101 protein-coding genes and 3 riboswitches (1 of these 104 only partly in view) are annotated in these 114,732 nt (G+C 65.2%); of the genes, 33 read left to right on the top strand and 68 right to left on the bottom strand.

What is annotated here, in order from left to right:
* Positions 1-1,085, top strand: partial view of a 4Fe-4S binding protein gene (locus EHH60_RS05385; RefSeq protein WP_124158446.1) — the 3' portion only. It extends 886 nt beyond the left edge of the window; the window shows 1,085 of its 1,971 coding nt (coding positions 887-1,971); the start codon falls outside the window, past its left edge; its stop codon occupies positions 1,083-1,085.
* A 41-nt stretch (positions 1,086-1,126) separates the two neighbouring features.
* Here EHH60_RS05385 and EHH60_RS05380 read toward each other — a convergent pair whose 3' ends face one another.
* The 13 genes from EHH60_RS05380 to EHH60_RS05320 all read right to left on the bottom strand — a co-directional run bounded on the left by EHH60_RS05380 (position 1,127) and on the right by EHH60_RS05320 (position 14,704).
* Positions 1,127-2,416, bottom strand: coding sequence for a c-type cytochrome (locus EHH60_RS05380; RefSeq protein WP_199751314.1), 1,290 nt, complete (start codon positions 2,414-2,416; stop codon positions 1,127-1,129).
* Between the two features lie 536 nt (positions 2,417-2,952).
* Complete coding sequence (locus EHH60_RS37065; protein ID WP_158626714.1) at positions 2,953-3,162, bottom strand: hypothetical protein; 210 nt, start codon at positions 3,160-3,162, stop codon at positions 2,953-2,955.
* Between the two features lie 231 nt (positions 3,163-3,393).
* A complete protein-coding gene (locus tag EHH60_RS05370) occupies positions 3,394-4,389 on the bottom strand; it encodes a Bug family tripartite tricarboxylate transporter substrate binding protein (protein ID WP_124159042.1) in 996 nt (331 codons plus the stop codon).
* Positions 4,390-4,561: 172 nt separating this feature from the next.
* Positions 4,562-5,323: an SDR family NAD(P)-dependent oxidoreductase gene (locus EHH60_RS05365; protein ID WP_124158444.1), complete on the bottom strand. Its 762-nt coding sequence runs from the start codon at positions 5,321-5,323 to the stop codon at positions 4,562-4,564.
* 36 nt (positions 5,324-5,359) lie between these two features.
* Positions 5,360-7,099 (bottom strand): nitrilase-related carbon-nitrogen hydrolase, encoded by a 1,740-nt coding sequence (locus tag EHH60_RS05360; protein ID WP_124158443.1) that lies wholly within the window; start codon positions 7,097-7,099, stop codon positions 5,360-5,362.
* 13 nt (positions 7,100-7,112) lie between these two features.
* Entirely contained in the window at positions 7,113-8,102 is a 990-nt protein-coding gene (locus tag EHH60_RS05355; RefSeq protein WP_124158442.1) for an acetamidase/formamidase family protein, read from the bottom strand.
* 31 nt (positions 8,103-8,133) lie between these two features.
* Positions 8,134-8,862 (bottom strand): ABC transporter ATP-binding protein, encoded by a 729-nt coding sequence (locus EHH60_RS05350; RefSeq protein WP_124158441.1) that lies wholly within the window; start codon positions 8,860-8,862, stop codon positions 8,134-8,136.
* On the bottom strand, positions 8,855-9,571 hold the full coding sequence (locus EHH60_RS05345) for an ABC transporter ATP-binding protein (RefSeq protein ID WP_124158440.1): 717 nt from the start codon (positions 9,569-9,571) through the stop codon (positions 8,855-8,857). The genes EHH60_RS05350 and EHH60_RS05345 overlap by 8 nt, the downstream gene beginning before the upstream one ends.
* Entirely contained in the window at positions 9,571-10,617 is a 1,047-nt protein-coding gene (locus tag EHH60_RS05340) for a branched-chain amino acid ABC transporter permease (protein WP_502697396.1), read from the bottom strand. Before EHH60_RS05340 ends, EHH60_RS05345 begins: the two co-directional genes overlap by 1 nt.
* Before the next feature lie 33 nt (positions 10,618-10,650).
* Entirely contained in the window at positions 10,651-11,523 is an 873-nt protein-coding gene (locus tag EHH60_RS05335; protein WP_025035503.1) for an ABC transporter permease subunit, read from the bottom strand.
* A 94-nt stretch (positions 11,524-11,617) separates the two neighbouring features.
* A complete protein-coding gene (locus EHH60_RS05330; RefSeq protein WP_124158438.1) occupies positions 11,618-12,871 on the bottom strand; it encodes an urea ABC transporter substrate-binding protein in 1,254 nt (417 codons plus the stop codon).
* Positions 12,872-12,881: 10 nt separating this feature from the next.
* Positions 12,882-13,547 (bottom strand): ANTAR domain-containing response regulator, encoded by a 666-nt coding sequence (locus tag EHH60_RS05325; protein WP_124158437.1) that lies wholly within the window; start codon positions 13,545-13,547, stop codon positions 12,882-12,884.
* On the bottom strand, positions 13,544-14,704 hold the full coding sequence (locus EHH60_RS05320) for a transporter substrate-binding domain-containing protein (protein ID WP_124158436.1): 1,161 nt from the start codon (positions 14,702-14,704) through the stop codon (positions 13,544-13,546). Before EHH60_RS05320 ends, EHH60_RS05325 begins: the two co-directional genes overlap by 4 nt.
* Before the next feature lie 655 nt (positions 14,705-15,359).
* On the opposite strand from EHH60_RS05320, the gene EHH60_RS05315 reads away from it, so the two are divergent.
* Complete coding sequence (locus tag EHH60_RS05315; RefSeq protein WP_124158435.1) at positions 15,360-16,496, top strand: GNAT family N-acetyltransferase; 1,137 nt, start codon at positions 15,360-15,362, stop codon at positions 16,494-16,496.
* Between the two features lie 28 nt (positions 16,497-16,524).
* Here EHH60_RS05315 and EHH60_RS05310 read toward each other — a convergent pair whose 3' ends face one another.
* Positions 16,525-17,748, bottom strand: a complete 1,224-nt coding sequence (locus EHH60_RS05310) for an FAD-dependent oxidoreductase (RefSeq protein ID WP_199751354.1) — start codon at positions 17,746-17,748, stop codon at positions 16,525-16,527.
* A 465-nt stretch (positions 17,749-18,213) separates the two neighbouring features.
* Between EHH60_RS05310 and EHH60_RS05305 the strand changes: the two genes are divergently transcribed.
* From EHH60_RS05305 to EHH60_RS05295, 3 genes are all read left to right on the top strand, one after another.
* Entirely contained in the window at positions 18,214-19,560 is a 1,347-nt protein-coding gene (locus tag EHH60_RS05305; protein ID WP_124158434.1) for a lipopolysaccharide biosynthesis protein, read from the top strand.
* Positions 19,561-19,797: 237 nt separating this feature from the next.
* Entirely contained in the window at positions 19,798-20,973 is a 1,176-nt protein-coding gene (locus EHH60_RS05300; protein ID WP_124158433.1) for a glycosyltransferase family 4 protein, read from the top strand.
* A gap of 29 nt (positions 20,974-21,002) precedes the next feature.
* On the top strand, positions 21,003-22,538 hold the full coding sequence (locus EHH60_RS05295) for a glucosamine inositolphosphorylceramide transferase family protein (protein ID WP_124158432.1): 1,536 nt from the start codon (positions 21,003-21,005) through the stop codon (positions 22,536-22,538).
* Positions 22,539-22,650: 112 nt separating this feature from the next.
* Here the strand turns inward: EHH60_RS05295 and EHH60_RS05290 are convergent, their stop codons facing one another.
* From EHH60_RS05290 to EHH60_RS05270, 5 genes are all read right to left on the bottom strand, one after another.
* Entirely contained in the window at positions 22,651-23,598 is a 948-nt protein-coding gene (locus EHH60_RS05290) for an ABC transporter substrate-binding protein (RefSeq protein WP_124158431.1), read from the bottom strand.
* Positions 23,599-23,687: 89 nt separating this feature from the next.
* Positions 23,688-24,728: an ABC transporter permease subunit gene (locus tag EHH60_RS05285; protein WP_124158430.1), complete on the bottom strand. Its 1,041-nt coding sequence runs from the start codon at positions 24,726-24,728 to the stop codon at positions 23,688-23,690.
* Positions 24,721-26,244: a sugar ABC transporter ATP-binding protein gene (locus tag EHH60_RS05280; RefSeq protein WP_124158429.1), complete on the bottom strand. Its 1,524-nt coding sequence runs from the start codon at positions 26,242-26,244 to the stop codon at positions 24,721-24,723. Before EHH60_RS05280 ends, EHH60_RS05285 begins: the two co-directional genes overlap by 8 nt.
* A gap of 131 nt (positions 26,245-26,375) precedes the next feature.
* Positions 26,376-27,821, bottom strand: coding sequence for a xylulokinase (gene xylB / locus EHH60_RS05275; RefSeq protein WP_124158428.1), 1,446 nt, complete (start codon positions 27,819-27,821; stop codon positions 26,376-26,378).
* A 13-nt stretch (positions 27,822-27,834) separates the two neighbouring features.
* Positions 27,835-28,758, bottom strand: coding sequence for a LysR family transcriptional regulator (locus tag EHH60_RS05270; protein ID WP_124158427.1), 924 nt, complete (start codon positions 28,756-28,758; stop codon positions 27,835-27,837).
* A 106-nt stretch (positions 28,759-28,864) separates the two neighbouring features.
* On the opposite strand from EHH60_RS05270, the gene EHH60_RS05265 reads away from it, so the two are divergent.
* The 11 genes from EHH60_RS05265 to EHH60_RS05215 all read left to right on the top strand — a co-directional run bounded on the left by EHH60_RS05265 (position 28,865) and on the right by EHH60_RS05215 (position 39,731).
* Entirely contained in the window at positions 28,865-29,188 is a 324-nt protein-coding gene (locus EHH60_RS05265) for a Dabb family protein (RefSeq protein WP_124158426.1), read from the top strand.
* Positions 29,185-30,264, top strand: coding sequence for a maleylacetate reductase (locus EHH60_RS05260; protein WP_124158425.1), 1,080 nt, complete (start codon positions 29,185-29,187; stop codon positions 30,262-30,264). The genes EHH60_RS05265 and EHH60_RS05260 overlap by 4 nt, the downstream gene beginning before the upstream one ends.
* 4 nt (positions 30,265-30,268) lie before the next feature.
* A complete protein-coding gene (locus EHH60_RS05255) occupies positions 30,269-31,642 on the top strand; it encodes an amidohydrolase family protein (protein ID WP_124158424.1) in 1,374 nt (457 codons plus the stop codon).
* Between the two features lie 21 nt (positions 31,643-31,663).
* Positions 31,664-32,566 carry an NAD(P)-dependent oxidoreductase gene (locus tag EHH60_RS05250; RefSeq protein ID WP_124158423.1) on the top strand — a complete coding sequence of 301 codons (903 nt, stop codon included), beginning with the start codon at positions 31,664-31,666 and terminating at the stop codon, positions 32,564-32,566.
* A gap of 14 nt (positions 32,567-32,580) precedes the next feature.
* A complete protein-coding gene (locus tag EHH60_RS05245; protein ID WP_124158422.1) occupies positions 32,581-33,465 on the top strand; it encodes an intradiol ring-cleavage dioxygenase in 885 nt (294 codons plus the stop codon).
* Between the two features lie 55 nt (positions 33,466-33,520).
* Positions 33,521-34,915, top strand: a complete 1,395-nt coding sequence (locus EHH60_RS05240) for an FAD-linked oxidase C-terminal domain-containing protein (protein ID WP_124158421.1) — start codon at positions 33,521-33,523, stop codon at positions 34,913-34,915.
* Positions 34,912-36,435 carry a sugar ABC transporter ATP-binding protein gene (locus EHH60_RS05235; RefSeq protein ID WP_124158420.1) on the top strand — a complete coding sequence of 508 codons (1,524 nt, stop codon included), beginning with the start codon at positions 34,912-34,914 and terminating at the stop codon, positions 36,433-36,435. Before EHH60_RS05240 ends, EHH60_RS05235 begins: the two co-directional genes overlap by 4 nt.
* Positions 36,428-37,378, top strand: a complete 951-nt coding sequence (locus EHH60_RS05230) for an ABC transporter permease (RefSeq protein WP_124158419.1) — start codon at positions 36,428-36,430, stop codon at positions 37,376-37,378. The genes EHH60_RS05235 and EHH60_RS05230 overlap by 8 nt, the downstream gene beginning before the upstream one ends.
* Positions 37,375-38,352, top strand: coding sequence for an ABC transporter permease (locus EHH60_RS05225; RefSeq protein WP_124158418.1), 978 nt, complete (start codon positions 37,375-37,377; stop codon positions 38,350-38,352). Before EHH60_RS05230 ends, EHH60_RS05225 begins: the two co-directional genes overlap by 4 nt.
* 42 nt (positions 38,353-38,394) lie before the next feature.
* Positions 38,395-39,369 carry a sugar ABC transporter substrate-binding protein gene (locus EHH60_RS05220; protein ID WP_124158417.1) on the top strand — a complete coding sequence of 325 codons (975 nt, stop codon included), beginning with the start codon at positions 38,395-38,397 and terminating at the stop codon, positions 39,367-39,369.
* A 74-nt stretch (positions 39,370-39,443) separates the two neighbouring features.
* A complete protein-coding gene (locus EHH60_RS05215; RefSeq protein ID WP_124158416.1) occupies positions 39,444-39,731 on the top strand; it encodes a YciI family protein in 288 nt (95 codons plus the stop codon).
* A gap of 244 nt (positions 39,732-39,975) precedes the next feature.
* Here the strand turns inward: EHH60_RS05215 and EHH60_RS05210 are convergent, their stop codons facing one another.
* The 13 genes from EHH60_RS05210 to hydA form a co-directional block, all read right to left on the bottom strand.
* On the bottom strand, positions 39,976-40,968 hold the full coding sequence (locus tag EHH60_RS05210; RefSeq protein WP_124158415.1) for an ABC transporter ATP-binding protein: 993 nt from the start codon (positions 40,966-40,968) through the stop codon (positions 39,976-39,978).
* Positions 40,965-41,954, bottom strand: a complete 990-nt coding sequence (locus EHH60_RS05205) for an ABC transporter ATP-binding protein (RefSeq protein WP_199751313.1) — start codon at positions 41,952-41,954, stop codon at positions 40,965-40,967. Before EHH60_RS05205 ends, EHH60_RS05210 begins: the two co-directional genes overlap by 4 nt.
* A gap of 31 nt (positions 41,955-41,985) precedes the next feature.
* Positions 41,986-42,909, bottom strand: a complete 924-nt coding sequence (locus tag EHH60_RS05200; protein WP_124158413.1) for an ABC transporter permease — start codon at positions 42,907-42,909, stop codon at positions 41,986-41,988.
* Positions 42,906-43,847 carry an ABC transporter permease gene (locus EHH60_RS05195; protein WP_124158412.1) on the bottom strand — a complete coding sequence of 314 codons (942 nt, stop codon included), beginning with the start codon at positions 43,845-43,847 and terminating at the stop codon, positions 42,906-42,908. The genes EHH60_RS05200 and EHH60_RS05195 overlap by 4 nt, the downstream gene beginning before the upstream one ends.
* Positions 43,848-43,864: 17 nt before the next feature.
* Entirely contained in the window at positions 43,865-45,466 is a 1,602-nt protein-coding gene (locus tag EHH60_RS05190) for an ABC transporter substrate-binding protein (protein ID WP_124158411.1), read from the bottom strand.
* 143 nt (positions 45,467-45,609) lie between these two features.
* Positions 45,610-47,280 (bottom strand): nickel ABC transporter ATP-binding protein NikE, encoded by a 1,671-nt coding sequence (gene nikE / locus EHH60_RS05185; RefSeq protein ID WP_124158410.1) that lies wholly within the window; start codon positions 47,278-47,280, stop codon positions 45,610-45,612.
* Positions 47,277-48,125 (bottom strand): ABC transporter permease, encoded by an 849-nt coding sequence (locus EHH60_RS05180; RefSeq protein WP_124158409.1) that lies wholly within the window; start codon positions 48,123-48,125, stop codon positions 47,277-47,279. The genes nikE and EHH60_RS05180 overlap by 4 nt, the downstream gene beginning before the upstream one ends.
* A complete protein-coding gene (locus EHH60_RS05175) occupies positions 48,122-49,156 on the bottom strand; it encodes an ABC transporter permease (RefSeq protein WP_124158408.1) in 1,035 nt (344 codons plus the stop codon). Before EHH60_RS05175 ends, EHH60_RS05180 begins: the two co-directional genes overlap by 4 nt.
* Positions 49,157-49,184: 28 nt before the next feature.
* Positions 49,185-50,804, bottom strand: a complete 1,620-nt coding sequence (locus EHH60_RS05170; RefSeq protein WP_124158407.1) for an ABC transporter substrate-binding protein — start codon at positions 50,802-50,804, stop codon at positions 49,185-49,187.
* A 118-nt stretch (positions 50,805-50,922) separates the two neighbouring features.
* Positions 50,923-52,359 (bottom strand): NAD(P)-binding domain-containing protein, encoded by a 1,437-nt coding sequence (locus EHH60_RS05165; protein ID WP_124158406.1) that lies wholly within the window; start codon positions 52,357-52,359, stop codon positions 50,923-50,925.
* Positions 52,356-53,105: an SDR family oxidoreductase gene (locus EHH60_RS05160; protein WP_124158405.1), complete on the bottom strand. Its 750-nt coding sequence runs from the start codon at positions 53,103-53,105 to the stop codon at positions 52,356-52,358. Before EHH60_RS05160 ends, EHH60_RS05165 begins: the two co-directional genes overlap by 4 nt.
* 1 nt (position 53,106) lies before the next feature.
* Positions 53,107-54,081, bottom strand: a complete 975-nt coding sequence (locus EHH60_RS05155; protein ID WP_124158404.1) for an NAD-dependent epimerase/dehydratase family protein — start codon at positions 54,079-54,081, stop codon at positions 53,107-53,109.
* A gap of 16 nt (positions 54,082-54,097) precedes the next feature.
* On the bottom strand, positions 54,098-55,567 hold the full coding sequence (hydA, locus tag EHH60_RS05150) for a dihydropyrimidinase (RefSeq protein ID WP_124158403.1): 1,470 nt from the start codon (positions 55,565-55,567) through the stop codon (positions 54,098-54,100).
* A 56-nt stretch (positions 55,568-55,623) separates the two neighbouring features.
* On the opposite strand from hydA, the gene EHH60_RS05145 reads away from it, so the two are divergent.
* Positions 55,624-56,286: an aspartate/glutamate racemase family protein gene (locus tag EHH60_RS05145; RefSeq protein WP_124158402.1), complete on the top strand. Its 663-nt coding sequence runs from the start codon at positions 55,624-55,626 to the stop codon at positions 56,284-56,286.
* Here the strand turns inward: EHH60_RS05145 and EHH60_RS05140 are convergent.
* The 8 genes from EHH60_RS05140 to EHH60_RS05105 form a co-directional block, all read right to left on the bottom strand.
* Positions 56,283-56,942: a flavin reductase family protein gene (locus tag EHH60_RS05140; RefSeq protein ID WP_199751312.1), complete on the bottom strand. Its 660-nt coding sequence runs from the start codon at positions 56,940-56,942 to the stop codon at positions 56,283-56,285. The genes EHH60_RS05145 and EHH60_RS05140 overlap by 4 nt on opposite strands.
* 5 nt (positions 56,943-56,947) lie before the next feature.
* Positions 56,948-57,880, bottom strand: a complete 933-nt coding sequence (locus EHH60_RS05135) for an N-carbamoyl-D-amino-acid hydrolase (protein WP_124158400.1) — start codon at positions 57,878-57,880, stop codon at positions 56,948-56,950.
* Positions 57,881-57,992: 112 nt separating this feature from the next.
* Positions 57,993-59,669: a long-chain-fatty-acid--CoA ligase gene (locus EHH60_RS05130; RefSeq protein ID WP_124158399.1), complete on the bottom strand. Its 1,677-nt coding sequence runs from the start codon at positions 59,667-59,669 to the stop codon at positions 57,993-57,995.
* Positions 59,666-60,961, bottom strand: a complete 1,296-nt coding sequence (locus EHH60_RS05125) for a class-III pyridoxal-phosphate-dependent aminotransferase (protein ID WP_199751311.1) — start codon at positions 60,959-60,961, stop codon at positions 59,666-59,668. The genes EHH60_RS05130 and EHH60_RS05125 overlap by 4 nt, the downstream gene beginning before the upstream one ends.
* Positions 60,962-60,972: 11 nt before the next feature.
* Positions 60,973-62,553 (bottom strand): hydantoinase B/oxoprolinase family protein, encoded by a 1,581-nt coding sequence (locus EHH60_RS05120; protein ID WP_199751310.1) that lies wholly within the window; start codon positions 62,551-62,553, stop codon positions 60,973-60,975.
* Positions 62,550-64,559: a hydantoinase/oxoprolinase family protein gene (locus EHH60_RS05115; RefSeq protein ID WP_124158396.1), complete on the bottom strand. Its 2,010-nt coding sequence runs from the start codon at positions 64,557-64,559 to the stop codon at positions 62,550-62,552. The genes EHH60_RS05120 and EHH60_RS05115 overlap by 4 nt, the downstream gene beginning before the upstream one ends.
* Positions 64,560-65,005: 446 nt before the next feature.
* Complete coding sequence (pdxR, locus tag EHH60_RS05110) at positions 65,006-66,523, bottom strand: MocR-like pyridoxine biosynthesis transcription factor PdxR (RefSeq protein ID WP_245454397.1); 1,518 nt, start codon at positions 66,521-66,523, stop codon at positions 65,006-65,008.
* A gap of 78 nt (positions 66,524-66,601) precedes the next feature.
* Complete coding sequence (locus EHH60_RS05105; RefSeq protein ID WP_124158395.1) at positions 66,602-68,035, bottom strand: NAD-dependent succinate-semialdehyde dehydrogenase; 1,434 nt, start codon at positions 68,033-68,035, stop codon at positions 66,602-66,604.
* Positions 68,036-68,195: 160 nt separating this feature from the next.
* Here EHH60_RS05105 and EHH60_RS05100 point away from each other — a divergent pair, with 160 nt between their 5' ends.
* From EHH60_RS05100 to EHH60_RS05090, 3 genes are all read left to right on the top strand, one after another.
* A complete protein-coding gene (locus tag EHH60_RS05100) occupies positions 68,196-69,122 on the top strand; it encodes an AraC family transcriptional regulator (protein WP_245454396.1) in 927 nt (308 codons plus the stop codon).
* A 106-nt stretch (positions 69,123-69,228) separates the two neighbouring features.
* Positions 69,229-69,921 (top strand): O-methyltransferase, encoded by a 693-nt coding sequence (locus EHH60_RS05095; protein WP_124158394.1) that lies wholly within the window; start codon positions 69,229-69,231, stop codon positions 69,919-69,921.
* Between the two features lie 39 nt (positions 69,922-69,960).
* Positions 69,961-70,710 carry a siderophore-interacting protein gene (locus EHH60_RS05090; RefSeq protein ID WP_245454395.1) on the top strand — a complete coding sequence of 250 codons (750 nt, stop codon included), beginning with the start codon at positions 69,961-69,963 and terminating at the stop codon, positions 70,708-70,710.
* On the opposite strand, the gene EHH60_RS05085 is transcribed toward EHH60_RS05090, so the two are convergent.
* Positions 70,707-72,122 carry a PepSY domain-containing protein gene (locus EHH60_RS05085; RefSeq protein WP_124158393.1) on the bottom strand — a complete coding sequence of 472 codons (1,416 nt, stop codon included), beginning with the start codon at positions 72,120-72,122 and terminating at the stop codon, positions 70,707-70,709. The genes EHH60_RS05090 and EHH60_RS05085 overlap by 4 nt on opposite strands.
* 13 nt (positions 72,123-72,135) lie before the next feature.
* On the bottom strand, positions 72,136-74,493 hold the full coding sequence (locus EHH60_RS37410) for a TonB-dependent receptor (protein ID WP_199751308.1): 2,358 nt from the start codon (positions 74,491-74,493) through the stop codon (positions 72,136-72,138).
* 117 nt (positions 74,494-74,610) lie between these two features.
* A riboswitch (cobalamin riboswitch) is annotated at positions 74,611-74,813 on the bottom strand.
* Between the two features lie 71 nt (positions 74,814-74,884).
* Between EHH60_RS37410 and EHH60_RS05070 the strand changes: the two genes are divergently transcribed.
* Positions 74,885-75,457: a histidine phosphatase family protein gene (locus EHH60_RS05070; RefSeq protein ID WP_124158391.1), complete on the top strand. Its 573-nt coding sequence runs from the start codon at positions 74,885-74,887 to the stop codon at positions 75,455-75,457.
* A 6-nt stretch (positions 75,458-75,463) separates the two neighbouring features.
* Here EHH60_RS05070 and cobT read toward each other — a convergent pair whose 3' ends face one another.
* The 8 genes from cobT to cbiE form a co-directional block, all read right to left on the bottom strand.
* Positions 75,464-76,516 carry a nicotinate-nucleotide--dimethylbenzimidazole phosphoribosyltransferase gene (gene cobT / locus EHH60_RS05065; RefSeq protein ID WP_124158390.1) on the bottom strand — a complete coding sequence of 351 codons (1,053 nt, stop codon included), beginning with the start codon at positions 76,514-76,516 and terminating at the stop codon, positions 75,464-75,466.
* Between the two features lie 10 nt (positions 76,517-76,526).
* Positions 76,527-77,273, bottom strand: coding sequence for a precorrin-6A synthase (deacetylating) (gene cobF / locus EHH60_RS05060; protein ID WP_124158389.1), 747 nt, complete (start codon positions 77,271-77,273; stop codon positions 76,527-76,529).
* A gap of 46 nt (positions 77,274-77,319) precedes the next feature.
* Complete coding sequence (locus EHH60_RS05055; protein WP_124158388.1) at positions 77,320-77,997, bottom strand: energy-coupling factor ABC transporter permease; 678 nt, start codon at positions 77,995-77,997, stop codon at positions 77,320-77,322.
* Between the two features lie 37 nt (positions 77,998-78,034).
* Positions 78,035-78,254, bottom strand: a riboswitch (cobalamin riboswitch).
* A gap of 45 nt (positions 78,255-78,299) precedes the next feature.
* Positions 78,300-79,031 (bottom strand): uroporphyrinogen-III C-methyltransferase, encoded by a 732-nt coding sequence (cobA, locus tag EHH60_RS05050; RefSeq protein ID WP_124158387.1) that lies wholly within the window; start codon positions 79,029-79,031, stop codon positions 78,300-78,302.
* Complete coding sequence (locus EHH60_RS05045; RefSeq protein ID WP_124158386.1) at positions 79,028-80,338, bottom strand: cobyrinic acid a,c-diamide synthase CobB; 1,311 nt, start codon at positions 80,336-80,338, stop codon at positions 79,028-79,030. The genes cobA and EHH60_RS05045 overlap by 4 nt, the downstream gene beginning before the upstream one ends.
* On the bottom strand, positions 80,338-81,120 hold the full coding sequence (gene cobM, locus EHH60_RS05040) for a precorrin-4 C(11)-methyltransferase (protein WP_124158385.1): 783 nt from the start codon (positions 81,118-81,120) through the stop codon (positions 80,338-80,340). The genes EHH60_RS05045 and cobM overlap by 1 nt, the downstream gene beginning before the upstream one ends.
* Positions 81,117-81,485, bottom strand: coding sequence for a cobalamin biosynthesis protein (locus tag EHH60_RS05035; RefSeq protein WP_199751307.1), 369 nt, complete (start codon positions 81,483-81,485; stop codon positions 81,117-81,119). The genes cobM and EHH60_RS05035 overlap by 4 nt, the downstream gene beginning before the upstream one ends.
* A complete protein-coding gene (gene cbiE, locus EHH60_RS05030) occupies positions 81,482-82,663 on the bottom strand; it encodes a precorrin-6y C5,15-methyltransferase (decarboxylating) subunit CbiE (RefSeq protein WP_124158383.1) in 1,182 nt (393 codons plus the stop codon). The genes EHH60_RS05035 and cbiE overlap by 4 nt, the downstream gene beginning before the upstream one ends.
* On the opposite strand from cbiE, the gene EHH60_RS05025 reads away from it, so the two are divergent.
* The gene (locus tag EHH60_RS05025) at positions 82,662-83,408 is read left to right on the top strand and encodes a cobalt-precorrin-6A reductase (RefSeq protein WP_124158382.1); all 747 of its coding nucleotides are present in this window, start codon (positions 82,662-82,664) and stop codon (positions 83,406-83,408) included. The genes cbiE and EHH60_RS05025 overlap by 2 nt on opposite strands.
* Here EHH60_RS05025 and cobJ read toward each other — a convergent pair.
* The 7 genes from cobJ to EHH60_RS04990 are packed head-to-tail and all read right to left on the bottom strand — an operon-like array spanning position 83,384 to position 91,291.
* On the bottom strand, positions 83,384-84,118 hold the full coding sequence (gene cobJ / locus EHH60_RS05020; RefSeq protein ID WP_124158381.1) for a precorrin-3B C(17)-methyltransferase: 735 nt from the start codon (positions 84,116-84,118) through the stop codon (positions 83,384-83,386). The two genes, EHH60_RS05025 and cobJ, sit on opposite strands and share 25 nt — an antisense overlap.
* On the bottom strand, positions 84,115-84,846 hold the full coding sequence (locus EHH60_RS05015) for a precorrin-2 C(20)-methyltransferase (RefSeq protein WP_124158380.1): 732 nt from the start codon (positions 84,844-84,846) through the stop codon (positions 84,115-84,117). The genes cobJ and EHH60_RS05015 overlap by 4 nt, the downstream gene beginning before the upstream one ends.
* Before the next feature lie 2 nt (positions 84,847-84,848).
* Entirely contained in the window at positions 84,849-85,478 is a 630-nt protein-coding gene (locus EHH60_RS05010; protein WP_124158379.1) for a precorrin-8X methylmutase, read from the bottom strand.
* Positions 85,478-86,641, bottom strand: coding sequence for a precorrin-3B synthase (gene cobG / locus EHH60_RS05005; protein WP_124158378.1), 1,164 nt, complete (start codon positions 86,639-86,641; stop codon positions 85,478-85,480). Before cobG ends, EHH60_RS05010 begins: the two co-directional genes overlap by 1 nt.
* Positions 86,638-89,886 (bottom strand): cobaltochelatase subunit CobN, encoded by a 3,249-nt coding sequence (gene cobN, locus EHH60_RS05000; RefSeq protein WP_124158377.1) that lies wholly within the window; start codon positions 89,884-89,886, stop codon positions 86,638-86,640. Before cobN ends, cobG begins: the two co-directional genes overlap by 4 nt.
* Positions 89,886-90,920 (bottom strand): cobalamin biosynthesis protein CobW, encoded by a 1,035-nt coding sequence (cobW, locus tag EHH60_RS04995; protein ID WP_124158376.1) that lies wholly within the window; start codon positions 90,918-90,920, stop codon positions 89,886-89,888. The genes cobN and cobW overlap by 1 nt, the downstream gene beginning before the upstream one ends.
* Entirely contained in the window at positions 90,917-91,291 is a 375-nt protein-coding gene (locus EHH60_RS04990; protein ID WP_124158375.1) for a DUF1636 family protein, read from the bottom strand. The genes cobW and EHH60_RS04990 overlap by 4 nt, the downstream gene beginning before the upstream one ends.
* Positions 91,292-91,385: 94 nt before the next feature.
* A riboswitch (cobalamin riboswitch) is annotated at positions 91,386-91,605 on the bottom strand.
* Between the two features lie 39 nt (positions 91,606-91,644).
* On the opposite strand from EHH60_RS04990, the gene cobO reads away from it, so the two are divergent.
* A complete protein-coding gene (cobO, locus tag EHH60_RS04985) occupies positions 91,645-92,280 on the top strand; it encodes a cob(I)yrinic acid a,c-diamide adenosyltransferase (RefSeq protein ID WP_124158374.1) in 636 nt (211 codons plus the stop codon).
* Positions 92,281-92,285: 5 nt separating this feature from the next.
* Entirely contained in the window at positions 92,286-93,734 is a 1,449-nt protein-coding gene (locus EHH60_RS04980) for a cobyric acid synthase (RefSeq protein WP_124158373.1), read from the top strand.
* Here EHH60_RS04980 and cobD read toward each other — a convergent pair.
* Positions 93,723-94,688 carry a threonine-phosphate decarboxylase CobD gene (cobD, locus tag EHH60_RS04975; protein ID WP_199751306.1) on the bottom strand — a complete coding sequence of 322 codons (966 nt, stop codon included), beginning with the start codon at positions 94,686-94,688 and terminating at the stop codon, positions 93,723-93,725. The two genes, EHH60_RS04980 and cobD, sit on opposite strands and share 12 nt — an antisense overlap.
* Before the next feature lie 11 nt (positions 94,689-94,699).
* On the bottom strand, positions 94,700-95,641 hold the full coding sequence (gene cbiB / locus EHH60_RS04970) for an adenosylcobinamide-phosphate synthase CbiB (RefSeq protein WP_245454393.1): 942 nt from the start codon (positions 95,639-95,641) through the stop codon (positions 94,700-94,702).
* A 121-nt stretch (positions 95,642-95,762) separates the two neighbouring features.
* Here cbiB and cobU point away from each other — a divergent pair, with 121 nt between their 5' ends.
* From cobU to EHH60_RS04945, 5 genes are all read left to right on the top strand, one after another.
* Positions 95,763-96,266: a bifunctional adenosylcobinamide kinase/adenosylcobinamide-phosphate guanylyltransferase gene (gene cobU / locus EHH60_RS04965; protein ID WP_124158371.1), complete on the top strand. Its 504-nt coding sequence runs from the start codon at positions 95,763-95,765 to the stop codon at positions 96,264-96,266.
* A complete protein-coding gene (cobS, locus tag EHH60_RS04960) occupies positions 96,263-97,045 on the top strand; it encodes an adenosylcobinamide-GDP ribazoletransferase (RefSeq protein ID WP_124158370.1) in 783 nt (260 codons plus the stop codon). The genes cobU and cobS overlap by 4 nt, the downstream gene beginning before the upstream one ends.
* 4 nt (positions 97,046-97,049) lie before the next feature.
* Complete coding sequence (bluB, locus tag EHH60_RS04955) at positions 97,050-97,682, top strand: 5,6-dimethylbenzimidazole synthase (RefSeq protein ID WP_124158369.1); 633 nt, start codon at positions 97,050-97,052, stop codon at positions 97,680-97,682.
* A gap of 419 nt (positions 97,683-98,101) precedes the next feature.
* Positions 98,102-98,269: a Flp family type IVb pilin gene (locus EHH60_RS04950; protein ID WP_124158368.1), complete on the top strand. Its 168-nt coding sequence runs from the start codon at positions 98,102-98,104 to the stop codon at positions 98,267-98,269.
* A gap of 346 nt (positions 98,270-98,615) precedes the next feature.
* Entirely contained in the window at positions 98,616-99,605 is a 990-nt protein-coding gene (locus EHH60_RS04945; protein ID WP_124158367.1) for a phosphatase PAP2 family protein, read from the top strand.
* 106 nt (positions 99,606-99,711) lie between these two features.
* On the opposite strand, the gene EHH60_RS04940 is transcribed toward EHH60_RS04945, so the two are convergent.
* On the bottom strand, positions 99,712-100,623 hold the full coding sequence (locus EHH60_RS04940; protein WP_199751305.1) for a LysR family transcriptional regulator: 912 nt from the start codon (positions 100,621-100,623) through the stop codon (positions 99,712-99,714).
* 128 nt (positions 100,624-100,751) lie between these two features.
* On the opposite strand from EHH60_RS04940, the gene EHH60_RS04935 reads away from it, so the two are divergent.
* Together EHH60_RS04935 and EHH60_RS04930 are read left to right on the top strand one after the other, a co-directional pair.
* Positions 100,752-101,690, top strand: a complete 939-nt coding sequence (locus EHH60_RS04935) for a ring-cleaving dioxygenase (protein ID WP_124158366.1) — start codon at positions 100,752-100,754, stop codon at positions 101,688-101,690.
* Entirely contained in the window at positions 101,687-102,328 is a 642-nt protein-coding gene (locus tag EHH60_RS04930) for an alpha/beta hydrolase (protein WP_124158365.1), read from the top strand. The genes EHH60_RS04935 and EHH60_RS04930 overlap by 4 nt, the downstream gene beginning before the upstream one ends.
* 141 nt (positions 102,329-102,469) lie before the next feature.
* Here the strand turns inward: EHH60_RS04930 and EHH60_RS04925 are convergent, their stop codons facing one another.
* Positions 102,470-103,444, bottom strand: a complete 975-nt coding sequence (locus tag EHH60_RS04925; protein WP_124158364.1) for a magnesium transporter CorA family protein — start codon at positions 103,442-103,444, stop codon at positions 102,470-102,472.
* Between the two features lie 396 nt (positions 103,445-103,840).
* Here EHH60_RS04925 and EHH60_RS04920 point away from each other — a divergent pair, with 396 nt between their 5' ends.
* Positions 103,841-104,752, top strand: coding sequence for an arginase family protein (locus EHH60_RS04920; protein WP_124158363.1), 912 nt, complete (start codon positions 103,841-103,843; stop codon positions 104,750-104,752).
* 394 nt (positions 104,753-105,146) lie between these two features.
* Complete coding sequence (locus EHH60_RS04915; protein ID WP_124158362.1) at positions 105,147-106,397, top strand: vanadium-dependent haloperoxidase; 1,251 nt, start codon at positions 105,147-105,149, stop codon at positions 106,395-106,397.
* A 312-nt stretch (positions 106,398-106,709) separates the two neighbouring features.
* Here EHH60_RS04915 and EHH60_RS04910 read toward each other — a convergent pair whose 3' ends face one another.
* From EHH60_RS04910 to EHH60_RS04880, 7 genes are all read right to left on the bottom strand, one after another.
* Positions 106,710-107,642, bottom strand: a complete 933-nt coding sequence (locus tag EHH60_RS04910; protein ID WP_124158361.1) for a carbohydrate kinase family protein — start codon at positions 107,640-107,642, stop codon at positions 106,710-106,712.
* A gap of 4 nt (positions 107,643-107,646) precedes the next feature.
* On the bottom strand, positions 107,647-109,293 hold the full coding sequence (locus EHH60_RS04905) for an FGGY-family carbohydrate kinase (protein ID WP_124158360.1): 1,647 nt from the start codon (positions 109,291-109,293) through the stop codon (positions 107,647-107,649).
* A 39-nt stretch (positions 109,294-109,332) separates the two neighbouring features.
* A complete protein-coding gene (locus EHH60_RS04900; RefSeq protein WP_124158359.1) occupies positions 109,333-110,106 on the bottom strand; it encodes an SDR family NAD(P)-dependent oxidoreductase in 774 nt (257 codons plus the stop codon).
* Positions 110,107-110,136: 30 nt separating this feature from the next.
* Positions 110,137-111,144 carry an ABC transporter ATP-binding protein gene (locus EHH60_RS04895; RefSeq protein WP_124158358.1) on the bottom strand — a complete coding sequence of 336 codons (1,008 nt, stop codon included), beginning with the start codon at positions 111,142-111,144 and terminating at the stop codon, positions 110,137-110,139.
* Between the two features lie 15 nt (positions 111,145-111,159).
* Positions 111,160-111,990 carry a carbohydrate ABC transporter permease gene (locus EHH60_RS04890; RefSeq protein ID WP_124158357.1) on the bottom strand — a complete coding sequence of 277 codons (831 nt, stop codon included), beginning with the start codon at positions 111,988-111,990 and terminating at the stop codon, positions 111,160-111,162.
* Between the two features lie 3 nt (positions 111,991-111,993).
* Complete coding sequence (locus EHH60_RS04885) at positions 111,994-112,866, bottom strand: carbohydrate ABC transporter permease (protein ID WP_124158356.1); 873 nt, start codon at positions 112,864-112,866, stop codon at positions 111,994-111,996.
* A gap of 94 nt (positions 112,867-112,960) precedes the next feature.
* Entirely contained in the window at positions 112,961-114,274 is a 1,314-nt protein-coding gene (locus EHH60_RS04880; protein WP_124158355.1) for an ABC transporter substrate-binding protein, read from the bottom strand.
* Between the last annotated feature and the right edge of the window lie 458 nt (positions 114,275-114,732).

The following is a 114,732-nucleotide window of genomic DNA, read 5'->3' as shown; positions in this document are numbered from 1 at the left end:
GCTGCGGCCAATGCACGGCGGCCTGCCCGACCGGCGCGGTATCCTACGCGCTGCCGCCCGCCGATACGCAGCTTCAGAGACTTCGCGCCATGCTGCTCGCCTATCGCGAGGCCGGTGGTGCGAATGCGGTGCTGCTTTTTCATGACAGCCCGCACGGCACGCCTCTGATCGATGCCTTGGCGCGGCATGGCGACGGCTTGCCGGCGAACGTGCTTCCCTTTGCCGTCAACGAGCTCACACAGCTGGGGCTGGAAGCGATTGTCGGCGCCTTTGCCTATGGCGTATCCGCCGTGCGCTTCCTGCTCCGTGCCAGGCCGCGCCACGACGTGACCGGACTGACGCAGACGATCGCGATGGCCGACGTGATCCTCGGCGGCCTCGGATTTGCGGGCCGTCGCCTCGCCACTATCGAAACGGATGATCCCGATGCGCTCGGCGAGCATTTGACTGACATAGGAACGCTCGCAGTCGTCGAGACCCCCGCGACCTTCAGGACCGTCGGCAAGCGGCGCGACCTCTTGCGGTTCGCCCTCAGCGAGCTGCATCGGCTGGCGCCGCAGCCGGTCGACGTGATCGCGCTGCCGCAAGGTGCGCCGGTCGGCGCAATCACCGTCGACACCAACGGCTGTACGCTGTGCCTCTCCTGCGTCTCGGCCTGCCCGACAGGCGCGCTGCGCGACGATCCCGAGCGGCCCGTGCTGAAGTTCATCGAGGATGCCTGCGTGCAATGCGGCCTGTGCCAGAGCACCTGTCCGGAAAAGGTCATCAGCCTCAAGCCGCAGATCGATTTCCGTGCGGCGCGCGCTCCCGCGACGATCATCAAGGAAGAGGAGCCCGCGCTCTGCGTCCGCTGCGGCACGGCCTTCGGCGTCAAGAGCACGATCGACCGCATCGCGGCCAAGCTCGAGGGCCGGCACTGGATGTATCCGGCCGGCGACCGGCGGATCGAGGCACTCAGGATGTGTGCGGACTGCCGCGTCGTCGTCATGAGCGAGCAGCAATTCGATCCGTTCAAGGGCGTTCCGGAACGAACGCCGCCGCGGACGACGGATGACTATCTGCGCCAGCGCGAGCGCAAGGACTAGACTAGACGAAGTGGACGTCTCCGCAAGGCCGGAAGCGGCTGTTATCGCGATGTCACGCGGCCCAGAAACTCGGTGAGTGCGCGCCGATCCTCGGCCGAGCCGATGCGCTGCTCCGGCATCTTGGTGCCGGGGGTGTAGGCATTTGGCCCGATTTCGAACAGTCTTGCGACAGTTTCCGGTGTCCAGACGATGTCCATCGTCTTCAGCGCATCAGAGAAGCGATATCCCGGCAACGAAGCGATCCTGCGGCCGTATAGTCCCGCAAGCGTCGGACCCGCACGCTGCACCTCCTTGTCCGACAGCGTGTGACAGGCAACACACGCCCGAAATACATCGGCGCCATGATCGCCGGCATAGGCCGCAAGCGGGTCGGCCGGTGTGCCGGTCAGGCTTGAACCGATGGGATCGCCGGTACGCGCATTCCAGCGCCTGATCCTGCCGTCCGCACCACCCGTCATCAACGTCTCGCGATCGGCAAGGAAGACGACCGACCACACCGGCAGCCCGGGCCCGACCAGCGTGCGCAGCAGGGTGCGCGACTTGCGATCGATGATCGCCACTGTGCCGCCGATGCCGGCCGCAGCGATCAACGCGCCGTCCGCCGACATCGTCAAGGCCACCACCGGTGTCGGGCTGGCCGCGACCTCGCCGCTGACCTTGCCGTCCTTGGTCAGCATGCGCAGCCTGCCATCGACCGCGCCTGTGACGATTTCACCATCCGGCGCCACCGCCACGGCGTTCAGCGGCGCCGGCAATGTCACGATTTCAGGCTGGCCATCCGGCAGACGCCAGATGCGCAGCGCAAGATCGTAGCCGACGCTGACAAGCCCGCCGTCCGGCGCGAAAGCGACGCCGTTGACATTCTGCGTATGCCCTTCGAGCACGCGCGACGTGCCGTCCGACAGCGACCAGAGTCGCACCGTCCGGTCCCATGACGCCGATGCGAGCAGGGCCCCGTCGGGCGACACAGCAAGCGCCACGATCGGAGCGGCATGTCCCTCCAGCACCCGGTCCGGCTCCGGCCGCCCCGCCGTCCACACTGCAATTCGCGCGTCGGCGCCGGCCGTGATCAGCCGGCGGTCCTTCAGAAAGGCAACGGCATTGACGCCACCGGCATGATACCGCAACACCTGCTCTGCAGTCTCCGTCTTGAGCGACCAGCGGATGGCCGCCGTGTCGAAGCTGCCGGAGAGAAGGTCCTCCCCATCCGGGGAAACGGCAAGAGCCCGAATCGGGCCACCGTGTCCGACCATGTCGGCGTGCACGGATGATCCGGCAAAGATAGCCCACAGCGCTACGGCCACCTTCGCGCACAAAGGTGATCTCCTCATCTCCGGCAGGCCCTGCTTGACATTCACCCTCTCAAGATTGCCAGAACAGGCGGCCAAGATGAATATACGGGAGCGGTCTACTTGGGCGGCGCCGTCGTGGTCTTGGACGAACCCTCAGGAGCGGCCTGCATTCCAGGCGGACTCTGGCCTTGGGGACTTTCAGCCGGCGCACCACCCGAACCTGTATTGATTGGGCCTGTCCAGCCTTGGGGCTGTGCCTGGCCCTTGTCCTCGGGTGGGGTTTGCCTCGCCGATGGGTTGGTTTGCGCAGGCTGGGCCATGGCGCTTTCAACAAGGCAAAGTGCTGCGAAGCACAAAATCGCTCTCGGTAATTTCACGCAAGGTCCTCCGATGCGCTCACTAAGTTTCCAAGAAACCTGCAAGGCCCGCGTCCGTTCCGAAGCGTGCAGCGCAACAGCCCACCTCGCACGTCCTCCGCTTGAATGCCGATGGGCCGGACACTAAACTCTGCCTGGTCACGTCAGGGAAAACCGCATGCAGGGCGGACGAGCCCGATTCAGAGGATGATTGCGCGGCTACGCGTTCTTGGTGCCCTCGATGGCTTGCAGGATCCCGCCGCGCGAGAGGACTCCCCTTTCCTCCTCCTCGTTGCCGTCGTGCTCACGCTGCTGCTCGCAATCCTGGAAGTCGATTTGAACAGCGCCGAGCTTCAGTCCCTTGGCTTGATGGGCAATGCGTTTTCCGCAGATCCCGTGTTCAAGAGCCCATAGGAGATGCCTTGCCACGGATGCCTTGCCACGAGTGCCTTTGGAGCGATCGACCAGCTTGCTCGCGACACGCCGTGTCGTATAGATGGCTTGATGTTTCCAATCGAGGGAGGCTGAGGATGAAGGCTTTTGTGCTTAGCTGCGTCGCGGCCCTGGTCATCGCGATTGCGGGGATGGAGGTCCTGAATCGAATGCAGGAGCCCGTCGCCCAAGCGTTTGCTACGTCCGCGGTACGACTCTGAGAAGCGCTCAGTCGCGCTTGAGCCCGATCGACTTGACGATGGGAGCCAGGCGGGCGAGCTCGTCCTCGACGAGGCGCTGAAATTTGTCGGGGCCTGAATCGATGTCCGGCTCCAGACCTTGCGAACGATAGCTTTCCTGCAATTGAGGATCAGCCATCGCCGTGCGGGTCGCCGCAGCGATCCGCCCCACGATCACATCCGGGGTTGCTTTCGGAGCAAACAGGCCAAACCAGCCGGCATATCTGAGGCCGGGCATGCCGGATTCGATGACAGTCGGAACTTCCGGCGCACCGCTCAGCCGCCGGTCGCTCGTCACGGCGATCAGCCGCAGCTTGCCCGCAAAGTGCAATTGCAGGTTCTGGCTCGAGACCACCGCAATGACCGAGTTGATCTGGCCACTGACGAGGTCGTTGGTAGCGGCCGCCATGCCCCGGTAAGGGACGTGGATCAAATCCGCTGCAAGACCAGATTGCTGCCTGAACATCTCTCCGACGAGATGATTCCCGGTGCCGACCCCCGGAGTGCCATAGGAAAGCCCGCCCGGATTCGCCTTCGCAAAAGCTGCCAGCTCCCGCAGGTCCTTCACCGGCAAGGACGGATGAACAGCGAATGCAAGCGTACTTGTTATCAACCGATAGATGGCGCGGAAATCGCGGATCGTCTCGTAGGCAGGCTGCGCCGAGGACAACGGAATCGTCACTTGCGTGCTGCCATTGCCGAGCAGAAGCGAGTAGCCGTCGGGAGCGCTCTGCGCCACCGCGGCGGAACCGATCGCACCACCGGCGCCGCCGATATTCTCGACATAGACCGGGCCGAGCAGCGGCGCGACCTTGTCGGCCCAGGGACGGCCGATCAGATCACCCGCGGCGCCAGCCGCATAAGGAATGACCAGCTTGACGGGGCGGGAGGGATAATCGTCGGCGGTCGCACCGCCGGGCCAGGCAACCAGCGCCGTGAGACGCGCCGCCGTATCGAGCAGTTCTCGCCGTGAGAGAAGGGACATCTTCTGCGTATTCGGGACCGAGCTGATTATCTGGCACGAATGAGGGCGCCAGAAAATCCGCGCGGGAGATCGCTGCCCTGCACAATGCGGGCAGCAGTGGCTGCACCGCCCCTGCGCGACCACGCGGTCAATCATGACGCGGGTGACAGATTTGCGTTTCAGCGTTCGCGCCTCAGAATTGCACACCGCGCGTCAGGGCACCGTCGACGACGAGGTTCGTTCCAGTGATGAAGCTGGCGGCGCCACTTGCGAGAAATACGACTGCGTTCGCCATCTCCTGCGGCGTACCCATCCGGCCCGTCGGATTGAGCGCAAGCGCCGCCTTGTAGAGCTCGGGATTGCTGTCCTTGATGGTGTTCCAGACGCCGCCTTCGAAATAGGTGTTGCCCGGCGAGACCGTGTTGGCGCGGATGCCCTTGTGTGCGAGCTGATTGGCGAGACCCTGCGTGTAGTGGATGATGGCGGCTTTGAACGTGCCGTAGGGGCCGGCCGCGAAATCGACCTCGCGCCCGGAGACGCTGGAGATGGCGACGATCGCACCGGCACGGCTCTTCTCCAGATAAGGCATGGCCGCGTTCACCAGCCGGACCGTGCCCATCATGTCAGTCGAGAATTCCTTGGCCCAGCTTTCATCGTCCTGCCCGATGGCGAGCGCGCTCACATTGGCCACGACGACGTCGATTCCGTCCAGCTTGGTCGCCATGTCGGCCACCCAGGTCTTGAGTGCCGCACCATCTGACACGTCGACCGCAGCGCCAAAGGCCGCGACGCCCTTGCTCTTGAGCGCTGCAACGGTGCTGTCGACGTCCGCCTGATTGCGCGCACAGATGCCGAGATTTGCGCCCTCGGCGGCAAAGGTCTCCGCAATCGCACGGCCTATCCCCTTGGTGCTGCCGGTGACGAGAACCTTGGCGCCCGCAAGTCCTAGATCCATGATCGGCTCCTTTTCTTCCCCTGTAGATTTGCACGTTCAGTGGTTATTTGCCATCGCCCTGACCAACCCTCGATAGCTGTGTGGCATTCGCATCGAAACGAGGTCCTTTCGTCGCACGACGTTGGTCGGGTACGCGCTGTCCAGATTGGTGGTGTCGACGACAGCTGTAGCAAGGCTCGTGCCGTCCGCCGCGATCGCTTCGCGGCGGGGGAATTCGAACGTATCGGGGCCGAACACGCCGCTCAGGCCCGGATAGCCGTGTTCGGGATCGAATACGTTGGCAAACGCCAGGAACACGTTGTTCTCACCGGCGCGGACGCGGAAGTGATGCCAATGATGCGGATCGGCGCCGGTCGGGATCGGGGCCGGCTGCAGAACGGATGTCCCCGGATGTGGCGAACTGAAGGGGCCCTTGACCGCCGCGCAGCATGCGATGATGTCGCAGCCACGAAGTGCGAGGACCCTCCCCGCTTCCGGAAACGCCGCATCGTGGCCGATCAGGAGGCCTACTCGCCCGATCGGCGTGTCGACGACGGCCCAGTCGTCGCCCGCCGTGGCCCAGCTCCGCTCCTCTTCCGTCAGATGCGTCTTGCGGTAGATCGTGATCTTTCCATCCGGCGCGATCAGGCAGGCGCTGTTATGGACAGCATCGCCCGCGCGCTCGGCCATCCCGCAAACGATGTAGATCTGGAGCTGCGCAGCGAGCGCGCCCAGGCTCTCTGTGGCGGGACCATGTATCGGCTGCGCCGATCTCGCCGGATCTGCGAGGCCGGTGACCGCAAGCTCCGGAAATACGACGAGCGCCGCGCCGTCCGCCTTGGCCTGCCGCGCAAGATTCGCGATCGGCTCGAGATTTCGCGCAACATCGGCACTGGGTGCGAATTGGGCCGCGGCAATGCGCGAGCGGACGCCTTCAGGCCAGGGCTCGTGGCCGTAAAGGCCGAAAAAATCGCGCGGATTCCAGCTGAAGGTGTCGGTGAGCAGTTCCGGATACAGCTCAGGCCGGCGCTGAAGGAAGACTGGCTCGCCCAGCACGCGGCGTGCACGCGCAACATCGAGATCGATCTCGGCCAGCGCGAACCCGTCGCCCTTGTCGAGGACCGTGATCACCTGGCCATCCGGCGCGATCACACAGCTCCCGCCGCTGAACTGGACAGTGCGCTCGAGACCCCAGCGGTTGCTCTCGATCACGTAGCAGCCATTCTCGAAGGCACGGCTGATCCAGTAAGGCGCCGGCGTTCGCTCCGCGAGCCAGTTGGAGATATGGCAGATGACGTCCGCGCCTCCCAGCGCCATCAGCCGCGCGGTCTCCACAAAATGGATGTCCATGCATATGAGGAGCGCGATCCGTCCGATCGGCGTGTCGAAGACCTGGTTGTGCAGATCGCCCGCCGCCGCCCATTTCGGTTCGGAGATATAAGGATGCGTCTTGCGATGGCGGCCGACGATGCCATCGGGCCCGACGAGCACGGCCGAGTTGAAATAGATGTCGTCCTCGTCGACTTCAGGCATGCCGACCACGATGTAGCAGTCATGCTTACGTGCCAGCGCCGCAAACCGGTCGGTGGTCGGCCCCGGAATCCGCTCGACATAGGGCCGAACCTCGGCGCGGTCGAACCAGCAATAGCCCGTGGTTCCCATTTCCGGCGTGACGATGAGCTTCGCGCCGGCCGCCGCCGCCTGCTCACAGAGTTCGAGCAGGCGCGCGATGTTGCGCTCCTTCTCGAACATGACCGGCTCGAACTGGACGGGGGCGACTTTGTGCACGGTGGACATGAGCTGGCTGGCCTCAACCGAGATACGACTTCTTGATGGAGGCGCCGAGCGTATATTTCGGATCGACCATGTTGCCGAGACGCACCCGACCGGCCTGGGTCAGCAGCATGTAGGCATCGATCTCGTCGAAACCGTAGTCCGCCGCCATCCAGCGGCAGAGTTCGCGATAGGCGATGCGGGCTGCATCCTCCATCGGACGCGCCGAGCCAATCGTCATGATGAAGTCCTTGGTCTCGAGCCGCGGCCAGGCGATGGTCCAGCCCTTGATCAGGTCGACCTGCACTGTGGTGACGGTCGGATGCTCGATGGCGACGCCGCAGAGCTCGCCGTCGCCCTGCGCCGCATGGCAGTCGCCGAGATAGAGCAGCCCGCCCTTGGTGTTGACGGGCAGGTAGATGATGGCGCCGACGCCGACGTCGGGCAGATCCATGTTGCCGCCATAGTAATCCGGGACCAGCGACGAGATCGCCTCGATCTCCGGAGAGGTGCCGATGGTGCCGATGAAGGGCTCATAGGGCAACGTGATCTTGTCGTTCCATTTGGTGCCGGTCTTGGCGTCGATCTCCAGCTTCTTGACGCGCTCGGGCAGCGCCGGATTGAGCAGCGCCGTGTTGCCCGTACTGACCAGGCCGCCGAATTCCGGCATGATCACCGTGGTGCCACGCGGCTGCGGTCCGCGCGGCACGATGCTCTCGATATAGACCGCGAGCGTATCACCCTTCTCGGCACCGTTGACGTGGATCGGCCCGTTCTGCGGATTGAGAAATGGGAAGTTGAGAATCTTGGACGGGCTGTCGGTCTCGTTCTTGATGGCGCCCTCGAACGCGTCATGGGTTTCCGCGGAGACAACGGCGCCGGGATCCACCGTCAGCACCGGCTTCACATAGGGGCCGTAGACATAGTGGTACTTGCCCTGCTCGCTTTCCGTGATCGTGTAGCCGGTGCCGCGCTCGCCTTTGGCGACGCCCCTGCGGGCCATGATGGAGTCTTTCTGCCAGGACATTTGATTTTCTCCTTCTGTCATTGGGCAGTCTTCAAACCGCGAGATGACGGCGCATCTCGGCCGCATCGTCGAGCGCCGTGCGATCGAGATTGGCCACGATGCGCCCCTTGTCCATGACGTAGCAGCGCTGCGCCATGGCGCGGATCGTGTCGAGATTCTGCTCGACCAGGATGATGGTCACCCCGGTCCTGTGGTTGAGCTCGACCATGTTGCGCGCGATGTCCTGGACGATGTTGGGCTGGATGCCCTCCGAGGGCTCGTCGAGCAGGATGAGGTTCGGGTCGGCGATCAGGACCCGTCCGATCGCGAGTTGCTGCTGCTGGCCGCCGGACATGGTGCCGGCGCGCTGGTTCCAGCGCTCGGCCAGGATCGGAAAGGCTTCGACGATCTTGCGCCGGCCCGCTTCTGGAATGCCGCCGCCCTTGATCGCTGCGCCGACGGCCACGTTCTCGCCGACGGTCAGGCGCGGAAACACGTCGCGGCCCTGCGGTACATAGCCCATGCCGAGGCGCGCCCGCCTGTGCGCGGGCAAGGATTCCACGGCCTCACCGCGGTAGACGATCGAGCCGTCCGTGACCGGCACGAGCCCGATCAGGCTCTTCATCAGCGTGGACTTGCCGACGCCGTTGCGACCGATGACGGCGACGATCTCCCCTTCCCGCACCTCGATCTCGAGGCCCTGGAGCACCGGCTTGCCGCCATAGCCGGCGCGCAAGCCTAGGGTCGACAGGATCACTTCCTTGCGCGGCTGATCAAGCATGGGCCTGCCCCAGATAGATCGCTGCCACGCGTTCGTCGGCCACGATCTCGTCGATCGAGCCCTGCGCGAACACCTGCCCGAGATGCAGCACGGTGACGCGATGCGCGACCTGCCGGACGAAGGCCATGTCGTGCTCGATCGCCAGCACCGTCATGCCGTCGGCATTGAGCCGCTGCACCATCTCGCCGGTCATGTAGGTTTCCTCGGGCGACATGCCGGCGGTGGGCTCGTCCAGCAGAAGAAGGCGCGGCTTCAGGCTGACCGCCATGCCGATCTCGAGCCATTGCTTCTGGCCATGGCTGAGATTGCCGGCGACCTGCGCCTGCTCCGATTCCAGCCCGAGGAAGGTCAGCAGCCGGTCGATCTCCGCTTCGAGCTCTTCCCCGCGATGCCGGCTCTGCAGGGCGATCTCGAGATTCTGGCGGACCGACAGGCCCTTGAAGACGCCGGGCACCTGGAACTTGACCGAGAGGCCGCGGTGAATCCGCGCAAAGGATTTCAGCGCCGTGATGTTCTCGCCGGCGAAGAGAATGTCGCCGCTGCCGGGATGATGCTCGCCAAGGATCAGGCGGAACAGCGTGCTCTTGCCGGCGCCGTTCGGGCCGATGAGGCAATGGATCTCGCCGGCTTGCAGCGTGAGATCCACGGAATTGGTGACGTGCAGACCACCGAAATGCTTGTTCAGCTTGCGCAGTTCGAGCAGCGACATCAGCCGGCCCTCTGCGTGAGGCGGGCGGCGATGCGGCCGAGCCAGTTCATCACCCCGAGCACGAGACCGTTCGGGGCGATCAGGACCGTGAGCACCAGCAGCACACCCATGAAGACCAGCGCGTACTGGCTGCCATAGATGGTCAGCGCCTGGAACGCAGCGAGCACCACCAGCGTGCCGATCACGGTCGACGTCAGGTCGCTGCGGCCGCCGACTGCGACCCAGATCAGCGGCAGCGCCGCGGCCGTCATGCCCATGCTCGAGGGCGTGATGTACTGCCCCCACACGGTGTAGAGCACACCCGAGAGTCCTGCGAGCGCGGCACCGATGACGAAGGTGATGAGCTGGTACTTGCGGATGTCGTAACCCAGCATCTCCGCCCTCTCCGGGTTCTCACGGATCGCGACGATGACGTTGCCGAAAGACGAGTTCATCAGGATCCGCAAGGCCAGATAGACCAAGACCAGAAGGCCGAGCACGAGGTAATAGAGCCCGATATCGGCGAACAGCACGATCGGCTCGCCCGGCCAGGGGATGGTCAGCGGCGGCATCGCGCTCATGCCGTTGAAGCCGTTGAGCCGCGCACTGCCGATGCGCCATTCCGGCCCCGCGGTCTGTGCCATGAAGCGTTCCAGCATCAGGGTCACTGCGAGCGTGACGATGCCGAGGAACACGCCGGCGATGCGGCCGAAGAACATAAAGTAGCCGAGCAGGACCGCGAACAGCGCCGCGATCCCGACCGCCATCACCAGCGCCAGCAACGTAAAGCCGTAGGCGGAGCCGAAATTGATGGTGAAGATGCCGTAGCCATAGCCCGCGATGCCGAAGAAGGCGGTCTGGCCGAAGGAGAGCGAGCCGCCATAGCCCCAGATCAGGCACAGGCTGAGCGCGATGAAGACCCAGACGAAGAAGTAGACGGTGTTACCGACCGTGTAGCCGTCGCTGAACAGCGGATAGGCGAGCGCGGCAGCGAGCACGAGTGCGAACAGGCCCCAGAAGGCCGGACCGCGACCGACGGTCTGCGGGCCTTCGAGGCGGCGAAACATTGCGAGGAGACCGGTCACGACGCCATCACTCCGTCAGGTGCGCTCGCGCAGCACGAAGCCGGAAATGCCTTTCGGCAACACCCGGACGACGATGATGACGGCGACCAGCAGACCGATCTGCCCGAACAGCTGGCCCTGCCAGGACGTCATCACCGACTTCACCACCGCAAGCACGCCGCCGGCCGGTGCCGTGCCGAGGAAGACGTCGGCGCCGCCGATCACCACGGTGACGAAGGCCTCCATGATGAAGGTCGCGCCCATGGTCGGCACCAGCGTCATGGTCGGCGCATAGAGGCCGCCGGCAAGACCGGCGAGCCCTGCCCCGCAGGCGAAAGTGAGGCTGTAGATCAGGCGCGTGTCGACGCCGAGCGCGGCCGCCATGTGCGGCACCTGGATGGTGGCGCGCGCCAGCACGCCGAAGCGGGTCCAGTTGAACAGCGCATAGAGCGCGGCGAGCACGCCGAGTGCGGCACAAAACAGCACGATGCGATAGATCGAATAGGAGTAGTCGCCGACCTGGAAACTGCCGAACGGCGTGCCGACGCCCGCCATGGTCGAACCGACCATGATCAGCGTGCCCTGCGTGGCAATCAGGCTCAGCCCCCAGGTGGCGACGATGGTGTCGAGCGGCCGGTCGTACAGATGACGGATGACCGCGAGCTCCACCACGACCCCGACCAGCGCAGACACGAGCGTGCCGGCCAATATTCCCAGCGGCAGCGGCAGGCCCGCATGCACGGTCGCGGCGGTGACGTAGGCGCCGCACATGATGAACTCGCCATGGGCAAGATTGATCACGCCCATCATGCCGAAGATCACGGCAAGCCCGCAGGCCGAGAGCACCAGGAATGCGAAGGCGTCGCCGAATTGATAGAGCGCCGAGAATACGTGGGTCGCGATGTCCATGAATCAACCAGGATGTGGGAGGATGCGGCGTCGCCGCCGCAGATGTCCGTGACCGCCCCGGCGCGCCGCAAGCGCCGGGGCGATCAGCCGCCGGTCAGGGTTTCGGCGGCGGGTTCGACGGCGTGTACTGGGCCATCGGATCCTTCTTGGTGAGGTCACAGCCGGCTTCACCCAGCCAGTACGGCTTGATGTCCTCCCAGACCTTCGGGAAGGAGATCGAGTGATCGGCGCCGACCTTGGCGAGATAGATCGTGTGCGACATGTGCTGGCTCTTCGGGTCGATGCAGACCTTGCCCTCCGGCGCGTCCATGCAGACGTCGCCCAGCGCGATCACCTTGCGGATCTCCTCGCGCTTGGTCGACTTCGCGCGCTCCACCATCTGCTTGTAGAGATAGACGGCGAGATAGGAGTTCTCCGCCTCCTGGTTCACATAAGGCTCGCTCGGGAACTTGGCCTTGAACTTGGCGTAGAACTTCTTGCCCTTGGGCGAGTCGATCTCCTCGATGTAGTTGGTGGTGACGAACATGTCCTTCAGGCTCGGCGGCTTGAAGCGCTTGTGCTCGTAGCCCTGCCCGACATTGACCGAGGACGCCATCGGCAAGTTGACGTTTGCGGAGGCCGCCTGCTCGTAATAGGAGGCCTGCGCGGTGCCGACCAGCAGCGTGACAACGAAGTCCGGCTTGGCCTTCTGGATGTTCTGGATGCTCTGGGAGAATTGCGAGACGCCGAGCGGGATGAACTCCTCGCCGGCCATCTTGCCGCCGTTCTCCTTGACGATCTTGCGCACCCACTCCGCCGAGATCTGGCCGAAATTGTAGTCGGCCGCGAGCGTGTAGACGTTCTTGCCGTACTTCTCCATCATGTACGGAATGAGCGTCGAGAACTGCTGCTCGGGCACGGCACCGGTCACGATCATGTGGCCGTCGCAGACACCGCCTTCATACTGGTTGTTGTAGAAGGCAAAACCGTTGAACTGATCGACGATCGGGCGGTACGCCTCGCGCGAGGCCGAAGAGAATCCCGCGAACACGACATCGACCTTGTCGCGCTGGAGCACGCGTCGCATGAACTCCTGGTAGCGGGTGTTGTCGGACTGCGTGTCGTAAGCGACGAGCTCCAGCGGCCTGCCCATGATGCCGCCGGCCTTGTTGATCTCCTCGGCGGCGATCTGGATGGCGTGAACCTTGCCGATCGTGGCCGCTGCGAAGTCGCCGGACTGATCCTCGAGCACGCCGAGTTTGATCGGGTTTTCTGCCGCGAGCGCCGGGTGTGATCCAAGGGGGGATCCGAGGACAAGCGTCCCCGTGAGGGCTGCGGCGCGCAGCCCCCGCAATACAGACTTGCTCATTTTGCTTCTCCTAGATGGCCTGCTTGTTGCCGCCTTGCAGCGTAATGCCGGTCGTGCGACTGGACGTGTCAGGCGGCTTCGCCCGCCTGCTCAGAAACTCCTCGCAATAGAGTTCCATGTTCTGCCGCGCGCGCATGCTCTCGCGGCGGAGCTGTGAATAGGCATCCTCCTCGTCGACGCCCTCCTGCCGCATCAGCAAGACGACGGCCCGGATCACCGCGCGGCGGCCGCGGCGGCGCTCCTCGAGACCCTGCAGGCGCTCATACATCTCGGCGCGCAGCAGGAACTGGTTGATGCCCATAAACAGGGACGTGTAGACCGCGCCGCCATGCACCGGCTTGCGCAGGAATGAGGTCGCGCCAAGATTGACCAGCGCCTTGAGCCGGCTCGGCGCTTCGACGCCAACGAGGCCGATCACCGGCGCCGGCGGCAATCTTGAGGCAGGATTGACCTCGATGGCGACGGCGCCTTCGAGATCGCCGTCGATGAACAGGATGTCACGGTCGGCCTGCAGACTCGCAACATCGATCTGGGCGCGACCGTCGATGATCTCCGGGTACTCCGTGGAAACGCCGAGCTTGGCCAGTGTCGTTTCGAGCGCGCTCTCCCACCCTCCTCGCCTGGTGACGACGATGGCACGGCCGCCCTTGAAGTTCTGCAGCAGTCGGGAGCTCATGATTGCACCACCTTCAAATGCGGAGAGCGCATTGCGCTGGCAAAGCGCGGCGACGACTGAACGAGATAAGGATCTGGGGCGATCGGCTCGCGGGCCTCCAGCAGCACTTCGAACTGCCCGCCGGCGGTCGACCGACCGATCCGAGGCGTGAGCCAGGCGTGGAAGGTCTGGCGGTCGATGCGGACCTCGCCCTGCGGCGCGTGCAGCCGCTGGTCTGCTACGGCGGCGCGTACCGTGCGGGCGTCATCGGTGCCGGCCTGGGACAAGGCCGCTCCGAGCAGCTTGACGGCGATATAGGAGGCTTCCGCGTCCGCCGACGAGACCGGTCCATCCGGAAAGGACGTGGTGTAGGCGCGGATGAAGGCGCCGTTTTCGGCCGAGTTCAGCGAAGAGAAATAGACACTGGAGGACAGATGTCCATCGATCGCATCCGGGCCGATCTCCGGCAATTCGGGCTCCGACAACGTGCAGCTGGCGACCGGGATTTCCGCAGCCTGATCGATGCCGCGCGCGCGGCAGGCGGCCCGGAACGCTCGGAAGAACGCGTAGGCGCTGGTGCCGATCAGATTGTTGAAGACGAAGTCGGGACGCTGGTCGATGATCGCCGCGATCACCTGATCGACCTCGGTGTCGCCGACGGAGAGATACCGTTCGGCGAGCACTGTGCCACCGCGCGCAGTCAGTGCCTCCCGGAAGATGCGGTTGTTTTCCCAGGCCCAGATATAATTAGAGCCGACGCAGAAGGCGCGCGAACCGAGGCGGGATGCCAGGTAGTCGACGAGTGGCAGCACGTGCTGGTTCGGCGCCGCGCCGGTGTAGATGACGTTGTCGGAACTCTCGAATCCCTCGTAGTGAGACGGATACCACAGCAGTCCGTCGAGCTTCTCGAAGCACGGGATCACCTCCTTGCGGCTCGACGAGGTGTAGCAGCCGACCACATGCCGGACGCCGGAACCCAGCAGCTCGAGGCTGAGCGAGCGATAGCTCGCGAGGTCGCCGGACGGATTCACGACCACCGGCTCGAGCGCAATATCGCCACCGCTCGCGTTGATCTCGCGAAAGGCGAGCAGCGCCCCGTTCAGCATCGACCGCGCGACGACGCTGTAGGACCCCGTCGTCGAGAGCATTACCCCGATCCGATATGTCGCCTGCGCCATCACTCGTTCCAAAATGAAAAAGGCGCCCATCGGCTGTTAAGCCGAGGGCGCCCTCGCCGCCAACCGAGCACGCGAAACCCGCGCGATGTTGGAAATGGTTGAAGCTCGCTGCGTTGACGGGCTGAACTGCCCAACGCTTGCTTAGCACGGTCGTTGAGATCAGTTACCAAGTCAAGCGCGTTATTGCAGCGAAAGCTGCTACGATTCGTATCGTGGTGCAGCAAAACTGTGCATCCGATCCGAGCCCACGCGTCGATGCGCCGTAGACATGACGGCACGCCCGAAGTCCCGCTTTGGGGCCTGTCGTGCGCTATCGAAGGTTGCGCGGTCGAACCTGCCGATGGATCCATACCAAGCCAAGTCGTCGGCACCCCCGCTACGAGCGACAGGCATCTCTGCCGGCGCTCGAATTCGCCGGGTATGAATTCCAGCCGGCTGAGCGATATCTGGTATCAAGCCGGCCGCGCACGATCCCACCCTCAGCGCTGGGGTCCACGCACCTCCGACATTTTAAGAATTTGGTAACGATACGAACGTCGCCAAACGCAATAATGCAAATCGCACGCTGCCGATGTCTGCCCCGTAACGACCTTGCTATAAGCCCGGCCACGCGCGATCGACGCTCGCAAAATCGACCTGGTTTCATTGATTGCTCATGAACAAGCTTAGCAATACATTCGACATCGTTATCGAGCAGTCGTTCGACTTTCTGTCTCCGGAATATGCAGAGCTGTTCGATCGCTCGGCCGCCACTGCGTTCCAGCATCCGGTCTGGCTGCATAGCCTCTACACCAGGCTCGCGCCGGAAACGGGCGCAATTCCTTTGGTCGTCGTGGTCCGCCACCGCGCGACGGGGGCCCTCGCGATGGTGCTGCCCCTGCTCCGGATCCAGCGCGGTCCGTTACGAACCGTCGAGTTCGCCGACCTCCGCGTTTCCGACTATTTGGCGCCGGTTTGCAGCCCGGACGCGTTCTCGCAATTGCTCGACGACGCGGCTGCGTGCGCGCAGATTCGGCGCCTTGTGCGTCCTTTCGATCTGCTTCGAATGGTCAAGCTGCCCGACACACGGCTTCCGATCGAAGACCTCCTGGCTGCGTCCCGCCGCGTAGCGATGGACACCAATGCCTACGCGACGGTTCTCGTCGCGCCGTTCGAGCAATGGCGGGCCAGCACGCTCGATCGCTCCTATCAGAAGGAGCTCGCAAAGAAACGTCGTCAGCTCGAGAAAAAGGGCGCGCTGAGCTTCTCGTGCTGCGGCGACAGCGCGTCCGTGCTCGAGGCGCTGGACGTCATGAGGAAGTTCCGGGGTCCGCGCTTTCACGCACAGGGCGACGGAGACCTGCTGCAGCGCCCCGAATATTACGGCTTCTATTCCGACGTCGCGCTTCGCGGCCTGGGCTCCTTTGTCCGCCTCTACGCCATGAAGATGGACGGCGAGGTGATTGCCGCCGTGCTCGGACTATGCCATCGGGGCAGCTTCCTCGTCATCATGAGCGCCTTCGACATCGCCGGCTACAAGAGCCAATCCCTTGGCGCGCTGATGTTCGAGCAGGTGGCGCGGGACTGTATCGAGCGCGGAGATCAGATGCTCGATTTCACCATTGGCGACGAGCCATACAAGAAACTGTTCGGCGGGCAGCCTTCGCCGATGTGGGCGGTCACGCAGGCCGGCAGCGCCGCAGGCGCCATCGCCCTCTTCGCGCTGACGCAGGCTCCCTGGCTCAAGCTGGCGGCCAAGCGGCTATCGGATTTGAGGCTCCAGCCCGCGCGCAACCCAACTCCCACGCGCTGACCGACGGCACGCGAAGGAGGAGCAGAACTCAGGCGCGCAACGCGCCACGGACACGCCCGAGCCAACCGGGGTGCATTTGATCGACGCGGTGTGTCAGACTGCGCCGCAGGAAGTGCAACCGTCGTCGTACGTCCCAGCCGATGTCGCTGCGGGACGTCAGAGCCTCGCGGAAGCGCGCCATCTTCAGCGACAGCTGGTCAGCCGCGATCTTGTCGCGATCGGAATAGAACTGCGAGATCTTCTCTCGGCCCATGCCTGCGGTCACAAGCCACCGCGGCGCGTATTCGGTGCAAAGACGCTCGACGTCCACCAGCAGGCGGGCGACACCCGTGCCGGCGGCGGGACAATTGGTCTGGAACGCATCGCCGATGAGCACGACGCCGGGCTGGAGATGCCCCTCGACGACAGTCAGATCCATCACCCAGTTCTGGACCCGGTCGGTCACGCGGAAATCGCCGAGGTAGTCCCGCAATCCCGGCAGCAGGCGCAAAACCGTCGTTTCCGGCTGGCGACGCAACTCGCGCATGATCGGGTCGGTCGGATCGCGAAACATGAAGAGATTGGCCCGCATGCCGGCACGGACGGGAAACAGGCTGAGATAGTCGATGCCATCCGCCGTACGTTCGCCATAGCAGGTCAGCGCCTCGAAACCGAACTGGGTGCCGTCCCGGCGAGCGATCGTGAAGCCGAACGAAACCGAATGGCGCTCGGCCAGCACACGCCGCCTGATGCCGAGCCTGTAACCCAGTACTCCCGCCATGCCCGTGGCCAGAACAACGAGGCGCGCAGTGACGCGCCGTCCGGAGGCCAGCTCGAGATGCTGGACGTCGTCGCTGCTGCTGATGGCCGTGACCTCGTCGACGATCAGGTTGGATGGATCGGGTATCTGGCTGCGCGCCATGGCGACGAGATCGGCATAGCGAAATCCGTAAGCCTGGCCCATGCTGACATCGACCACCTTGCCCTCCCGTATATTGAGCACCTGATCGTATCGGCAAGCGACATCCTCGAGCGCATTGAGAAAGCCCAGCTTGCGAAACAGCTCCAGCTGATGGCCGCCGATTTTCTCGACCCGGAACTCGTCCGGATAGACCGCCCGCTTGTCGACGAGAGCAACGCGATGCCCTGCCCGCGCCAGCACGGCCCCCGCCAGCGATCCCCCAAGGCCACCGCCGACAACGGCGACGTCCGAGACGATCGTTGCCGTTACGCCCCCATCGATCGGCTCGGTCACGGCTCTATTCGTCGTCAAGGCTCCGGCTCCCAAGGTTAACGGCAATCCCAGTGCAATTCTCTCGCCTGCTGTCGCATCGCGGGGCGAAACGCGATCGTTTCCGGAGATCGAGGTTAATGACCGGAGGCGGCGGGCGCGCTGCCGCCGCTGCGGCACGCGTCTTGCTCGAGTTGCACTGTAGATTCCGGGTTCCGACATCCCGGCGACCGATCTCGCGCGCTATTCCGCATTCGAACGGCCGATCTCGCCTTCTTCGGTCGTCGATGCGGCGCCAGGCCGTCAGTCGGTCGAGCTGAACTTTGCACCAACCGGGACAATGAGGACGACGATGTTCCAGAGTGAAGCAGCCGACGTAGCAGTGATATCGTCGCGCCCCGCGAGATCCTGCATCTCGTCCATTAACACTCGCGCCGTTGCAGCATGCTAGGTTGTCGCCGGTATCGGAACACGTCTCTTCAGGGGAGCGTAACCCCTTAAACCTCCATGATCGAAGCCATCCTCCAGTTCATGCGGCGCGATGTCACGCGCGGCGTTGCCGGGACCATCCTCCTCAAGGTTGGCAGCGGCGTACTCGCGTTTGCATTGTTCTCGCTGGCGGCACGGACGATGTCGCCCGACGGCTTCGGCATCTTTGCGACCTGGCTCTCCGTCGCCCAGATCGCAGCCGTCCTGGGACTGGTCGGCCAGGAATCCCTGCTGGTGCGATTCCTCAACGAGTATCAGGTCAGTGACAGGCCGGACCTCACCAAAGGCGTCCTCCTATCGAGCTTCAAGATTGCCTCGGTCGCAATGCTGATCGTGATCGCCGGGATCGCCATCGTGGCGAGCATGAGAGGCGACTGGTGGCTGCTGATCCTCGCTGTGTCGGCCTACACAGCCGTCAACGCCGCAGTGATGCTTGGGAGCCAGATCGCTCGCTCTCTGGTCAGCATTCTCATGGGCGAAGGAAATCGCGAGTTCTTCTGGCGTGTCATCGTCGTCCTGTTCCTGCTCGTCATGTTGCTCGGCTATCGGCAGCTCGATCCCGCCGAGTTGTTCGCGGTGATGACAATAGCGATGTCGGTGGGCCTGGCGGCGCAGATCATTTCGATCGCACGAGTCTTGCCGGATTTGCGCGATACCCCGGCCCGCACCGAGACGTCCCGCTGGCGATCGAGCGCCCTTCACTTCTGGCTCGCCTCCATCCTTGAAGCCGCCAACCAGTATTTCGACGTCATTCTGGTCTACTGGATGCTGGATCCGGCCACCGCCGGAATCTACTTTGCCGCCTCGCGCCTCGCCAACATCTTCGCCATGCTGTCCGCAGCGCTGTACACTTTCGGCGCGCGCCGGCTTCCGTCGTTGTATTTCAGCAAGAACTACCGGGAGTTCGAGCGGACGTTGCGGCTGATGGCGGAAGTGACCGCGCTTTGCGTTGCCGCGGGTCTCGCCACGATCTGGATCGGCGGCCCCTATCTCCTCAATCTGTTCGGGCCTCATTTCACCGCGCAGCACTCGGTGTTGATCGTGCTCGCAATCGGAACTGCCATCCAGGCGGCCGGCGGCCCGTCTGCTGCGATCCTGCAGCTGACCGGCCATGAACGAATCTATGTGCCGGTCGTCGCCGCCAACGTCGCGCTGCGGCTCGTGGGATTTATCGTGCTCATTCCCTGGCTCGGAGTGCTTGGCGCGGCGATTTCGGCGACGGTGTCACTCGCGCTCGCGACCATCGCCCTGAACATCCTCTGCCGCCGGCGATCCGGCGTGGATCCTTCGGTCCTCGTGCTCTTGCGCTTCTCTGCTTCGAGGCGCGGCAACTATGCAGTTCGCGGCGCGGACTCGAGCGATTAGATGTCATCAGGCCGCGGCTCGGGAAATCCGCAGTCACGCGCCGGCAGCGTGCAAGACCGATTGGTTAACGCACTCGCCGCGCGCCGTCGGGGAAACAGCGGAAATACCGCGCAAACGATGTGGTTGCAAAGGCCTCGCATTAACTCCGTTTGTTGCTAGCCGATGTCCGGGCGATACCCGCATGATAGGTACGGAGTTAAGAAGGTGAAGATTTCGTTGCTTTAACGGTCGGGATCCGTGCTCCACTATCAGCCGAACAAGAAATTGGGCGAGACGAGCGCGACGGCTTTGGCGCGGCCGGACCACGGCGGGCCGAAACCGCACGTGCTTCTTGCGCAAACTCAGGCCGAGAACGCCGGTGCGCAGGAAATCTCGCGGCTTCTTGGCGCCGGGCTCACCGCTCGCGGCTACCGGGTCACCAATCTATTCTTCTTCCGCAAATCGGACTCTTTCGATGAACCGCCGGATACGCTCTACTGCGCGCCGAGCCGGCCAGGCAATCCGGTGGCGCTGCTGCGGATGCTGCGGACGCTCGGCCGCCATATCAGGGCCACGAAGCCCGACGCCGTCCTGACTTTCCAGCATTTCGGCAACGTCATCGGCGGTGGCGTCACGCGCCTCGTCAGCCGTGCACCGGTTGTCGCAAATCAGGTTTCATCCGCGCTGTCGATGAGCTGGCCGGTTCGCACCGCCGACATCGTCATGGGCAGCCTCGGCTTCTTTGACTGCATCACACTCAATTCGAAGGACATGCAGCGCGAATATTCGCGCTACCCCGCGGCCTACCGGTCGCGCATGGTGCATGTGCCGCACGGCTTCGACGACAAGGCCCTCATCCTGTCGAAGGAGGCTGCACGACACAGGTTCAACCTGCCGCCCGACTGCGTCCTGCTCGGCTGCGCGGCAAGGCTGCATCCGCACAAGCGGCTCGACATGGCGATACGTCTCTTGCCCGATCAACCATCCTGGCACCTTGCGCTTGCCGGCCAGGGAGCCGACGGGGCCCGGCTGAGGCTGCTGGCGAGCGACTTGAACGTCTCGGGCCAACTGCATTGGCTCGGGGAGATTCCTCCCAGCCGGATGGCGGACTTCCTGGCCAGTCTGGACGTATTCGTCTTTCCGACACAGGCGGAAACCTTCGGTCTGGCCGCCGTCGAGGCCGCAAACGCCGGTGTTCCCTCCGTCGTGACTGATCTTCCCGTCCTGCGCGAAGTGTTGTCCTACGAAGGGAGACCGACCGCACTCTTCGTCGACACCTCCGATCATGCGAAGCTCTCCGCAGCCGTCTCCGCGCTGTTGACGGACAAGCACCTGAGCGACGAACTGCGACAAAACGCCAAAGGTCTGAAACTGCGCTATTCGGTAGATGCCATGGTGGAGGAATACGTTCGTATTCTCGACCGGGTCATTTGACATGATCCGTTGAAATCGATTGGTTCGACATGATCATCGAGTTCCGCTGTGAACGCGAGTACGCGCGGCAATGGATGGCCCGCGAGACGCTGTCGATCGACGGCCGGGACGTTCCGGTTCAGATTGTATGGGCGCCAACGTCGGAGCCGCGGCCCGCAGGTCTCGACGCCCTGTTCGAGCTCGAACGCGTGGTGCTGCGCAAGGGCAAACATGGCGGCGCAGACAGGCTGAAGATCATTTCGGAAGGGGCGCAGGCTTTTGGCGGCACCGCCGACATGATCGTCGATTTTTCGGGCGCCGCGCGGGATCCGGACTGCTCTGCCCGGCTGTATCTGCGTCCGCTGTTCAACGGAGTCGCGGGCGAAAATGCCGCCCTCGCCGCCATTCTCGCCGGCGACCTGCCCGTGATCGACATCGTCAACGAGGTCGACGGTTCGGTCCTCGACCGCGGCCATCCATCCGGAGAAATTGCCGCGGGCCTCAGCGGCGCGCTCGAAACCGTCATGGCGCGAACCCTGACCATGGTGGCGGCGGTCCTGTCGGGAAGGCCGCGAATTGTGCCGCAACTGGCGCCTCCCCCCGGCGATGGCTTGCGCCGCGGACCCGTCGGCTATGTCGCTCACGGCCTTGCCGCATCGATCGCCAAGGAGATCTATCGCCTCTGCTGCTATGCCCCCCATTGGCATATCGGATGGCGCTTCAACGACGGCCCGGGCGTCTGGCAGACCGGAGATCTATCCGGCCCAAGCTGGAATGTTCTGGGGGATCCTGGAAACCACTTCTACGCCGATCCCTTTCCGATCACGTGGCAGGGGCGCACATTCGTCTTCTTTGAGGATCTCGATCACCGCGTCGGAAAAGGCATCATTTCGACGATCGAGTTCAATGACGCGGGGCCGGTCGGCGAGGTGATGCCGGTGCTGGAGGAGGCCTGGCACCTCTCCTATCCGTTTCTGATCGAAGACGGTGGCGCGCTGTGGATGATCCCGGAGAGCTCGACCCGCGGGGACGTCGCCCTCTACAAATGCGTTCGGTTTCCGGACAAATGGGAGCGATATGCGACGCTCCTTTCCGGCCTCGAGCTGGCTGACGTCACGATCACGCGGCACAACGGCCTGCATTATCTGTTTGGCGCCTGGCGCGACGGCACGGGTGGCTATTCGGATTCCCTGGCGATCTACTACGCCGACCGCCTCTTGGGGCCCTGGTCGGCCCACGCCAGCAATCCGGTCCTGATCGACCGCGCAAGCACGCGGCCGGCCGGGAATTTCGTCACCCTCGATGACAAATTGTGGCGACCGGTCCAGGATTGTGCCGACGGATACGGCGCGGCGCTCGCCCTGGCTGAGGTGGTCGACCTGTCGCCGACGGAGTTCAAGCAGATCGTCCGCCACTCTCTAAAGCCCGGACCGCTATGGTCCGGCAGGAAGTTGCACACCTTGAACCGCTGCGGCAGGCTCGAGGTGATCGACGGATCGCGCGTCCAACCCAAGACGCGTGCTTTCGCGAGCAGCTTCCCATCGGCCATTCTGTCACCCCTGACCACTCCGCATACTCTCCGCTGAAGCCAGCGGCGCGCTCATATGGCAGATAGCGCACGTGCGTTGGCGACGGACCGGCATCAATCTAGATACCGTCCGTCATCTCGTGTCTTGGACGCTCGCGAGCAACGACGTCTTACTGCGAGCGATCCGAAGTCCAGCCCTTGTACTCGGCAACGTTGTCCCTGGTCACGAGCTTGGAAGGCAGGAGCTCGACGGTCGAGGCCGGTTTCTGGCCGTTGAGAATGCCGACACCGACCTGCACGGCCCGCCGCGCCATGAAGAACGGATCCTGAGAAGCCGAGGCTTGGATCTGCGGCGACTGCGGATCCTTCAGCGCCGCCTCGATGTCGGGTGCGCCGTCGACCGCCGTGATGACGATGCCCGTGCGGTTCTGCTGGCGCGCCGCAAGGTCGGTGCCGATCGCCTGCGGGTCGTTGATGGCGAAGATGGCGTCGATCTTGGGAAAGCGGGTCAGATAACCCTGTGCGACGGTGAGACCGCCCTCGCGCGAGCCCTTGCCGTCCTGATCGCTGGACAACACCTTGATTCCAGGATTCTTCGAAAACACGTTCTTGCACCCGACGACACGGTCGATGACCGCGGAGACCTGCGGCCCGTTCTCGATGATGACGTCGCCCTTGCCCCCCAATTTGTCGACGATGTACTGGCAGGAGATCTCGCCCGCCTGCACGTTGTTCGTCGTTACTGTGGCATCGGCGCCTTCGGCCGCGGTGTCGACAGCGACGACGACGATGCCCGCGCCTTGTGCCTTCTTGATCGCCGGCCCGATCGCCTTGGGATCGCCGGGGTTCAGCAGGATCAGGTCGACGCCTGCGGCGATGAAATTGTCGATCTGGGTGACCTGCTTGCCGAGATCGTATTCGAAGCCGACCGTCGTGATCTTCACGTTGGGATTGGTTTTCTTCGCCTCGAACTCGGCGCCCTTCGACAGCGCGACGAAGAACGGGTTGCCCATCGATCCCAGCGAGACGCCGATCGACTTGAGGTCCTTGGCGAAGGATGGCGCGGTGGTGAGCGCAAGCACCGTCGCGGCGCCGGCGAGCATGATCGTCTTCAACATGGACTTCCTCCCTGGTCTGTCTTCGTCCCCGGCGCGGCAGACCAGTTGCCGCAGCGGAATTCGCATCGAGCGGGCGCGCGCCGGCGCTCTCAGGTCCTGGCCGACCCCTGCAGCCGGTAACGATCCAGCGCCACGGCACCGATGATCACCAGGCCCTTGATCACATATTGCCAGATGTCGGAGACGCCGATGAGGATGAGGCCGTTGGACAGGACAGCGATGATCAGCGCGCCGACCAGCGTGCCCCAGATCGAGCCGATTCCGCCGACGAACGAGGTGCCGCCGAGGATCACGGCAGTGATCGCATCGAGCTCGTAGGACTGACCGAGCTGCAAGCCGTTGGCCGCATAAAGCCGTGCCGCCTGCATGGCGCCGCCGAGCCCGGCGAAAAGGCCCGAGACACCATAGACAAATATCAGCACGGCCCAGACCTTGATGCCGGCAAGCCGCGCCGCGCTTTCATTGCCGCCCACTGCATAGATGTGCACGCCGAGCACGGTCCGGCGCAGCACCAGCCACGAGACGAGGATGACGAGCAAGGCGATCACCGAGAGCCAGGGGATCGACGCCACGCCGGGGATGAGCGTCAGCGAGCCGTTGCCGATGAAGGCGTAGGGAATGGATGGATTGAACACGGTGGTGTCGGCTCCGAGCAATCGCGCCAGGCCGCGCACCGCCGTGAGAGAGCCGAGCGTGACGATGAAAGGCGGCAGGCGAAGGAGCGCGATCAACGCGCCGTTGACGACGCCAAAGCAAAGGCCCGTGAGCAGCGCGGCCGGCAGCCACAGCATTCCGAGTTCCGGCAGCCTGGAGAGCGTCAATCCGGCCATTGCGGAAGCCGCCAGGATCGAGCCGACCGAGAGATCGATGCCGCCGGTGAGGATGACGAAGGTCATGCCCGCGGCGAGCACGGTGTTCACGGCGGCCTGCTGCAGCACGATACCGAGATTTTGTCCGGTGAAGAAGCGGCCCTCGGACAACAGGTGAAAGCCGATGCAGAGGATCAACAGCACGGGCAGCATGCCGAGCGCGCTGATCAGCCCCCTCACCTGCTGACGCCTTGTCTCTGCGGCGGCGCCGTTGGTCGTCGTCGGAGCGGGCCGGGCCTCGGAAGCGGCATTGTCAGGCATCGAGATGCTCCATCCCCGTGGCAAGCCCCATGATGTCTTCCTGCGCCAGCGGCGAATGCGAGCCGCGGCTGACCTCGCCGGCGATGTGCCCGGACCGCATGACGACGACGCGGTCGCAGATGCCGATGATCTCGGGCAGATCGGACGAGATCACGAGGATCGCGGTGCCGGCCTTGGCGAGGTTGTCGATGATCGAATAGATCTCGGACTTGGCGCCGACGTCGACGCCCCGCGTCGGCTCGTCGAGGATCAAGACCTTCGGCGCAATGGCCAGAAGCCGCGAAAGCAGCACCTTCTGCTGGTTGCCGCCGGACAGCCCACCGGCGGAGACGCCGACATTGGCGGCGCGGATGCTGAGCCCCGCAAAGGCCCTGTCGGCGCGCTCGCGCGCCTTGTCACGATCCAGGAACCAGCCGAGCTTCGCATCACGCCCGAGCACGGCGAGATTGATGTTGTCCAGACACGACATGTCGAGAAACAGGCCGAGCGCCTTCCTGTCTTCCGTCAGATAGGCGATGCCGGCCTCGAGCGCCTCGCCCGGCGTGCGGATCTCGACCGGACGTCCCTCCAGCTCGAGCCGTCCGGAGGTTTTCGGTGACGCACCGATGATGAGATGCGCAAGCTCGGTGCGACCGGCGCCGATCAGGCCGGCGAGGCCGACCACCTCACCCGCATGCACGGTGAGCGAGCAGCCCTTGACGCGCCCGCCATCGGCCATGTCGATCGCTGCGAGCACGGGATGTCCCCGCCCCGCCTCCGGATCGTGATCCTTCTTGTAGAACGAGGAAACGTCGCGTCCAACCATCAGCCGAACGATGCTGTCGGCGCGGATCTCGGGCTTGTCGAGCGAGCCGACCAGCCGACCGTCGCGCAGCACGGTGACGCGGTCGCCGAGCGCGTAGACCTCGTCCATGCGATGCGAGATGTAGATGATGGCGAGCCCCTCGGCACGAAGCTGGCGGATCAGCGCGAACAGCCGCTCGCTCTCGGCAGCCGACAACGAGGTGGTCGGCTCATCCATGATCAGGATTTTCGACCTCGCGTGCAGCGCGCGCGCGATCTCGACGAGTTGCCTCTGGCCCATCGAGAGATGCGCCACCAGCGTCGATGGCAGGAAATCTGCGCCCAGCCGCTTCACGATGGGGCCTACGCCCTCGCGCATGGCGCCACGCGCCAGCAAGCCTGCACGCGACATCTCCCGGCCCAGATAGATGTTCTCGGCCACAGTGAGATTGGGAGCCAGCGATAGCTCCTGATAGATGATGGAGATGCCCGCCGCACGGCCTCCGAGCGGACCTTCGATCCGGACCGGCCTTCCTTCGATGCGGATCTCGCCGCCGGGATCAGGGCGGTAGGCGCCGGACAGGATCTTCATCAGCGTCGACTTGCCGGCGCCGTTCTCACCCATCAGGGCGTGAATTTCGCCGGCATAGACGGTGAGATCGACGGAATGCAGCGCCTTGATGCCGAAGAAGGTCTTCGAGACCCCACGCATCTCGAGGATCGGATCGTTCATCGTGCCTCCCGGCGCACAATGCGTTTCCCACCCGCGTCTCGTTAGCGCGGTTTGATCATTAAACAAAAGCGAGTGACGCAGGGCAATACCGAAGGCGAGTATACCGAAGTATGCAAACCAGATGAGGCCAGCTAGTGGCGCGGCCGATACAGTTCGCGCCAGGCGGGAAGCCGTTCGGCGTAGGCAGCGACCAGTGCAGCGTTGGGCTCGAACGTTTCGATGCGCTGCGGACGCGTGCACACGGCGCCGATTGCCTCACCCGTGACAGTAAGCCGCCCCAATCTCGCCGCACCGAACGCCGCGCCGGTCTCACCGCCGGCAAAGCGATGAACCGGAACATTCAGCACGTTCGCCAGCACCGAGAGCCAGAACCGGGACCGTGAACCACCGCCAATGACATCGGCTTCCGCAATCGCGATGCCGGCATCCGCGAGCGCGTCGCGACAATCAGCGAGCGCGAAGGCAACGCCTTCGAGCACCGCCTGCACGATCGCCCCGCGGTCGGTGTCGTGGCTCAGGCCATCCAGCATGCCACGCACCGCGGGATCGTCGTGCGGCGTCCGCTCGCCTGCGAGATAAGGCAGGAAGCTCACCGGCGACGGCGCCCGCGGGCGCGCTCCAAGCGGCGCCAGCAGCTCGGCCTCGGTGACGCCGAACAAGCGCGCGGCCCAGGCGACGCAGGAGGCGGCCGAGAGGATCGCGCCGGCCTGAATCCACATGCCGGGAATGGCATGGCAGAACGTGTGCACGACGCGATCGGGATTGGCGGCAATCCTGTCACTGGGCGCCAGAAGGGCACCCGAGGTTCCCAGCGATACGAACGCGGTTCCCGGTCGTATCGCGCCGATGCCGATGGCACCAGCCGGATTGTCGCCGGCGCCGCCCGCGATCACGGGCTGTCCAGTCATACCCCAGCGCCGCGCGAGCTCACCGCGCAGCCTCGCCGCGGGCACACATCCTTCAACCAGGCGCGGCATGTGCTCGCGCGACAGTCCGGTCGCGGCCAGGCTTGCGTCCGACCAATCCCGGCGCGCGACGTCGAGCCATAGCGATCCCGACGCATCCGAGACGTCTTCGACGGTCTCGCCGCTCAGCACCAGGCGCAGATAGGCCTTTGGAAGCAGAACGAGTCTGGTCGCCGCAAAGATATCCGGCTCGTGCGTCGCGACCCAGAGCAGCTTCGGCGCGGTGAATCCCGGCATCGCCTTGTTGCCCGTCGTCGCACGCAAGGCGGGCCAGCGTTGCTCCAGGATACGACACTCGGCGGCGGAGCGTCCGTCGTTCCAGAGGATGCAGGGCCGCAGCGGCCTCGAACTCGCGTCGAGCAGTATCGCGCCATGCATTTGGCCGGACAGCCCGATCCCATTGACCGCCGCCAGCGCGCTGGCATGCGAGGCCTTCAGAGCATCCAGCGTGGCGAAGGCCGCATCGATCCATTCCGCGGGGTCCTGCTCGTAATAGCCCGGTTGTGGCGAGGCGGTCGCGAGCGGCCGGCTCTCGCTTGCAATCACCCGCTGGGCATCGTCGACGAGAACGGTCTTGACTGCCGAGGTGCCGAGATCGATGCCGAGATACATGGATGCTTCCCGCTCACTTGGCCGCGTCGATCCAGATCCCCGGCTCCGAATGCTCGCGGATGTGGCTGACCAGGAAGTCCGAGAAGACCCTGATCTTGGCCGGCAGCCTGACGCGGTTTTGATAGGCGATGTTCATGGTGAGCAACGGCAGCTGCCAGTCCCTCAGGACCGGCACCAGCCGGCCGGCCGCGATATCGCTCTGCACGATGTAGAGCGGCTGGATCAGGATGCCGAGCCCCGCGCGCGCCGCACCACAGATGATCTGGCCGTCATTGCTGTCGAGCGTCGGCGCGATCCGAATGGTCTGCGTCGTGCTGCCCTGGCTGAGCCGCAGCGAATAGGGATCGTTGGCGAGATTGTAGATCAGCATGTTGTGGCGGGCGAGATCGGCCGGATGCTCCGGCCGGCCATGCTTCTCCAGATAGGCCGGCGACGCCGCCAGCACGCGGTGCATCTGACCGATGCGGCGGACGACGATGTTTGAATCCGGCTCGTGCTCGCGCGTGCGGATCGCGACGTCGATGCCGGCCTCGATGAAGTCCAGATAGCGGTTTGCGCTGATGATCTGCACGCTGAGATCAGGATAGAGCGCGCGGAAGGCAGGCAGCATCGGCGCGAGATAGATCATCGCGAAGGACAGCGAAGACGTCACGCGCAGCATGCCCTTCGGCGACAGCGCACGGTCGGAAACCGCGTCCTCGGCCTCGGCCAGCTCGTTCAGGAGCGTGCTGCACCGCTGCAGCAGTTCCTGTCCCGCTTCGGTCAGCCATTGCCGGCGCGTATTGCGCTCGATCAGCCGCACCGCAAGCCGCTCCTCGAGCGCACTGAGATGACGGCTCGCGGCCGCGTTCGACATCCGCAGGATTTCGGCAGCTTTGGAAAGGCTGCCGAGCTCAGCGGTTTTGGAGAAGACCTCGAGTTGAAGCAGCCGGTCCATTTTTGCGAAATAAGGAAAAGAGACTTACAAATTTTGACCTTTATTTCCGATTTCTGCAAGGCAAAATGGCGGCAACAAAGCAGATTGCAGGCGAGGAAATCAGGAAATGTCAGGCCCGATCAGGCACATCGTGATGTGGCGACTGCGCGGGGAGACGCCCGCGGAGCGCTCGGCCGCCCGGCTCAAGGTCAAGACCCTGTTCGAGGGCCTCAAGGGCCGGATCGACGGCCTCACCCATATCGAAGTCGGCATGGACGTCAGCGCTGTCGACTACGCCTGCGACGTGGTTCTGCTTTCCGAATTCACGGATCAGGCGGCGCTTGCCGCCTATGCCAACCATCCGGAACATCTGCGCGTGCGCGAGGCGTTGGGCGACTTGCGGATCGGACGCTTCCAAGTCGATTATCCCATCAAAGAGACCGGCGCATGATCGGTTCGTTCACCTTTGAAAACCTGCCCTGCCGCGTCGTGTTCGGCAGCGGAACGCTGGCTTCCGCCAAGGTTGAGGTCGAGCGGTTCGGCGGCAAACGCGCGCTGGTGCTGACGACGCCGCAGCAGGAGGCGCAAGGCAAGAGCTTGGGCGCCGCGCTCGGCCCGCTCTATGCCGGCCTGTTTTCCGGCGCGACCATGCACACGCCGGTCGAGGTCACGGAACGGGCGCTCGCCGCGCTGAAGGCGTGCGAGGCGGATTGCGTCGTCTCGCTCGGCGGCGGATCGACCACGGGCCTCGGCAAGGCGCTGGCCTTGCGCACCGGCGTCAACCAGCTCTGCATCCCGACCACCTATGCCGGCTCCGAGATGACGCCGATCGTCGGCCAGACCGTGAACGGCCTGAAGACCACGGTGCGCGATGCGGCGATCCTGCCGGAGACTGTGATCTACGATGTCGATCTGACGCTGACGCTGCCGGCGAGCTTGGCTGCGACATCGGGCATCAACGCCATCGCCCATGCGGTGGAAGCGCTCTACGCGCGCGACGCCAATCCCGTGACCTCGCTGATGGCGGAAGAAGGCATCCGCGCGCTGGCCCGCGCCCTGCCCGCGATTGCCACCAGAAGCGACGACCGCGAGGCCCGCACCGAGGCGCTCTATGGCGCATGGCTGTGCGGCGTGTGCCTCGGCACCGTCGGCATGGCGTTGCATCACAAGCTCTGCCACACGCTCGGCGGCACCTTCGATCTGCCGCACGCCGAAACCCACACCATCGTGCTGCCGCATGCGCTGGCCTACAACGCACCGGCGGTGCCCGACGCGATGACGCGCATTTCGCGCGCGATCGGCGCTGCCGATGCATCGCAGGGGCTTTTCGAACTCGCGAAGCGGCTGGGTGCGAGGGTCGCGCTGCGCGATATCGGCATGCCCGAAAGCGGCATCGACGAGGCGGCCGACCTCGCCGTCACCAATGCCTACTGGAATCCGCGACCGCTCGAGCGAAACGCCATCCGTGACCTGATTACACGCGCCTGGGCCGGCGAGCCGCCGGGCGCCATCAAAGCTGCGGCTTGAAGCGATGCGGCGCACACTGATCAAATCAGCCACCGTCATCAGCATGGATGACGCGGTCGGCGATCTTTCGAGCGGCGATGTGCTGGTCGAAGGCAGCCGGATCGTCGACGTGCGCCCATCGATCGAGCTCGGCAGCGGTGCCGCCGAGACCGAAACTGTCGACGGCGCCGGGCGCATCCTCATCCCCGGCCTGATCAACGCGCACATGCACACCTGGCAGACGGGCCTGCGCGGCTATGCCGCGAACTGGACGCTGCTCGAATATTTCCGCCGCATGCATGCCGGGCTCGCGACCGTGTTCCGGCCGGAAGACATCCATATCGCGACGCTGGTCGGCGCGCTGAACCAGATCAATCACGGCGTCACCACGCTGGTGGACTGGTGCCATAACAATCCGACGCCCGACCACACCGACGCCGCGGTGCGCGGCCTGATCGAGAGCGGCATTCGCGCCGCGTTCTTCCACGGCTCGCCGAAGCCCGAGCCGAAGCCGGGTGAGCCGCATTTCTCGGAAGTGCCGCATCCGCGCCGCGAGGTCGAGCGGCTGCTCGCAGGTCCCCTCGCCGACCGCGACGGCCTCGTCACGCTCGGGCTCGCCATTCTCGGCCCGCATTACTCGACGCTCGACGTCGCCATGCACGATTTCCGCCTGGCGCGAGAGCTCGATCTGATCGCATCGATGCATCAGGGCGGCGGTCCGGCCAAGACGCCCGGCGCTTGGGAGAAGCTGATCGAGGCCGGCCTCGTCGGCGTGGGCGTCAACGTCGTCCATGGCAACGATCTGCCTGACGATCTCCTTGACCGGATGGTCGATCTCGGCGTGTCCTTCTCGGTGACGCCTGAGAACGAGATGATCCAGGGCCATGGCTTTCCGATCACCGGACGTCTCCTCAAGCGCGGCGTGCGACCGACTGTCGGCGTCGATCTCGAATCCGTGCTGGCGGGCGATCTGTTCTCCGCCGCCCGCGTCGCGCTCTCGATGCAGCGGGCGCTCGACAATGCGGAGTCGCGCAAGACCAGCGGCGCCATTCCGGCGACGACCACGATTCCCGTACGCGAGGCGTTGCGCTGGATCACGACGGAAGGTGCCCGCATGCTCGGCCGCGAGAGGCAGATCGGCTCGCTGACGCCGGGCAAGCTCGCCGACCTCGTCATCATCAACGCCTCCGATCTCAATCTTGTCCCGGCGCATGACCCCGTCGCCACCGTCGTGATGCAGGCGAGCCTCGCCAACATCGAGGCCGTGATGATCGGCGGCGCCTGGAAGAAACGGAACAGCCGGTTGCTGGCCGAGGGGCTGGAGACGAAGAAGGAGCTGCTGGCGCAATCCGGCCGGCGGCTGGTGCGAGACATCGAACGACAGGGACGCGCTGCCTGACGGCGCCAATGGACAAGAACGATGACTGACGTTTCCAGGAATGTTGCTTTCATCGGGATCGGCAAGATGGGTCTGCCGATGTCGGCGCTCGTTATCAAGGCCGGGTATGCCGTGACCGCTTTCGATCAGAGTGCCGCACGGCTCGACGAGGCACGCGCACTCGGCGTTTCGGTTGCCGCTTCGCCGGTCGTCGCCGTGAGCGGCAAGCCGGCGGTCATCACGTCCCTGCCCGACGACGCTGCCCTGCGCGGTGCGCTGCTCGGCCCGACCGGCATCATCGCCGCGATGACGCCAGGTGCTGTCCTCATCGAGACCAGCACCGTAAGCGTCGAGGCCTCGACCGAAGTTGCGGCCGCAGCGCAGGCGCGCGGCATTTCCTATCTCCGTTCGCCGGTCTCCGGCAATGCCAGCATCGTGCACACGGGCGCGCTGACCTGCTTCGTCTCGGGACCGAAGGACGCCTTCGAAAGCGCCATGCCGCTGTTCGGAGCCTTCACCCGTGCTCAGACCTATCTCGGCCCCGCCGAGGAAGCGCGGTACGCAAAACTCTCGGTAAATCTGATGATCGCGGTGTCGGCGGCGATGATGGCGGAGAGCCTGGCGCTGGCGCGCAAGGGCGGCATCGCCTGGCAGGACATCCTGAAGGTGCTCGACGACAGCGCGATTGCCTCGCCGATGGTGAAGTACAAAACCGCGCCGCTGCGGACCCGCGATTTCGAGTCCACCTTCTCCTGCAAGCAGATGGCCAAGGATCTAGACCTCATCCTCGGCGCCGGCCATGCCGTCGGCGTGCCGCTTCAGCTCGCGGCGCAAGTGCGCGAGACCTATGGCGCACTGGTCGCGCAGGGCGACGGCGACACCGACTTTATTGCGACCGTCAGGCATCTCGAGCGGCTGTCCGGCCTCAGCGAACCAAAACTCTGATCGCGGAGATACACATGCGTAACTTCAACGAGAGCACGATCACGGACGCGGTGCTGGAGCGAATCGCGGGCGCGACCGATCCACGCATCAAGCAGGTGAGCGAAGCACTGGTGCGGCACTTGCACGCCTTCGTCCGCGAGGTGCGGCCGACCCAGAAGGAGTGGGAGTACGGCATCGACTTCCTGACCCGCACCGGGCACATGTGCAACGACAAGCGCCAGGAGTTCATTCTGCTGTCGGACACGCTTGGCGTCTCCATGCTGGTCGATGCCATCAACCATCCGGTGCCGGAGGGCGCCACCGAGACCACGGTGCTCGGCCCGTTCTTCGTTCAGGCGGCCCCGGAAAAAGACAGCGGCGCGGATATCTCCGGTCCCATGGAAGGCGATCCCATGCTGGTCACCGGCTCGGTCTCGACCGTGGACGGAAAGCCGCTCGCGGGCGCCATGGTCGACGTCTGGCATTCGGACGATGACGGCTATTACGACGTGCAGCAGCTCGACAAGATCGGCGATCTCGCCATGCGCGCCCGCTTCCATACAGATGCCAACGGCCGCTTCCATTTCTGGTCGATCAAGCCTGCCGCCTACCCCATTCCGCATGACGACCCGGTCGGCGAGATGCTGGAGGTGCAGGCCCGCCATCCCTGGCGCCCGGCCCATGTGCACTTCATGATCTCAGCGCCCGGTTTCGAGCAGCTCGTGACACACGTGTTCGTTGCCGGCGACCAGTATCTCGACAGCGACGTGGTGTTCGGCGTCAAGGACAGCCTGATCCGGGAGTTCGTCCGTCATCCCGCCGGCCGTGCGCCGGATGGTCGCATGGTGGAGCACGAGTATTTTCATCTCAACTACGATTTCGGCCTAAAGCAGGTCGCGAACAACGCGAGAGCCGCTTAGGCTGGGCTGCGGACCAACAAGAGTCCGACAGCAGGGAGCAGACGGGAGCTTAAGGATGGGACCGCGGGTCAGCACGGGCATATTGGCCGAGCGCCTCACCGGCATGATTGGCGCGCGCGCGAGCGTTGCGCGCGGCGTGCTCAATCAGCATGGGCAGAGCGAGTCGCATTATCAGAGCCTGCCGCCCGATATCGTCGTCTTCCCCGAGACCACGCAGGAGGTCGCGGACATCGTCAAGCTCTGCGCCAGCGCGGGCATGCCGATCGTGCCGTTCGGCGCCGGCACATCGCTCGAAGGCAATGCAGCCGCGGTCGCGGGCGGCGTCTGCTTCGACTTCGCGCGGATGAACAAAGTACTGGCCGTGCATGACAGCGACATGGATGCCGTGGTGCAACCCGGTATCACCCGCAAGCAGCTCAATGCGGAGCTGCGCAACACCGGCCTGTTCTTCCCAATCGACCCCGGCGCCGACGCTTCGATCGGCGGCATGACCTCGACGCGCGCCTCCGGCACCATGGCGGTGCGCTACGGCACCATGAAGGACAATGTCATGGCGCTCGAGGTGGTGCTGGCCGACGGCCGCGTGATCCGCACTGCGCGACGCGCGCGCAAATCGGCGGCCGGCTATGATTTGACCCGCATGTTCGTCGGCGCCGAAGGCACACTCGGGATCATCACCGAGATCACGCTGAAGGTACACCCCGTGCCGCAGGCGATCTCGGCCGCGGTGTGCAGCTTCGACACGCTGCACGATGCGGTGGACACCGCGATCTCCGTGATCCAGTCCGCGATCCCCGTGGCCCGCATCGAGCTGCTCGACGACGTCATGATGCGCGGCATCAACACCTACGCCAAGCTCGGCTATCGCGAGGCGCCGACCCTGTTCTTCGAATTCCACGGCTCTGAAAGCTCGGTTGCCGAACAGGCCGAGGCGGCGCAAGCGATCGCGGCCGATCATGGCGGCCACGGCTTTGCCTGGGCAAAGGCTCCAGAGGACCGCAGCCGGCTCTGGCACGCCCGCGACAACACGCTCTATGCCGGCCTCGGCCTGCGACCCGGCGCACGCGCGGTGATCACCGATGTCTGCGTGCCGATCTCCCGCCTGGCGGAATGCCTGACCGAGACGCGGCGCGACGCTGACGAGCACGGCTTTACCGCGCCGATCGTCGGCCATGTCGGCGACGGCAATTTCCACATGCTGATCCTGATTGACCCGGCAAAGCCGGAGGAGGCCGAAGGCGCCAAGGCGCTGCAGGCACGCATGGTCGCCCGCGCCCTCGCCATGGACGGCACCTGCACCGGCGAGCACGGCATCGGGCTCGGCAAGATCGGCTATCTTTCCGACGAGCTCGGCGAAGCCGTCGACGTGATGTGGCAGATCAAGACCGCGCTTGACCCTGATGGACTGATGAATCCCGGAAAGATCTTTGCCAGCGGAGCCAGGATATGAGCGACGCTCTTCCGATCGAGGTCACCTCGCCGACGCCGCTGCTCGAGCTGCGGGGCATCAGCAAGGAGTTCCCGGGCGTCAAGGCGCTGGATGACGTGTCCTTTGCCGTCTACCCGGGCGAAGTCCATATGCTGCTGGGTGAGAACGGCGCCGGCAAGTCGAGCCTGATGAAGGTGCTGTGCGGCGCCTACCGCGCCGACGCCGGCGAATTCTATTACAAGGGCGAGACGGTCGCGATCGATTCCACCGCGGACGCGCAGAAGCTCGGCATTGCCGTGATCTTCCAGGAATTCTCGCTGGTCCCCCATCTCGACATCGCCCAGAACATCTTCCTGGGACGCGAGCCGAAGGGCCGCATCCCCGGTACCATCGACCGCCGCAAGATCCTGGCTGATGCGAGGCGCGTGCTCGGCACGATCGGCTTCGATATCGATCCCTCCACCACCGTCGACAAGCTCGGCGTGGCACAGCAGCAGATGGTCGAGATCGCGAAGGCGATCAGCCAGAACGCCCGCATCCTGGTCATGGACGAGCCGACCGCGGCGCTGTCCGACCGCGAGACCGAACTGCTGTTCGCGCTGATCGCGCGGCTGAAGGCCGACGGCGTGTCGATCGTCTACATCTCGCACCGCATGGCCGAGGTGTTCGCGCTCGGCGATCGCATCACCGTGCTGCGCGACGGCCGCCGCATCGACGGCGTCCGTCCCGCTGACGTCACGCCGGACCAACTCGTGCGCATGATGGTCGGCCGCAACGTCGACATGACCTATCCGCGCCATTTTGCCAACAAGCCCGGCGACCTCCTGCTCGAGGTCAAGGGTCTGACGGCGCCGACCGGCATCTCCGACATCAATATCGAGGTGCGCCGGGGCGAGATCGTCGGGCTGTGCGGCCTGGTCGGCTCCGGTCGCAGCGAGGTCGCGCGCGCCATCTTCGGCGCCGATCCCGTCACGTCAGGCGAGATCATCTTCGACGGCAAGAGCATTTCCGGCGAGCCGGATCTCGCCGCCCGCCGCGGCATCGCGTTGATCCCGGAGAGTCGCAAGAGCGAGGGCCTCGCGCTGCTCCGGTCTGTGAGCGACAATCTCATGGTATCGGCGCTGCGAAAGCTGTTCCCGAGCGGCTTGTTCGATCAGCGCAGCGCGCAGCGCACCGCCGACGGGCTGATCCGGCAGCTCCGCATTGCAACCCCGAGCGCGCGCCAGATCGTCGGCCTGCTCTCGGGCGGCAACCAGCAGAAGGTCGTGATCGGCAAGTGGCTGGCGGCCGGCTCAAAGCTGTTCATTTTCGACGAGCCGACGCGAGGCATCGACATCGGCGCCAAGTCCGAGATCTTTGCGCTGATCGACCGCCTCGTCGCGGACGGCGCGGCGGCCCTGATGATCTCGTCCGAGCAGGTCGAGATCTGCCATGTCTGCGACCGCGCCTATGTGATGCGCGAGGGACGCATCGCCGGGCACCTGACACGCAACGAACTGACCGAGGAGAACATCGTGCGATTGGGGATGCATCATGCGTGAGGCCGCTGTCGTCGCTCAGCCCAATCCGCTGCAACGCATTCCCGGCGTCGCCATGGTCCTGGTGCTGCTGATCGCGCTGTTCAGCGTGATCGCGCCCGGCTTCCTGTCGGTCGCCAATCTCTCCAACGTGCTGGTGCAGTCGACCATCCTGACCATGCTCGCACTGCCGATGACGCTGATCATCATGACAGAGGGGCTGGACCTGTCCATGGGCGCGGTGCTGACTCTGACCTCGCTCTGCGTCGCGATCGTGTCGCTCGCGACCAAGTCGATGCTGCTGGGCCTTGGCGCCGGCCTGCTTGTCGGCACGGCCTTCGGCCTCGCCAATGGCTGGCTGGTCGCGATCGTCGGCATTCCGCCCTTCGTCGCGACGCTGGGCACGCTCGGCATGGCGCAGGGACTGTCGCTGATCGTCAGCGACGGCCAGAGCGTGGTCGGCATTCCCCACAGCGTGCGCGACATCTATTCGGCGACGCTTCTCGGCATCCCCGTTCCGATCGTGATGGCGCTCGTGACCTACGCGGTCTTCCACGTGCTGCTCTATCATACAAGGTTCGGCACCTACATCTTCGCCCTCGGCGGCAACCGCGAGGCGCTGCGCTACGCCGGCCTGTCGCCGAACAAGCTGCTGATCGCGGTCTATGCGATCGGCGGCGCCATGGCCGGCATCGCCGGCCTTTTGATGACCGCGCGGATGAACTCCGGCCACCCCACCGCCGGTCTTGGCCTCGAATTCGATGCCATCGCCGCGGTCGCCGTCGGCGGCACCTCGTTCGAGCGTGGCAATGGCTGGCTACTCGGCACGCTGCTCGGCGTCCTCTCGGTCGGCGTGCTGCGCAACGGGCTGAACCTGATCTCGCTGCCGTCCTCTGTGCAGGTCGCAAGTGTCGGCGTGCTCGTCATCGTTGCCCTGTTCCTCGATGGCCTCAGGAGCCGCGCATGACCGACATCACGAAGGACGCCATCACGCCGCCCCGCTCGTTCCTCTCGCAGGATGCGATCCAGGTGTTTTATCGCCTGCTCGCGGCGCTCCTGATCTGCGCGGTGCTCGCCGTGCTCAGCGATTCGTTCCTGAGCCTAGGCAATATCCTCAACGTGCTCAGGCAGGCGAGCCTGACCTTCTTCATCGCCTCCGGCCTGACGCTGGTGGTGCTGACCGCCGGCCTCGATCTGTCCGTCGGCGCCAATGTCGCGTTGTCCGCCTGTATCGCCGGGACCGTGATCCACACGACCGGTTCGCCAGCGCTCGGCATCCTCACCGGCCTTGCCTGCGGCGGCATCGTCGGCCTGCTCAATGGCATCATGGTCACTGCGCTGCGCATCCCCTCCTTCATCGCCACGTACGGCATGCTCTGGGTGCTGAACGGCCTCACCTACTGGTACATGGCGGGCGAGACCCTGCACGGCTTCCCGGCAGGCTTCCGCCAGATCGGCAGCGGCTATCTGTTCGGCCTGCCGATCCCGGTCTATCTGCTGCTGGTCTTCCTCGGGATCGGGACGCTGTTCGCGCAGCGCACGATCTGGGGCCAGGAGATCTATGCGATCGGCGCCAATCCGGTCGCGGCGCGGCTTTCGGGCATCCCGGTCGCGCGGCGCCTGCTGCTGGTCTATGCCGTCTCCGGCACCATGGCCGGGCTGGCCTCGATCATCTTCCTGTCGCGGCTCAACTCGGCCGAGGCCGACATCGGCGAAAGCCTGACGCTGCCGGCGATCGCGGCCGTGCTGATCGGCGGCACCTCGTTGTTCGGCGGCGTCGGCACCGTGTTCGGGACCTTCATCGGCGCACTGATCCTGACCCTGGTGCTGAATGGCATGAACCTGCTCTCGGTCAGCGCCAACTGGCAGCCGCTCGTCACCGGCGTCATCGTCATTCTCGCGGTCTGGCTCGACATGAAGACCCGCCACCGCGCGCAATGAGCACTTAGAGATCCAACAAGCAAAACGAGGGATGGAGGCAACATGAAACAGAAGCTTGGCTATCTGGCGCTACCGCTGCTGATGGCGGCCGCGTTCACAACGCACGCACGCGCCGACGGCGAGACCATAGCCGTCTTCACCAAGAACCAGACCAATCCGTTCTTCCAGACGGTGCGGGTCGGCGCCGACAACATGGCGAAGACGCTGAACGCGAAGACGCTTCAGTACATTCCGACCAAGCCCGACTCGATCCCCGAGCAGCTCAGCCAAATCGAGGACGTCGTGGTGAAGAAGCCGAGCGCGATCGTCTTCACGCCGGTCGACTACAAGGCGATGGTGCCCGGCGTCGAGAAGATCAACGAGGCCAAGATCCCGGTCGTCAACATTACCGACCGCTCGGCGGGCGGCAAGTTCCTGTCCTTCGTCGGCGCCGACGATTACAGCCTCGGCCTGGAGACCGCGCGCTTCCTGCTCAAGACGCTGGGCGGCAAGGGCAACATCGTCATCATCGAAGGCGTCAAGGGCTCGCTGACCAATGTCGACCGCGTCCGCGGCTTCAACGACGCTCTGAAGGAGGCCCCTGGCGCCAAGCTGCTGGCCTCGCAGCCCGGCAACTACCAGCGGCTCCAGGCGCTTCAGGTCATGGAAAACCTGATGCAATCGAACCCGCAGATCGACGGCGTGCTCGCCGCCAACGACGCCATGGCGGTCGGCGCAATCGAGGCGCTCGACGGCGCCAACCGCAAGGCGCAGGTGATCGGCATCAACGGCACCAAGGAGGCGATCGACGGGATCAAATCCGGCAAGCTGCTGGCGAGCGGAGACTACAACGGCTTTGCGCAAGGCTGCCTCGGCACCATGATGGCGATCCGCTCCTTGCGGGGCCAGCCGGTCATCAGCGAGATCGTGCTGAAGCCGACGGTCATCACCAAGGACAATTACCAGCCGTTCGACGTCCCGCTGGAGCAGCGGACCTGCCCGACCTTCGAGGACGCCGGCAAGCTCAGCGCGAAGTAAACTGACGACCACAACGACCCCGGACGGCCGCGCCTGCGGCCGTCCCAACACCTGAAGCAAGACACGGAGACACCATGCTGTTCGCCATTCACGCTCTCGATCGCGCCGGAGCGCTGCCGACGCGGCTTGCCAATTACGACGCCCACAAGGCCTTCCTGAGCGACACCTCGCGCTTCGGCGTCAAGATCGTGATGTCGGGGCCACTGGTGTCCGACGACGGCCAGACCATGATCGGCAGCCTGTTCCTGATCGAGGCGCCCAGCCGCAAAGAGGTCGAAGCCTTCAACCGCGCAGACCCCTTTGCCGCGGCCGGCATCTGGGACAAGGTCACGATCACCGGCTTCCTGCGCCGGCAGGGTTGACGTCCGCCACAACAAAAGTGCGAAAACAACCCCATGCACAGTAGAGCGGGGCTTGTCTTTTCTTACGAATTTCCGATGAACCGCGCGGCCTCGGATCCGAGGCCAATGCCGACCCAGATCGGCTGCGGATTTTGACTCGTCGGGCAAAACAGGGGCATAATGCCATCATCACCCGACGTCACTCCGTCCAGGCACCCGCTCAAGCGTCGGCGCGAGTGCGCGACGCGGACTGACGTCAGGTGCTTCAGCTGCTCATGGCCGGTGCAGCCTCTTCGAGATGGCAGGCCACCCATTGCTCGGCTCCCGCCGCACGCAGCGCCGGCTCCTCGGTCCGGCAGCGATCGAAGACGAACGGGCAACGGGTGTGGAAGCGGCATCCGCTCGGTGGATTGATCGGACTCGGCACGTCGCCCTTGAGGATGATGGGATTGCGCTGGGCTCCGGGCTCCGGCAGCGGGACCGCCGAGAGCAGCGCTTTGGTATAGGGATGCCTTGGCGCGGCGAAGATCTCCCGGCGCGGCGCCACCTCGACGATCTTGCCGAGATACATGACCGCAACGCGATGGGTCATGTGCTCGACGATCGCGAGATCGTGGCTGATGAACAGCAGCGCGAGGCCGAACTCGCTTTGCAGATCCTGCAGCAGATTGACGATCTGCGCCTTGACTGAAACGTCGAGCGCGGAGACCGCCTCGTCGCACACGATCAGCTCGGGTTCTGCCGCGAGCGCGCGCGCAATGCCGATGCGCTGACGCTGGCCGCCAGAGAATTCGTGCGGCCTGCGATTCAGCGCCTCGCGCGGCAGGCGCACGGTATCCATCAGCGCGGTGACGCGCACCTCGAGGTCTTCCGGCGATTTGGCGAGGCCGAAATTGCGGATCGGCTCGGCCAGGATGTCGCGCACGCGCATGCGCGGATTGAGGCTGGAGAAAGGATCCTGGAACACGACCTGCACGCGCCGGCGCATCTGGCGCATCGTGCGCGGCGCAGCGTCGTCGATCCTCTGGCCGTCGAGGATGACCTGACCCGAGGTGATCTCGAACAACCGCAGGATGGCACGGCCGACCGTCGATTTGCCGCATCCGGACTCCCCGACCAGCGACAGCGTCTCGCCACGCGCGATCTCGAACGACACGCCGTCCACCGCGTAGACGAATTCGGACTTGCGCCCGAACAGGCCGGTCTTGACCGGAAAGTGCTTCTTGAGGTCGTTGACCTGGAGCAGCGGAGGACTCATGCCGCGATGGCTCCTTTGGCGGCGTAATGACAGGCGGCGACGTGGCGGGGGCCCTTCTCCTCCAGCCCCGGCGCGTATTGGCGGCAGAGATCGGTCGCGAGCGCACAGCGGCCGGCGAAGACGCAGCCGGTGATCGGCTTGCGAAGATCCGGCACCTGTCCCGGAATCTCGGCGAGCCGTCTTGCCGTGCCCGTCAGCGAGGAGCCGAGCCGCGGCACCGCGCCAAGCAAACCCTGTGTATAGGGATGACGCGGCGAACGGAACAGCTCGGCCGCCGGCGCCTCCTCGACCTTGCGGCCGGCATACATCACCATGACACGCTCGGCGATCTCGGCGACGACGCCGAGATCGTGGGTGATGAGGATGATCGCGGCACCCACGCGGCGCTTCAGATCGAGCATCAGCTTCAGGATCTGCGCCTGGATCGTGACGTCGAGCGCGGTTGTCGGCTCGTCCGCAATGAGGAGCTTCGGATTGCAGGCAAGCGCGATGGCGATCATGACGCGCTGGCGCATGCCTCCGGAGAGCTGATGCGGATACTCGCGCACGCGGCGCTTCGGCTCGGGAATGCCGACCAGCGTCAGCATCTCGATCGCGTGCGCCTCGGCCGCCTGCTTGTCGAGGCCCTGATGGATCATCAAGGTTTCGCGAATCTGGCGGCCGACGGTCAGGACCGGATTGAGGCTGGTCATCGGCTCCTGGAAGATCATCGAGATGTCGTTGCCGCGGATCGCGCGCATCTCGCGATCGGACAGCTTCAGCAGGTCCCTGCCCGCAAAGCGGATGCTGCCTGCGATCCTGCCCGGCGGCTCCGGGATCAGTCGCATCAAGGACATCGAGGTCACCGACTTGCCGCAGCCGGACTCGCCGACGATGGCGAGCGTCTCGCCCTCGTTGACATGGAAGGACACCCCGTCGACCGCGCGATTGATGCCGCTGGGGGTGCGGAAATGGGTCTGGAGGTTCTCGACTTCGAGCAAAGCCATCGCGATCAGCCTCGATCCATCACAGGCAACATCAAAGGTTTTTGGCCATGCGCGGGTCGAGCGCATCGCGAAGGCCGTCGCCGAGCAAATTCACGGCGAGAACGGTGACCGACAGGAACGCCGCCGGAAAGAACACGATGTAGGGCTTCACCTGCCACAGCGCGCGGCCCTCGGCCATGATATTGCCCCAGGACGGGATGGTCGGCGGCGTTCCGGCACCGATGAAGGACAGGATCGCCTCGGTGATCATGGCGCTGGCGCAGATATAGGTCGCCTGCACCAGCATCGGCGCGACCGTGTTGGGCAGGATATGGCGGAGAATGATCATTGGAGAGCGCGTGCCGCAGGCCACGGCCGCATCCACATAGGGCTGCTCGCGAAGCGACAGCACCACACTGCGGACCAGGCGCGAGACGCGCGGGATTTCGGCAACGGTGATCGCCAGGATGACGTTGCCGACGCTGCCGCGCGTCAGCGCCATCAGCGCGATCGCGAGCAGGATCGGCGGGATCGACATCAGGCCATCCATGAACCGCATCAGGATGCCGTCGGCCCAGCGGATGAATCCGGAGATCATGCCGATGGCAAGACCCGCCGCAGATGCGAAGATCGCGACCGAGAGGCCGACCGTGAGCGAGACGCGCGCGCCAAACAGCACACGGGAATAGATGTCGCGGCCGAGCACGTCGGTGCCGAACCAGAAATCGGCCGACGGCGCCCGTGTGCGCTTGGCGGGTGCGAGCGCGGTCGGATCGACCGTGCCGAGATAAGGCGCGAAGACCGCGATCAGCACGAGCGTCAGCAGCAGCGCGCCGCCGATCGCGACCGTCGGATGGCCGCGCAGGAGGCCGACGAAGCCGCGCCGGATCGCGACCGGCCGCAGGATCTCGGGCAGCTGCGGCGCGACGACGAGGCCGGCCGGCAGCGATTGCGGATTGACGGTGGTATCGGTCAATAGCGGATCCTCGGGTCAACGAGCGTATAGACAACGTCGATCATCAGATTGACGAGGACGTAGACGAAGCTGAACAGCAGCACGATGCCCTGGATCACCGGGTAGTCGCGGCGCAGGATCGCGTCGATCGTGAGGCGGCCGAGGCCGGGGATCGCAAACACGCTCTCGGTCACGACCGCGCCGCCGATCAGGAGCGCGATGCCAATCCCGATCACGGTCACGATCGGTACCGCCGCGTTCTTCAGCGCGTGAATGAACAGGATGCCGCCCTGCCCGAGTCCCTTGGCCTTGGCGGTGCGGATATAGTCCTGCTGCAGCACTTCGAGCATGGCTGCCCGCGTGATGCGTGCGACCAGCGCGATGTAGACGCAGCCGAGCGCCACCGCCGGCAGAATCAGGTTCTCGAGCCATGGCCAGAAGCCGGAGCTGAGCGGCGTATAGCCCTGCACCGGCAGCCATTCCAGCTCCAGCGCGAAGATGTAGGCGAGCATGTAGCCGACCACGAACACGGGCAGCGAGAATCCGAACACGGCAAAGCCCATGATGACGCGGTCGATCAGGCTGCCGGCCTTCCACGCCGCCACCACGCCGAGCGGCACCGCCACCACGATCGTGAGCAGCAGGGTGACGATCATCAGCGACAAGGTCGGCCCGAGACGCTGCCCGATCATCGCCGACACCGGCAGGTTGGTGAAGATCGAGGTGCCGAGATCGCCATGCAGGATGCGCCAGACCCAGCTTCCGAACTGGACCAGGAACGGACGGTTGAGGCCGAGGCTCTGCCGGATGCGCTCCACATCCTCCGGACTCGCCTGGTCGCCCGCGATCACCACGGCCGGATCGCCCGGCGCGATGTAGAGCAGGCTGAACACGAACAGCGCGACGATCGCCATGACTGGCAAGGTCGCGACGACGCGACGGAGGATGTAGGAGAGCATCTGGCCTCAGCGCACGATCATGCAGACTTGGACACGCCCCAGAAGAACGGCAGCGGTCCCTTGGTGATGCCGGAGACGTTCTTGCGCCACGCGGTGTAGCTCAGGAAGAAGCCGGTCGGCGCGTAGACGACGTCGTCGAGCGCCGCCTTGTTGAGGCGGCCGATGGCGGCCTTCTCCTCGTCGAGGTTCTTGGCCTCGAACCAGGACGCCACCTCCTTCTCCGTGCCGGGGCTGTTCGGCCAGCCGAACCAGGCCTTGTCGCCGTTGGCGCGAATGGCGGTGTATGGGGCGGGATTGATGCAGTCCGCACCCGCGTGCCAGGTGTGGAACATGTTCCAGCCACCCTGTCCCGGCGGCGTCTTCTGCGCGCGGCGCGAGCCGACCGTGCCCCAATCGGTGGCGACGAAGTCGACATTCATGCCGAGCTTCTTCAGCAGGTCCGCGGTGACGTCGCCCTGCGCCTTGGTAATCGGCTGGTCCTGTGCCACGAGGCACGTCACCGGCTGGCCGGAATAGCCGCTCTCGGCCAGCAGCTTCTTGGCGGCATCGAAATCGCGCTTGCCCTTCAGGATCTCGCCGCCGGCTTCGCTGTAAAGCGGCGTATCCGGCGTGAAGAAGCCGGGCAACGGCTTCCAGAGTGCCGTGTCGTCGCCGACGATCGCGCGCATGTAGTCTTCCTGGCTGAGCGCCATCAGCACCGCACGCCGCGCCCGCACGTCGTTGAACGGCGCAAAGAGATGGTTCATGCGGAACGAGCCGATATTGCCGAGGGGATCGCCGATATCGACGCCGATGTTCTTGTTCTTCTTCAGGACCGGAACGAGGTCTGCAATCGGGCTCTCCCACCAGTCGACCTCGCCGTTCTGCAACGCCGCGGCTGCCGTGGCGGGGTCCGGCATCACGATCCATTCGACGCGATCGACCAGGATCTGCTTGCCGCCCGCGAGCCAGGATGCCTTTTCCTGCCGCGGCACGTAATCGGTGAACTTCTCGAACACCGCCTTCGCGCCGGGCACCCACTCGCCCTTGGCGAACTTCATCGGCCCAGAGCCGACATAGTCGGTGATCTGCTTGAACGGATCGGTCTGCGCGATGCGCTCCGGCATGATGAAGCCGCACGGCGAGTTGTTCTTGGCCAGCGCGTAGAGCATCTTCGGGAAGGGCTGCTTGAGCACCCATTTGAAGGTGCGGTCGTCGACGGCCGTCAACTCCTGCTGCAGGGCCTTGATCATCAATCCCATCGGATCGCGCGCCGACCAGCGCGTCAGGCTCGCAACGACGTCCTTGCTCAGCACCGGCTCGCCGTCATGGAACTTGAGCCCCGGCCGCAGCTTGAACGTCCAGGTCGTGCCGTCGTCGGTCACCTCCTCGGACTCGACCATCTGGCGCTGCGGCTGCAGCGAGGAATCGATGCCGTAAAGCGTGTCCCAGACCATCGCGGCCGCATTGCGCACGACATATTGCGTACCCCAGATCGGGTCGAAATTGGCGAGATTGGCCTGGGGGACGAAGCGGAGCGTCCGGGCGGATGCGCCTTGTGCGATCGCCGGCGCCGAGAGGCCGGTCAACGCCAGACCGCCCGCGCCGGCCAGTCCCTTCAATACGGTCCTGCGATCCATGAAGTCCTCCAGTAATGCCGTGATGCCGGCCATCGTCTGGCCAAGGGCAAAGTGAAACCGAACCCATTTGCAAGCAAATGGTATGCCACTAAATGCCCCTTCGCCAGCGGGATCTCATCGCCCTTTCTTGGCAGGTCCAGGCTTCAAAGGGCCGCGGCCAGCTTCGGTCCAGTCTCGATATGCGGGATCGCCTCGACCAATTTGCGCGTATAGTCGGTCTTCGGATTGTCGAACAGTGCCCGGCTTTCGCCCTGCTCGACGATGCCGCCATTGCGCAGCACGATGGTGCGGTCGCAGAGCATGCGCACCACGTTGAGATCGTGGCTGACGAACAGCAGCGCGATGTCGTTCTCGCGTCGCAAACGGTCGAGCAGTTGCAGCACCACCGCCTGAACCGAAACGTCGAGCGCAGCGGTCGGCTCGTCCAGCACCAGGAGCCGCGGCCGGCAGGCGATCGCGCGCGCGATGCCGACGCGCGCCTTCTGTCCGCCGGAGAGCTGATGCGGAAACCGAGGCAACAGATCCAGCGGAAGTCCAACCCGTTCCGCGCATTCTTCCACCCGCTTGCGCAGCGCCTCACCCGCACGCATGCCGTCGAGCCGCGTCAAGGGATGCGCAATACAATCGAACGCGGTAAAGCGCGGGTTGAGGCTCTCGTTCGGATCCTGGAACACCATCTGGATGTCTTTGCGCAATGGCGAGCGGTGAAAATCACGCGACGCCACGTGCCCGATCGACTGCCCGTCGAACACGATGTCCCCTTCGCTCGGGTCGATCAGGCGACAGATCATCCGCGAGGTCGTGCTTTTCCCCGATCCGGATTCGCCGACCAGACCGACGCTCTCGCCGCCGGACATCGTCATCGAGAAGTCGGCGACCGCGGCAGAGCCCTGGTCGAAGCGCTTTGCGAGCTTCCGCACTTCCAGGAGCGGCGGCGTGCCGTGTGCGGGCACCGGCCGTGGCTTGCCGAGCACGGCGGTGTAACGCTCTCTCTCTTCCTCCGTCACGAGGTCCTCGATCCGTGACGTCGCCGTCGGCGACGCCGCGACCAGGCGCCTCGTATAGGCGTGCTGCGGCGCACTGAAGAGTGCGCCGGGGCTCGCCTCCTCGACGATGCGTCCGCGCTCCATCACGGCGATGCGGCGGCAATAGCGCGCCGCGAGACCGAGGTCATGCGTGATCAGGATCGTCGCCATGCCTCGCGCGGCGGCAATGTCCGCCAGCAGATCCATCACCACTTTCTGCGTGGTGACGTCGAGCCCGGTCGTCGGCTCGTCGGCGATCAGCAGCGCGGGATTGCAGGAGATCGCAATCGCGATCATCACGCGCTGGCACATGCCCCCGGAGAGCTCGTGCGGATAGGCGTTCATCCGCGCCTCGGGATCGCGGATCTGGACGGCGCGCAGCAAGTCCAGCGCCTCGGCGCGCGCGGCCTCCTTCGAGATGCGCTTGTGCGTGAGGATCGCGTCCGCAATCTGCAATCCGATTGCGCGGATCGGATTGAGCGCCGCCCGCGGGTTCTGGAAGATCATCGACATCGCGGCGCCCTGGAGCTGACGGAGGTCATCGCCCCTGAGCTTGGTCACGTCCTGCCCGCGAAACAGGATCCTGCCGCCGGTGACGCGCCCGGCGGCATCGAGCAGCCGTGTCGTCGCAAAGCCGGTGACCGACTTGCCCGAGCCGCTCTCGCCAACGAGACCGAGCATCTCGCCGGCCTTGACCGTCAGCGTCACGCCGCGCACGGCCTCGACCATTCCGCGCCGCGTCGAGAACGCCACGTGGAGGTTGTCGATCCTGAGCAGGTCCTCGCTCATGTGCGCATCCGGGGATCGAGAATGTCCCGCATCCCGTCGCCGAGAAGGTTGAAGCACAGCACCGCCATCATCAGCGCGAGGCCCGGAAAGGCCACCAGCCACCACCGTCCGGTCGAGATGAAGCGCGCACCTTCGGCGACCATGATGCCCCATTCCGGCGTCGGCGGCTTGACGCCGAGGCCGATGAAGGACAGGCCGGCCGCGTTCAGAATCGCCCAGCCGAGATTGAGCGAGATCTGCACCGCCATCGCCGGAAGGATGTTCGGCAGCAGGAAGCGCAGCACCACGGAAAAATGGCTCTCGCCGCAGGCGCGGGCCGCCTCGACCCAGCCGACATTGCGCCTGACATTGACCTCGGCCCGCGCGAAGCGGATGTAGAAGGGAAGATTGATGATCGCGGTCGCGATCACGATGTTCTCGATCCGGTTGCCGAGCGCAGCCACCATCGCCATCGCCAGCACGAACAGCGGGAACGCCATCATCACGTCGACGAAACGGCCGACGGCGCGATCGAGACGGCCGCCGGCATAGCCGCAGAACGCGCCGACGACGGCCCCGATCACGAAGGAGATCCCGACCGCGGAGACTGCGATGGCGAGGTCGAGCCGCGTGGCGATGATGAGACGGCTGAACACGTCGCGCCCGAGCTGGTCGGTACCGGCAATGTGCGTCGCGCTCGGCGGCTGCAACGCCTTCGAGACGTTCGAGGCTACGGGATCGTAAGGCACGATCCACGGTCCGAAAATCGCGACCAGGACGAAGACGAGGACACCGGTGGCGGCAACCGCGGTGAGCGGATTGCCGCGCAGGATCCAAACCGAATGGCGGAGGGTTGCACTGGTCATTCGATCGACACCCTGGGATCGGCGATGCCGTAGCAGATATCGACCACGAGATTGACCAGCACGAACAGGCTGGCCATCAGCAGCACGAAGCCCTGCACCGGCGCATAGTCGGAGGACAGCAGCGCATCGAGCGCATAGGAGGCGACGCCGGGCCAGGAGAACACCTTCTCCACCAGCACGTTCGCGCCCAGCATGGTCGAGAACACGATGCCGGCGATGGTGATGACGGGAAGGATCGCATTGCGCAGCGCGTAGGTCACGACCACCTTGCGCCAGGACAATCCGACCGAGCGCGCCGTGCGCACGAAATCGCTCCCCAGCGAGACCAGCATCGACGCGCGCGTGATCCGCGCCAGAGGCGCGATCACGAACAGGGCCATGCTCACCGCCGGCAGGATCAATTGCTTGCAGGCCGTCCACCAGCCCTCGAAATCGCCGGCGAGAAGAAAATCGATCAGCAGGAAACCGGTGTGCTGCGGCGGCAATGAGGTGAAGACGTCGATCCGCCCGGTCGGATCAGGCGCCAGCCCGAGCAGATAGTAGAAGACGTAGATCAAGAGCAGGCCCGACACGAAGGTCGGCACGCAGACACCGAGCGCGCAGAACAGCCGCACGCCGTGATCGACGATCGATCCAGGGCGCAAGGCAGCGACCACGCCGAGCGGCACCGCCGCGATCAGCGCGAGCAAGAGTGCGGCGAAGGTCAGCTCCAGCGAGGCCGGCAGCCGCTCGCGCAGATCCTTGAGCACCGGCTGTCCCGTCATCATGGACCGGCCGAGATTGCCGTGGCCGATATCGGAGAGATAGAACACGAGCTGCTCCGGCACCGACTTGTTGAGCCCCATCTGCTTGCGGATCTGCTCGATCTCCTCCTTGCCGGCATTGGGCCCCGAAGCGAAGAACACGGCGGGGTCGCCGGGCAGGACACGCATCAAGAGAAAGGTGAAGACCAGCACGCCGAACAGCGCCGGCAGCGACGACAGAAGTCGCCTGCCCGCCCGCACCATTGTTGCACCAAGACCGGTCATCACCGCTCAGCGTCCCTGTTGGTTGCCGATGTCACTTGCGGCTGACATCGCGATAATCCACCTGGCGATGGAACTCGTAGGTGTAGCCTTCGATCGACGGCGCCATGACGGCGTCCTGGTTCGGCTGCCACAGCATGATCTGCGGCATCAGATCGAAGTGCATCGCGTTGAGCTTGCGGCCTGCCGCCTCATACTTGGCCTTATCCGGCTCGAAGCGGGCTTCCTGCGCGATCGTAGCAAGGTCCGGGTTGTTGATCGAGCTGTAATTCCAGCGCTGATTGCCGGTGTAGAAGTTGCGGTAGAAGTAATCGGTCGACGGCAGCCAGGCGACGATACCTTCGGTGAAGAACGCCAGTTTCTTCTCGTTGATCTGCGTCGACATCTGTGCGTCCGGCAGCTTCTGGATGTCGACCTTGATGCCGATCTTGGCAAGCGACTCCTTGACGAGGGCGGCCATTGGCTCCGCAGTCGAGGACTGGCCGACATTGAAGCTGAACGTGGTCGAGAAGCCTTCCGGAAGGCCTGCGGCCTTCAGATATTCCCTGGCCTTGTCGAGATCCATCTTCACCGGCTGCTGGAACGGATAAATGCCGGTCAGCGGCTTGCCGTCCGGCCAGGTCGCGCCGAACAGCGGCGCGCCGCGGCCGAACAGGGCGGCCTTGAACATGTCGTCATAGGGCAGCGCATAAGCGATGGCGCGGCGCACATTGACATTGTCGAAGGGCGGCATCTGGTTGTTCATCGAGACGTAGGTGATCGCATTGTATTGCGGAGTCGAGACCACCTTGAGCTTGCCCTTGGCCTCCAGCGACTGCACATCGCTGGCCTGCAGATCGACGACGAGATCGGCATCGCCGCGCTCGACCAGATTGGCGCGCGTCGCCGGCTCCGGCACCGACTGCACGATCACGCGCTTGAAGAACGCGGGCTTGTTGGCCGAGCCGCGATTCCAGCTCTCGTCCCGCTTGAGGATCACCTGCTCGCCCGGCTTGAAGGTCTCGACCACATAGGCGCCGCTGCCGGCGGTGTGCTCCTTCAGCCATGCGGTGGCCCAGGGATCATCCGGCGTCGCATGCGCCTTGGCGACCTTCGAGTTGATGATCATGGGATAGACGGTGGCCAGATTCGGCAGCGCGAGCTTGTCGGGCTTGGGGAGCGTCACCTCGATCGTCAGCGGATCGATCACCTTGAACTGGTCGGCCGAGGTCAGCGAGCCCGTCAGCAGCTGCGCCTTGCCGAGGATCGGCGCGGTGACGCAGCGATCGAGCGACCATTTCACGTCCTCGGCCGTGACCGGCGAGCCGTCCTGGAATTTCGCGTCCTTGCGCAGGCGGAAGGTGAGCTTCAGGCCGTCGGGGCTGACGTCGTAGGATTCAGCGAGCTCGCCGGTGATCGTGTCGAGATCGAATACCCATTTGCCATTGAGCTGCTTGCGGCCGAATGCCACCAGCCGGTCATAGGTGCTCATGCTCAGCGCGAAGGATTCGCGCGTCGAGCCCGGGATGTTGGGATCGAGCGTGTTGACCGCCGAGCCGGTGACGTAGCGCAACGTCTCCGCCCGGGTTTGTGCTTGCGACGGCGCAGCGGCGATAAGCAACATCGCAGTGGTAGCGAGGACTGAAGTCGCCGACCTGAAAGACACAAAACGCATTGGTTTTTCCCTGAATTTCGAACGAGAACGCCAGCAAGGCAGGTTCAGAATGAAGCAAGTTGCGCGCCAGTCTCCTGGGCATTTCTGGGGATGCTTCGTCGCGGCGGCGCATGGATGATCATCGCTCCGCCTCCATTGTTCGCGCGGGCCGGGTGACCACCGCCTGCGGCACATCATAGGCGCTGAGCGAGGCCCAGTGCCGGTCGACATCGGCGCGGAACAGGCCGCGTGTCAGGCCGTGGACCAGCTTCGGCACGGCCGTGGTCATCGCATTGATCGACGATCCCGATGGACCGAAACTCATGGTCGAGGCGATGGCGAAGAGGTGGATTTCGGAGATCCACGGTGTCTTGCCCGGCACGCGCTCGATGAAAGCGTAGTCATCGGCGAGATAGGGAAAGCGGCCGAGCCGCTCGCTTCGTTCGCTCTCGGGGGGCTCGTAACGATCGGCCCAGGTCGCGATGTTGCCGGCGAATCCGGCGAGCTCGCCGCGGCCGGCAAAGTCCATGTCGATGCCGGTGCCGCAGATGACAAAACCGGCGGTAATGTCGCCGCGCGGCGTCTGCAATTCGATCCCGCGATCGGTCTTGCGCGCGGCTTCGACCGGCGCGTCCTCGTAGAGCGTGAAATTGGCGTGACGCGCGCAGCGGTCGTAGGTGGCTTGCGGAAATCCCTCGCGCATCTCGAGGACCTTGCGCATGAAGCGCCAGCGCCAGGCATCGTCGAGATCGCTGAGATGACGCAGGAAGCCGCGGAAGGTCAGCCAGCGGTAGGGCTGGATCACCTGGATCTGCGCGCGGCGGCACAGCAGGTGCACCTCAGCGGCTCCTGCCTCCAGCGCGGTTGCCGCATTGTCGAAGGCGGATGCGCCGGCACCGATCACGGCCACGCGCTTGCCGCGCAAACTTTCGAAATCGATATCGTCGGCGACGGTTGCAACCGAGCTCGCCGGCAGATGGCGAAGCGCTTCCGGAATCATCCAGCCGCCCATGCCCTCCTGCCCCGTCGCCAGCACGATCTTGCGCGCATAGAGAGTCTCGATGGTCTCGGCCTGTTTCACGCGTGCGGCGAGCAGACCATCTGCCGATGGCGCGATCTCCAGAAGCTCGCAAGCGTTGCGCACGGGCAAGCCGATCGTGCGCCGTAGCCAGAGCAGGTACTCGGCCCAGTGCGCGCGCGGAATCAGATCGAGCGTCTGCCAGCTCTCCTTCCCGAACCGGGCTTCATGCCAGGACTGGTAGGTAAGGCTCGGGATGTCGAGATCGGGACCGGTGTAGTCCTTCGGGCTGCGCAGCGTCGGCATCCGGGCATAGGTGAGCCAAGGCCCTTCCATCCCCTCCTCGGCCTTGTCCACGAGCAGGATGTTGCTGACGCGTGAGCGCATCAGGCCGAAGCCGATAGCGATGCCGGACTGGCCGGCGCCGACGATGAGCACGTCCAGCGCCGGCTTGCCATCGGGCCCTGTCTTCGGTTCGAGCCACGCGGCGCCGGGATGAGCGATCATCGCGAGATCAGCGCGAATAGCGGCCTCGAGCTCTGTCAGCGCCTCACTCATGCCGCGAGCCAACCTCCGTCGACCACCACCACGGTGCCGGTCGTGAACGAAGACGCATCGCTGGCGAGATGCAACGCGGTCTGCGCGATCTCCTCGGCCTTGCCGAACCGCTTCATGGCGTGACGGTTGCGCGAGGCCTCACGCACCTCGTCCGAATTGGCGTGACGGGCAAAGCTGCGGCGAAGCATCGGCGTATCGATCGCACCCGGCGCAATCGCATTGACGCGGATGCCGTCGGTGGCGAAATCAACGGCCATCGTCCGAGTCAGGCTGACGATCGCGCCCTTTGCGGCGATATAGGCGCTGTTGCCCTTGCCGCCGGCCATCGCGAGCTGCGAGGCCAGTGTGATGATAGAGCCGCTCCTTTGCCGCTGCATATGCGGCACCGCGGCCCGCGCCCACAGCCAGGTGCCCCCAACATTGGCGCGGAACACCGCGTCCCAGTCTTCGAGGCTCGTCGTCAGCACGGTGCCGCCGCAGGAGAAGCCTACTGCCGCCATCAGGATGTCGAGCCGACCGTGCCGCGCGATGACCTCGCCGACAACAGCCTCGGCGAATGCGGCATCGCCGACGTCGCCGACATGCGTCGTTGCTTCGCCCACCAGGCGAAGCGTTTCCTGGAGCCCCTCGGCATCGCGATCGACCAGAGCGAGACGCGCGCCCTGCTCCGCGAACAGCTTTGCGCTGGCGCGACCGATGCCCGAGCCCGCGCCTGTGATGATGGCGGTGCGCCCATTCAGCCGCATGTCAGATCCCTTCCTTGTGCTGCATCCACCAGGCACTCATCGCGGCGGCGGACTCGGCACAACCGAACCGCGCGCGCCAGCCGAATTCGTCGGCCATCCGTGCGACCGAGAGCGGCGCGCGATCGCCCCCATGAAGCTTGATGAAGGTCTTCTCGCCCGGCTCCGCCAGCCGACACTCCAATCCGGGATGCAGCGCCGCAAACGCCTCGCCCCATTGCAGCGCCGACCAGGCCGCGCCGCTGGAGATATTGTAGAGCCGATGGCGCGGCCGCTCGGCCTCGATCAGCACGGCGACGGCTTCCGCGGCGTCCGGCGCGTAGGTCCAATCTTTGAAGCCCGGTCCCGGCATGATCGCCGGCTCGCCGCGGGCGAACGCCGCCAGGATCTGGAATTGGTGGCTGGGCGTATCGCGCACCGCGCCGGCCCGCTCCCATGGGCCAAACACGGCGCTCAGCCGCACATTCAGAAAATCGCCGCCAAAGAGCTCGGCATGGCGCGCGACGGAGCGCTCCGAGGTGAACTTGCTGACGGCGTAGAACGAGACGGGATCGCAGGGCGTCTCCTCGTCGAGCATTTGATAGCGCTGGCCCGCCGCGCCATAGGCCGAGGCCGACGAGAGGTTGACGACGCGGCGAACATTATGGCGAATCGCGGCTTGCAGGATCGGGATCTGCGCCATGACGTTGATCTCGAGAACGCGCGCGGGCGATGCCCGTTCGAGGTCATCGCCCGCGGTGATCGCGGCGCCCAGCACGATCGCGTCGCAGCCCTTTGCGACAAGGGCGTCGATGGCGTCTACATCGCTGATATCGCCCTGCACGGTTTTGAGCCGAGCACCGTAGTCAGCCAGAGACCTCTGCGCAGCCGGGGGTGACGCCGCACGATCACACAGCGTCACCTCGTGCCCGCGCGCGAGCAGCACCTCGGCGAGATTGAGGCCGACAAAGCCGGTGCCGCCGAAGATGACGATCCTCATCGCGCGCGATCCGCCGTCACAGCAGGTTTGCCCCGAAATTCCGTTCCGGATCCATGTCGGCAACGAGCCGGCCGGTCGGCCTGGCCGCCTCGCCGCCGCTGCGCGCGAGGAACTTTCCACTGCCGGCGCTCGCGAGGCACTTGTTGCCCTCGATGATCACCCGACCGCGCGAGAGCACCGACACCGGCCAGCCCTTCAGCTTGCGTCCCGCGAACGGCGTATAGCCGGCGAGGTCGTGCATCATCTCGTCGGCGATCACGGTCTCACGATTGGGATCCCAGATCGCGATATCGGCGTCGGCGCCGACCGCGATCGAGCCCTTGCGCGGATGCAGATTGTAGATCTTTGCCGGCGCGGTCGCGGTGAGCTCGACGAACTTTTCGAGGCCCAGGCGTCCCTTCGACACCATCGCGTCGAACAGCAGCGGCAGCCGCAGCTCAAGTCCGGGCAGGCCGTTGGCGACCTGCTTGAAGTTAGGATTTGGGCCGGCGCGCAGCTTGCCGGTCTCGTCATAGCGATACGGCGCGTGATCCGAGGAGATGGTCTGGAGATCGCCGAGCGAGAGCGCCTGCCACAGCGCCTCCTGGTCGGCATGCGTGCGCGGCGGCGGGCTGCACATCCATTTGGCGCCCTCGGAGCCGGGCTTGTCGAGGTCAGCAGCGGTGAGGAACAGATATTGCGGACAAGTCTCGGCGAACACCTTGAGCCCCTGCCCGCGTGCATCGCGGATCACGTTGGCGCCTTCGGCGGTCGAGACGTGGAAGATCATGATCGGCTGGTCGATCAGCGCCGCCATGCCGATCAGCCGCGTGAAGGCCTCCGCCTCCGACACGCGCGCGTGGCTGACGGCGTGGTATTTCGGCATGGTGTAGCCCCGTGAAAGCAGGCGCTTCACCATCCAGGCGATGATGCCATGATTTTCGGCATGGGCGCACAGCATCGCGCCGGACTGGCGCGCGGCGAGCAGGATGTCCAGCAACGGCTCGTCATCGACCTTGAGCCGGTCGTAAGTCATGAAGATCTTGATCGACGCGTGGCCCTGCTTCACCAGCGCCGGAATGTGCTCCTCGACCGTCTCCCTGGTCGCGTCCGCAATGATCATGTGAAAGGCATAGTCGATCACGGCACCTTTCTTTGCGAGCGCGTGATAGTCCTCCACCACCTGCGGCAGCTTCATCCCGACATGCTGGGCGGCAAACGGAATCACCGTGGTGGTGCCGCCAAAAGCGGCAGAGACGGTCGCGCTCTCGAACGTGTCGGCATTCATGATGCCCGCGGCGGACAATTGCTCGATATGCGCGTGGCTGTCGACGCCGCCGGGCAGCACCAGCTTGCCGCGCGCGTCGATCTCGCGCCTGGCAGCCGGAAGGCCCTTCCCGATGGCCGCGATCGTCTCGCCGGAAATCGCGACGTCGGCCTCGAACACGTCGGTGGTGGTGGCGACGCGGCCACCGCGGATGATTAGGTCGTAAACGGGTTCAGTCATGAGGCGCTCCGTGATAGGCTTGAGGCACGACATCGCAATTTCGCAGGAAGACCATCATGTCCCGGCCGCGCATTCTCGTCATCAATCCCAACTCCAACCACAAGGTCACGCAAGGGCTGGAGGACACGCTGAAGCCGCTCGACTTCGAGGGCGGGCCGGAAGTGGTCTGCCAGACGCTGGCCGAGGGTCCGTTCGGCATCGAAAGCCAGGCGGACGCCGATGGCGTTGCGATCCCATTGCGAAAGCTGGTCGAAAGCGACAACAGCTCGGCGGCCTTCGTCATCGCCTGCTACAGCGATCCCGGGCTTCAGGTCTGCCGTGAAGGCACCGACCGCCCAGTGTTCGGCATCGCCGAGTGCGGCGTGCTGACGGCGCTTTCCCGCGCGGAGACCTTTGGCGTCATCGCGATCGCCCAGCGCTCGATCCCGCGGCACATGCGCTACCTCAGGCAGATGGGTCTGACCGACCGCTTTTCCGGCGAGCGGCCGCTGAACATGAGCGTGGCCGAAACCGCTTCGGGCGAAGGCACGCTTGCCAAGATGATCGAGGTCGGCCGCGCGCTGCGCGACGAGGACGGTGCCCGCGCCATCGTGATGGGCTGCGCCGGCATGGCGCGCCACCGCCGTGCTCTGGAAGACGCGCTGCGCATTCCCGTGATCGACCCGACACAGGCGGCCGTCACCATGGCGCTGGGTACGGTGCAGTTCTCGGCTCACTAGGCGTCCTTCAGCTCTCTGGCGTCCTGCCGCGCGAGCCATTGCGCATGGCTCTCGCGGACAAGCTCAAACGTGTCCCGCTGCGTGGTGTAGAGATTGCCGAACATGCGGCCGATCGGCCGGTAGGCGTCGAGATCGACATACATGTTGGTCTCGTCGACGAGACCCTCGCGGGCATGCACCCTGAGCACCTCGCCAACCAGTAGCTCGCGATCAGGTGAGAAGGTCAGCACCACATGGCGCCGGCATTCCAGCGCGAACGGCGCTGCGGCGAGGCGCGGCACCCTCACATCGATCGATGGAAGCGTGGCAAGCCCGGTCGCTGCGACCTCGCTGTCGCCGGAGGGGAAATCGACCGCGCAGTCGTTCATCGCCACGGACAGCGCTTCATCCACCATGTGCACGACGAACTCGCCGTCGCGATGGATGTTGCGGGTCGTGTCCTTCGGGCTGTGATCCGGCTTGTGCTGGAGCCCGAGCACGACCAGAGCGGGGCTTTCCGAGAAGACGTTGAAGAAACTGAACGGCGCGGCATTGACGGCTCCGTTCTCGTCCAGCGTCGTCACCAGCGCGATCGGCCGCGGCACCACAACGCCGCAGAGCAGCTTGTAGCGGTCACGCGGATCCAGCTCGCGCAGGGAAATGCCCTTGTCAGCCATCGGCGTCACGACTCCGGCGGCGGCACCGCGCCGGTCTGGCTGGTGATCAGGCCGTAATGCTCGATGCGGCGATGCCGGGCGAAATCGAAGATCGTGGTCTTGCCGAAGGTCGTGGCATCAAGGTCACAGGCATGGACCAGGACCTCGTCGTCGTCCGTCCTGGCTTCTGCAACGATCTCGCCATTGGGATCGACGATCAGGCTGCCGCCGAACAGCGGGTGGCCGTCCTCGACGCCGGCCTTGGCCACCGCCACGACCCAGGTCGCGTTCTGGTAGGCGCCGGCCTGCACCGAGAGACGGTTGTGGAACAGGCGCTTCTCGACGCCCTCCTCGCTCTTCTCCGCGTTCACCGACGGCGTGTTGTAGCCGATCAGCACCATTTCGACGCCTTGCAAGCCCATGACGCGATAGGTCTCGGGCCAGCGGCGGTCGTTGCAGATCGCCATGCCGATGATGCCGCCGAGCTCGCGCCAGACCTTGAAGCCGAGATCGCCCGGCTCGAAATAGCGCTTCTCCAGATGCTGGTGCGAGCGCTTGGTGTCGTAGTCCACATGGCCCGGAAGATGGACCTTGCGATATTTGCCGACGATCTTGCCGGACCTGTCGGTGAGAATTGCTGTGTTGAAGTGATGACCGTCGGGCGTCAGCTCGGCATAACCGAAATTCATCGCCATTCCGTGCTGCGCCGCGCGCTCGAACAGCGGCTTCGTCGCCGCGTTCGGCATCTCCCGCTCGAACCAGACGTCGAACTCGGCCCGGTCCTCGGCATACCAGCGCGGGAAGAACGTCGTCAGCGCCAATTCGGGATAGACGATCAGGTCGGCGCCGTTGCTCTTGGCCTCGTCCATCAGCGCGATCATGCGCTTGACCACGGCCTGGCGGCTGTCGGCTTTCTGGATCGGGCCCATCTGGGCGGCGGCGACATTGACGATGCGCATCAGCGACTTCCTGATCTCTTCACGAATTTCCTGGCGAGCCTGGGGATCGCAGCTTCAAGGGTGTAGCGGCAGCATAACGCCGCCGTGCGTCCGTTTTCCAGCCAAGCAGATTTCATGCCGTTCGCCCCCATTCGGCATCCTGCAACAGCCGCCAGTTGATCTTGTTGCTTGCGGTGCGCGGCAGCTGGTCGACGAAGACGACCGCGCGCGGCGCCTTGTAGCTCGCCATCACGCCACGCGCCCAGCCAACGATGTCATCGGGCGATGTCGTTGCCCGTGCCGCCTCGTCCAGCACGACAAGCGCCTTGACGGTCTCGCCGCGGTAATCGTCCGGCGCTGAAATGATGCAGCACTCCCGGATGGCGCGGTTCTGGTACATCGCGGCCTCGACCTCGGCCGGCCAAACCTTGAAGCCGCTGACATTGATCATCCGCTTCAAGCGATCCACAGCGAAGAAGTAGCCGTCGGCGTCGCGAAAACCGAGATCGCCCGTGCGCAGGAACCGCTTGCCGTCGAGTTCCACGAATGCTTCGGCATCCGCCTGCGGCCTGTTCCAGTAACCCTGCAACACTTGCGGTCCGTGCACGACGATTTCGCCGACCACATTGTCGCCGAGCTCGATCAGGCTCTCGGGATCGACGACCCTTGCATCCGTCTCGTGGACGGCGATGCCGAGGCACTGCCGCTTCGGCGCCGCCATCGGGTTCAGATGCGTCGGCGACATCGTCTCGGTCATGCCGTAGCCCTCGACGAAGTCGAGCCCGAAGCGGCCTTTCAGCCGCTCGGCGACGGCGGTCGGCATCGCCGCGCCGCCACCGGTCAGAACCTTGAGCTTCGCAAAGCATTTGTCGCGGGCGCTTGCGAGCACGTCGACGATCATGGTCGGCGCCGCGTTCCAGAACGTCACGCCATAAGTTTCGAACAGGTCCGGCAACAGATCCTTGTCCCAGCGCGCCATCAGGAGCAGCGTGGCGCCGGTGACCATGGCCGCATTCATCGAGCCCTGCATGCCTGCAACATGGAACAACGGCATGAATCCGGTAACCACATCGTCACCGCCGAGCCCATACCAGCGCGCCTGCAACACGGCGGTGAACAGCGCACCGCGATGGGTATGCATGCACGCCTTGGGCTTGCCTGTGGTGCCCGACGTGTAGGGCAGGATCATGAGATCGTCCGGGCTCGCGATCATCTTGCCCGGTTTCACGCCATTCGCGATCGCGGACGACCAGGAATGCCAGCCCGGTGACGACGGCACCTCGGCCGGCGCTTCCGTGACGCATGATGGCAGCGTATAGGGCGTCGCGGCTGGAACCTCGTCGCGGTACTGCGCGACGATCGCATGCCTGATGGCCTCGCCCAGCAGCGGTGCAAACACCTCGCTCAGTTCGCTCCCGATGATCGCGACCTTGGCCCCGCTGTCCACGGCGAGATACGCGATCTCGGCGGTCTTGTTCATGGGATTGACGGGGACGATCACAGCGTCCGCCCGCATCACCGCGTAATAGGCGATGACATATTGCGGCGAGTTCTGGAGCGCGATCATGACGCGGTCGCCGGGCTTGACGCCGCAGGCGCCCTGCAGGAAGCCGGCCACGGCATCGACACGGTCGCGCAGCTCGGCGTAGCTCAGGCTCGCGCCGTAGAACACCGTCGCCGGATGCGAGGGGCGCTCCTGTGCGGCCCGCACCAGCGCATCGTAAAGCGTTCCCTCTGGCATCGCGAGATGCCAGGGCTCATCCGCCGGCCAGGCCGGCGACCGGCGGAGCGCTGCGTGATCCGCGCTCACCCCTGCTCCTCATCGGCGACATCGAGACCGTGATCGAGCGCGTCCAGAAGCTGGTCAGCCTCGCGCTCGGAAATGACGAGCGGCGGCGCCAGGAACAGGGAGGTCTGCTCGCCGCTGGTTCCGATCACCGCGCCGGCCTCCAGCGCACGCTCCGCTACGCGCGAGGCGATCGGCACCTCCGTGGTGTCGGCATGCCAGGTGCGCCAGTCCGAGCCGTGCAGCTCCACCGTCCAGTGCAGCCCCTGCCCCGCGACGCGCTGCACGCTCGGATGCTTCTGCGCGATCGCGAGCAGGCGACGGGTGAACAGCTTCTCGAGCTGCCGCACACGCTCCAGAATCTTGTCGCCGGTGACAACCTTCAGATAGGCGCTGACGGCCGCCATGCTGATGGGATGGCCGCGCAGCGTGCCATAGTTTTGCCAGCTCGTACCCTTGAGCCGCTCGACGATGTCCTTGGACACCACGACCGCTGCCACCGCGGCGGCGCCACCACCGAGCGACTTGCCGAGCGTGACGATGTCCGGGCGGCTTTGCGCCCCCTGGAACGCGAACCAGCGGCCCGCGCGCCCGGCGCCGGTGACGACCTCGTCGGCGATCCAGTAAGATCCAGCCTGCCGCGCGCAGCGCGCGACCTCGTCCTGATAGGCGCCATCGTAGTAGATGCCGCCCTGGGTGTAGTCGATGATGGTTGCCGCCGTGTCCGAGAGCAGCCGGGTGGCATCCGCGAGATATTCGCTCGGCGGATTATTGTTGGCCGGTGCGCCGTAGATCGCGCCATCCGGCGCCGGCAGGATCCGCACCGGCGCCATCGGCGCCGGCAGCTTCGAACCACCGGCATGCACCGCAAGCCCACCATGCCATTGCGGCTGCACCGTCATGCTGCGCGACAGGCCGGTGATGCCATGATAGGCGCGCTCGCGCGTCGCCAGCGCCGAGCGCTGCGTCAGCGCCTGGCAGAGCGACAGCGCCATGTCGTTGGCCTCGCTGCCGCTGATGCAGAAGCGCACCGCGCCGACCCAGTCCTCCTCGCCCTTGAAAGCAGTCGTCATCAGATCGTCCGCGGCCTGCTCGCGGCCGACCCAGGTCCAGCCCTCGTTGACGACGGGCGTATCCGCCGCGCGGCGGATCGCCTCCACCATTGCGGGATGGCGATGGCCGAGACCGCCGCCGGTGTTGCTGCCGTCGATGAGCTTGCGGCCATCGGACAGGTGGAAGTAGACGCCCTCGCCGCCGACCACGGCCATCGGCGCGCTGTCGCCCGCATTCAGCCCGGTTCGCAACAATCTGCTCATCGCTGGTCCCCTCACTCTGCGGCCGCGGCGCCATAGCCGCCGCCACCGCACATCTCGATCGTGACGAGATCGCCTTGCTGCAGCACCAGGTTGGACTTGCCATCGATCGCGACGTTCGCGCCATGCCTGACCAGCGAGATGCGGCACGCCTTGCCGGATTCACCGCCCTGCATGCCCCAGGGCGCAATCACCATCCGTTCGATGCAAGTGGTCAGGTGCATCGAAGGTGCGAGAATGCGGTAGGTGCGGACCGAGCCGTCACCGCCGCGATGCGCTCCCGCGCCGCCGGATTGCCGGCGGATGGCCTGCTGCTCGAGCCGGATGGCGTAATTCGCTTCGATCACCTCGACCGGCGTATTCGAGGTGTTCGACAGATGCACCCGGGTTGCCGACATGCCGGCTCGATCGTGCCGCGCGCCTTCGCCGCCGCCATGAACCTCGTAGAGCATCTTCCACGATCCGTTCGGCCGCGGTTCGGCGAAGAACAGCACGCCCGCGGTGGTCGCCCCGCCGGCCGACAGACGCTTGGGGATGGTGTCCTGCATGGCGCGAAAGATCGCATCGACGATGCGCATCGACGTCTCATGGTTGCCGGCGGCGACGGACGCCGACCAGCCCGGCTCCAGGATGGAGCCGGGACGCGTGATGATGGTCAAAGGCCTGAGTGCCCCTGCGTTCTGCTGCATGTCGCGTCCGCTCATGATGCGCGCGGCATAGGCGACGGCCGAGCGCGCCATGAACGGCGTCGTGTTGCAGAAATTGGAGACACGGTCGCAGCTGCCCGAGAGGTCGAAGGTCGCCTCGTCGCCGCGAATGGTGATCTTGACATGGATGCGCGCCGGCGCGTTGTTGTCGCTGCCGTCGTCGAGGTCATCCTCACCCTCATAGACGCCGTCCGGCAGCGCGCGGATCGCCTCGCGCATCTCGATCTCGGAGAGATCGTGCAGGCGCGACTGCGTCGCCATGAACACCGCCTTGCCGTGCTCACGGCAGAGCTCGATGATGCGCTTCTCGCCGGCCTTGGTGGCCGCGATCTGCGCCAGGAGATCGCCCTCGCAGGATTCGGGATCGCGAACATTGGCCTTGAGCAGCTGCACGATCGGCGCATTGACGCCGGCGGCGGTCGCGATCAGCACCGGCGGAATCCGCATCGCCTCCTGGAAGGTGTCGATCGCCTTGGCAAAATAGCTGCCGGGCCAGGTACCGCCGATGTCGGGCCAGTGCGCAAGGCTGATTGCAAACGCCACGATCTCGCCCTCGACGAAGACGGGCCGCACGACCTTGACGTCGTTGAGATGATTGCCGCCGAGCGCGCCGACATTGTAGATCAGCACGTCGCCGTCGTTCAGGCTGTCGCGCGGCACCACCTTCAGCAACTCTGGGATCGTATAGGCCATCGCGCCAAGGTGGATGGGGATGTCGCGCCCCTGCCCGACGAGGCCGCCGTAGCCGTCGGTGATCGCCGACGACAGATCGCCCGCCTCGCGCAGCAGCGGCGAGCGCGCCGAGCGCGTCATCACCAGGCTCATCTCCTCGGCCGCGGCGGAAAGCCCGTGCCTGATGACCTCGACGACGAATGGATCGAGCTTCATGCTCTCCTCCGCGTCAGGAACAGATTGCCGGATACATCGGGTTTTGCCTGCCAGCCCGGCGGCACGACCACGGTGGACCATGCGTCTTCGATGATAGCCGGACCGCTGACGGTCTCAGTGAGCGAGGCGCGGTCGATGATTGCGGTCGGAATGTCATGGAAGCCGTCGAACGAGCAGCTGCGCGTGCCCGTCGACACTGCCCTCACTGCCGTCGCGGGCCGGCTGACGACCGTCGTCGACGGGCGGCGCGCCTGCACCCGCACGGATTCGATGACGCAGGGCTCACTGGTCGCATAGCCGAACAACTCGTGATGCCGCGTCAGGAAATCCTGCTTGAGCCTGGCGACATCCAGCGGCAAGGCGAAAGGCACCGGAATGGCATCGTTCTGCGCCGCATAGCGCATCAAGGCAACCAGCTCGACCTGAATCTCCGCCTTGGCGACGCCATTGGCGAGCAGCGGCGCGGATGCGTCGGCAATCAAGGCCTCGATCCGCTCCGATACGCGTGCGAGGTCGATGCCCTCGAGCGCGGCGCGCAGAGTCTGCTGCTGCAGGAAGCTGAAATCGGCGGTGAGACAGCCGAGCGCCGAAAAGGCGCTGGATGCACTGGGCACGACGACCTCTGCAATCCCGTAGAGATCGGCGAGGCCCGCGGCATGCATCGGACCGCCGCCGCCGAAGGCGAGCAGCGTGCAATCGCGCCCATCGATGCCACGCTCTACCGTGACGCGGCGAAGCGCGCGGGCCATGGTCGCGTTCGCGACCTTGATGATGCCGAGCGCCGTCTCCGTCAGGCCCAGTCCGAGCGCGCCAGCGATCGGTGCAATGACGCGCCTGGCTGCCTCGACATCGATGCCGATGCGGTCACCAAGCTTGGTCGCGGGATTGAGATAGCCGAGCACGGCGTTGGCGTCGGTGATCGTCGGCTGCTGGCCGCCGCGGCCATAACAGGCCGGGCCCGGCTCGGAGCCGGCGCTCTCGGGCCCGACCGTCAGACCGCCGGGACCGTTGCGCACGATCGATCCGCCGCCCGCACCGATGGAATGCACCGCAAGCATCGGCTGGCGCAGCGGCTTGTCGCCGAGCATGCGGCCGTCGGTCATCTCGGCCTGGCCGTCGACGATCAGGCAGACGTCGGTCGTGGTGCCGCCCATGTCGAATGTCAGCATCCGCGAGGTGCCGAGCTGGCGCGCGATGCTGACCGAGGCAGAGACACCGGCCGCCGGTCCCGACATCGCCATCACCAGCGGCCGACGTTTCACCGCCGAGATGGGGATCATGGCGCCGGCGGAATGAAACACCTGCAAGCCCGGCCCGATCGGCAGCCGCTGCTCCAGCTCGCTGAGATATTCCACCGCGATCGGCATCGCGGCCGCGTTGAACACGGTCGCCGAAGTCCGCTCATACTCGCGTGCCTCAGGGTTGACCTCGTGCGACAGTGAGACATGGGCGACGACTTCCTTGAGGCGCTCGCCAAGCATCTTCTCGTGGACAGGATTGGCATAGGCGTGAAGCAAGGCCACCGCGACACTCTGCACGCCGGTGTCCTTCAGCCAGGCCAGCAGACGCTCGATCTCCGCTTGTTCCAGCGCCTTCAACACCCGGCCCTCGTGATCGAGGCGCTCGGCAAGCCCGAAGCAGCGTTCGGGCGGCACCAGCGGCGGCGATTTCGGCGGAATGTCGAGCCGATAGAGGTCGCGGCGGCGATAGCGCGCGATCTCGAGCACGTCTGCAAAGCCTTCGGTCGCGACCAGCGCGACCTTCGGCAGCCGGTTCTCGACGATCGCGTTGGTGACGCGCGTGGTGCCATGAACGAAGCGCTTGACTTCGCTCTTGCGCAGGCCCACCGCCTCGATCGCCTCCAGCATGGCCTGAACCGGCGCGTCGGGGCGCGACGGCACTTTCGCGATCCGGGCCTCGGCGGAATCGCGCCTGATGGCGATGATATCGGTGAAGGTGCCGCCGATATCCGTGCCGACTTCCCAGTGACTTTCGAAAGAGCTCATGTGGCGTCAGCTACGCGTGGCGTCCGAACCGGACGCCGGGCCCTTCCCGTCCATCGCAAACTCGAATGCCGAACCGAGAGCGCTCATCTTGCATCCCCTGTCATGCCACCGTCCGCGAGCGTGCGACAGAGCTGTGGCCCTCCGACAGGGCCAGAGTTGTCGCAATTCACTGGGCCAGCGGGCGGCCGGCGCAGCGCGCCGCAGCAGGGGATGCACGTTTTGGTGCAGCAGTGCCTGCACAGACAGCACGCGAACGCGCGTTGTTCCGCGCCAATAACGCGCAGCGCACCACGGATTTCTCTGAGCAAATCGCGATGTCTATTGCACCGCAGTCCGAGCGACCGAGATCAATTGTCTAATTTACAGGCGATCAATCGGAAGGTCGGGATATCCGGATGCCTAGGAGCTATGCAAACCGGTCGGCTCAGCCTCTCTTTATTGTACGATCAGTAACAGAGCGTATTGGGCGGATCGGACGTTGCGTTGCGAGAGCCACCTCCGATGCAAGCTGCGATTCTCGCCAGCAGCGGAGCGGCATCCTCGACGCGCAAGCGTCCGTAGCCGAACACCAGGCCTTGCCGCGTCGGCCGTTCCAAGAAATTCTGCGACAGCGGTTGCACATGGATGCCGGCCTGCTTCAGGACCGCGACCGCTTCCCGATCGTTCATCCGCGCCTGCATTGCATCGGTGAACAGCGCCACCAGGTGCAGGCCGGTGACGGCGGAGGACACCGTGAGATCATCCGGCATCAGCGCTCCGATCGCCTCGATCAACGCCTTGCGCCTGGCAGCATAGACCCGCCGCATGGCGCGCAGGTGGCGCAGCAGATGCCCCTCCCGCATGAATTCCGCCAGGGCGAGCTGTCCGATCCCGGAGGTGTGCACGTCGATGCGCGCGCGGCCCTTGGCGAAGCCTTCGATGAAGCGCCTGTTCGCGACGAGATATCCGAGCCGCAGATTCGGCATCATGATCTTCGAGAAGGTGCCGAAATAGATCACCCGGCCCTCGCGATCGAGCGAGCGCAGCGAGGCGATCATGCTGTCCTGATGCCTGAACTCCGAATTGTAGTCATCCTCGATCACCCAGACGTCGTTCTTGTTAGCCCAGTCGAGAAGCTCGAGCCGCCGCTCCAGGCCCATGCTGATCCCGAGGGGGTATTGATGCGATGGCGTGACCACGATCAGCCGCGCGCGTGGTGCGCGCCGAATTCCGTCCGAGACGACCAGCCCCTTGTCGTCGACCGGAATCGGAACGATGTTTGCTCCGGCCGCCGTGAGCGCCCATCGCGCCTCGACGAAGCCGGGCTCCTCGACCCAGACCTCGTCGCCGGGATCGACGATCATCCGGCTGCAGAAATCCAATGCACCCGACGTGCCAGAGGTGACGACGACCTCGTCCGGCGAACAAACGAGACCGCGCACGGAGCCGAGGAAGTTCGCGATCTCGCTCCGCAATCGCGGATGGCCTTCGGGAGGAAGATCGAGGCACTCCTGCTCTCTCGGATTCTGCCAGGCCTGGCGCAGCAGGCGCGACCAATCCTTGAACGGAAAGGTCGAGATGTCGGGCGCGCCCGGAGCGAACACGGACGGCCAGTTGGTCTCGTATTCGAGGCCGAGCAGCGCGCGCCAACGCTCCGACATGTGCGCAGGCTTGCCAGCAGGCGACGCGGGCTCGGCATGCGGGGCCGTAACGGCAGCCACCATGACGCTGCCGCGCGGCGTCGATGCCAGATAGCCCTCGGCATAGAGCAGATCCCACGCGGTGAGCACCACCGTGCGTGAGCAGCCCAATTCACGCGCGATCTCGCGCGAACCGAGAAATTGCGTTCCTGAGGGAAAGGCGCCGCACAGAATACCCTCCCGGATATGCTTCGCGATCTGCAAGTGCAGCGGCACCGCGGAGGTCCGGTCGATATGTATCCCGGCAAGAGATACACGCTTGCTCGGATGACGGCTGTTGTTCATGTCTCGCCCGACAGGCAACGCAGGTAGTGTCCGCAGTCATTCCGGGAGCGCGCCCCGGAATGACTGCGCGACTCTTCCTTACGCGCTCGCCTGGGTCACGAACTTCGTGTTGAGATACCCCTCGATCGCCTCGAGGCCGCCCTCGGAGCCGTAGCCGGAATCCTTGATGCCGCCGAACGGCACTTCAGGCAACGCGAGGCCGTGATGGTTGATCGAGACCATGCCGCTCTCGATGTCGGCACCGATGGCCTGCATCGTCTTGGTCGAGGTGGTGTAGGCATAGGCCGCCAGGCCGTAAGGCAGACGGTTGGCCTCGGCCACCACCTCGTCATAGCTGCGGAAGGAGGTAATCGGCGCCACCGGGCCGAACGGCTCCTCGTTCATGATACGCGCATCGCGCGGCACGTCGGTGAGCACCGTCGGCTCGAAGAAGAAGCCTTCATTGCCGATGCGCTTGCCGCCGGCCTTGACATTGGCGCCGCGCTGGACCGCGTCGGAGACGAGGCTCTCCATGGCGTCGACGCGTCGCGGGTTGGCCAGCGGTCCCATGCGCGTGTCCTTGTCGAGACCATTGCCGACCTTGAGGCTCTTGGCCGCCGCCACGAACTTGTCGACGAAAGGCTCGTAGACGCTCTCATGCACCAGGAAGCGCGTCGGCGAGACGCAGACCTGGCCGGCGTTACGGAACTTGTTGGCCGACAGGATTTTTGCGGCGTTGTCGAGGTCCGCGTCCGCGAACACGATCGCCGGCGCATGACCGCCGAGCTCCATGGTGACGCGCTTCATGTGCAAGCCGGCGAGCGCAGCCAGATGCTTGCCGACGGCGGTCGAGCCGGTGAAGCTGATTTTGCGGATGATCGGATGCGGAACGAGATACTCCGACACTTCCGCAGGCACGCCGAACACCAGCTGCACGACGCCGGCCGGAATGCCTGCATCCACATAGGCTCGCACCAGCTCCATGCAGCTCGCAGGCGTCTCTTCCGGGCCCTTGACGATGATCGAGCAGCCGGCGGCGAGCGCGGCCGAGATCTTGCGCACGGCCTGGTTGATCGGAAAGTTCCAGGGCGTGAAAGCCGCGACCGGGCCGACCGGCTCCTTGGTCACGAGCTGGGTGACGTTGCCCATCCGCGGCGGCACAATGCGGCCATAGGCGCGGCGCGCCTCTTCCGCGAACCAGTCGATGAGGTCGCCGGCCAGCATGGTCTCGCCCTGCGCTTCCACCACCGGCTTGCCCTGCTCCATCGTCATCACGGGCGCGATCTCGGCGGCGCGCGAGCGAATGATGTCGGCGGCCTTGCGCATCAGCTTGTAACGGTCGAACGGGGAGGTCTTGCGCCAGATCTCGAAGCCGGCCCTTGCCGCCTCCAGCGCCCTGTCGAGATCCCCACGCGAGGCATGCGGGGTCTTGCCGATCGGCTGGCCGGTGGCGGGATTGAGGATGTCCTCCGATTTGCCGGACGAACCATCGGTCCACTCGCCGGCGATGAACATCTGAACTTTCGGGTACATCCGTGCTGTCTCCTGCATGATTTTCAGTCTTCGACGGGTTGGCGCCGCCATCTCGAGCCGGCGCAGAGCTACACCGAAAGACATCCGACGAAAAGAGATGCGTGATGCCGCAGCGGTGCATCACTGACCTTCCCGGGCACCATCTGGTGGAGGCGAATCCATGGTTAGAACCGATCGAGATTACGGCGGCTCGCATTGCAAGTCTCGCCCGCGGGCCAGATATTGCCGGGAGCAAGTCAATCGCATCCAACTCGGTCATCCGCTCACCATGCCCTTCTTCCGGCTCGACGACGGCGACCTTCGCCCCGATGAATCCATGGATTTCAACCCGGAGGACGTGCCGCGCGCCATCGCAGCCTTCGGCGGCGAGATGGTCACGAAGGGAACGGAGGTGGCCATGCACGCGCATACCAAGGACGAACTCGTCCTGGCCCGGCGCGGCATCGTCAGGCTGGAAGCCGGGCGAAACATGTGGATCGTGCCGCCGCGCTGCGCGGTCTGGATTCCCGGACATGTTGCGCATGGCGTGAGCGTCGCCGGAGATGTCGAGGTCTATTGCCTGTTCGTGGAGCCGGATGCGATACCGGCGCTGCCGCGGCAATGCTGCACCCTGACGATCTCCCCTCTGCTGGAACGTCTGCTGATCCATGCGACGCACATGCCGGCCCATTACGATGTGGACGGACCAGACGGGCGGATCGCGGCCGTGCTGCTGGATCAGCTCTCGCTGGCGCCGGTCGAAGAGCTGCGTTTTCCCATGCCGGCCGATTCCCGGCTGCGCAGGATCGCGAGCGCGCTGATGGCCACCCCTTCCGACCGTGCGACGATCGAGGACTGGGGCCGGCGCATGGCTGTCGCTCCCAGAACCCTGACCCGGATCCTGCAACGCGAGACCGGCATGAGCTTCGGCCGATGGCGCCAGCAGCTCCACATCCTCATCGCGCTTCAGCGCCTCGACCAGGGGGCATCGGTGCAGGCTGTGGCGCTCGATCTCGGCTATGAAGGCGCGAGCGCCTTCGTCACCATGTTCCGCAAGGCGCTCGGCAAGCCGCCGGCGCGATATCTGGCGGAACGCCATACGCACTGACCTGAAATCGCAATCGATTGTCCCGTTCGCGGAATGCGACCCGCGAGACGATAACGTATGCAGACTCCCGAGCGCCCGGCGGGCGCATACTCAAGGAGCTCGAAACATGGATTCACTCAGCAGCGGCTTCGTCGCGGACGTTCTCGAACGCCTCCACCGGGAAGCGGAAGCCGCCGACGCGCCGCTCGTGCAAGCCGTCACGAATGAGGCGAGCAGCCGCGAGGAGATGATCACCCGGCTCATCACCGCCGAGAGCCGCGATCTCGAAGGAATCTACCGCGGCTTCGCGGGCAACTTTCTGAGCGTTTCTCCGCAGTTTGGACGCTTCCTCTACATGTGCACCCGCGCCTGCAAGGCGAAGCATATCGTCGAGTTCGGCTCTTCAATGGGGATTTCCGCGATCTACATGGCGGCCGCACTGCGCGACATGGGCGGCGGGCGCTTGATCGGGACGGATATCGAACCCGGCAAAATCGAGCGGGCGCGCGCGAATCTCGCGGCCGCGGGGCTCGCCGGTCTCGTCGAGTTTCGGCTCGGCGATGCCCGCGAGACGCTCAGCTCCGGCCTCGGGAGCGACATCGACATGGTGATGCTCGACGGCGCTTTCACGCTCTATCTATCCGTGCTCAAGCTGCTCGAGCCGCACCTGCGGCCCGGCGCGATCATCGTCGGCGAGAACGCGTTCGAGGAAGCATCAGGCTATGTCGACTACGTCCGCGATCCCCAGAACGGCTACCTCTCGCTGTCACTGCCGTTCGATTCCGGCCGTGGCAACGAGCTCAGCATCAGGACAAGGTAATCCGCGCGTCCATGAACTTCCAATGACAGGAGCACGGCTTTGAACGAGCCCGACCGACCGCAGATGTCCGAGCCATCGAAGCCGCCGCAAGGGCCAGTCGCGCGCATGTTGCTGAAATGGCTGATGCGCCCTGCGCGCGTCACCGGCGTCGAGACGCTCTCGCCTCGCTTTCGGTCGATCGAGCTCGAAGGCGATGCCCTCAAGGGCGTCGCATGGTCCATCGGCCAGAAGATCCAGGTCGCGATGGGATCCGGCCTGAGCGCGCGGACCTACACACCGGTGTCGTGGGATGCGGAGAAAGGCCGGACGCGACTGCTCGCTTTTGCACACGGTAATGGCCCCGGCAGCCGATGGGCAAGCGGCTTGCGCCAAGGTGACATCTGCTGGTTCTTCGGCCCACGCCGCTCGCTCGATCTTTCCACCCGAAAAGCGCCGATGGTGTTGTTCGGCGACGAAACCTCATTCGGCGTTGCCTCAGCGTTCCGCGACAGTGGGCAAATGGATGGTGCAACTTACGTGTTCGAGGCCTCCGATGCTGCGGAGGCAAATTCCGTCCTGGCCGCCATCGGCCTCGGCAGCGCCACACTGATCGTGCGCAGCGGCGATGACGCCCATCTCGCGGCCGTCGAGGCCGAGCTGTTGCGCTTTTCCGCGAGCGCGCATTTCGTCCTGACCGGCAAGGCTTCGTCGATCCAGCGCATCAGCCGGACCCTGAAAGCCGCCGGCGTCGTGACGTCGCGGATGAGTACCAAGGCCTATTGGGCGCTGGGCAAGACCGGATTGAACTAGCGCAAGCGCCGCCAGCCAATGACGATGCCGGTCATGGAGAACACCAATCCGAGCGCGCAGAGCCCGACGATCAGGACATCGCGCAAATGCGGGTGCGCCATGAGGACCGGGATGTCGAACGTGTGCAGCGCGCCGTAGGCCCAGCGATAGGCCCGCCGTGACGGATCCAGCCGTTGCAGCACGCTGCCGTCCGCGCCGTCCATGTCGAACCAGAGCTCGTTACACCGGACGCGATAGACCGGAGCACCCCGGAGGACCGATCGCACGAAATAGAGGTCGTCATCAGCAACGATGGACGGTGCGTCGCAGCGAGGAGCGAGATGCGTCATCGACTCCGACACTTCGCGCGCGCTGAAGAACCCTGTTTGTTCGTCCGGCGGCACGCCTCTGCCGATCAACCTCTGACGACCAAGGGCAACCCGATCGCGCCGATAAACGCCGCCGTTGAAGCCGAACCATTCGACCTCACGAGCCGAGGGGGATATTGGCTGCCGATCGAATGACGGCGCGTCCCTCCAATCCGGCGCGGCGTTCATCACGTGGGCCTCTGTCGGTGTCAATTGCCCGCGCGAGAACAGCCGCCCATGATCCATCGAGAGCCAGCCGCTGAAGATCCAGCTCAGCACGAAGAGCGTCGCCGCGAGGCCAATGAGGTGATGCAGGGCGTGCCAGCCGCGGTAAGGCGAGGAGATCCGGGGTCCTCGTATCCTCACCCGCACGATCCCGAGCACCGCACCAAGCAACGCTGCGATGAGGGCCAGCAGCGACAGGATCCAGACCACCTGATCCCACAGCGCCCAGTTGCTGCGCAGAACCGTCGGATAGATCCAGTGCAGCACGCTGCCGGCCCAATTCCACCCGCGCTCGCTGCGCGTCGTATCGAGCACGACCTCGCCGGCCGGCGACGAGACATAGACCTCGGTTCCGGCGGCATCACCGAGAGCAGCGCGAAACAAGGGCCGATGGCGATCGAAGCCGTTCGGCACGCTCCATTGATCGTGGTCCGAACGAGCGACGATTGCGGCCCGTGCGGCATCGAGCCCGCGCCGACGGGCATGATCTTGCGCGATGGTGAGCGCAGCATCGGCAGATGTCACCGACGCGTCTCGTCCGTCGGAGGCGTGGACCGCGCGCAAACGGGATAATCCCGATACGACATAGACCGGTCCATCACGCCGCTGGATCAATCGAACACGCATTGCATCGGCGATCCCGCTCGCCGCAATGGCATCGGCAACCGAAATCGTCGTCTCGCCGCGATCCACCGGCGCGAGTCCCGCAAATCGCTCCGCTTCCGTCAGCGACGGAAACGGAACGAAGTGCATCACGATCCCCGTCGCGAACCACATCGCGAACAGGAGGCAGAACGCGGTCCCGAGCCAGCGATGCAGCAGGGCGATCGCGCCCATCATGCGGTCAGCGCCCCTACCATTTGAACGCGGCCGAGATCTCGTAGGTGCGCGGCGCGCCCAGCAGGATCTGGTCGGGATAGAACGGATCGCCCCAGATCGCGTAGCGCTTGTCGGCGATGTTGCGGACACGGAAGGTCAGGCGGGCCTGGTCGACCGCAGCGAAGACCGTCTTGGGAATGTCGACGAAGGCATAGACGTCGGCGACGGTGTAGGCCTTCATCGTCACGACATTGGCATCGGTGTTGTAGCGGTCGCCGACATGGCGGCCGGTGATGCCGACCTCCACCGGCCAGGGCGTGAAGAACCGGTACGACGCGCCGGCATTGGCGACGATACGCGGCACGTTCGGCGGCGTGTTGCCGGAAAACGTGCCGCCGGCAAAATTGTAGTCGGCATAGCGAGCGTCGACATAGGCGATGTTGCCCCACAGCCGCAGCGGCTCGATCGGGCGCACCGCCGCGGCAAGCTCGACGCCCTTGGACTCCTGCCGCCCGGCAATGTTGAGCTGCATGCCGCCGGCCGCCGCGTAGACGTTCTTGCGCAGGATGTCGTAGGCCGAGAAAGACCATTCCGCCCTGTTGTCCCAGAACACATGCTTGACGCCGGTCTCGTAGGTGCGCGCGGTCGTCAGGTCGAGCGGCTGGGTCGGCCCAAGCAAAAAGATATTGTTGGCGGCGATGTCGGCGCCGGTGGCGTACTGGCTGAAGAAGGTGAGGCCGGGGACGGCCTCCCAGGTGTAACCGATGCGGCCCGTCACCGGCGCCCAGTCTTTCGTGAACGGGAAGCCTGCCTTCTCCAGCCCGCTCACGTCGGTCGAATTGCGGTCAAGCCCGATATGCTCGACGCGGAGGCCGCCAACCAGCGCGAAGCTGCGCGTCAGCTTCAGCCTGTCCTCGAACGACAGCGCCTCGTTGTCGATGCGCGCGGTCTGCTGCTGGGTCGTGAGCAGGCCGTAGTAGCCCCGATTGGGATCGACCAGCGAAACGGAATCGCCTGGAAAGTTGGCCGCGCCCGGCCTGACGAAATCGAGATAGCTTGACGAGAGCGTCGTGACCAGCCGGTTGTCAAAGCCCGCGATATCAGCGTCCCAGATCAGGTCGGTGATGTTGCCGACCAGACGCTGGCTGTGCGCGACATAGAAGCGCTCGCGATCGACCAGGTTCGTGGTGGAATTGAACGCCTCGATCTCGTTGTTGAACCAGGTCCGCTCTGCGCCATAGGCATAGGCCTGGCTCTTCAAGGTCAGATCAGGCGCGAGCTTCAGCTCAAAACCGCCGCGCAGCCAGACTTCCTGCGCCACGTTTCGGTTGTCGAGAACGTTGTAATTAGTGTTGAACGTGCGATCGTCGATGGTGACCGCGCCAAGATTGGTCTTGTTGTAGTTCGAGACGTAGTTGCCGGAGACCATCCCGCTCGTGGCATGCGAGCCGCTGAAGGCGACCGGCACCAGCGGCGCGCCCCAATAGGCCTTGGAGCGATCCTCGCGGTACTCGATAGCGCCCCAGATCTTGAGAGTATCGGAGACGCGGTAATTGAGCTGGCCGGACGCGCCGAACGTCTTGACGTTGGTGTCGTCAGCAAAGCCGTTGAGGGTGGAACGGCTGATGTCGAAGCGATAGTCGAGGCCCTGCACATTGGTGCTGCCGCCCGAACCGTAATGGGCGCGGAATGAGTTGAGCGAGTCCCAGGAAAACTCGGCTTCGTTCCGGATCGATCCGGTGTGTGGCTGCTTAGTGACGAAGTTGATGGCGCCCCCGGCGGCACCCTCGCCTGACATCACCGAGGCCGGGCCCTTGAGGAATTCCACGGCCTCGAGATTGGCGGTGTCGGTGATCCGCGAGGTCATGTTCTGCGGGCCGATCTTGATGCCGTTGTAGAGCGTGTTGATCTGGCTGTTGGTGAAGCCGCGCATGGAAAACGCCGCGGGCTCGGCCGGATTGTCGCCGGAGGTGACGCCGACGGCACCCTGCGCCACCTCCGAGACCGTTCGATAGCCTTGCTCGCGCATGGTCTCGGCGGAGATCACCTCGACCGTCGCCGGCATCTCACGCACGGTCAGGCCGAGCCGCGAGGCGCTTTCGGCGACCACATTGCTGTTGAGCGGCGTCTGTGCTGCCGTGGCCGGCGCGGTGGGCTTGGGCGGGGCCGATACGGTCGCCGGCCGGCGCAAAGCTGCACGGCGCGCGCGCTGCGCTTCACGGCCGGCTGGCTTGGCCCGCCTGCCGGTTTCAGCAGGCGAGACCTCGACCGGCGGCAGGGGTTCGCGGACCTGCTGCGCCAGGGCGGCAGGCATATCGGCAACGACGAACGATATAAGCGCAGCCCAGGCGAGCAGGAAGCGGCTCGGCCGTAAGATACAGATGGAAGACACGATATGAAACCTCGGTATGACGTCAGTGGCACGTCACAGCGAACGAGGTCTCATCTGTTGGCCTTTCGGGCCGTCCGATGAAGCCGAATGTCTGTACTCCCCGACCGACATCTTCGCGTGTGACCACGGCTGACGGCAGGTCTCCTGGCTCGCGGGTCATCACCGCTTCGTCGCCTTCCCGGGACCGAGGACCCAGTGGCTTGTGACGAAGGATTATCCGCTCACAGTTGCGGGGGCAGCCGCGGCATTGGGGACAAGTTTCCCCGCACCGCATTCCCTTTTCATTCCCTCTCGGGAAAACCGTCGCCAGCATCTAGGATTACCAGCAAGACAGAGTCAATGTGGCAGTGCGGCGGTGTGGCCACAGCGACCAACTTCCTTGGAGATAAGCATGGAAGGCGAGACCTTCCTCTGGTTGATACGGCATGCGGCCGTCGAGGGCGTGGCCGGCACGATCCACGCAGCCGATGCGCGGGCGGATCTCGGCGATCAGGCCGCGTTGGCGGCTCTGCGGCAGCGTTTGCCGCCGGATGCCACCAGCTATGCCAGCCCGTCGCGGCGCACGGTCGAGACGGCGCGCGCTCTGGGGCTCGAACCGGAATTGGTCAGCGAATTTCGCGAGCAGGATTTCGGCGACTGGACCGGCCGTCGGCATGACGAGCTCGCCGCGAGCGGTGGCGAGACTTACGCGCAGTTCTGGCGCGATCCGGCGCGCGGACGGCCACCGAGCGGCGAAAGCTTTGCGGATCAGGTTGCGCGCGTGCAGGTGGGCCTATCGCGGATTGGCGCAGGCTCGGCAACGCTGGTCGTGCATTCCGGCACCATCCGCGCCGCGCTCTGCATCGCGCTGGACTTGACGCCGCAAGCCGCCTTGCGCTTCGTGATCGATCCGCTGTCGCTGACCCGGATCGACCGGCTCACGGCGGGCTGGCGTGTCGTCTCGGTCAACCAGCGCGTGGCTTGAGCCGCATCAGGCCGGGCGATCCGGCACGTTGGCCTGCGTAAACGTCGCCATGCCGTTGTGAAGCGCACACGCCGAGCGGACCAGCGGCAGCGCGATGGCCGCGCCCGATCCCTCGCCGAGCCTGAGATCGAGGCTGATCAGCGGCTGAACGTTGAGCGCGCGCAACACCAGCCGATGCCCCTGCTCCGCCGATTGATGCGAAGCAAGCTGGAACGGCTGACAGGACGGATTGAGACGCGCCGCGGCCAGGGCAGCGACGGACACGATGAAGCCGTCGATCAACACCGGAATGCGGGCCTGCGCGGCGGCAATGATCGCGCCTGAGATCGCCGCGATCTCGAGGCCGCCGACCGCGCACAGGATCTTCTCGACCAACGCTCCGGAGACGCCGTGGCGTGCGATCGCCGCATCGATCACCCGTGCCTTGTGCGCGCGGCCGGCCATATCGACGCCGGTGCCGCTGCCCGCGATCTCCTCGGCGCTCACACCAAGCAGACTCGCCGCGATCGCCGCTGAGGTCGTGGTGTTGCCGATGCCCATCTCGCCGAAGATCAGGAGATCGGGCTGACTAGGTGCTGCGCGCGCGACAGCGCGCTGGCCGGCCTCGAAGGCAAAGGCCAGCTCGGTCGGCGTGAGCGCAGCCTCGACGCTGAAATCGCGTGTGCCGCTGCGCGGCTTGTCGGTGATGATTCCCGCCATCTGCTCCTGGGCCAGCGTGCCGGCGTCGACCACCTCCAGGCTGGAACCCAGTTCACGCGCCAGCACCGAGATCGCCGCGCCGCCAGACGCAAAATTCGCCATCATCGCGATCGTCACGGCTTGCGGATAGGCTGACACGCCCTGCGCGACGATGCCGTGATCACCGGCGAAGATGATGATCGGCACCCGCGAAGCGCGGGGCTGCTCGGTCGCCTGCAAGCCCGCAAGCTCAACCGCGAGCTGCTCGAGCCGGCCGAGCGCGCCAGTCGGCTTTGTCAGTTGCGCCTGCCGCGCGATGGCCGCCTCGCGATGAACCGCGGAGACCTCGGGGCAGTTCTGGTAAACCCATTCGGGAAGCATGCTGCCTCGCTTACGCCCTGCGCTTGAGAATATAGCTGTCCATGATCCAGCCGTGCCGCTCGCGTGCTTCCTGTCGCGCGATCACGATGTGCGGACCGACCTCGGCCAGCGCGCCGGACATGATGATCTGATCGGGCATGCCGAGATAGGCGCCCCACCAGATATGCAAACGCTCTGGATCGAGCGACTGGAACGCTGTGCCGCCGTCGAGCATCACCACCACGGTATCGACACCGTGCGGCCAGCCGCCGTCGCGCAAGCGCCGCCCTGTCGTAACCAGGAACGGCTCGCCGATGTCGTTGAGCGGCAGCGCATGCGCCGCACACAGCGCCTGGATCGAGGTGATGCCGGGCACGACCTCGATTTTCGGCAACGGATTCAATCGCCGCGCAATGCGCAGCGAGGAATCGTAGAGCGACGGATCGCCCCAGATCAGGAGCGCGACCTTGCCCTCACCTTCGAGATGCCTCGCGATCGTCTGCGACCAGGTCGCGGCAACCACATCGTGCCAATCGTCTACGCCCTTGCGGTAATCAGCTTCACCGCTGTCGCGCACGGGAAGATCGAATTCGGCGATGGCTATGTCGCTGGTGAGCACGTCCGCGCAGATCGCTCGCCGGAGATCGGCGAGATCGGACTTGGCAGCCCCCTTGCGCGGGATCAGGACGAGATCGGCCGCGTTGATGGCAGCGATCGCGGCGCGCGTAAGCTGCTCGGGATCGCCGCAACCGATGCCTATCAGGGAGAGCGTGAGCATCGCGAGCGCGAAGGGCGGCCATCAAGGCCGCCCTCTCGCTTGTCTCTCAGGCGCCGTTGTGCAGGCGCGGCGTGACGAGGCCGGGCGCGGTGACGCCGCGCAGCGACTTCGCCAGCGCCAGCACCGCGAGGTCGGCGAGCGGCTCGATCACGATGACCAGCGCGTAGGAGGCCGCGAAGGTCGCGATGTTGGCGAGGTTGCTCATGGCAAAGCCGGAGCCGTAGAGCGCCCAGAACGCCACCCAGGCGACAACACCCGCTTGATAAGTCGTCGAAAGCGCCAGCGCCTGACCGTACTTCAGATCGACATAGGCGGTGTTACGCGAAATGATGCGCGTGGCGATGGCCTGGATCGCGAACAGCGGCACCAGGAGCGTGGTGACGTTCATGCCGTATTGCGGCAGGTCAGCGGGCTCGAACAACAGACCCTGGAGCAGCAGGCCAAATGCGAGGCCGAAGGCGGCTGGCGCCGCACCAAACAGCAGGAACAAGGTCGAGCCGAGGATGAAGTGCACTTCGGAGACGCCGACCGGGAAGTGGGGCAGGACCTGGAAGAAGGTGAAGACGAGGCCCGTGGTGGCGAGCGTGCGCGTGGCGAACGAGCCGACGCCCTGCGCGCGGACGGTTTCGACCGCCAGCTTCAGCGCAACGCCGCCTGCGGCGATGCCGGTTGCGTAACTCAACACGAGCTTGGCGCCCGTCACGATTCCGGGTTCGATATGCATGGCTCAATTCCTTCCTGCCGTCACACCCGACGGCCTTGGCCTCAAAACGTGCAGGGCCGGTCTCCTGGCTCGCGGTTCACTGGGGTTCTCCGGCCTTCCCGAACCTTACGGCCCAGTGGCCATTCGGAGCCCCTCACCGCTTACAGTCGCGGGGGCGGCTGGGGTTTGGGGCGCCGCAACTTGGTCCGCCCACCCCCATTCCCGATTATGCTCCGGCGCTTTGCGCCGCGTCGAGCACCATGCCTCTCCTGTGTGCGCCTTTCGCGAGCCGGGCGTCAAGAGGCGAAGGGCGACCGCCACCGTCATGACGGATAATCCCCTGCCAGCGCGCCGAACAGGATCACGGCGGCCGTGGACGCGGCGCCGCCCCGGCCTAGCTGCGCGGCGAGCTCGGCGATGGTGGTGCGGACCAGCCGCTCGTCGGGACGGCCGAGGGATTCGGCAAACAGTGCGGGCGTGTTTGGGGCGAGGCCGTGTGCGATCAATTTTGCGGCAAGCGCCGGAAAGGTGCGCCGGCCCATATAGACCACGGTCGTGGCCTCGGGATCCGCCAGCGCCGCCCAGTTCAGGTTGGACGGCAGCTCGCCGCTGACATCAGCCCCGGTAATGAACTGCACGCGGCGGGAGGTATGCCGACGGGTCAGGGGAATGCCGGCCTGGGCGGCGGCGACGCAGGCGGATGTGACGCCGGGTACGATTTCATAGCCGATGCCGGCTTCGCGCAGCGTCTCCAGCTCCTCCTCGAGCCGACCGAATATGCCGGCGTCGCCGGACTTGAGCCGCACTACGCGCGCGCCTGTCGCGGCATAGTCGACCAGGAGACGATTGACGTGGTGCTGCTTGGTCGAGGGCCGCCCTGCCCGTTTTCCCACCGCGACGAGATTGGCGCCGGGCCGCGCCAGATCCAGGATCGCGCCGGAGGCGAGGTCGTCATAGAGCACGACGTCGGCCTCGCGCAGCCGCGCGGCGCCCCTCACCGTGAGCAATTCGGGATCGCCGGGTCCGGCGGAAATGAACGACACGAATCCTCTCACCGGTCCTCCGCGATCAGATGAAAGAACGTGCCGGTGGCGTGGCCGCGCCGCGAGCCGGTCTCGGCCATGACGGCGCCCGTCGCATCGTGCACGACCGCGAGCGGCGCATCCGGTTGCGCGACGATCGTCGAATAGTGGAACTCGTGACCGCGCAGGCGTGCGCCAACACGATGTCCCGGCATCGGTGCAGCGAGCTCGGCGAGACGATAGCCCAGATGCATGCGGCGCTTTGCAAAGCTCGTCTCCAGCCCAAGTAGCCCCGTCATCTCATGGCTGGCGCCGTCGGCATCAGTCAAAGCAGCTCCCAGCACCATATAGCCTCCGCACTCGCCGTGGACCGGCCGTGACTCGGCGAAGGCGCGCAGGCCGTCTCGAAAGCGCGCATTGGCCGCGATCCTGCCGGCGTGCAACTCGGGATAGCCGCCAGGAAGCCAGCAGACGTCGGCGCTCGCGTCAGGCACTTCATCGGCAAGCGGCGAGAATGTCGAGATCTCGGCGCCCGCCGCGCGCCAGGCCTCCACCATATGCGGATAGACGAAGGAGAAGGCCGCATCGCGGGCGAGCGCGATGCGTTGCCCGGGTGGCGCCACGTTGAGACCGTTCGCGGCTGGTAGCGGCGACCAGCGAGCCGCCGATCCCAGCAAAGCATCGAGATCGACATGCTCGGCGACGAAGCGCGCGGCCTCGTCGATCAGCTTGCCGATTTCAACCCGCTCCTCGGCCTGCACGAGACCAAGATGCCGCTTCGGCAGGCTGATCTCGGCATGACGCGGCAGCGCGCCGAACACGGCGATGCCGGCCTCGTTGAGCGCACGCCGCACCAGGTCTTCGTGGCGCGGGCTGGCGACGCGGTTGAGCACGACGCCGGCAAGTCGCACGCCGGGGCGGTAGTCGCGAAGGCCCGCGGCAATCGCAGCCGCCGTCTGCGCTTGTCCCGATGGATCGATCACCAGAACCACCGGCCAGCCCAGCATCTCCGCGATGTCGGCGGTGGCGCCGGTGCCGCAGACGCCGCGCGCGGCGACACCGTCGAACAGGCCCATCGAGCCCTCGGCAAGCACGACATCGGCGTCCGCACCACGGCTGACGAGGTGCGCGATACTTGCGCGGTCCATCGCCCAGCTATCGATGTTGACGGAGGCGCGTCCGGTGGCGGCGGCGTGGAACGCGGGATCGATGTAGTCGGGCCCGCTCTTGAAGCACTGCACGTTCAATCCGCGATTGCGCCAGGCGCGGGCGAGCGCCAGCGTCAGCGTGGTCTTGCCGACACCGGAGGCCGGCGCGGAGATGACGAGCGCTGCGGCCATCACGATGCCTCCGGAAAACGCGGCTCGGCGCCGAGCGGCCGATAGCGGCGGTCGTAATCGGCGGCGTAGAGGCGACTCTCGTCGAAATTCGCAGCGCCAAGTGTCCTGCCGACCAGGATCAGGGCGGTGCGCTCCATCTCGCTGCTCACGGCGGCATCAAGAGTGCCGAGCGTCGCGTGGACGATGCGCTGGTCCGGCCAGCTCGCACGCCAGACGATCGCGACCGGACAGTCCGCGCCGTAATGCGGCGTGAGTTCAGCCACAACCTTGTCGAGCAGATGGATCGACAGATGGATCGCGAGCGCCGCGCCGGTCGCTGCGAATGCGGCGAGCTTCTCGCCCTCGGGCATCGCGCTGGCGCGGCCCGGCGTGCGGGTCAGCACCACCGTCTGGGCAAGGCCGGGCAGCGTGAGCTCCATTTCCAGCGCAGCGGCAGCAGCCGAGAAGGCCGGCACGCCCGGCGTCACCGAATAGGGAATCCCGAGCGCACGCAGGCGGCGGAGCTGCTCGCCCATCGCCGACCAGATCGAGAGATCGCCGGAATGCAGCCGCGCGACATCCTTGCCGTCCGCATGCGCAGCGGCGATCTCCGCGATAATCTCGTCGAGCGACAGCGGCGCGGTGTTGACGATGCGCGCACCGGGCGGGCAATGCGCCAGCACGCCTTCGGGCACCAGCGAGCCGGCATACAAGCAGACCGGAGAGGCTGCGATCAGATCGCGGCCGCGCAACGTCAGCAAATCGGGCGCGCCGGGCCCGGCGCCGATAAAATGCACCGTCATGCGCCGTCCCCTTCCGCGATCGCCGCAGTCGCGGTGCGATCCCGCGAGACCGCCCGTGTCGCGACGAGCCGCGCGCGAGGGCCCGCTGCCGCGAGCGCCGCGGCTTCGGCGACCGATCCCGTCCCGAACTTTTCGATGACGAATTTTGACCGGGTCGGCGTGTCCACCTTCGCAAGCACATCGGCTGGAAGAGCCCTGATCGGCACACCGCATTCGCGCGCGAGCTGCTTCAGCGCCTCCGCGTCGGCCTTGTCGCTGACGGTCGCAAATGCTGCAAGACCTTCGGGGCCGCCGGCTGTCGCGAGCGCCTCGCGCAACGAGGCCAGCGTCACATCGCTCTTGAATCCCAGACCGGCGACCTTCATCGGACCGCACTCCATTGCACCACCGGCCGCGTCGCTTCCCAGGATCGGTAGCGGCCGAGCGGGGCGGCATGCGCCAATTCGACCCGCATCAGCTCGCCACCATGGCGCTGGTGCAGCTCGCCGAGCAGCGCTTCCGTCTCCAGCGTGACTGAATGCGCAACGAACCGCGCTCCAGGCGAGAGGCGCGCCCAGACGGCATCGAACATCATGCCATCAAGGCCGCCGCCGATGAAGACGGCATCCGGCGGATCCAGCGCGGCAAGCGCTTCGGGCGCCTTGCCTGCGATGACGTTGATCCGACGCTCCAGTCCGAACGCGGCTGCATTGCTGCGAATGTTCGTGGCGCGATCTTCGCGCAGCTCGATGGCCGTGGCCGTCCCGCCGCATAGCACCCACTCCACCGAGATCGACCCCGAACCGGCGCCGACGTCCCACAGCCGTTCGCCGGGCCGCGGCGCCAGCGCCGAGAGGGCGAGCGCACGCACCGGCCGCTTGGTGATCTGGCCGTCATGGACGAAGAGATCGTCCGATAATCCCGAACTGCGGGGCATCCCCTGTCCACCCTTTGCCTCGACGGCGACCGTGACCAGGTTTCCGGCGAGATCACCGGCAAGACTATCGGCGCGATATTCTCTGATGCTTTCGCGCGGGCCACCGAGGGCGGCGAGCATCCAGAAGGCCGAGGCGCCCCACCCGCGCTCGCTCAACCACCTTGCGAGATCGCCAGCCGCTTTCCCATCGCGCACGAGGCAGATGATGCGCGCCCCTCGCGCCAGATGCGGACCGAGACGCTCGAACGGTGCGGCGTGAAGCCCGAGGCAGACGGTGGATTCGAGTCGCCAGCCCAGCCGCGCGGCCGCAAGCGAGAATGCCGACGGTGCGGGGTGCGCGATCCACTCGTCGCCACCGAGCTTCTCGGCGAGGCCCGCGCCGGCACCATGCCAGAACGGATCGCCGGAGGCGAGCACCGCCGTCGGCCGGCCACGGCAGCTCAGCACGATCTTGGCGTCGAACGGCACCGGCCACGGGCGGCCGCGGCCGCCAACCTCCGCAAGCGCAAGGTGGCGCTCGCCGCCGAAGACGGTTTCGGCCCTGGCAAGCGCCTTTCGGCTTGCCTCGGACAACCCGGCAAGGCCATCTTCGCCGATACCGATGATGGTCAGCCAGGGATCAGACATGACGCGCGCCCTCATTCTGGGCGGAACGGCCGATGCGAGCCTGCTCGCAGCGGAGGTCGCGCGCGCCGGCATCGACGCCGTCTATTCCTATGGCGGCCGCACCCGCGCGCCGGCCGACCAGCCGCTGCCGACCCGCATCGGCGGCTTTGGCGGCGTGAGCGGGCTGGCCGATTACATTCGCCGTGACAGTATCACCCATGTGATCGACGCGACGCATCCCTTCGCGGCCGAGATGAGCCGCAACGCGGTCGTGGCGTGCGCGGAAACCGGCACGCCGATGATCGCGCTCGAACGCTCGCCGTGGACAAAAGCGCCCGGTGACAGCTGGATCGAGGTGGTCGACGTCAACGCGGCCGTCGCCGCGCTGCCTGACGCGCCGACAAACGTGTTCCTCGCCATCGGCCGCCAGCACATCGCGCCGTTCGCCAGCCGGCCGCAGCATGCCTACACGCTGCGCTTCGTCGATCCCCCCGAGGCGCCCCTGCCCTTCGCGGCCGACGTGATCGTGTCGCGTGGACCCTTCACCCTCGACGGCGAGCTGGACATGCTGCGCTCGCGCGACATCGCGTGGATCGTCGCCCGCAACTCCGGCGGCGACGGCGCGCGCGCCAAGATCGAGGCGGCTCGCATGCTTGGCTTGTCCGTTATCATGATCTCGCGACCAAGACTGCCCGAGCGGCTGCGGGTCGAGAGCGTGGCCGAGATCATGCAGTGGCTCGGTCATTCTATCCGCCTCGGCGCATAGACCCAGCGGCCGACGCGGCGCGTCTGCGAATTGCCGACGATCACCAGCGTGCGCATGTCGGCCATTTCGGGCGTCGCTTCGTTCAGCGTCACGGTCTCGATCTTCTCGTCAGCCGCGCTGATCGCGCGCGCGAAGATCACCAGACGCTCGCCGCAACCAGCCTCTCGAAGCACCGCAAGTGCGCGGCCAAATCCTTCCGGCCGGCTCGCCGAGCGCGGATTGTACATCGCGATGGCAAAATCGGCTTCGGCCGCGAGGCGGAGGCGTTTCTCGATCACTGCCCACGGCTTGAGATTGTCGGAGAGATTGATCGCGCAGAAATCATGACCGAGGGGCGCGCCGGCACGCGCGGCCGCCGCCAGCATCGCGGTGACGCCGGGCAGCACGCGGATCGGCAGCGCCTGCCATTGCGGCGCCTGTTCGAGCGCCTCGAACACGGCCGAGGCCATCGCGAACACGCCGGGATCCCCGGAGGAGACGACAACGACCTCCCCGCCTTCCGCAGCAAGCCGCAAGGCTTCGCTCGCGCGTTGCAGCTCTTCGCGATTGTCGGAGGGATGCAGGGTCAGCCCCGGTCGCGGCGGTACGCGTGCGACATAGGGCGCATAGCCCAGAATGTCGGTCGCGGCTGCGAGCGCGGCGGAGACTTCCGGCGTCACCAGCGCGTCGCTCCCGGGCCCGAGGCCCGCGATGGTCAGCGTGCCCGTCATTCGGCAGCGTCCAGATGCCGGCCCTTGCCGTGCACCAGCACGATCGCAAAATAGGGGCAATCGGCGGCATCGATCTCGGCGAGCCGCACCACGCGCTCCCCCGGCATCGTGCCGCGCTCGACCAGCCAGGCATCGTCTAACCGGCCGGCGGAGCGAAGCGCGCGGCGCACCTTTGCCAGATTGCGGCCGGTCTTCATGACGACCAGCGCATCGGAATCGCGCATGCGGCGCTCGAGCTCGGCCTCGGGGAGCGTCCCCATCAGCACCGTCGTCACGTCGTCGCCGAGCGCGATGGGCTGCCCGACGCCGTTCCAGCAGCCGACCATGCCGGGAATGCCGGCGATCACCTCGATCTCGACGCGGCCTTGCAGGCGCATGTGCAGATGCATGAACGATCCGTAGAAATACGGATCGCCCTCGCAGAGCACGACGACGTCGACGGCGCGCGCAAGCCGCGCCAGACGCTCCGCCCATTCATCGTAGAAGCCCGCAAGCAGCTGGACGTATTCCGCGCTGTCGAACGCGATCTCCGTCGTGACAGGATATTCCATCGGATATTCGGTGACGTCGGCCGCCAGCATGCCCTCGACGATGCAGCGCGCCTGACCCGGCCTGCCCTTCTTGCGGAAATAGGCGACGTGCTGCGCGGCACGCACCGTCCGGTCGGCGCGCACGCTCATCAGATCGGGATCGCCGGGGCCGAGACCACAGCAGATGATGCGTCCCATGGCTATTCGCTCCGGCTCGCCAGCGCGTTCACGGCAGCAACCGTGATCGCGGAGCCGCCGAGGCGGCCCTCGACCGTCAGCGCCGGTACCGGCGGATCGGCCATCAGCGCGGCCTTGGACTCGGCGGCACCAACGAAGCCGACGGGACAGCCGATGATCGCCGCCGGACGCGGGCAGTCCGGGTCTTCCAGCATATTGAGCAGATGAAACAGCGCGGTCGGCGCGTTGCCGATCGCGACGATGGCGCCATCGAGATGCGGCCGCCACAGCTCCAGCGCCGCGGCCGAGCGGGTGTTGCGCATGGATTGCGCGAGCGTGGGAACGGACTCGTCTCCTAACGTGCAGATGACGGCATTGGCCGCGGGAAGTCTTGCGCGCGTGATGCCTTCCGAGACCATGCGCGCGTCGCACAGGATCGGCGCGCCCTTCTGCAGGGCCGCGCGCGCGAGGGTTGCCATGCCTGGCGTGAAGCGGATATGCGCCTCGAGGCCGACCATGCCGACGGCGTGGATCATGCGCACCACCACCGGCTCTTCATCGGGCGTGAAGCGCGCAAGCTCCGCCTCGGCCCGAATGGTCGCAAAGGATTGCCGGTAGATCGCCGCGCCGTCGGTCTCGTAGGTGTGCGGCATCAGTTCCCTCCGATCAGGATGGAGGGATCGCTGACGATGTCGGCTCCGTTCAGCCCGCGCAGGACCGGCTCGTCGCGGATCGAGCCGTCGCGGACGAGATCGAAACCGGCATGCGTCGCAATCAGCGTGACCGCAGCCGCGCCCGAATGGGCGCAGCCCTTGCCGCAGCCGGAGACGTGAAGTCGCGTATCGGCGGCAATGCGCGGCGCCAGCGCCGCTGCGAGCGTGCGCGTATCGGCATGGGCTTCCCGGCAGCGCGGCGCGCCGCTGCAGGCGATGACGCGCAGCGCCGGATCGTACGGCTCGGTGATGAGGCCCGCCCCACTCGGCATCTCGCGCTTGCCCTCGCTGAGCACCATCCGCCATGGCGTCATGCGCAGCGCGTGTCCGCAGCTGGAGAACTGATGGAGCGTGGCGTGCAAGATCTGCCCGAACGCGACGCCGACGATCGCGCCTTGCGGATAGTGCCCGGGCCGTGCCGCGGCCATGACGGGCGCCGGCTCGGTCTCGCCGCACAACGATTGAGGCAACGCCGCGCCGGACGCGATATGGGCCGCCATGCGCCCTCGCCCGTCCCTCGCGCCGCCGGAGATGATGAACCAGCTCGCGAGCGCCAGCGCCGTGCTCACGGCCTGTCCGCGTGCGACGGAGCGGCCGAGCCTTGCGCCATCGGCCCGCACCAGGAGACGACCCAAGCGATCGCGCTCGATGCGTATGTCGGCGGAATCGCCAGCCAGAACGCGCGACCTTCCGTCGTCGATGGCGAAGCCGAACTTGGTGGGAAGCGCCAGGCCGCTATCGGCAAGCGCCTCCTCCAGCTCGGCGGCGAGCGACTGTGTTTCGTCGCCGCTGCTCCAGAACGGCGTCACCAGAACATTGCGCCGGGCTTCGATCTCGGCGTCGGGGTCGAGCAGCGCCAGTTGCGCAAGACCGTCGAGCAGCGGAAGATGGCCCTCCTCCTTGACGCCCCTGATCTGGAGATTGGCCCGGCTCGTCACATCAATCAGGCCATTGCCGTGCCGTCCGGCGAGCTCGGCAAGCCCGGCAATCTGTGCGGCTTCGAGCCGCCCGCCGAACGGGCGCACGCGCACCACGAGCCCGTCGCCCGAGAGCATAGGGCGCAGCGCGCCGGGGCACCAACCCTTGATTGGGGCCGCACTCATGAGGCCTCCCGCAGCGCCGCGGCGATCGAATTGCGGCGCGTTTGCCAGAGCGCCGCATCATGCAGGCGCGCAAAGCAGGTTTCCATCGCGGCGAGAGCCGAGGGATTCTCACGTGCCATGAAAGCACGGACCTCGTCGTTGCCGAGCGTGGCATCGTAGTAGAGGTCGAACAAATGCGGCGGCACGGCGCCGGCGAGATGCGCGAAGGCAGCCATGTGCTCCAGCGTCGCGGTGATCTCGGCGGCGCCGCGAAAGCCATGCCGCATCATGCCGGCGATCCAGGCCGGATTGGCCGCGCGCGCCCGGGCGACACGTGAAATCTCCTCCGTCAGCGTGCGCGCATGGGGCTGGTCGGGCCGCGTCGCGTCGAGGTGATAGAGGCACGGCGCGCCTGCCCCGAGATGCACGGCTGCCGCTGCGATAGCTGCCTCATGCGCGGCATAGTCGGCGGCAAGCAGCAGATCGGTTTCGGGCAAGTCCTGGATATGGACAAAAGCGTCTGCGGACGCGAGACGCGACTCGATGCCAGTACGATCGGGCTGCATTGTACCATCCGCCGAGAACGCCCAGGACGATGCCGACAGCCAGGCTTCGCCGGCCGCCTCGCGCGTCTCCGGCGTGAAGGCATCCGGGATCGCCGAGAGGCCGACGCCATAGTGTCCGGGACGCGGCGCGAACACGCGGGATGCGCGGTTGCGATACGGATTCTCGTCGCCCTCGTCCTCGCGCGCCGCGAGCGCGCCGGAAGCGGCCTCGAACAATTGCGCCAGCCCCGAAAAGACATCGCGGAACAGGCCGGACACGCGCAGCGTGACGTCGATGCGCGGACGGCCCAGCTCGGCCGGCGCGATGATGTCGTAGCCGGTGACGCGGCCGGAGGCGTGATCCCAGCGCGGCGCGAGGCCGGCCAGATGCAGCGCCATCGCGAACTCCTCGCCCGCCGTGCGCATCGTCGCCGAGCCCCAGAGATCGACGATGAGTCCCCTCGGCCAGTCGCCATGATCCTGCAAGTGACGGCGCAGCAGCTCTTCCGCGAGCTTGATGCCCTGCGCATGCGCAGACGGCGTCGGCACCGCGCGCGGATCGACGGCGAACAGATTGCGCCCGGTCGGCAGCACGTCCTGGCGTCCACGATAGGGCGAGCCCGATGGGCCCGGCGCAACGCGCCGACCCGTCAGCGAAGCAAGCAACGCATCCCGCTCCGCTTCGCCGCAGGCGCCGCGGCCGAACACGTGCAGGCCGTCGCCGAACTGGCTTTCCTTGAGATCGCAGACGAAGCGATCGATCCGCGGAATCGCTTCGGCAGGTGCGGCCGTTGCGTCCAGGCCGAGATCCTCTTCGAGACCTGCCGAACGCGCCTCGTCACGGATCGCCGCGATGAGGCGCTGGCGGCGGGCGGGATCGAGACCGTCGGCGGTCGAATATTCATCGAGCAGCCGTTCGAGCCGGCGCAGGCTTTCCGGCACCGAGGACATTGCGAGCGGCGGCGGCAAATGGCCGATCGTGACCGCGCCGATGCGCCGCTTGGCCTGCGCGGCCTCGCCGGGATCGTTGACGATGAAGGGATAGATGATCGGAAAATCGCCGATCAATGCCTCCGGCCAGCAGCTCGGTGACAGCGCCACGGATTTCCCGGGCAGCCACTCCAGCGTGCCGTGCGCGCCCATATGCACGATGGCATCACAGCCCTGCTGCCTGAGCCAGAGATAGAAGGCGACGTAGGCATGGCGCGGCGTGCGAGCGAGATCGTGATAGTCGGCATCGCGCGAGGCCGCTTCGCCGCGTTCCGGCTGAATTGCGACAATCGACCGACCACATTGGATCGCGGCGAAATGGAACGCGCCGTCGCGGCAGCTCGGATCGTCCTCAGGCACGCCCCAGGCCTGCGCGAGATCGTCCTGCAAGGTTTGCGGCAGGCGCGAGAGCGCCGCCCGGTACTCGGCGACATTCCAGATCAATCGTTGCTTGAGCAGCGTCTCGCCGAGCGCGTGAACCGGAACAACAGCGTATCCCGCCTCGGCGAGATCGGACAATAACGCCTCGACCGACGCGAGCGCATCGAGACCAACAGCATGCGCGATCTGGTGCGGCCGGCCGGGATAGTTCGACAGCACGACCCCCAGCCGCTTCTCTCCGGCCGGCGTCTCGGCAAGGCGCCGCCAGGCCGCGACGCGCGCGGCGACGGCCTTCACACGCTCCGCGTCAGGCGTGTGCGCCAGATGCGAGAATTGCAGATCGGGATCGCGCGTCGCGGCAGATTTGAAACTCACCACGCCCGCGAACAGGCGGCCGTCGACCTCGGGCAGCACCACATGCATGGCGAGGTCGCCCGGCGACAGGCCGCGCAGCGAGATCGCCCAGTCCTCGCGCCGCGCCGTCGAAAGCGCGACCTGAAATACCGGACATTGTGCAGCATCGAACGGCGTCTTGCCGTCGTCGCTCATTGCCGAGAACGCCGTCGCATTAACGATCGCCGCGGGAGGATTCTGCGCGAAATGCGCGCGCAACCAATCGGCGACGCCTGCACTCTTCAGCGAGGTGACGAACACGCCAAAAGCATCAAATCCCCTCTCGCGCAGCGCCGCAATGAGGGCATCGACCGGGCCGGTATCCGTAGCGGTGAGATAGGAGCGGTAGAACGTCACCAGCGCGCGCGGCTTCTCCTCGACGCTGGGCGGCGCCGCAATCACGCCGCGCTCGGGATCATAAAAGCCCATCTCGGGCACGGTCATCTCGCCGACGACCGGGCCGGCATAGAGGCCTGAGGCCAGCGCGAGCTGCGCGATCGCAGCTTGCGCCGCGACCGGACCGCCGGTGTCGCAGAGCACCTTGAGCCGACGCAGCGTCGAAACCGGCAACGTCGAATACGAATCGAGCCGCGTGTCGTCGCGACCATCGGCCGGCAGCACGGCCAGCGCGATGTTGCGGTCCTTGGCGAGCTGTTGCAGGGCGGCGAGGCCGTACGGCCAGTAGGACTCGCCGCCGATCAGGCGCACCAGGATGCCGCGCGCCTGCGACAGCGTGCGCTCGATATAGGTGTCGATCGACAGCGGATGACGAAGTTCGGAAAGATTGGCAAGCCGCAGCGACGGCAGGCTGTTCCGGCCACGCCGCCAGCCGGCCGCGAACGCCGCAAGATCGGAATCCGAAAACGAGAGCACCACGAGATCGGCCGGGTCCTGGCCGATGTCTCTTGGCGTCGCGGTCTCCTCGAGACCGCGGCTCTCGCGGAAGACGACGTGCATCAGATACCAAGCCCTGACCTGATCGCGGCCTCGTCGATATCGCCATGCTCGCCGATCACGACGAGCTTGGACTGCCTGTGACCCGCGCCCCATGGCTTGTCGAACTGGTGGCGCACGCGCTCGCCGACCGCCTGCAGCAGGAGGCGCATCGGCTTGCCCGCGACCGCGATATAGCCCTTGGCACGCAGCACATTCTGCTCGCGCGCAAGACGCTGCACGGATGCGACCAGCGCATCGACGTCGGCGACCTCCGGAAGGTCGATCACGACCGAGGCAAAATCATCGTGCTCGTGGTCCTCTTCGCCGTCATGATGCGAGGGACGCGCGGCGAGATCGTTCTCCGCGGCGGCGCCAAGGCCGAGAATGACGCGCGCATCGATCGCACCGTCGGTGACAGGAAGCATCGGCACGCGGCGCGGCATCTCGGCGGCGATCGTCGCCTTGGCGACTTCGATCCCGGCGCTGCCGGCCAGATCCGCTTTCGTCAGCAGCACGATGTCGGCACAGGCGATCTGGTCCTCGAACACTTCCGACAGCGGCGTCTCGTGATCGAGATTGTCGTCCGCCGCGCGCTGCGCTTCGACGGCAATCGGGTCCGGCGCGAAGCGGCCGGCCGCGACGGCCTCGGCATCGGCCAGCGCGATCACGCCGTCGACCGTGATGCGCGAGCGGATCTGTGGCCAGTCGAACGCCTTCAGCAGCGGCTTTGGCAGCGCCAGGCCCGAGGTTTCGATCAGGATGTGATCGGGCCGCACCGGGCGCGCCAAGAGTTGCTCCATGGTCGGAATGAAATCGTCGGCGACGGTGCAGCAGATGCAGCCATTGGCGAGCTCGACGATGTTCTCCTCCGGACAATTGGCGTCGGCGCAGGATTTCAAGATTTCGCCGTCGACGCCCTCGCTGCCGAACTCGTTGACGAGCACCGCCAGCTTCTTGCCATTCGCGTTGGCGAGCAGATGCTGGATCAGCGTGGTCTTCCCGGAACCGAGAAACCCAGTGACCACCGTGACGGGGATTTTGGCGAGCGAGTTCATTCGGCGGCCTCCGGCACGGCGGGAATCGGGGGAATACGGGCAAGCGACTGCTTGCGGAAGATCTCGGGGCGGCTGCGCCATGGCACGAGCCCGTCGGGCGCCGCCGCATAGGCCGCAGCGCCCGCGACCACATCGCGCGCATTCGTCTCGGAGAGGCGACCATAGACGTAAGACCAGCGGCCGGGCGCGCTGAGCGCGACCGAGCAGCCCTGGCTGCAGGCCGACAGGCATTCGACGGGAACCACGTTGACGCCCTCGGGCACGCCGGCCTCGAGAATCGCGCCATGCAGGCGCTTGCCGGGCGTTGTCTCGCCCTCGCCAAGCGTCTGGCCGGCGCGGCAGGTGATGCAGACGTGAAGTGTGACGGTCATCGCCTCTTCCAGGATAAACAGCGGGAGGCGAGAGGCACACGGACCTTGGCTCAAAGGGCCCGTTTCCCCGTCGCGGAACACCCCGTCCGCCGGTCCAAAACTCTTCGCGCTGGCAGGTCTCCCGGCTTGCGGAGCAGGGCCTTGCCCTTCGATCCCCGCCTTCCCGATTCCCGCAGGAATCAGTGGCTTCGGGCATCTCTCCGGTCACGGTCGCGGGGGCGGCTGCATTTTGGACCCAAATCTTGCCGATTCGGACCCTATCGCATTCCCTCTTCGCCTGTCATAGGACAGGAACCAACGCCGGGCCACCATTTGCCCGTGACTGCCACTTGTCAAGCCGAAGGACTGGTACGATGACGCCTGAACCGGACACCCGAACGGGCGAGGAAACCGACGCCCGGCACGCCCAGAAGATGGCGAAGAAGAAAGCCGCCCGCGACAAGATCATGGCGACCAAGAGCGGCGAAAAGGGCCTGATCATCGTCCACACCGGCAGCGGCAAGGGCAAATCCTCCTCGGCCTTCGGCATGATCGTCCGCTGCGTCGCCCATGGCTTTCCTTGTGCGGTGGTGCAATTCATCAAGGGCGCCTGGGATACGGGCGAACGGCGCCTGCTCACCGGCCATTTCGGCGATCTCTGCCAGTTCCACGCGATGGGCGAAGGCTTCACCTGGGAGACGCAGGACCGTGCCCGCGACATCGCCGCCGCGCGCGCCGGCTGGGAGAAGGCCAAGGAGCTGATCCTCAACGAGCGGCTGCGGATGGTCGTGCTCGACGAGATCAACATCGCGCTCCGCTATGACTATCTCGACATCGCTGAAGTCGTCGAATTCCTGACCACGCAGAAGCCTGCGATGACGCATGTCGTGCTCACCGGTCGCAACGCGAAGGACGAGCTGATCGAGATCGCCGACCTCGTCACCGAGATGACGCTGGTCAAGCACCCGTTCCGTTCCGGCATCAAGGCGCAGGCCGGCGTCGAGTTCTAGGTTCAATGGCACGCGCATTGATGATCCAGGGGGCCGGCTCGGACGTGGGCAAGTCGCTCATCGTCGCCGGCCTTGCGCGTGCCTTCACGCGGCGCGGCCTGCGCGTGCTGCCCTTCAAGCCGCAGAACATGTCGAACAACGCCGCGGTCACGGTCGACGGCGGTGAGATCGGCCGGGCCCAGGCGCTACAGGCGCTCGCCGCCGGCGTCGAGCCGCACACCGACATGAACCCGGTGCTGCTCAAGCCCGAGACCGATGTCGGCGCGCAGGTCGTGGTCCATGGCAAGCGCATCGCGACCGCACGCGCGCGCGACTACGCGGCGATGAAGCCGTCGCTGATGGGCGCGGTGCTGGAGAGCTTCGAGCGGCTTAAGGCGCGCTCTGACCTGGTGCTGGTCGAAGGCGCCGGCAGCCCGGCCGAGGTGAATTTGCGCAAGTCCGACATCGCCAACATGGGCTTTGCCCGCAAGGCGGACGTGCCCGTCGTGCTGGTCGGCGACATCGATCGCGGCGGGGTCATCGCCCAGCTGGTCGGCATCAAGACGGTGATCGACCCCGACGATGCCGCGATGATCTCTGGCTTCGTCATCAACAAGTTCCGCGGCGACCCCACCCTGTTCGACGACGGCTACAATCTGATCGAGCAAAAGACCGCATGGCGCGGCCTTGGCGTGCTGCCCTGGTTTCCGCGCGCCGGCGAGCTGCCGGCCGAGGATGCGCTGGGCCTGAGTGACGCGCGAAAGCCGGGCCGATGCAAGATCGCCTGCCTCGCGCTATCGCGCATCGCCAATTTCGATGATCTCGATCCCCTCAAGCTCGAGCCGGGCGTCGATCTCGTGATGGTGCGCCCGGGCGAGGCGATCCCGGGCGACGTGCGCCTCGTCATCATTCCCGGGTCGAAATCAACCCGGGGCGACCTCGCCTTCCTTCGTGCGCAGGGCTGGGACATCGACCTGCTCGCCCACCACCGCAGGGGCGGCCATGTGCTCGGCCTCTGCGGCGGCTATCAGATGCTGGGACGCAGCGTCGCCGACCCCGAAGGCATCGAGGGACCTGCGGGCGACACGCCGGGCCTCGGGCTTCTCGATGTCGAGACGGTGATGAGCCCGCAGAAGACGCTGACGCGGGTTGCGGCCGTGCATGCCGTCACGGAGCAGCCGATCGAAGCCTACGAAATCCATATCGGCCACACCGACGGCCCCGATCGCGCCCGCCCGTTCGCGAAACTGAACGGCGAGCCGGAAGGCGCGATCTCGCAGGATGGCCGCGTGCAAGGCAGCTATCTGCACGGCCTGTTCACATCGGATGATTTCCGCAAGGCCTACCTCGCCAAGCTCGACATTCCCGCGGGCGACGAGCCCTATCACGCCAGGGTCGAGAGCGCGCTCGAAGCGCTGGCCGATCACATCGAAAAGCATCTCGACGTCGAAGGCCTGCTCGCGCTAGCGCGCTAGGGCCTCGGCAAGGCGCGTCCATTCGGCTTCGCTGCCGGGAAGCCCGAGGCGCAGCCATGTCGGCTGTTGCGCGAAGACGCGGGACCAGATGTGGCTGCGCGCCAATTTCTCCTGCGCGGCGAGTCCGTCAGGCGTTTCGTAGAGACGAAACAACGGCGTGCCGCCGACCAGTCGCCAGTCCTGCGACTGCACCATGTCGTCGAGGCGAGCACTGTCCCTCGCTAGCCGCGCCGATGTTGCCTTGGCCCATGCGTCATCGCGCAGGGCACGGCAGCCAATTGCAATCGCGGCACCCGACACCGGCCACGGACCTGACATCGCAGATATTCCAGCGATGTCCCTATCCCCACCAATAGCGAAACCGAGCCGCAATCCCGCAAGTCCATAGAACTTTCCGAAGGAGCGCAGGATCAGGAGATCGCGCCTGCCCGCCCCGGGCGCCAACGAAAGCTCCGGAATTGCGTCACAGAAGCTCTCGTCGACGACCAGCCGACCGAGACGCGGCATCAGCGCGAGCAGTTCAGCCTGCTTATAGTGCCGCCCATCGGGATTGTTGGGATTGACGACTACGGCTAGATCCGCTCCGGCAAGTTCGTCGAGGGCCGAGACTTCGGTAACCTCCCAGCCCGAGCCCGACAGAACCGCAGCGTATTCATTGTAGGTCGGAGCGAGAATGCGGGCTCGACCACGCGGCGCAAGGCGCGGCAAGAGCTCAATGACGGCCTGCGCGCCTGCCGTAGCTGCAATGTGCGCGGTCGTCGCATAGGCCTGCTGCGCGGCCCGATGCAGGGCCTCGATCTCGGCACGCGACGGCAGTGCAGTCCACGCGCGCGCGCTCACCTCACCCACGGGATAGGGCACCCGGTTGATCCCGGTCGACAGATCGATCCAGTCCTCCACGCGTCCGCCAAAACGCTGCTGGGCTTGGTCCAGATTTCCACCATGCTCGCGCATGCCCCGTTCTGTCACGCGAAGGCCAGGATCGCAAGCAGGCCTGCGACCAGCGACATGGCGCGACGGTAGACGGTCAGCGCCTCCGCGATGTCGGCAGCACGCGGATCGCGCGCGCCTTCGTTCAGCCAGGGCTCGTCGGTCGCGCTGCCATGATAGATGCGGGGGCCGCTCAGCCGCACGCCGAGCCCGCCCGCCATGGCCGCTTCCGGCCAGCCGGCGTTCGGCGAGCGATGACGGCGCGCATCGCGCGTCATGCAGGCCAATGCTTCCGACCGCTGCGGTGCCAGCAGCACGAACAGAAATCCGGTCAGCCGCGCCGGGATGAAATTGGCGACATCGTCGATGCGCGCCGCCGCCCATCCAAAGGCTTCGTGCCGTTCGCTGCGATGGCCGATCATGGAGTCCAGCGTGTTGATCGCCTTGTAGCCGAGGATACCGGGCAAGCCCAACAGCGCGCCCCAGAACACCGGCGCGACGATGCCGTCGGAGGTGTTTTCGGCAAGGCTCTCGATCGCCGCGCGTGCGATGCCGGCCTCATCGAGGCTTGCGGGATCGCGGCCGACGATGCGCGAGACCGCATCGCGCGCCGCGGCAACGTCGCCGGCCAGCAAGGGCGTGGCGACGGCAGCCACATGATCATGCAGCGAGCGCAGCGCGACCAATGGCCAGGCCAGGATGCCAATCAGCACGATCTGGATCCAGCCCGAAGGAAGCAGTGATTGCAGCGCCCAGCCGAGCGCTACAGAGAGCGCGACCACCGCAAGCGCGCCGGCGACGCCCGCGGCTCGGCGCAATGCCGGCGGATCGGACGCGCGATTCCAGGCGGTGTCGATGGCCGCAATGAGCCCGCCGAGCCAGGTGACGGGATGGCCGATCCGCGCGAACAGCCAGGCCGGCCAGCCCAGAAGGGCATCCACCGCCATCGCCACCACCATCGCGCCCGCAAAGCCCACATCTAGCTCCTGTCCCGCCCCTGTTGCGCAAGACGGCGGCCGAGTGCAAGCCCCTCGCTGCCTGATTTCGGCTTTGTCTTTGGGCGCGTTTGATGATTAGTGCTGGCGATAGGAGACCTTCATGGCCGTCATCTTGATCACCGGCGGAGCGCGATCGGGCAAGAGCACCCGGGCGGAAGCGCGCGCGCGCAGCTTTCCCGGCCAGCCCGTCTACATCGCAACCGCCGAGGCGCTCGATGGTGAAATGCAGGAACGCATCGCACGACACCGCGCGCGGCGCGGAACCGATTGGACCGAGCGCGAGGTCCCGCTCGATCTCGTGCCGGCGCTGCTCTCGACCGAAGGCGGCGGCGCGAGGCTCGTGGATTGCCTGACGCTGTGGCTCTCCAATCTGATGCATGCGGCGCGCGACTGGGAGCGAGACGTGCGAGAGCTCGCCGGCGCCCTGCCCCGGCTTGGCAGCCCCGTCATCCTTGTGACCAACGAGGTCGGCCTCGGCATCGTGCCTGACAACGCGCTGGCGAGAAGCTTCCGCGACGCCGCCGGGATCATGAATCAGATCGTTGCCGATGTCGCCGACGACGTCGAGTTCATCGTCGCCGGCCTGCCGATGAAGCTGAAATGATCCCGCGCGCCGAGCTCTTGCGAGAGGTCGTCGCCGATCTCAGAATCGCAGCGTCGTTCGTCACGATCCTGCCTGTCGCATCGTCGAAGCCCGCCGGCGACGGCGCGATCGCGCGCGCGACCTGGGCCCTGCCCGTCGCGGGATTGCTGGTCGGCCTTGCGGGCGCGTTGATCTACAAGATCTCCATTCGCTTCGGACTGACACCGAACCTTGCCGCCCTGCTCGTGCTGGCCACGACCACCCTCATCACCGGCGCGCTGCACGAGGACGGACTGGCCGATACCGCGGACGGATTCGGCGGCGGCCGGACGCGCGAGCGCAAGCTCGAGATCATGCGCGACAGCCGGATCGGGACCTATGGCGTTTGCGCACTGATCCTGTCGTTCGGCCTGCGCTGGAGCGCCCTTGCGGCGATCGCCGATCCGTGGGCCGTCACGCCCGCGCTGTGCGCTGCGCACACCGCTGCCCGTGCCGGCGTGCCGGCCTTCATGTCGCTGGTCGCGCCGGCGCGGCCTGACGGTCTGTCGGCCAGCGCCGGATCGCCGCCGGGCCGCAGCGTCGCCATTGCCTTCGCTGTGGGAACGCTCGCACTTGCCCTGGCGTTGGGGCCGGGCAAGGCGCTGGTCGGCCTGGTCTTGCTGTCGCTCGCCGGCCTGATGCTGGCGCGGCTTGCCATCCGGCAGATCGGCGGGCAGACCGGCGACATCCTCGGGGCGTTCGAGCAGACTGGCGAGATCCTGATCCTGCTGGTTGCCGCGTCCTTCCAGATGGGACATTGACCTCATGGTCGAGTTCGACGACGCCTTCCGCCGGCACTTGCGCGAGCTGTTCGTGTGGCGCCGCGACGTGCGCCGCTTTCGCAGCGATCCATTGCCGGCCGGCGCCATCGATCGCCTGATCGAGACGGCCTGCCTTTCGCCCTCGGTCGGCCTCAGCCAGCCCTGGCGCTTCGTCATCGTCGACGACGACGCGCGACGCCGGGCCGTGACCGACGATTTCAAGGCGTGCAACGCCGACGCGTTGAATTGCTATTCCGGCGAGCGCGCCGCGCGCTATGCCGCGCTGAAGCTCTCGGGTCTCGAACAGGCCCCCGGTCACCTCGCGGTGTTCGCGGACAAGGCCAGCGACATCGGGCATGGTCTCGGTCGCGCGACGATGCCGGAGACCACGGAATATTCCGTGGTCGCGGCGATCACCGCGATGTGGCTCGCGGCGCGCGCCGAGGGCATCGGTCTCGGCTGGGTGTCGATCTTGAGCCCGGATCGGATCCACACCATTCTCGACGTGCCCGGCTCCTGGAAATTCATCGCTTATCTCTGCATCGGCTATCCGGAGATCGAATGCGACCGGCCCGAGCTGGAGCAGGCGAAATGGGAGCACCGGCGCGGTGCGGACGAGTTCACGCTGCGGCGCTAAAGCATGATCTGGAAAAGTGCTCAGCGGTTTTCCGAAAAGATCATGCTTAAACAAACCTAAAGCGCGATGACGATTCATCCTCATCGCATCGCACTTTGGGACAGCACGACCGCCCGCCCGGGCGGCCTCATCTTCGGCTCGAGCCACAGCGTGGCTGGGTCGAAAGCGTCGACTTCCGCCTCGATCTCCCTGCGATCTTCGGTTCGCCGGACAAACTGAAGACAGGCGTTCCCGACATACGATCTTGCGCAGCGGATGGCCGCGATCCCACTGACGCGGATTCCAGCAACTGTGTGAAACATTCGAGTTGGACTCAAATTAACGGTTCGGATTCAAGCCTCCTTAATTCCTTCACGAGTAGAAACAAGTTGTTACAACCAATTGCTACACGCATATCTAACAACCATAAGGAGACGAACTTGCATACGTTCAAGAGGTTCCTGGCTGACGAAAGCGGCGCTACGGCGATCGAGTATGGCCTGATCGCTGCAGGCATTGCGCTTGCTATCATTGCTGCCGTCAAGAACGCCGGCACGGCAGTGAGCGGCGTGTTCACGAGCGTCAACACCAAGCTGACTACACCCTAACCTTCACGAAAAGCGGGGCGGCCCAGCCTCCCAGCGCCGGACTGCCGGAGATCCGAGCTCCAAGGACACTTTGGTAAATCCAACGCCGCCCTGCTTCCCCCTTCAAAGCCAGCGTGCCCAAGCCGCCCTCATCTCGGCGCCAAACAGATCAGGGCGCACTTCTCGGCAGGAAGAGCGCTTCCGGTTCAGGCGCGGAGCTGGCCGCATCACTTTCAAGCAGTGCAGGTCATCATTCATTGACCTTCCTACAAAGGCAGCTGCTCCGCTGGCGACGCGTTAAGGATTCCTTTGTGCGGCGATAGGTAGCTCTCCACCTCCAGCAATCTTAGGATGTGGAAAATGAAAAATGCACGCTCCGTCGAACACGGATGACCGACTGCTGTGCACCATTACGTGGCAGGCCACCTTGGCGATCGCTCTCTTGGCGGCGCTCTCGCTCAGCCTTGTGGGTTTAAGCTGCAGCATTGAGGTGTCAGCCGAGACCCTCGTCTTGATGTCGGTCTATGCGTTCTTCGCGATTTATTTCAGTTTCGTCCGGCCAAATTCGAAAATCGCGCGCGTTCTCATCTGCTTTGGTCAGCTCGTTGTCGTGATCCTCATGGGAATCGTGCTGAGCTACGCCGCATCCACAGTGCCGCTGCCTTACCGCGACGCGCATCTCCACGCTGTGGATCAATGGCTTGGATTCGATCGTGCCAGCTATCTCGCTGTCTTGAACAGGCACGATGCACTCCGCAACGTACTTTCCTTCGCCTACAACTCCATGATGTCGCAAAACATCCTGGTGTTGGCCGCCGCCATTCTGACCCGACGGCTTGACCGACTGCAGTTCTACATCATCGCATTTGCGGTTGCTGTAACGGCAACCGCCGCGATTGCATGCTTCATTCCGGCCGCAAACGCGATAATCTACCTGGACAAAGCTCCTACTGAATTATCAACCTTGCCGGGCGGCGGGCACAGCTATTTCCCTATCCTCGAAGGGCTTCGCAACGGAACGCTACGCGTCATCGATTTTCGGTCCGTGGAGGGGCTGATCTCGTTCCCGAGCTTTCACACGGCCAATGCCATCTTGTTTGTTTGGGCTCTTTGGCCGATCCGTATCTTGCGTTTCTTCCTCGTTCCCCTGAATCTCCTTCTCATCGCCGGGACGCCCCTCTGCGGCGCGCATTATGCAGTGGACGTCATTGGCGGCGCTGCCGTGGCATGCGGAGCCATTGCTGCAACGACTTGGCTCGTCCGGGCGCATTGCCCGAGCAACGACCTCGTGCAAGCTATTCCCTCACCGACTGACTGGAGGCCATGGCTGCACCCGATCGGGTTCCCACCCGATTAGGTACTGGACGATCAACGCCGGTCGAGCGCGAAGCTGCTGCCCGAAGTCTACCAACCGGGCCAAACGGACATCGGCCGGCTGGCCGCTGCGTTTCAGGCATCAAGTCTCAGCGCGTCCGCACACCCGCTTCGTCGTCCCGGCCAAACCGCTCGACCAGAAAATCGATGAACAGCCGCACCTTCACCGACAGATGCCGCGTCGGCGGATAGACTGCGTACAGCGCGAGTGGCGGTGCAGAATAGTCCTGGAGCACGACGCGCAGCTCGCCTTTCCGCACGGCATCTGCCGCGATGAACTCGGGGAGGAGCGCGAGCCCCCTGCCCTTGATGGCGACGTCGCGCAGCACCTCGGCATTGTTGACGCAGAGCGACCAGGCCGGCTGGATCCAGTGATCGCCATCGGCGCCGGTGAGCTTCCACTGGTTGCCGGTGAGCAGGAAGCCGTAGGTCAGCGAAACATGTTCGCGCAGATCCTGCGGATGTCGAGGCGTGCCGTGGCGCGCGAGATAATCAGGCGAAGCGCAGACCATGCGCGCCACCGGCATGATCTTGCGCGCGATCAGGCTGGAGGATTCCAGCTCCGCGATCCGCAACGTCACGTCGAAACCGTCCTGCACGGGATCGAGCAGATCGTCGCTGAGCACGATCTGGAGCTGAAGCTCGCCATAGCGTGCCATGAAATCGGCGAGCGCCGGCCCGAGCCGCATGGTGCCGAACGACATCGGCGCATTGACGCGCAACAGGCCGCGCGGCGCCGACTGCGCCTGCGTCACGGCTTGGTCGGCGGCCTCGATCTCCGAGAGGATCACGACCGCGCGCTCGAAATAGCGCTGGCCGTTCTCGGTCGGGCTGGCGTGACGCGTGGTCCGGTTCAACAGCTGGACGCCGAGGCTCTCCTCGAGGTCGGCGATATATTTGCTGATCGCCGAACGCGACAACCGCAACTGCCGGCCAGCCTCGGCAAAGCTCCCGCTTTCGACCACCTTCACGAAGGCCCGGAGGCTGCCGAGCTTATCCAACGGCTCGCCTCGGCGATTGTTTCCAAATCGTAGACATAGCCGTCATAATTGCATGGATTGTCTCCAATCCCAAGCAGAACAATATTTCCGGCCAGAGCAAGACCGCTCCCCAAGCTTGGAGGACGACAATGTCTGGACTGCACCATGTCACCGCGATCGCCGGCGATCCCATCAGGAATTTCGGCTTCTACACCCGGGATCTCGGCCTGCGCTTCGTCAAGAAGACGGTCAATTTCGACGATCCCGGCACCTACCATTTCTATTATGGCGATGAGACCGGGCGCCCCGGCACCATCCTGACCTTCTTTCCCTGGGCCGGCGTTCCGGCCGGGCGCCGCGGCGTCGGCGAGACTCATCAGACCGCCTTCCGCGTGCCGCAGCGCTCGCTCGGCTACTGGACGCAGCGCTTCACCGAGAAGGGCATTGCCTACGAGGCGCTGGAGAAGCGCTTCGGCGAGTCCGTGCTGCCATTCACCGATCCAGATGGCATGGCCCTGGCTCTGGTTGGCGTCCCCGGTGCCGAGAACGAGCCCGGCTGGAGCAATGGCGACGTGCCGGCCGAGCATGCGATCCGCGGCTTCCACGGCGTCACCCTGTTGCTCGACAGTGCGGCGAAGACGGCCGCCGTCCTCACCGACGTGTTCGGCTTCAAGGAGACCGGACGCGAAGGCTCGGTGATCCGATTCAAGGCATCGGGCGATGCCGAAGGCAGCATCGTCGACATCTACGAGGCCAAGGGATTCTTGCGCGGGCATCAGGGCGGTGGCTCGGTGCATCACATCGCCTTCCGCGCGGCCGACGACGCCGAACAGGGCAAGATGGCGCAGAAGCTCATCAGCAATCACGGCCTGCATCCGACCGAGCAGCGCGACCGCAACTACTTCCGGTCGATCTACTTCCGCGAGCCCGGCGGCGTGCTGTTCGAGATCGCGACAGACATCCCCGGCTTCGCCGTCGACGAGCCCGTCGCGACGCTGGGGCGTGAGCTGAAGTTGCCTGTTTTCCTCGAACAGCATCGCAAACAGATCGAGGACGTGCTGCCGAGCCTGGAGGAGAGCGTGTCATGACCGCAAGTGCATTCATCCATCGCTTCGAGCCCGCGACCGGCGCGGGCTCCCCTCCGCTCCTGCTGCTGCACGGCACCGGCGGCGACGAGAACGACCTGCTCGGGCTCGGCAAGATGATCTCGCCCGGCTCCGCCCTGCTCTCGCCGCGCGGCCGCGTGCTCGAGCACGGTATGCCGCGCTTCTTCCGCCGGCTCGCCGAGGGCGTGTTCGACGAGGACGACGTGCGCCGTCGCGCGCACGAGCTCGGCGACTTCGTCGCGGAGGCGCGGCAGCGCCATGGCATCGCCGCCCCGGTCGCGGTCGGCTTCTCGAATGGCGCCAATATCGCGGCCGCGCTGTTGCTGCTGAAGCCGGAGGCGCTCGCGGGCGCGATCCTGCTGCGCGCCATGGTGCCGCTGTCGCATCCGCCCGAGGCCAATCAGCTGAAGGCGCAGCTCGGCGGCAAACCTGTCCTGCTGCTCTCCGGGCAGGCCGATCCGATCGTGCCGGCGAGCAATTCGGCACAGCTCGCTGCGCTGCTGTCGCAAGCAGGAGCGAGCGTGACCCACAAGGTCCTGCCGGCAGGCCATCAATTGTCGCAGGCCGACGTGTCGCTGGCGCGCGACTGGATCGGCCCCATCGACGCCAGGGCCGCATGATCAAACAGCGGCGCATCGCCTTCGATCGGTGCGCCGCTGCTTAAAGCATGATCCGGAAAAGTGCGCAGCGGTTTTCCGAAAAGATCACGCTGAAACAATAACCTAAAGCGCGATGACGATTCGTCCTGATCTCATCGCACTTCAGTCGAACCAGCCGCGCCACTTGAACCAGATCAGCGGCAGCACGCCGCTGGCGATGACGGCGAGCCAGGCCAGCGGATAGCCGAAGGTCCAGTCCAGCTCGGGCATGTACTTGAAGTTCATGCCCCAGATGCCGACCAGGATTGTCGGCGGCACGCCGACGACGGACACGATCGTCAGGATCTTGAACAGCTCGTTCTGCTGGATGTTGATGAAGCCGAGCACCGCATCGAGCAGCAGCTGGATCTTGTCGGACAATCGCGTCTCGTAATCGCTGAGCGAGACGACGTCCTTTGACACGGCCTCGAGGCGCTTCTTCGACGAAGCCGTGATCCATTCGCTGCCGACATCACCGGCAAACGAGGCGATGCGACCGACCCCAAGCAGAACATCGCGCGCCTTGGCGAGCCGGTCGGCCAGCTCGCCAACATTCTCCAGGGCCTCGCGCATCCTGCGGCTGGATCGCACCGCACGTCGGGTGTGTACGAGCCCTCCCTTGAAAACAACCCGCGAAAGCTGATCGACCTTGGTGCCGAGATGCTCCAGGACATCGGCGCCGCGATCGATCATGGCCTCGAGCAGGCTGGCGAACACGCACATGCCGTTCTCCAGGCTGTCGTCGGAGCCGATGCGCTTGCCGATGTCGTCGAAGATCGGCAGCTCCGCAAAGCGCACCGTCACCAGCACGCGCGGGCCGATGACGAATCCCACCGGCGTGATCTCGGCCTCGCCGTCCTCGGTGAGCCGAACCGCCGGCGAGCTGAGATAGAGCGTGCCGTGCTCGAAGATCAGGCGGCTCGACGCCTCGATCTCGCTGAGGGAATCTTGCGAGGGAATGCGGATACCGAGCACTCGTTCGACGAACTGCTTTTCCTCGTCAGTCGCGTTCAAGAGATCGGCCCAGATGATCTCCGAGGGCATTTCCGCGCCGATTCCGTGCCAGTCGTCGGACGGCCACCTGTACAGCTTGAGCAAGAACCGTCTCCGCGACCGCATCGTCATGCCGGATAGTGCATCCGGCCATCATCCGCCGACTAACGCATGATGGTTCCAAACGTTCAATACCCTTGCGGCGACAGGGAGGACTCTTAGCGCGCAGCGGCTGCAGCGTTTGCCAAGGGCTGGGCCCACTTGCTTTCTATCTGCGTCCCGGACATTCCGATTCTCGCGCCCGGCCCTCCAAACCTGGCTAGCGGTAAGTGAGCGCACCGCGCTAGTCCGCTACGGTCAATCGCGTTGTTCTGGCGCGTTCTCCGCAATGTCCAGTCCGGCGTCGCAGGACATCGTCGATACCTGATCGGAACACGGTCAAGCAATCCACGTTGAAGCAGACGCGCAGGTGATTCACGGACGTTTGTTGTGCATCCCGAGATGGCGACTTTTTTGGGTGTTGAGGCCTGTGACTTGGCTGCCGCACTGCCTGCGGCCGATGCGATCTTGTTCGGCGCTTCAGATGCCACGCCGCACATCATCGGTCAGACGAGCCATGCCGCCAAGGCGCCGAACTTCATTCGTCGCGCTCTGCGTCACTACGAGAGTGATCTCACCCGCTGGGATTTTGATCAAGAAGCCGAGCTGCTCAGTCCGACAAAGATAAGGGTCTTGGACGGTGGAAACTTGGTGACGGACCCGATGACGCCCGAGAGCAACCGTGATGCGATCAGAACAGCCACGCAAGCCGTCCTTTCGGTCGGCGCGGTTCCGATCCTGCTGGGCGGTGATGACTCGGTTCCGATACCTTTCTTCGAGGCCTTCGGTGAAACCAAAGGACTGACGATCCTGCAGATTGACGCCCATCTCGATTGGCGTGATCAGCGAGATGGATCAGGATACACATTCTCCAGCACAATGCGGCGAGCCAGCGAATTGCCCTGGGTAAAACGCATTGTGCAGGTCGGTTTGCGCGGCATCGGCGGCTCTGGCCGTGCCGAATTTGATTATGCAAAGGCGTGGGGCGCAAAGATCCTCACGGCAAGACATGTCCAGCTTCACGGCATCGCAAGCGTTCTCGAAGAGATAGAGGAAGACGGCGAGTGCTTGATCACCATCGATTGCGACGGTCTCGATCCGTCGGTCATCCCGGGCGTGCTCATACCACAGCCAGGCGGCCTCTCCTATTTTGACGTTATTGAACTGATGCGGGGTGTCGCGTCAAAATGCAGAATAGTCGGGCTGGACATCGTAGAGTTCGTTCCCGAGCGCGATGTGCAAAATCTCGGAGCGATTGCTATCTCGCGGATCATCTGCAATGCGCTCGGTTGCATTCGGAGTCGGGCCGTATAGCTGCTACTCCGATAGACGGCATCCTCCCGCGTCGGCATCAACCACTCGCTTACTGGGACGCTTCAGTCTTGCTCGAACAGACTTTGCTGTGTCCGTCGCGCGGTGCGCTTCGCGCGATGGAGGGTCGCAGGAAAACGCGCTCCTGGGCTCGACACCACATGCGCTTGGGTTGCGGCTCTATTCGGGAGTGAGCTTGCGGGTAGGTAAGACAATCAAACTTACTCTTCTGTCGCACCACGCTTTGCATTTTTTCGGCAGAAGCAGATGCATATTGTAAGATCATTCACAATTGATCACGTGCTGTACACTTAGAATCGTCCTGCACTTCTTCGTTCTGCACGGTCCTTGCGTTTTCGCAAGGCATCACCCTCCCTTGATAGCGAGGAGCATGAAAATGAAGACACTTCTAAAGATCAGATCTCCACTATTGGCCATCGTCGCTCTTGCCGCCTGTATCGGTGCGGCCCGTGCTGATGTGATTATGGACTGGAACGCAAAGGCCGACGCGATTGCCGCTGACAAGAAAATTCTACCAGCGCCTCAGGCTCGCACGATGTCGATGCTGCACGTCGCCATGTTCGAGGCGGTCAATGCGATTGAAAGACGATACACTCCATACAAGCTGGATCTCGTTGCCGACCGTTCTACCTCGAGGGAGGCGGCGGCGGCAGCAGCAGCCTACAACATTCTCGTCACGGTCTATCCGGATCAAAAGGATGCGCTCGATAAGGCGCTGATGAATACGCTCTCCGGAATCCCGGACACGGAAGGAAGGGCAAACGGAATCGAGCTTGGCAGAACGGCCGCCGCGGGCGTAATCGCGTTTCGGGCGAATGACGGCAGTGACGCTCAGGAGAACTATCGACCCTACACAACCGCGGGCGTTTACGTGCCTACCGTGGTGCCGATCGCTTCGACGGCTGGAACGACGACCCCCTGGGTCATGACGTCGGCCTCGCAATTCCGCCCAGCGCCGCCACCTGCGCTCGATTCAGAGACATGGAGCCGGGACGTCAATGAAATTCGCGCGATCGGGGCTCGCGGCAGCGCCATTCGAACGGCAGAGCAGACGACGATAGGACGATTCTGGTTCTTGGTAGGGCCTCCCAGCTTTAATCCAATCATCCGGCAAGCAGCATTGGCAAGACAGATGGACGTGGTTGACTGCGCTCGCCTCTTCGCCCTTGCCGAGATCTCCGCGAACGATGCGATCGTTGCAGTCTTCGATGCGAAGTACCATTATAATTTCTGGCGACCGATGACGGCCATACGCAATGCGGACATCACGCAGAACCCGGCGACGCCACGCGAATCGTCCTGGTTGCCGCTCGGTGAGACACCCCCGCATCCGGAATACCCGTGTGCCCATTGCATCGTGTCTGCTTCGGTTTCCACAGTTCTCCGGCGTATCGTAGGTGACGAGTTCGGCGAGTTCTCGATGAGCAGCCCTACTGCGCCCGGTGTGACCCGCAAGTGGACGCGGCTCCAGGACTATAGCGACGAGGTCGCAAATTCACGGATCTATGCTGGCTTCCACTACCGCTTCTCGACGGAAGTCGGAAAGGAAATGGGCAGGAAGATTGGCGATTTGACTGTCGCAACACAGTTCCGTGGCCTGGAAGCGCGCGTCGACCCGAAGCAGTGAACGTGCCTCGCGCAACGCGTCCGTGGGATCACGCCGCGACATTCCCGGCGGCGGAGCCGTATATGCGCTTTAGCTCCGTAAGCGGACATCCGCACATTGGTGCACCCCTATGGGGGCGCACCTGCTCGTCGGCAGGCACGCGAGGAGAGCAGGTAGAACTCTAAAGCGCGGGCAAGCCGGGCGGCGGCCTTGCGCGTGTTGAAGGCCTGCTCATAGGCACTGGCCAGACGCAGCAGCTGTCCATTTCAGCAGGCGCATGGCCGCACTCCGCCGGGGCATTCCGGACATCGCGAGGCGATGACGCGCGGTCTCTCAATTCCAGCTGATCTCGTGGCGCCAGGGTGGATCGGCGCCTGGGCGGGTGCAGGTCAGGCCCGCGCAATTGGCGGCAAAGGACAGTGCGCGGCGGAGTTCTTCCGCTCCGATCTCGCTCAGTCTCTCGCGTGCCAGCGCGCCTTGCCTGTGCAGAGCGACGAGCAGCGCCGCCTGAAAACTGTCGCCGGCGCCAATGGTATCGGCGACCTCAACCTTCGGCGCGGCGACTTCGATCTGCCCTGCCCCCGCATGCCACGCAATCGCGCCATTGTTGCCGCGGGTGATGACGATGAGGCTTGCCCCCTGTTCGAGCAGCGTGCCCGCGCGCTGACGATACGGCTCGTCGCCGAAGAGATAGGCGAAATCGACGTCCGACATCTTGATGAGGTCGGCGCTTCCCGCGAACTCGGCCATGCGCGCGAGATAGGCCGGCTTGTCGCTGACCAGGTTGGGGCGGCAGTTCGGATCGAAGGAGATCGTGGACGATGCCCGCGTGTCTGCGATCAGCGCCCTGGTCTCGGCCGCGCCCTGGTCGTTGACCAGCGTGGTCGAGCCGACATGGACGGCTTCGACGCTTGCGAATGGAATGGACCCACGCCGGTAGGTCCAGTTCCGCGTTGCGGTCTCGGCATCGTAGAACGCGTAATGCGACTCGCCCGCGACGATGCGGACGAAGGCGAGCGTGGTCTGGTGATCGCTGCGGGTGGAGAGGCTGAGGTCGACGTTGGAGCCAGCGGCATGATCGGCGATCATCCGCCCGAACAAATCGGTCGAGATGCCACCGACGAAACCGGTCGGCGCGCCCAGCCGCGCCATTCCAATCGCGACATTGAGGCAGGAACCGCCAACCGCCGGCATCACGGCCTCGCGCCCGTCGACGTTTCGCGTCGGTACGAAATCGATCAGCGCATCGCCGCAGGCAATCAGCATGTCTTCAACCTCGCGCGACGCTGCGCATCGCGGCGCGGCTGCCGCGATCGACCGCGCGCAGCAGCTTGTAGACCTCGCGCTTGCGGGCGTGAAACGCGGCCATGTCGGTCGCAGTCGGCTCGCTCTTGCGTCCCAGCGCCGACATCCCGGCCATGGTCTCGCCGATGGTGGCATAGGCGCCGCCGGCCACTGCGCCCAGCATCGCGGCGCCCAGCAGCACCGGCTCCTTCGTCTGCGGCAGCGCGACGGTGAGACCGGTCGTATCTGCCATGATCTGCCGCACCAGCGGGCTGCGGCTGGCGCCGCCGCCCATGATCATGAGGCTGGACCGCACGCCATGCACGGCAAAGGTCTCGATCACCTCGGCGAGCCCATAGGCAAGTCCGCAGAGTCCGGCGACGAACAGCCGCTCCATCGAACCGATGTCGGTGTCGAGATCGAGCCCGGCGATCACCGCACGCGTATCAGGGTCCGCATGAGGCGAGCGGTTGCCGATGAATTCGGGCAGGACGTGGACGTCACGCGCCAGCAGCGCGGCGCGACTGGCATCGCCGGCGCGCGCGATGATACGGCGCTCGAGGAAGTCGATGAGGTCGAGGCCCTCGCTGCGTGCCGCCACGCTCGCCTCGCCGAAACCGGGATGCGACTTGAGGAGATGGTCGATCGCCGCGCCCGCGGCCGACTGGCCGCCCTCGTTGAGCCAGAAGTCGGGGACCATGCCGGAGTAATAAGGTCCCCACACGCCGGGAACAAAGCACGGCTCCTTCGTCGTCGCCATGATGCAGGCCGACGTTCCCATGATATAGGCCAGACGGTCGCTGACGTCGCTCGCCCCGCCGGCTCCATCTCGGCCGCCGATCGCGCCGATACCGCCGGCATGCGCGTCGATCAGCGAAGCGCCGACCGGGGTGCCCGGGGCGAGGCCGAACTCGGCCGCGGCAGCGCGCGTGAGGCCTGCGCCGACCCGCGTGCCGGGTGCGACGATCTCGGTGCCGATGCGCGCGTATTTCTCGGCGACGAAGTCGGACAGACCAATGCGTCTGAAGAACGGCGCGCTCCAGCCGCCGCCATCATGGGCGAGGTAGTTCCACTTGCAGGTGACGGTGCAGGTCGAGCGCTGCAGCGAGCCGGTGGCGCGCCACGTCAGGTAGTCCGCCAGATCGAAGAAGTGACCTGCGGCGTCAAAACTCGCGCGCAGATGGCGCTTCAGCCACAACAGCTTCGGCATCTCCATCTCCGGCGAGATCGAGCCGCCGACATAGCGCAACACTGCATCCTCGGTCTCATTGATCAGCCGCGCCTCGGCGGTGGCGCGGTGATCCATCCAGACGATGACGTTGCGCTGCGGGTCGCCGGAAGCGCTGACGGTGAGCGGCTCGCCCTGCCTATCGAGGACCGCCAGCGAACAGGTGGCGTCAAAACCGATCCCGCCGACACTGTCGGGCGCGATCGCAGCTTCCGTCATCGCCGCCCGCACCGACGTCACGCAGGCCTTCCAGATATCCTGGGATGACTGCTCGACGATGTCGCCGGCCTCGTGCCAGATCTTGATCGGATGCCGCGCAGCCGCAAGCAGAGTGCCGCCCTCGTCAAACACCCCTGCCCGCGTGCTCGTGGTCCCCACGTCGACGCCGATATACACTCGCGGCATTGTCGCTCCCGGTCGCTTTCCGCCAGCTTTGACGCAAGCCTACCAGCAAGTGTAGCCGCCATCCACCAGCACGATGCTGCCGGTCATCAGGCTCGCGGCCTCGGACGAGAGGAACAGCACGACGGAGGCGATCTCCTCGACCTGCCCCATCCGCGCCATCGGGGTTCCGCCGATCCAGGCGTCGTACATCTTCGGATTGCTCTTCACGAAGGCGTTGAGCGGCGTTTCGATATAGGTCGGCGCCACCGCGTTGACACGGATGCCGCGCGCGCCCCATTCGGCAGCCAGCGATTTCGTCAGGTGATGCACCCCTGCCTTGGAGGCGTTGTAGAAACACTGTTCCTGCGGCTTATTGACGATGAAGCCGGACATCGAGCCGACATTGACGATGGCACCGCTTCCAGCCTTCAGCATGTGCTTGCCGAATTCGCGGCAGCACCAGAAGGTGCCATTGAGATTGACGTCGATGACATTGAGCCAGTGCTCGTCGGTGACGGTCTCCGCCGGCGTCTCGCTGCGAGCGATGCCGGCATTGTTGACGAGGATGTCGACCTTGCCGTGGCGGGTGACGAGGTCGTTCGCGACCTCGGCCACGCGCCTGGTGTCGGTGACGTCCATGACCGCGGTCTCGATGTCGTAGCCCTTGGCCTTCAGGCTGGCTTTCGCGCTGTCGGCGACCTTGCCGTCGCGGTCGCCGATGATCACCTTTGCGCCGGCCTCAGCCAGCGCCTCCGCGCAGGCGAGGCCAATGCCCTGCCCGCCGCCGGTGATGAACGCGGTCTTTCCGTTCAGCTTGAATCTCTCCAGATACATGATCGTCTTTCCGTCTTCTTGCGTTTCTTGTCAGCGCCGAAGAGCATTGCCGCTCTCGTCGAAGCGGTGGATACGGGCAGAGTCCGGCAGCAGCGACACGCGGTCGCCGGCATGCAGGCTCAACTCGCCGATGTAGCGCGCGGTGAGCATGCCGAGCGGACCGGCATCGACGTAGAGAAACGTGTCGCTGCCGAGATGCTCGGCGACCGCGATCGTCCCTTGCCAGCCGCCTCCGCCGTCGCGCTCGATCTTGAGGTGCTCCGGACGCACGCCGATCGTGGCCGCGCCCTGCTGTTTGGCATGCTCTCCGGTGACGAAGTTCATCTTGGGCGAGCCGATGAACCCGGCGACGAAAAGGTTGGCCGGCCGCTCGTAGAGCTCCAGCGGCGACCCATATTGCTCGATCTTGCCGCTATTGAGCACGACGATCTTGTCAGCCATGGTCATGGCCTCGACCTGATCGTGGGTGACGTAGATCGCGGTGGTGCCGAGCTGCTTCTGCAGCCGCGTCACCTCGATCCGCATCTGCACGCGCAGCGCCGCATCGAGGTTGGACAACGGCTCATCGAAGAGGAACGCCTTGGGCTCGCGCACGATGGCGCGGCCGATCGCGACGCGCTGGCGCTGGCCGCCGGAGAGCTCGCGCGGCTTGCGGTCGAGATAGGGCGTGAGATTCAAGGTAGAGGCGGCCGCCTCGACCTTGCGATTGATCTCGTCCTTTGGCAGCCCCGCCATCTTGAGGCCGAAGCCGATATTGCCGCGCACGCTCATATGCGGATAGAGCGCGTAAGACTGGAACACCATCGACAGTCCGCGCTTGGCCGGGGGCGTATCGACGACGTTCCTGCCGTCGATCAGGATCTTGCCGCCACTGACGTCCTCGAGCCCCGCGATCAGCCGCAGCAGCGTGGTCTTGCCGCAGCCGGAGGGACCGACGAACACCACGAAGGAGCCGTCGGCGATGTCCAGGTCGGCGCCCTTGATGATGTGCACGGGGCCGAAGGATTTTTGCACGCCCTGGAGTGTGATCTGACCCATGATCCGGCAGCCCCTCTACTTCACCGCGCCAAAGGTGAGCCCGCGCACGAGCTGCTTCTGGCTGAACCAACCGAGGACGAGAATGGGCGCGATCGCCAGCGTGGACGCCGCCGATAGCTTCGCCCAGAACAGCCCTTCCGGGCTCGAATAGGACGCGATGAACGTGGTGAGCGGCGCGGCGTTCGAAGTCGATAGATTGAGCGTCCAGAACGCCTCGTTCCAGGCCAGGATCAGGTTGAGCAACAAGGTCGATGCGAGCCCCGGAATCGCCATCGGGGTCAGGACATAGACCAGTTCGCGGCCGATCGTGGCGCCGTCCATGCGCGCGGCCTCCAGGATGTCGCGCGGGATCTCCTTGAAATAGGTGAACAGCATCCAGATCACGATCGGCAAATTGCCGAGACAGAGAATCAAGACGAGGCCGATGCAGGAATCGAGCAGGCCGAAGCTCTTGTAGATCAGGTAGATCGGCACCAGCACGCCGACCGGTGGCATCATCTTGGTCGAGAGCATCCAGAGCAGGATGTCCTTGGTGCGCCTGGTCGGCGAGAACGCCATCGACCAGGCCGCGGGAATGGCGATCAACAGCGCTATCAGGGTCGAGCCGCCGGCGATGATGATCGAGTTCATCGCGTGGTGGAAATAGTCGCTGCGCTCCTGGACGGTCGCGTAGTTTTCCGTGGTCCAATGGAAGAACAGGAACGATGGCGGGATGGCGAAGGCCTCGAGCTCGGTCTTGAAGCTCGCCAGCACCATCCAGAGGATCGGGAAGAAGATCAGGAAGCCGAACAGCCAGGCTGCCGCCGTCGAGACCACCACCCGCCGTGTCGTCGCCATCCGCGCCATGCTTCAGGCCTCCAGATTGCGTCCGACGATGCGGACCAGGAAGAAGGCGACGATATTGGCGATGACCACCGCGACGAGGCCGCCCGCGGAGGCACTGCCGACGTCGAACTGGATCAGCGCCTGCGAATAGATCAGGAACGCGATATTGGTCGTCTGCAGGCCCGGCCCGCCGCCGGTCGTGACGAAGATCTCGGCGAATACAGTCAGCAGGAAGATGGTCTCGATCAGGATCACCACGGTGATGGGACGCGCGAGGTGCGGTAGCGTGATGTAGATGAAGGTCGAGACCGCGCTGGCGCCGTCCATCTCCGCGGCCTCCTTCTGCTCCTCGTCGAGCGATTGCAGCGCGGTAAGCAGGATCAGCGTCGCGAAGGGCAGCCATTGCCACGTCACGATCAGGATCACCGCAAACAGCGGCACATCGTTGAACCAGTCGATCGGCGTCAGGTGAAACAACTGGGCGAGCCAGGCGAACAGGCCGGACACCGGATGCATCAGCAGGTTCTTCCAGACCAGCGCGCTCACGGTCGGCATCACGAAGAATGGCGCGATCACCATCAGCCGGACGAAATTGCGCCCGATCACGGGCTGGTCCATCAGCAGCGCCAGCGGAATGCCGAGCAGGATGGTCAACGCCAGAACCGAGCCGACCAGCACCAGCGTGTTCCGGAGCGAGGCAAGGAATGCGGGATCGGTGAGGAAGTAGCGGAAATTCTCCAGCCCGACGAAGGATTCCGAGCCGGGATCGAGCAGGCTGTAATGCAGCGTCGAGAAGTAGAGCGTCAGCGCGAGCGGGACGATCATCCAGATGAACAGCAGCCCGACCGCCGGCGTCAGGAGCGAGCGCGCAAGAAGCTGCGTCTGCCGGGTCGCCATCCCTGGCTTCTCCTTTTCGGGGGAAGAAGGCGGCCATCCATCCGGGGATGGGGTGGATGGCCGCCAGTCTGAGCTCAGGAGGAAGAGCCCGGGTTCACTTGATGTAGCCGGCGCGCTTCATCTCGCGCTCGGTCGCGGATTGCGCGGCGGTCAGGGCCGCATCGACCGTCATCGATCCTGCAAGCGCGGCTGAGAACTGCTGGCCCACCTGCGTGCCGATACCCTGGAATTCAGGGATCGCGGCGTATTGCACGCCGACGTAAGGCACCGGCTTCACCGTCGGCTTGTTGGGATCGGCGGCGTCGATCGAGGCCAGCGTCAGCTTGGCGAAGGGCGCGACCTTGAGGTAGTCCGGGTTCTGGTAGAGCGAGGCGCGCGTACCTGGCGGCACGTTGGCCCAGCCCTCTTTCGCGGCCACCAGCTTGGTGTAGTCTTTGCTCGTTGCCCAGGCGATGAATTTCTCGGCCGCGTCCGTCTTCTTGGAGCCGGCGGGGATTGCGAGATTCCAGGCCCACAGCCAGTTGGCGTTCTTGCCAAGTCCGGTGTTGGGCGCGAGCGCAAAGCCGACCTTGTCGGCGACCTTGGAGTCCTTCGGATTGGTGACGAAGGATGCCGCGACTGTGGCGTCGATCCACATCGCGCATTTGCCGGCATTGAACAGCGCCAGGTTCTCGTTGAAGCCGTTGGAGCTTGCGCCCGGAGGGCCGGCCTCCTTCATGAGATTGACGTAGGTCGTCAGCGTCGCCTTCCATTCCGGCGTATTGAACTGCGGCTCCCACTTCTCGTCGAACCAGCGTGCGCCGTAGGAATTGGCCATCGCCGAGAGGAACGCCATGTTCTCGCCCCAGCCGGCCTTGCCGCGCAGGCAGATGCCGTAGGTGCCGGCGCTCTTATCGGTGAGCTTCTTGGCGGCATCGACGACGAAATCCCAGGTCGGCTTTTCCGGCATCTTCAGGCCGGCCTTCTCGAACAGATCGGTGCGATACATCACCATGGAGCTCTCACCGTAGAACGGAGCGGCATAGAGCTTGCCCTCGGAGGAGACCGCGTCCTTGATCTTGGGCAGGAGGTCGGCGATGTCGTAATCGGCGCCGAGATTGGCGAGCGGCACCAGCCAGCCCTTCTTCGCCCAGATCGGCACCTCATAGGTGCCGATGGTGAGCACGTCGAACTGACCACCCTTGGTAGCGATGTCGGTGGTGACGCGCTGGCGCAGCACGTTCTCCTCCAGCGTCACCCACTTCACGGTGATATCAGGATTCTTCTTGGTGAATTCGCTCGTGAGCCCCTGCATGCGGATCATGTCGCCGTTGTTGACGGTGGCGATGGTCAGGGTCGTTTCGGCCATCACCGGGACGGCCAGCAGCAAGCAAGACGCGCCGCAGACGGCGCCGAGGACATGTTTCACGGTGACCTCCCCTCAACTCGCGTTTTGAGCATATGCCCACGCGTTGGGCGTCTGTTCAACGCAACGACGGCGCGTTGTCAAGCAGCCGAGAGGGTGTCCGCGCAACTTATGGGTGCTGCGGTGCGAGAGGGATGGTGGTTGCGGTGCAGAGGCGATCGCAATTGTTAGGAGTAAGCGCAGCGGCACCTCTCCCGCTTGCGGGAGAGGTCGCATCGCATCGACGGATGCGATGCGGGTGAGGGCTTTCTCCTCTGGGGGAGTCTTGCCAGCGGAGAGACCCTCTCCCCAGCCCTCTCCCGCAAGCGAGGGCTTTGCACAAAGGGGAATTTTTCGATTCTCTAGGATCTGTCGTTGGAGGCGGATTGGGATGGCATATCGACAGGTGGGACAACCGAGCTTCGCAGATGCGCTGGTGTCGCGGCGAGGCAAAGGTAGCGCTGTGCTGAGGCGGATTGGCG

The organism is Bradyrhizobium sp. RP6, from assembly GCF_003837805.1.
GTDB lineage: Bacteria > Pseudomonadota > Alphaproteobacteria > Rhizobiales > Xanthobacteraceae > Bradyrhizobium.
This window is presented reverse-complemented; position numbering and strand designations above follow the sequence as displayed.

What these genes read in the sequence shown, in the direction of transcription:
- EHH60_RS05380 (WP_199751314.1), bottom strand. Translation starts at nt 2,416, where the DNA reads ATGAGGAGATCACCTTTGTGCGCGAAGGTGGCCGTAGCGCTGTGGGCT.
- EHH60_RS05370 (WP_124159042.1), bottom strand. Translation starts at nt 4,389, where the DNA reads ATGTCCCTTCTCTCACGGCGAGAACTGCTCGATACGGCGGCGCGTCTC.
- EHH60_RS05365 (WP_124158444.1), bottom strand. Translation starts at nt 5,323, where the DNA reads ATGGATCTAGGACTTGCGGGCGCCAAGGTTCTCGTCACCGGCAGCACC.
- EHH60_RS05360 (WP_124158443.1), bottom strand. Translation starts at nt 7,099, where the DNA reads ATGTCCACCGTGCACAAAGTCGCCCCCGTCCAGTTCGAGCCGGTCATG.
- EHH60_RS05355 (WP_124158442.1), bottom strand. Translation starts at nt 8,102, where the DNA reads ATGTCCTGGCAGAAAGACTCCATCATGGCCCGCAGGGGCGTCGCCAAA.
- EHH60_RS05350 (WP_124158441.1), bottom strand. Translation starts at nt 8,862, where the DNA reads ATGCTTGATCAGCCGCGCAAGGAAGTGATCCTGTCGACCCTAGGCTTG.
- EHH60_RS05345 (WP_124158440.1), bottom strand. Translation starts at nt 9,571, where the DNA reads ATGTCGCTGCTCGAACTGCGCAAGCTGAACAAGCATTTCGGTGGTCTG.
- EHH60_RS05340 (WP_502697396.1), bottom strand. Translation starts at nt 10,617, where the DNA reads ATGTTTCGCCGCCTCGAAGGCCCGCAGACCGTCGGTCGCGGTCCGGCC.
- EHH60_RS05335 (WP_025035503.1), bottom strand. Translation starts at nt 11,523, where the DNA reads ATGGACATCGCGACCCACGTATTCTCGGCGCTCTATCAATTCGGCGAC.
- EHH60_RS05330 (WP_124158438.1), bottom strand. Translation starts at nt 12,871, where the DNA reads ATGAGCAAGTCTGTATTGCGGGGGCTGCGCGCCGCAGCCCTCACGGGG.
- EHH60_RS05325 (WP_124158437.1), bottom strand. Translation starts at nt 13,547, where the DNA reads ATGAGCTCCCGACTGCTGCAGAACTTCAAGGGCGGCCGTGCCATCGTC.
- EHH60_RS05320 (WP_124158436.1), bottom strand. Translation starts at nt 14,704, where the DNA reads ATGGCGCAGGCGACATATCGGATCGGGGTAATGCTCTCGACGACGGGG.
- EHH60_RS05315 (WP_124158435.1), top strand. Translation starts at nt 15,360, where the DNA reads ATGAACAAGCTTAGCAATACATTCGACATCGTTATCGAGCAGTCGTTC.
- EHH60_RS05305 (WP_124158434.1), top strand. Translation starts at nt 18,214, where the DNA reads ATGATCGAAGCCATCCTCCAGTTCATGCGGCGCGATGTCACGCGCGGC.
- EHH60_RS05295 (WP_124158432.1), top strand. Translation starts at nt 21,003, where the DNA reads ATGATCATCGAGTTCCGCTGTGAACGCGAGTACGCGCGGCAATGGATG.
- EHH60_RS05290 (WP_124158431.1), bottom strand. Translation starts at nt 23,598, where the DNA reads ATGTTGAAGACGATCATGCTCGCCGGCGCCGCGACGGTGCTTGCGCTC.
- EHH60_RS05285 (WP_124158430.1), bottom strand. Translation starts at nt 24,728, where the DNA reads ATGCCTGACAATGCCGCTTCCGAGGCCCGGCCCGCTCCGACGACGACC.
- EHH60_RS05280 (WP_124158429.1), bottom strand. Translation starts at nt 26,244, where the DNA reads ATGAACGATCCGATCCTCGAGATGCGTGGGGTCTCGAAGACCTTCTTC.
- xylB (WP_124158428.1), bottom strand. Translation starts at nt 27,821, where the DNA reads ATGTATCTCGGCATCGATCTCGGCACCTCGGCAGTCAAGACCGTTCTC.
- EHH60_RS05270 (WP_124158427.1), bottom strand. Translation starts at nt 28,758, where the DNA reads ATGGACCGGCTGCTTCAACTCGAGGTCTTCTCCAAAACCGCTGAGCTC.
- EHH60_RS05265 (WP_124158426.1), top strand. Translation starts at nt 28,865, where the DNA reads ATGTCAGGCCCGATCAGGCACATCGTGATGTGGCGACTGCGCGGGGAG.
- EHH60_RS05260 (WP_124158425.1), top strand. Translation starts at nt 29,185, where the DNA reads ATGATCGGTTCGTTCACCTTTGAAAACCTGCCCTGCCGCGTCGTGTTC.
- EHH60_RS05255 (WP_124158424.1), top strand. Translation starts at nt 30,269, where the DNA reads ATGCGGCGCACACTGATCAAATCAGCCACCGTCATCAGCATGGATGAC.
- EHH60_RS05250 (WP_124158423.1), top strand. Translation starts at nt 31,664, where the DNA reads ATGACTGACGTTTCCAGGAATGTTGCTTTCATCGGGATCGGCAAGATG.
- EHH60_RS05245 (WP_124158422.1), top strand. Translation starts at nt 32,581, where the DNA reads ATGCGTAACTTCAACGAGAGCACGATCACGGACGCGGTGCTGGAGCGA.
- EHH60_RS05240 (WP_124158421.1), top strand. Translation starts at nt 33,521, where the DNA reads ATGGGACCGCGGGTCAGCACGGGCATATTGGCCGAGCGCCTCACCGGC.
- EHH60_RS05235 (WP_124158420.1), top strand. Translation starts at nt 34,912, where the DNA reads ATGAGCGACGCTCTTCCGATCGAGGTCACCTCGCCGACGCCGCTGCTC.
- EHH60_RS05230 (WP_124158419.1), top strand. Translation starts at nt 36,428, where the DNA reads ATGCGTGAGGCCGCTGTCGTCGCTCAGCCCAATCCGCTGCAACGCATT.
- EHH60_RS05225 (WP_124158418.1), top strand. Translation starts at nt 37,375, where the DNA reads ATGACCGACATCACGAAGGACGCCATCACGCCGCCCCGCTCGTTCCTC.
- EHH60_RS05220 (WP_124158417.1), top strand. Translation starts at nt 38,395, where the DNA reads ATGAAACAGAAGCTTGGCTATCTGGCGCTACCGCTGCTGATGGCGGCC.
- EHH60_RS05215 (WP_124158416.1), top strand. Translation starts at nt 39,444, where the DNA reads ATGCTGTTCGCCATTCACGCTCTCGATCGCGCCGGAGCGCTGCCGACG.
- EHH60_RS05210 (WP_124158415.1), bottom strand. Translation starts at nt 40,968, where the DNA reads ATGAGTCCTCCGCTGCTCCAGGTCAACGACCTCAAGAAGCACTTTCCG.
- EHH60_RS05205 (WP_199751313.1), bottom strand. Translation starts at nt 41,954, where the DNA reads ATGGCTTTGCTCGAAGTCGAGAACCTCCAGACCCATTTCCGCACCCCC.
- EHH60_RS05195 (WP_124158412.1), bottom strand. Translation starts at nt 43,847, where the DNA reads ATGCTCTCCTACATCCTCCGTCGCGTCGTCGCGACCTTGCCAGTCATG.
- EHH60_RS05190 (WP_124158411.1), bottom strand. Translation starts at nt 45,466, where the DNA reads ATGGATCGCAGGACCGTATTGAAGGGACTGGCCGGCGCGGGCGGTCTG.
- nikE (WP_124158410.1), bottom strand. Translation starts at nt 47,280, where the DNA reads ATGAGCGAGGACCTGCTCAGGATCGACAACCTCCACGTGGCGTTCTCG.
- EHH60_RS05180 (WP_124158409.1), bottom strand. Translation starts at nt 48,125, where the DNA reads ATGACCAGTGCAACCCTCCGCCATTCGGTTTGGATCCTGCGCGGCAAT.
- EHH60_RS05170 (WP_124158407.1), bottom strand. Translation starts at nt 50,804, where the DNA reads ATGCGTTTTGTGTCTTTCAGGTCGGCGACTTCAGTCCTCGCTACCACT.
- EHH60_RS05165 (WP_124158406.1), bottom strand. Translation starts at nt 52,359, where the DNA reads ATGAGTGAGGCGCTGACAGAGCTCGAGGCCGCTATTCGCGCTGATCTC.
- EHH60_RS05160 (WP_124158405.1), bottom strand. Translation starts at nt 53,105, where the DNA reads ATGCGGCTGAATGGGCGCACCGCCATCATCACAGGCGCGGGCTCGGGC.
- EHH60_RS05155 (WP_124158404.1), bottom strand. Translation starts at nt 54,081, where the DNA reads ATGAGGATCGTCATCTTCGGCGGCACCGGCTTTGTCGGCCTCAATCTC.
- hydA (WP_124158403.1), bottom strand. Translation starts at nt 55,567, where the DNA reads ATGACTGAACCCGTTTACGACCTAATCATCCGCGGTGGCCGCGTCGCC.
- EHH60_RS05145 (WP_124158402.1), top strand. Translation starts at nt 55,624, where the DNA reads ATGTCCCGGCCGCGCATTCTCGTCATCAATCCCAACTCCAACCACAAG.
- EHH60_RS05140 (WP_199751312.1), bottom strand. Translation starts at nt 56,942, where the DNA reads ATGGCTGACAAGGGCATTTCCCTGCGCGAGCTGGATCCGCGTGACCGC.
- EHH60_RS05135 (WP_124158400.1), bottom strand. Translation starts at nt 57,880, where the DNA reads ATGCGCATCGTCAATGTCGCCGCCGCCCAGATGGGCCCGATCCAGAAA.
- EHH60_RS05125 (WP_199751311.1), bottom strand. Translation starts at nt 60,961, where the DNA reads ATGAGCAGATTGTTGCGAACCGGGCTGAATGCGGGCGACAGCGCGCCG.
- EHH60_RS05120 (WP_199751310.1), bottom strand. Translation starts at nt 62,553, where the DNA reads ATGAAGCTCGATCCATTCGTCGTCGAGGTCATCAGGCACGGGCTTTCC.
- EHH60_RS05115 (WP_124158396.1), bottom strand. Translation starts at nt 64,559, where the DNA reads ATGAGCTCTTTCGAAAGTCACTGGGAAGTCGGCACGGATATCGGCGGC.
- pdxR (WP_245454397.1), bottom strand. Translation starts at nt 66,523, where the DNA reads ATGAACAACAGCCGTCATCCGAGCAAGCGTGTATCTCTTGCCGGGATA.
- EHH60_RS05105 (WP_124158395.1), bottom strand. Translation starts at nt 68,035, where the DNA reads ATGTACCCGAAAGTTCAGATGTTCATCGCCGGCGAGTGGACCGATGGT.
- EHH60_RS05100 (WP_245454396.1), top strand. Translation starts at nt 68,196, where the DNA reads ATGGTTAGAACCGATCGAGATTACGGCGGCTCGCATTGCAAGTCTCGC.
- EHH60_RS05095 (WP_124158394.1), top strand. Translation starts at nt 69,229, where the DNA reads ATGGATTCACTCAGCAGCGGCTTCGTCGCGGACGTTCTCGAACGCCTC.
- EHH60_RS05085 (WP_124158393.1), bottom strand. Translation starts at nt 72,122, where the DNA reads ATGATGGGCGCGATCGCCCTGCTGCATCGCTGGCTCGGGACCGCGTTC.
- EHH60_RS05070 (WP_124158391.1), top strand. Translation starts at nt 74,885, where the DNA reads ATGGAAGGCGAGACCTTCCTCTGGTTGATACGGCATGCGGCCGTCGAG.
- cobT (WP_124158390.1), bottom strand. Translation starts at nt 76,516, where the DNA reads ATGCTTCCCGAATGGGTTTACCAGAACTGCCCCGAGGTCTCCGCGGTT.
- cobF (WP_124158389.1), bottom strand. Translation starts at nt 77,273, where the DNA reads ATGCTCACGCTCTCCCTGATAGGCATCGGTTGCGGCGATCCCGAGCAG.
- EHH60_RS05055 (WP_124158388.1), bottom strand. Translation starts at nt 77,997, where the DNA reads ATGCATATCGAACCCGGAATCGTGACGGGCGCCAAGCTCGTGTTGAGT.
- EHH60_RS05045 (WP_124158386.1), bottom strand. Translation starts at nt 80,338, where the DNA reads ATGGCCGCAGCGCTCGTCATCTCCGCGCCGGCCTCCGGTGTCGGCAAG.
- cobM (WP_124158385.1), bottom strand. Translation starts at nt 81,120, where the DNA reads ATGACGGTGCATTTTATCGGCGCCGGGCCCGGCGCGCCCGATTTGCTG.
- EHH60_RS05035 (WP_199751307.1), bottom strand. Translation starts at nt 81,485, where the DNA reads ATGAAGGTCGCCGGTCTGGGATTCAAGAGCGATGTGACGCTGGCCTCG.
- EHH60_RS05025 (WP_124158382.1), top strand. Translation starts at nt 82,662, where the DNA reads ATGACGCGCGCCCTCATTCTGGGCGGAACGGCCGATGCGAGCCTGCTC.
- cbiE (WP_124158383.1), bottom strand. Translation starts at nt 82,663, where the DNA reads ATGTCTGATCCCTGGCTGACCATCATCGGTATCGGCGAAGATGGCCTT.
- cobJ (WP_124158381.1), bottom strand. Translation starts at nt 84,118, where the DNA reads ATGACGGGCACGCTGACCATCGCGGGCCTCGGGCCCGGGAGCGACGCG.
- EHH60_RS05015 (WP_124158380.1), bottom strand. Translation starts at nt 84,846, where the DNA reads ATGGGACGCATCATCTGCTGTGGTCTCGGCCCCGGCGATCCCGATCTG.
- EHH60_RS05010 (WP_124158379.1), bottom strand. Translation starts at nt 85,478, where the DNA reads ATGCCGCACACCTACGAGACCGACGGCGCGGCGATCTACCGGCAATCC.
- cobG (WP_124158378.1), bottom strand. Translation starts at nt 86,641, where the DNA reads ATGAGTGCGGCCCCAATCAAGGGTTGGTGCCCCGGCGCGCTGCGCCCT.
- cobN (WP_124158377.1), bottom strand. Translation starts at nt 89,886, where the DNA reads ATGCACGTCGTCTTCCGCGAGAGCCGCGGTCTCGAGGAGACCGCGACG.
- cobW (WP_124158376.1), bottom strand. Translation starts at nt 90,920, where the DNA reads ATGAACTCGCTCGCCAAAATCCCCGTCACGGTGGTCACTGGGTTTCTC.
- EHH60_RS04990 (WP_124158375.1), bottom strand. Translation starts at nt 91,291, where the DNA reads ATGACCGTCACACTTCACGTCTGCATCACCTGCCGCGCCGGCCAGACG.
- cobO (WP_124158374.1), top strand. Translation starts at nt 91,645, where the DNA reads ATGACGCCTGAACCGGACACCCGAACGGGCGAGGAAACCGACGCCCGG.
- EHH60_RS04980 (WP_124158373.1), top strand. Translation starts at nt 92,286, where the DNA reads ATGGCACGCGCATTGATGATCCAGGGGGCCGGCTCGGACGTGGGCAAG.
- cobD (WP_199751306.1), bottom strand. Translation starts at nt 94,688, where the DNA reads ATGCGCGAGCATGGTGGAAATCTGGACCAAGCCCAGCAGCGTTTTGGC.
- cobU (WP_124158371.1), top strand. Translation starts at nt 95,763, where the DNA reads ATGGCCGTCATCTTGATCACCGGCGGAGCGCGATCGGGCAAGAGCACC.
- cobS (WP_124158370.1), top strand. Translation starts at nt 96,263, where the DNA reads ATGATCCCGCGCGCCGAGCTCTTGCGAGAGGTCGTCGCCGATCTCAGA.
- bluB (WP_124158369.1), top strand. Translation starts at nt 97,050, where the DNA reads ATGGTCGAGTTCGACGACGCCTTCCGCCGGCACTTGCGCGAGCTGTTC.
- EHH60_RS04945 (WP_124158367.1), top strand. Translation starts at nt 98,616, where the DNA reads ATGCACGCTCCGTCGAACACGGATGACCGACTGCTGTGCACCATTACG.
- EHH60_RS04935 (WP_124158366.1), top strand. Translation starts at nt 100,752, where the DNA reads ATGTCTGGACTGCACCATGTCACCGCGATCGCCGGCGATCCCATCAGG.
- EHH60_RS04930 (WP_124158365.1), top strand. Translation starts at nt 101,687, where the DNA reads ATGACCGCAAGTGCATTCATCCATCGCTTCGAGCCCGCGACCGGCGCG.
- EHH60_RS04920 (WP_124158363.1), top strand. Translation starts at nt 103,841, where the DNA reads ATGGCGACTTTTTTGGGTGTTGAGGCCTGTGACTTGGCTGCCGCACTG.
- EHH60_RS04915 (WP_124158362.1), top strand. Translation starts at nt 105,147, where the DNA reads ATGAAGACACTTCTAAAGATCAGATCTCCACTATTGGCCATCGTCGCT.
- EHH60_RS04910 (WP_124158361.1), bottom strand. Translation starts at nt 107,642, where the DNA reads ATGCTGATTGCCTGCGGCGATGCGCTGATCGATTTCGTACCGACGCGA.
- EHH60_RS04905 (WP_124158360.1), bottom strand. Translation starts at nt 109,293, where the DNA reads ATGCCGCGAGTGTATATCGGCGTCGACGTGGGGACCACGAGCACGCGG.
- EHH60_RS04900 (WP_124158359.1), bottom strand. Translation starts at nt 110,106, where the DNA reads ATGTATCTGGAGAGATTCAAGCTGAACGGAAAGACCGCGTTCATCACC.
- EHH60_RS04895 (WP_124158358.1), bottom strand. Translation starts at nt 111,144, where the DNA reads ATGGGTCAGATCACACTCCAGGGCGTGCAAAAATCCTTCGGCCCCGTG.
- EHH60_RS04890 (WP_124158357.1), bottom strand. Translation starts at nt 111,990, where the DNA reads ATGGCGCGGATGGCGACGACACGGCGGGTGGTGGTCTCGACGGCGGCA.
- EHH60_RS04885 (WP_124158356.1), bottom strand. Translation starts at nt 112,866, where the DNA reads ATGGCGACCCGGCAGACGCAGCTTCTTGCGCGCTCGCTCCTGACGCCG.